This window comes from Paenibacillus sp. J22FR83, assembly GCF_059691955.1.
Genome location: NZ_JCAUAM010000014.1, coordinates 57,672 through 173,014 on the forward strand (window position 1 = coordinate 57,672; position 115,343 = coordinate 173,014).

General features: G+C 41.5%; 101 protein-coding genes and 1 pseudogene (2 of these 102 cut by a window edge). 4 read left to right on the forward strand and 98 right to left on the reverse strand.

The features are described 5' to 3' along the window. The 6 genes from AC58PV_RS24165 to AC58PV_RS24190 all read right to left on the reverse strand — a co-directional run. On the reverse strand, nt 1-623 hold the 5' portion of the coding sequence (locus AC58PV_RS24165; RefSeq protein WP_497435083.1) for a hypothetical protein. 121 nt of this gene lie to the left of the window's left edge; 623 of the gene's 744 nt are visible here — the first part of the coding sequence; its start codon is at nt 621-623; the stop codon falls past the left edge of the window. 253 nt (nt 624-876) lie between these two features. Then, entirely contained in the window at nt 877-1,101 is a 225-nt protein-coding gene (locus tag AC58PV_RS24170; RefSeq protein WP_497435085.1) for a DUF4314 domain-containing protein, read from the reverse strand. Beyond that, a complete protein-coding gene (locus tag AC58PV_RS24175) occupies nt 1,101-1,388 on the reverse strand; it encodes a hypothetical protein (RefSeq protein ID WP_497435087.1) in 288 nt (95 codons plus the stop codon). The genes AC58PV_RS24170 and AC58PV_RS24175 overlap by 1 nt, the downstream gene beginning before the upstream one ends. Before the next feature lie 13 nt (nt 1,389-1,401). Continuing rightward, nucleotides 1,402-1,527 (reverse strand): hypothetical protein, encoded by a 126-nt coding sequence (locus AC58PV_RS24180; protein WP_497435089.1) that lies wholly within the window; start codon nt 1,525-1,527, stop codon nt 1,402-1,404. 313 nt (nt 1,528-1,840) lie between these two features. Beyond that, nucleotides 1,841-2,782: a BsuBI/PstI family type II restriction endonuclease gene (locus AC58PV_RS24185; RefSeq protein WP_497435091.1), complete on the reverse strand. Its 942-nt coding sequence runs from the start codon at nt 2,780-2,782 to the stop codon at nt 1,841-1,843. After that, nucleotides 2,779-4,266 (reverse strand): SAM-dependent methyltransferase, encoded by a 1,488-nt coding sequence (locus AC58PV_RS24190; RefSeq protein ID WP_497435092.1) that lies wholly within the window; start codon nt 4,264-4,266, stop codon nt 2,779-2,781. The genes AC58PV_RS24185 and AC58PV_RS24190 overlap by 4 nt, the downstream gene beginning before the upstream one ends. A gap of 175 nt (nt 4,267-4,441) precedes the next feature. Between AC58PV_RS24190 and AC58PV_RS24195 the strand changes: the two genes are divergently transcribed. Next, nucleotides 4,442-4,741 (forward strand): MazG nucleotide pyrophosphohydrolase domain-containing protein, encoded by a 300-nt coding sequence (locus tag AC58PV_RS24195; RefSeq protein WP_497435093.1) that lies wholly within the window; start codon nt 4,442-4,444, stop codon nt 4,739-4,741. A gap of 262 nt (nt 4,742-5,003) precedes the next feature. Here AC58PV_RS24195 and AC58PV_RS24200 read toward each other — a convergent pair whose 3' ends face one another. The 18 genes from AC58PV_RS24200 to AC58PV_RS24285 all read right to left on the reverse strand — a co-directional run bounded on the left by AC58PV_RS24200 (nt 5,004) and on the right by AC58PV_RS24285 (nt 25,245). Next, a complete protein-coding gene (locus tag AC58PV_RS24200; RefSeq protein WP_497435095.1) occupies nt 5,004-5,345 on the reverse strand; it encodes a YolD-like family protein in 342 nt (113 codons plus the stop codon). A 111-nt stretch (nt 5,346-5,456) separates the two neighbouring features. Next, entirely contained in the window at nt 5,457-6,326 is an 870-nt protein-coding gene (locus AC58PV_RS24205) for a hypothetical protein (protein WP_497435096.1), read from the reverse strand. Nucleotides 6,327-6,441: 115 nt separating this feature from the next. Continuing rightward, nucleotides 6,442-7,377: an HNH endonuclease gene (locus tag AC58PV_RS24210; RefSeq protein WP_497435097.1), complete on the reverse strand. Its 936-nt coding sequence runs from the start codon at nt 7,375-7,377 to the stop codon at nt 6,442-6,444. Next, nucleotides 7,374-8,690, reverse strand: a complete 1,317-nt coding sequence (locus AC58PV_RS24215; RefSeq protein ID WP_497435098.1) for a PDDEXK family nuclease — start codon at nt 8,688-8,690, stop codon at nt 7,374-7,376. The genes AC58PV_RS24210 and AC58PV_RS24215 overlap by 4 nt, the downstream gene beginning before the upstream one ends. Nucleotides 8,691-8,713: 23 nt before the next feature. Next, nucleotides 8,714-9,139, reverse strand: coding sequence for a hypothetical protein (locus AC58PV_RS24220; protein WP_497435100.1), 426 nt, complete (start codon nt 9,137-9,139; stop codon nt 8,714-8,716). Nucleotides 9,140-9,257: 118 nt separating this feature from the next. Beyond that, nucleotides 9,258-9,443 (reverse strand): hypothetical protein, encoded by a 186-nt coding sequence (locus AC58PV_RS24225; RefSeq protein ID WP_497435101.1) that lies wholly within the window; start codon nt 9,441-9,443, stop codon nt 9,258-9,260. A gap of 233 nt (nt 9,444-9,676) precedes the next feature. Further along, nucleotides 9,677-13,522 carry a hypothetical protein gene (locus tag AC58PV_RS24230; protein WP_497435102.1) on the reverse strand — a complete coding sequence of 1,282 codons (3,846 nt, stop codon included), beginning with the start codon at nt 13,520-13,522 and terminating at the stop codon, nt 9,677-9,679. A 463-nt stretch (nt 13,523-13,985) separates the two neighbouring features. Continuing rightward, nucleotides 13,986-14,831, reverse strand: a complete 846-nt coding sequence (locus tag AC58PV_RS24235; protein WP_497435103.1) for a hypothetical protein — start codon at nt 14,829-14,831, stop codon at nt 13,986-13,988. A gap of 162 nt (nt 14,832-14,993) precedes the next feature. After that, nucleotides 14,994-15,158, reverse strand: a complete 165-nt coding sequence (locus AC58PV_RS24240; protein WP_497435104.1) for a hypothetical protein — start codon at nt 15,156-15,158, stop codon at nt 14,994-14,996. A gap of 75 nt (nt 15,159-15,233) precedes the next feature. Next, the gene (locus tag AC58PV_RS24245; protein ID WP_497435106.1) at nt 15,234-15,389 is read right to left on the reverse strand and encodes a hypothetical protein; all 156 of its coding nucleotides are present in this window, start codon (nt 15,387-15,389) and stop codon (nt 15,234-15,236) included. A 173-nt stretch (nt 15,390-15,562) separates the two neighbouring features. After that, nucleotides 15,563-15,976, reverse strand: coding sequence for a hypothetical protein (locus tag AC58PV_RS24250; protein WP_497435107.1), 414 nt, complete (start codon nt 15,974-15,976; stop codon nt 15,563-15,565). A gap of 124 nt (nt 15,977-16,100) precedes the next feature. After that, a complete protein-coding gene (locus AC58PV_RS24255) occupies nt 16,101-16,760 on the reverse strand; it encodes a hypothetical protein (protein ID WP_497435108.1) in 660 nt (219 codons plus the stop codon). 10 nt (nt 16,761-16,770) lie between these two features. Then, the gene (locus tag AC58PV_RS24260) at nt 16,771-17,658 is read right to left on the reverse strand and encodes a hypothetical protein (RefSeq protein WP_497435109.1); all 888 of its coding nucleotides are present in this window, start codon (nt 17,656-17,658) and stop codon (nt 16,771-16,773) included. Nucleotides 17,659-18,117: 459 nt separating this feature from the next. Then, complete coding sequence (locus AC58PV_RS24265; protein WP_497435110.1) at nt 18,118-18,714, reverse strand: hypothetical protein; 597 nt, start codon at nt 18,712-18,714, stop codon at nt 18,118-18,120. A 1,020-nt stretch (nt 18,715-19,734) separates the two neighbouring features. Continuing rightward, the gene (locus AC58PV_RS24270; protein WP_497435112.1) at nt 19,735-20,457 is read right to left on the reverse strand and encodes a nucleotidyltransferase family protein; all 723 of its coding nucleotides are present in this window, start codon (nt 20,455-20,457) and stop codon (nt 19,735-19,737) included. A gap of 643 nt (nt 20,458-21,100) precedes the next feature. After that, complete coding sequence (locus AC58PV_RS24275; protein ID WP_497435113.1) at nt 21,101-22,855, reverse strand: stalk domain-containing protein; 1,755 nt, start codon at nt 22,853-22,855, stop codon at nt 21,101-21,103. 93 nt (nt 22,856-22,948) lie between these two features. Then, nucleotides 22,949-23,875, reverse strand: a complete 927-nt coding sequence (locus AC58PV_RS24280) for a hypothetical protein (protein ID WP_497435114.1) — start codon at nt 23,873-23,875, stop codon at nt 22,949-22,951. An 83-nt stretch (nt 23,876-23,958) separates the two neighbouring features. Next, nucleotides 23,959-25,245 carry a stalk domain-containing protein gene (locus AC58PV_RS24285; RefSeq protein WP_497435115.1) on the reverse strand — a complete coding sequence of 429 codons (1,287 nt, stop codon included), beginning with the start codon at nt 25,243-25,245 and terminating at the stop codon, nt 23,959-23,961. Nucleotides 25,246-25,460: 215 nt separating this feature from the next. On the opposite strand from AC58PV_RS24285, the gene AC58PV_RS24290 reads away from it, so the two are divergent. Next, nucleotides 25,461-26,156 (forward strand): helix-turn-helix domain-containing protein, encoded by a 696-nt coding sequence (locus AC58PV_RS24290; protein ID WP_497435117.1) that lies wholly within the window; start codon nt 25,461-25,463, stop codon nt 26,154-26,156. A 29-nt stretch (nt 26,157-26,185) separates the two neighbouring features. Here AC58PV_RS24290 and AC58PV_RS24295 read toward each other — a convergent pair whose 3' ends face one another. The 15 genes from AC58PV_RS24295 to AC58PV_RS24365 form a co-directional block, all read right to left on the reverse strand. Further along, nucleotides 26,186-27,808, reverse strand: coding sequence for a TIGR02391 family protein (locus AC58PV_RS24295; RefSeq protein WP_497435118.1), 1,623 nt, complete (start codon nt 27,806-27,808; stop codon nt 26,186-26,188). A 207-nt stretch (nt 27,809-28,015) separates the two neighbouring features. After that, entirely contained in the window at nt 28,016-28,843 is an 828-nt protein-coding gene (locus AC58PV_RS24300; protein ID WP_497435119.1) for a metallophosphoesterase family protein, read from the reverse strand. A 201-nt stretch (nt 28,844-29,044) separates the two neighbouring features. Continuing rightward, nucleotides 29,045-30,043, reverse strand: coding sequence for a hypothetical protein (locus AC58PV_RS24305; RefSeq protein ID WP_497435120.1), 999 nt, complete (start codon nt 30,041-30,043; stop codon nt 29,045-29,047). 312 nt (nt 30,044-30,355) lie between these two features. After that, nucleotides 30,356-31,156: a DUF4839 domain-containing protein gene (locus AC58PV_RS24310; RefSeq protein ID WP_497435121.1), complete on the reverse strand. Its 801-nt coding sequence runs from the start codon at nt 31,154-31,156 to the stop codon at nt 30,356-30,358. 699 nt (nt 31,157-31,855) lie between these two features. Beyond that, nucleotides 31,856-32,266, reverse strand: coding sequence for a hypothetical protein (locus AC58PV_RS24315; RefSeq protein WP_497435123.1), 411 nt, complete (start codon nt 32,264-32,266; stop codon nt 31,856-31,858). Nucleotides 32,267-32,581: 315 nt separating this feature from the next. After that, entirely contained in the window at nt 32,582-33,058 is a 477-nt protein-coding gene (locus AC58PV_RS24320) for a hypothetical protein (RefSeq protein ID WP_497435124.1), read from the reverse strand. Between the two features lie 450 nt (nt 33,059-33,508). Then, nucleotides 33,509-33,811, reverse strand: coding sequence for a hypothetical protein (locus AC58PV_RS24325; RefSeq protein ID WP_497435126.1), 303 nt, complete (start codon nt 33,809-33,811; stop codon nt 33,509-33,511). A 440-nt stretch (nt 33,812-34,251) separates the two neighbouring features. Beyond that, nucleotides 34,252-34,515, reverse strand: coding sequence for a hypothetical protein (locus AC58PV_RS24330; RefSeq protein ID WP_497435128.1), 264 nt, complete (start codon nt 34,513-34,515; stop codon nt 34,252-34,254). A gap of 730 nt (nt 34,516-35,245) precedes the next feature. Further along, the gene (locus AC58PV_RS24335; RefSeq protein ID WP_497435129.1) at nt 35,246-35,413 is read right to left on the reverse strand and encodes a hypothetical protein; all 168 of its coding nucleotides are present in this window, start codon (nt 35,411-35,413) and stop codon (nt 35,246-35,248) included. A gap of 531 nt (nt 35,414-35,944) precedes the next feature. Then, nucleotides 35,945-36,454, reverse strand: coding sequence for a hypothetical protein (locus AC58PV_RS24340; protein ID WP_497435130.1), 510 nt, complete (start codon nt 36,452-36,454; stop codon nt 35,945-35,947). A 578-nt stretch (nt 36,455-37,032) separates the two neighbouring features. Further along, on the reverse strand, nt 37,033-37,878 hold the full coding sequence (locus tag AC58PV_RS24345; protein ID WP_497435131.1) for an ATP-dependent DNA ligase: 846 nt from the start codon (nt 37,876-37,878) through the stop codon (nt 37,033-37,035). Nucleotides 37,879-38,207: 329 nt separating this feature from the next. Next, nucleotides 38,208-38,675, reverse strand: coding sequence for a hypothetical protein (locus tag AC58PV_RS24350; protein ID WP_497435133.1), 468 nt, complete (start codon nt 38,673-38,675; stop codon nt 38,208-38,210). Continuing rightward, nucleotides 38,647-39,213, reverse strand: a complete 567-nt coding sequence (locus tag AC58PV_RS24355) for a hypothetical protein (RefSeq protein WP_497435134.1) — start codon at nt 39,211-39,213, stop codon at nt 38,647-38,649. Before AC58PV_RS24355 ends, AC58PV_RS24350 begins: the two co-directional genes overlap by 29 nt. After that, nucleotides 39,213-39,926, reverse strand: a complete 714-nt coding sequence (locus AC58PV_RS24360) for a hypothetical protein (RefSeq protein WP_497435135.1) — start codon at nt 39,924-39,926, stop codon at nt 39,213-39,215. Before AC58PV_RS24360 ends, AC58PV_RS24355 begins: the two co-directional genes overlap by 1 nt. A 12-nt stretch (nt 39,927-39,938) precedes the next feature. Continuing rightward, nucleotides 39,939-42,074: a hypothetical protein gene (locus tag AC58PV_RS24365; protein ID WP_497435136.1), complete on the reverse strand. Its 2,136-nt coding sequence runs from the start codon at nt 42,072-42,074 to the stop codon at nt 39,939-39,941. A gap of 533 nt (nt 42,075-42,607) precedes the next feature. On the opposite strand from AC58PV_RS24365, the gene AC58PV_RS24370 reads away from it, so the two are divergent. Beyond that, nucleotides 42,608-42,790: an aspartyl-phosphate phosphatase Spo0E family protein gene (locus AC58PV_RS24370; RefSeq protein WP_497435138.1), complete on the forward strand. Its 183-nt coding sequence runs from the start codon at nt 42,608-42,610 to the stop codon at nt 42,788-42,790. Nucleotides 42,791-42,816: 26 nt separating this feature from the next. Here AC58PV_RS24370 and AC58PV_RS24375 read toward each other — a convergent pair whose 3' ends face one another. The 57 genes and pseudogenes from AC58PV_RS24375 to AC58PV_RS24655 form a co-directional block, all read right to left on the reverse strand. Continuing rightward, on the reverse strand, nt 42,817-43,188 hold the full coding sequence (locus AC58PV_RS24375) for a hypothetical protein (protein ID WP_497435139.1): 372 nt from the start codon (nt 43,186-43,188) through the stop codon (nt 42,817-42,819). After that, a complete protein-coding gene (locus AC58PV_RS24380; protein WP_497435140.1) occupies nt 43,182-43,787 on the reverse strand; it encodes a recombinase family protein in 606 nt (201 codons plus the stop codon). The genes AC58PV_RS24375 and AC58PV_RS24380 overlap by 7 nt, the downstream gene beginning before the upstream one ends. Nucleotides 43,788-44,094: 307 nt before the next feature. Continuing rightward, nucleotides 44,095-44,247 carry a hypothetical protein gene (locus AC58PV_RS24385; protein ID WP_497435142.1) on the reverse strand — a complete coding sequence of 51 codons (153 nt, stop codon included), beginning with the start codon at nt 44,245-44,247 and terminating at the stop codon, nt 44,095-44,097. Between the two features lie 13 nt (nt 44,248-44,260). Continuing rightward, entirely contained in the window at nt 44,261-44,833 is a 573-nt protein-coding gene (locus AC58PV_RS24390) for a hypothetical protein (RefSeq protein WP_497435143.1), read from the reverse strand. Nucleotides 44,834-45,291: 458 nt separating this feature from the next. Then, nucleotides 45,292-45,873, reverse strand: coding sequence for a hypothetical protein (locus tag AC58PV_RS24395; RefSeq protein WP_497435144.1), 582 nt, complete (start codon nt 45,871-45,873; stop codon nt 45,292-45,294). A gap of 734 nt (nt 45,874-46,607) precedes the next feature. Continuing rightward, a complete protein-coding gene (locus tag AC58PV_RS24400; protein ID WP_497435145.1) occupies nt 46,608-47,267 on the reverse strand; it encodes an RloB family protein in 660 nt (219 codons plus the stop codon). Further along, on the reverse strand, nt 47,245-48,603 hold the full coding sequence (locus AC58PV_RS24405; protein ID WP_497435147.1) for an AAA family ATPase: 1,359 nt from the start codon (nt 48,601-48,603) through the stop codon (nt 47,245-47,247). The genes AC58PV_RS24400 and AC58PV_RS24405 overlap by 23 nt, the downstream gene beginning before the upstream one ends. 136 nt (nt 48,604-48,739) lie before the next feature. Continuing rightward, a complete protein-coding gene (locus AC58PV_RS24410; protein ID WP_497435148.1) occupies nt 48,740-49,573 on the reverse strand; it encodes a class B sortase in 834 nt (277 codons plus the stop codon). 74 nt (nt 49,574-49,647) lie between these two features. Beyond that, complete coding sequence (locus tag AC58PV_RS24415; protein WP_497435149.1) at nt 49,648-49,881, reverse strand: hypothetical protein; 234 nt, start codon at nt 49,879-49,881, stop codon at nt 49,648-49,650. 135 nt (nt 49,882-50,016) lie between these two features. Next, on the reverse strand, nt 50,017-50,436 hold the full coding sequence (locus AC58PV_RS24420) for a hypothetical protein (protein ID WP_497435150.1): 420 nt from the start codon (nt 50,434-50,436) through the stop codon (nt 50,017-50,019). Nucleotides 50,437-50,712: 276 nt separating this feature from the next. Beyond that, nucleotides 50,713-51,678: a hypothetical protein gene (locus AC58PV_RS24425; protein ID WP_497435152.1), complete on the reverse strand. Its 966-nt coding sequence runs from the start codon at nt 51,676-51,678 to the stop codon at nt 50,713-50,715. Nucleotides 51,679-51,917: 239 nt separating this feature from the next. Beyond that, nucleotides 51,918-55,556: a carboxypeptidase regulatory-like domain-containing protein gene (locus tag AC58PV_RS24430; protein ID WP_497435153.1), complete on the reverse strand. Its 3,639-nt coding sequence runs from the start codon at nt 55,554-55,556 to the stop codon at nt 51,918-51,920. A gap of 241 nt (nt 55,557-55,797) precedes the next feature. Next, the gene (locus AC58PV_RS24435) at nt 55,798-56,070 is read right to left on the reverse strand and encodes a hypothetical protein (protein ID WP_497435154.1); all 273 of its coding nucleotides are present in this window, start codon (nt 56,068-56,070) and stop codon (nt 55,798-55,800) included. Further along, entirely contained in the window at nt 56,058-56,720 is a 663-nt protein-coding gene (locus AC58PV_RS24440) for a gamma-glutamylcyclotransferase family protein (protein ID WP_497435155.1), read from the reverse strand. Before AC58PV_RS24440 ends, AC58PV_RS24435 begins: the two co-directional genes overlap by 13 nt. A 33-nt stretch (nt 56,721-56,753) precedes the next feature. Further along, entirely contained in the window at nt 56,754-57,707 is a 954-nt protein-coding gene (locus AC58PV_RS24445) for an amidoligase family protein (RefSeq protein ID WP_497435156.1), read from the reverse strand. 71 nt (nt 57,708-57,778) lie between these two features. Further along, nucleotides 57,779-58,204 (reverse strand): hypothetical protein, encoded by a 426-nt coding sequence (locus tag AC58PV_RS24450; RefSeq protein ID WP_497435158.1) that lies wholly within the window; start codon nt 58,202-58,204, stop codon nt 57,779-57,781. Nucleotides 58,205-58,531: 327 nt separating this feature from the next. After that, nucleotides 58,532-59,269: pseudogene (locus AC58PV_RS24455) on the reverse strand (DNA/RNA non-specific endonuclease); the annotation flags it as partial. 941 nt (nt 59,270-60,210) lie between these two features. Next, the gene (locus AC58PV_RS24460; RefSeq protein ID WP_497435159.1) at nt 60,211-60,882 is read right to left on the reverse strand and encodes a GNAT family N-acetyltransferase; all 672 of its coding nucleotides are present in this window, start codon (nt 60,880-60,882) and stop codon (nt 60,211-60,213) included. A 180-nt stretch (nt 60,883-61,062) separates the two neighbouring features. Next, a complete protein-coding gene (locus AC58PV_RS24465) occupies nt 61,063-62,217 on the reverse strand; it encodes a hypothetical protein (protein ID WP_497435160.1) in 1,155 nt (384 codons plus the stop codon). Between the two features lie 345 nt (nt 62,218-62,562). After that, entirely contained in the window at nt 62,563-63,108 is a 546-nt protein-coding gene (locus AC58PV_RS24470; protein ID WP_497435161.1) for a hypothetical protein, read from the reverse strand. Between the two features lie 146 nt (nt 63,109-63,254). Then, entirely contained in the window at nt 63,255-64,517 is a 1,263-nt protein-coding gene (locus AC58PV_RS24475; protein ID WP_497435162.1) for a serine/threonine protein kinase, read from the reverse strand. 314 nt (nt 64,518-64,831) lie between these two features. Next, the gene (locus tag AC58PV_RS24480) at nt 64,832-65,677 is read right to left on the reverse strand and encodes a GIY-YIG nuclease family protein (RefSeq protein ID WP_497435164.1); all 846 of its coding nucleotides are present in this window, start codon (nt 65,675-65,677) and stop codon (nt 64,832-64,834) included. Nucleotides 65,678-65,834: 157 nt separating this feature from the next. Then, a complete protein-coding gene (locus AC58PV_RS24485; protein WP_497435165.1) occupies nt 65,835-66,560 on the reverse strand; it encodes a hypothetical protein in 726 nt (241 codons plus the stop codon). 92 nt (nt 66,561-66,652) lie between these two features. Further along, complete coding sequence (locus tag AC58PV_RS24490) at nt 66,653-66,928, reverse strand: hypothetical protein (RefSeq protein ID WP_497435166.1); 276 nt, start codon at nt 66,926-66,928, stop codon at nt 66,653-66,655. Between the two features lie 262 nt (nt 66,929-67,190). Further along, the gene (locus tag AC58PV_RS24495) at nt 67,191-68,273 is read right to left on the reverse strand and encodes a restriction endonuclease (protein WP_497435168.1); all 1,083 of its coding nucleotides are present in this window, start codon (nt 68,271-68,273) and stop codon (nt 67,191-67,193) included. A 201-nt stretch (nt 68,274-68,474) separates the two neighbouring features. After that, complete coding sequence (locus AC58PV_RS24500) at nt 68,475-69,329, reverse strand: hypothetical protein (protein WP_497435169.1); 855 nt, start codon at nt 69,327-69,329, stop codon at nt 68,475-68,477. Between the two features lie 116 nt (nt 69,330-69,445). Then, entirely contained in the window at nt 69,446-70,282 is an 837-nt protein-coding gene (locus AC58PV_RS24505; protein WP_497435170.1) for a hypothetical protein, read from the reverse strand. A gap of 242 nt (nt 70,283-70,524) precedes the next feature. After that, nucleotides 70,525-72,600, reverse strand: coding sequence for a hypothetical protein (locus AC58PV_RS24510; protein ID WP_497435171.1), 2,076 nt, complete (start codon nt 72,598-72,600; stop codon nt 70,525-70,527). 123 nt (nt 72,601-72,723) lie between these two features. After that, nucleotides 72,724-77,787 (reverse strand): hypothetical protein, encoded by a 5,064-nt coding sequence (locus tag AC58PV_RS24515; protein ID WP_497435172.1) that lies wholly within the window; start codon nt 77,785-77,787, stop codon nt 72,724-72,726. 2 nt (nt 77,788-77,789) lie between these two features. Continuing rightward, the gene (locus AC58PV_RS24520) at nt 77,790-77,927 is read right to left on the reverse strand and encodes a hypothetical protein (protein WP_497435174.1); all 138 of its coding nucleotides are present in this window, start codon (nt 77,925-77,927) and stop codon (nt 77,790-77,792) included. Nucleotides 77,928-78,520: 593 nt separating this feature from the next. Further along, entirely contained in the window at nt 78,521-79,432 is a 912-nt protein-coding gene (locus tag AC58PV_RS24525) for a GLUG motif-containing protein (protein WP_497435175.1), read from the reverse strand. A gap of 446 nt (nt 79,433-79,878) precedes the next feature. Continuing rightward, nucleotides 79,879-80,589, reverse strand: coding sequence for a hypothetical protein (locus AC58PV_RS24530; protein WP_497435176.1), 711 nt, complete (start codon nt 80,587-80,589; stop codon nt 79,879-79,881). 19 nt (nt 80,590-80,608) lie between these two features. Further along, nucleotides 80,609-81,082, reverse strand: a complete 474-nt coding sequence (locus AC58PV_RS24535) for a hypothetical protein (protein WP_497435178.1) — start codon at nt 81,080-81,082, stop codon at nt 80,609-80,611. A 16-nt stretch (nt 81,083-81,098) separates the two neighbouring features. Then, entirely contained in the window at nt 81,099-81,857 is a 759-nt protein-coding gene (locus AC58PV_RS24540) for a hypothetical protein (RefSeq protein WP_497435179.1), read from the reverse strand. Then, the gene (locus AC58PV_RS24545; protein ID WP_497435181.1) at nt 81,850-82,326 is read right to left on the reverse strand and encodes a hypothetical protein; all 477 of its coding nucleotides are present in this window, start codon (nt 82,324-82,326) and stop codon (nt 81,850-81,852) included. The genes AC58PV_RS24540 and AC58PV_RS24545 overlap by 8 nt, the downstream gene beginning before the upstream one ends. A 1,441-nt stretch (nt 82,327-83,767) precedes the next feature. Further along, the gene (locus AC58PV_RS24550) at nt 83,768-84,493 is read right to left on the reverse strand and encodes an HNH endonuclease family protein (RefSeq protein ID WP_497435182.1); all 726 of its coding nucleotides are present in this window, start codon (nt 84,491-84,493) and stop codon (nt 83,768-83,770) included. A 71-nt stretch (nt 84,494-84,564) separates the two neighbouring features. Further along, the gene (locus AC58PV_RS24555) at nt 84,565-85,218 is read right to left on the reverse strand and encodes a hypothetical protein (RefSeq protein ID WP_497435183.1); all 654 of its coding nucleotides are present in this window, start codon (nt 85,216-85,218) and stop codon (nt 84,565-84,567) included. A 22-nt stretch (nt 85,219-85,240) separates the two neighbouring features. Continuing rightward, the gene (locus AC58PV_RS24560; protein WP_497435184.1) at nt 85,241-85,756 is read right to left on the reverse strand and encodes a hypothetical protein; all 516 of its coding nucleotides are present in this window, start codon (nt 85,754-85,756) and stop codon (nt 85,241-85,243) included. 945 nt (nt 85,757-86,701) lie between these two features. Further along, nucleotides 86,702-87,310, reverse strand: coding sequence for a DUF8548 family protein (locus tag AC58PV_RS24565; RefSeq protein WP_497435186.1), 609 nt, complete (start codon nt 87,308-87,310; stop codon nt 86,702-86,704). 45 nt (nt 87,311-87,355) lie between these two features. Further along, nucleotides 87,356-88,579: a type I restriction enzyme HsdR N-terminal domain-containing protein gene (locus AC58PV_RS24570; RefSeq protein ID WP_497435187.1), complete on the reverse strand. Its 1,224-nt coding sequence runs from the start codon at nt 88,577-88,579 to the stop codon at nt 87,356-87,358. Nucleotides 88,580-88,593: 14 nt separating this feature from the next. Further along, nucleotides 88,594-88,920 carry a hypothetical protein gene (locus AC58PV_RS24575; RefSeq protein ID WP_497435188.1) on the reverse strand — a complete coding sequence of 109 codons (327 nt, stop codon included), beginning with the start codon at nt 88,918-88,920 and terminating at the stop codon, nt 88,594-88,596. Between the two features lie 576 nt (nt 88,921-89,496). Next, entirely contained in the window at nt 89,497-90,225 is a 729-nt protein-coding gene (locus tag AC58PV_RS24580) for a hypothetical protein (protein WP_497435189.1), read from the reverse strand. Between the two features lie 257 nt (nt 90,226-90,482). Continuing rightward, nucleotides 90,483-90,956 carry a hypothetical protein gene (locus AC58PV_RS24585; protein ID WP_497435191.1) on the reverse strand — a complete coding sequence of 158 codons (474 nt, stop codon included), beginning with the start codon at nt 90,954-90,956 and terminating at the stop codon, nt 90,483-90,485. Nucleotides 90,957-91,052: 96 nt separating this feature from the next. Beyond that, nucleotides 91,053-91,448: a hypothetical protein gene (locus tag AC58PV_RS24590; RefSeq protein WP_497435192.1), complete on the reverse strand. Its 396-nt coding sequence runs from the start codon at nt 91,446-91,448 to the stop codon at nt 91,053-91,055. 48 nt (nt 91,449-91,496) lie between these two features. Then, a complete protein-coding gene (locus AC58PV_RS24595) occupies nt 91,497-92,435 on the reverse strand; it encodes a DNA adenine methylase (RefSeq protein ID WP_497435193.1) in 939 nt (312 codons plus the stop codon). Beyond that, nucleotides 92,422-93,411 carry a hypothetical protein gene (locus AC58PV_RS24600; RefSeq protein ID WP_497435194.1) on the reverse strand — a complete coding sequence of 330 codons (990 nt, stop codon included), beginning with the start codon at nt 93,409-93,411 and terminating at the stop codon, nt 92,422-92,424. The genes AC58PV_RS24595 and AC58PV_RS24600 overlap by 14 nt, the downstream gene beginning before the upstream one ends. A 721-nt stretch (nt 93,412-94,132) precedes the next feature. Next, entirely contained in the window at nt 94,133-94,447 is a 315-nt protein-coding gene (locus AC58PV_RS24605) for a hypothetical protein (protein WP_497435196.1), read from the reverse strand. A 126-nt stretch (nt 94,448-94,573) separates the two neighbouring features. Next, entirely contained in the window at nt 94,574-97,969 is a 3,396-nt protein-coding gene (locus AC58PV_RS24610; protein WP_497435197.1) for a hypothetical protein, read from the reverse strand. Beyond that, a complete protein-coding gene (locus AC58PV_RS24615) occupies nt 97,959-99,506 on the reverse strand; it encodes a hypothetical protein (RefSeq protein WP_497435198.1) in 1,548 nt (515 codons plus the stop codon). The genes AC58PV_RS24610 and AC58PV_RS24615 overlap by 11 nt, the downstream gene beginning before the upstream one ends. A 172-nt stretch (nt 99,507-99,678) precedes the next feature. Further along, nucleotides 99,679-101,286, reverse strand: coding sequence for a stalk domain-containing protein (locus AC58PV_RS24620; protein ID WP_497435199.1), 1,608 nt, complete (start codon nt 101,284-101,286; stop codon nt 99,679-99,681). Between the two features lie 150 nt (nt 101,287-101,436). Continuing rightward, nucleotides 101,437-101,886: a hypothetical protein gene (locus AC58PV_RS24625; RefSeq protein WP_497435201.1), complete on the reverse strand. Its 450-nt coding sequence runs from the start codon at nt 101,884-101,886 to the stop codon at nt 101,437-101,439. A gap of 213 nt (nt 101,887-102,099) precedes the next feature. Continuing rightward, complete coding sequence (locus AC58PV_RS24630) at nt 102,100-102,651, reverse strand: hydrolase (RefSeq protein WP_497435202.1); 552 nt, start codon at nt 102,649-102,651, stop codon at nt 102,100-102,102. Nucleotides 102,652-102,818: 167 nt separating this feature from the next. Continuing rightward, nucleotides 102,819-103,322, reverse strand: a complete 504-nt coding sequence (locus AC58PV_RS24635; protein WP_497435203.1) for a hypothetical protein — start codon at nt 103,320-103,322, stop codon at nt 102,819-102,821. Nucleotides 103,323-103,844: 522 nt separating this feature from the next. Continuing rightward, nucleotides 103,845-105,335, reverse strand: coding sequence for a 23S rRNA (uracil(1939)-C(5))-methyltransferase RlmD (gene rlmD, locus AC58PV_RS24640; protein ID WP_497435205.1), 1,491 nt, complete (start codon nt 105,333-105,335; stop codon nt 103,845-103,847). Nucleotides 105,336-105,393: 58 nt separating this feature from the next. Then, a complete protein-coding gene (locus tag AC58PV_RS24645; protein WP_497435282.1) occupies nt 105,394-106,320 on the reverse strand; it encodes a diacylglycerol kinase in 927 nt (308 codons plus the stop codon). A gap of 52 nt (nt 106,321-106,372) precedes the next feature. Then, nucleotides 106,373-107,155 carry a sirohydrochlorin chelatase gene (locus AC58PV_RS24650; RefSeq protein ID WP_497435206.1) on the reverse strand — a complete coding sequence of 261 codons (783 nt, stop codon included), beginning with the start codon at nt 107,153-107,155 and terminating at the stop codon, nt 106,373-106,375. 443 nt (nt 107,156-107,598) lie between these two features. After that, nucleotides 107,599-107,889: a YerC/YecD family TrpR-related protein gene (locus AC58PV_RS24655; RefSeq protein ID WP_056612830.1), complete on the reverse strand. Its 291-nt coding sequence runs from the start codon at nt 107,887-107,889 to the stop codon at nt 107,599-107,601. Nucleotides 107,890-108,127: 238 nt separating this feature from the next. Here AC58PV_RS24655 and AC58PV_RS24660 point away from each other — a divergent pair, with 238 nt between their 5' ends. Next, on the forward strand, nt 108,128-108,757 hold the full coding sequence (locus tag AC58PV_RS24660) for an aminotransferase (protein ID WP_497435207.1): 630 nt from the start codon (nt 108,128-108,130) through the stop codon (nt 108,755-108,757). A gap of 80 nt (nt 108,758-108,837) precedes the next feature. On the opposite strand, the gene AC58PV_RS24665 is transcribed toward AC58PV_RS24660, so the two are convergent. Together AC58PV_RS24665 and AC58PV_RS24670 are read right to left on the reverse strand one after the other, a co-directional pair. Beyond that, nucleotides 108,838-114,324, reverse strand: coding sequence for an S-layer homology domain-containing protein (locus AC58PV_RS24665; protein ID WP_497435209.1), 5,487 nt, complete (start codon nt 114,322-114,324; stop codon nt 108,838-108,840). Between the two features lie 46 nt (nt 114,325-114,370). Continuing rightward, nucleotides 114,371-115,343, reverse strand: the 3' portion of a protein-coding gene (locus tag AC58PV_RS24670) for a HupE/UreJ family protein (protein ID WP_497435210.1). The gene runs 194 nt beyond the window's last position; 973 of the gene's 1,167 nt are visible here — the last part of the coding sequence; the start codon falls outside the window, past its right edge — the gene reads right to left on this strand; its stop codon occupies nt 114,371-114,373.

Genomic DNA, 115,343 nt, shown 5'->3' on the forward strand with positions numbered 1-115,343 from the left:
ATTTTACCAAAATCAAAGCCGTTACCATCCTCGTCCTTACCATGAATGAAGGTGATCGTTGGGATCGGGAGCTTAACCTTACCTGGGCTGTTTTCAACCTCAAGTAATTCGTAACTCAAATCCTCATCTATTTCCAAGAACTCATATGACTTTTTGCCTTCTCGCTCATCAAATTTAACAGCAGTCTTTACAGACAGACATACCGCTTTATAACCTCCATAACTCACAAACCCCGCATACTCATCACGAATCACTAAAAACATGAACTCATAATAAGAAAGGCAAAACTCTTCCCCTGCTTTTACCTGCCTCGACCCGATATCTGTTTTAAGGTTTATACCCGTATCCTTGTCTATGGTGACATCAATAACTGGAACATCGTCAATATCGATATCTGATTCCAAGAGAACAGCCACTGGCTTCATGTCAGTGCCGCCTTCATTCCTTGTCGTTTGGAAAGAGCTTAATCCATAAAGCTCTTTGAAGTGTAGCGTGTTCCATTTGCTACCGAGATACTCACGTTTCGCAGGACTCATATCTTTCTTAATTATTTGCTTGCCTAATTTTTCGACCCTTTTCTTCGTATCGGATGGGGGATACTGCTTCTGATTTACTCTACTCACGTTGCCACCTCGCTGAATTATTCAAAAACCTCATCTACCCCATTATATCGGTAATTAATAACCTCAATTTTACAAAAAAAAAAGCACCTATCCTGTTCGGCAGACCGATAAGCAGTCATGCTACACAGAATAGGTGCTATTTTTGATTGTTCCTTTAGATTTTATAAAAATATCCTTCCAATTATAAAGCTGTCTTTGTCGTTATAAAAGTATTGACCTCGTTCTAATAGTTTCAATGCTTTTATAAAACTTCTCAACTGCGGATATGCTTGATAACGTCTACACCATAGACCACACCAAGGGTGGAGCCCCTGTCCCAGTTTACAAATATCGTTCCCGCATCGTCCACCAATTTCACTGTGCCTTGGTCACCTGCCTTAAGAGTAGTATAGGGATCGGACATCAACACCAACTCGACCCTCTCCCCTTTCGGGTTCGATTCCCGCACTTGTTTGACCTGCTCCATATTCGGAAACATTATCGTTGCCCCCCATTAGTTGACATCGCCGCTTCCTGTAGATTGTAGAACGTTCCAAGGTAATCAGAGTTGCCGTCGAAGCTGCGGAAGAAAGATACTTTGTCTACGTGGTTGTTGATACTTATTACCGAGAAACCTAACTCGGAGTTAAGGTAAACCTCAGTAAATGATGCAGGAAAGTCGTTATCCTTCAACTGCTGTTCCAGACCCGACTGCATGCAGTCCGAACAGGTCAAGGAATGCTGAACATACTGCTGAATGGAATGCTCACAATGCTCGCGGCTCATAATTAGACCCTCCTCAATACGGCGATAACTCGTATACGACTGTTGCTTCTTCAAGACTAGTCAGGTCGAACTCGCCGTTAATGGCTCTGGCTAAATCCAAGCCGTTGAGCGCCCAATATCGCATATCCCAGGCATGCATTATTACTCCACCGGCTTTCGGAAGCCTGAATATGTGGGGCTAATAGCTTAAGGCGGCAATCGGCACAGAGCACCATTTTTTCTGTTCCTTTAAGAAAATTAGTTACGTCATTACTACTATTACAGTTTTGACAGACCATAGATTACCCCCCATTGAATTAACGGTTGGTTGTTGACTTTAGCTCAAGTATCGAATTATTTCAAGTGGTCTTTTTACTGGTGCTTTTACACAACATAAAAAGCACCTTTTCTATAGGCAGACCGAGAAGAAAGTCATGCTTCATAGAATAGGTGCTTTTTATAAAATGGATCAATTAATGTGGTCCCAAAAACCGATCACCATTGAAATGTATGAGATGAGAAGGAGCATCTGCTACCCAAACCTCAGTTTCCCATGCAATAACACTTAGATATTTACCCATAACAGAGCGACTTGGGAAAGCAGTAACATACACGATACCCGCAGTAGAATCTCTGAAAAGCCGTGCTAATTCATCATGCCGTTTTCCGTCCACTGGTCCGTGGCTTGTTACTGACTCAATCAATAGCAACCAATTCTTCTTAGGATAATAAATAACTACATCTGGCATTTTTCCATGTGAGTCAACGGAAACACCAAGTTGACTTAATAATTCCTCATCGAAGTATTTTCCACCAGTATCGCCAGCAAATATTAAAATACCTCCTGGGACAAACCTTTCAGCAAAATCCTCGATAATTGCCTTTATTAACTCACTGTGTTCACCTTGGCTAAGCATGATCTGTTTGCCTGGGGCAACTTGAACTGGGATTCTATTTTGATCCCTTTCTTTGGCATACCGCTCTACAAGAGATTGTCTTGTTGAAAGATATGCTTCTAACGCTGATTTCCAACGTGGAGTATCATATAATTTTATGAGCTCCAAAGCCTCTGGCTCGATCTGATAAACAGCCTTAGGACTATTTACAGCTCGTGTTGGGTTATCAGGGTTGTATAATGAAATCCCAGCTTCAATGAACTGGTGCATCGTTTGACGTCTAAATGTTTCTCGAGTGTTTGGGGCATACTCTTTCCCATAATTTATGCGACTAAACTCCATCATCGGTGTTATACCGATAAGCGGATTTCCCGCTTTTGACCATGTCTTATCAGCAGTTAAGTTTAATATTGCAAGAAGGCAAAGTGCGGATCGTTCATTTATTTGAGCTCTTGGTAAATCGAGAGCTTTAAGTATTTCCAAAGCTCCCTCAAGATTGGGGTGAGTTCCTTCGGTCACAAAATCTCCTCCAACTTTCGGTCTAGTTCTTCTTGACCTATTGTATCAGAGTTGGACATAACCCATCTACCAAAATATTCAAGAACCTCTCTGCTAGGATATTTCATAGTCCGAAGATCTGTTGCGTTGACCTGCGTGTGTCCGTTAAATACTCGAAAGTACTTATCAACTTCAGTTGAGTTTAAATATGCATATAAACCAAATGCTAACTCTGCGGATATTCCCTGTTTTTTGAAGTGAAGCACGTTAAGTCCGTTTTCGAACCCCACCTCAGAATAATCAACACTGGAGGGCGTTAGTACTCCCGCGACAATACGGCGTTTTTCCTCTTTTGACGAGAATCTCTTTACAACAGTGTAGTATCCATTCGGATAGAGCCATTTTTTCATAGTGTCATCTACAAAAACTGCGTTGGGTTTCTTCATAACTTTTGGATATTCGACTGTTGTCCCTACAAAGTGATTGGGATAGAACAAAGGAACTGTTCCTTCTTCTGGCATTTCACGCAAATGACCCTTAACTCGAAAATCTACAACAGGTCCAGTTGAAACCTCCACGCCAATCTCACTTAATGAATAGTGAACTGATGGATACCTTTCAATAAAGCTTGGTTCATTTGACGTTGGGATATGAATGAACATCTCTGAATCCAAAGGTTGCACAATTTTCTCGAACGGATATGAGTTTGTTGAATAATCGATAAAGCTATCGTCTTTTGAAGTTGAAATTGTTACGTTAGATTGCTTTCCTCCACGTTCAAGCAAAAGAATCACGTTCTCTTGAAGTACTTCATCATCTTTAAAAGCCTTGTCCCTCGAATCAAACAAATGCATATGCTTTATTGCTGTTTTTTCAAGGAGTAGTTGACGAAATGGGCGAAAATAAGGTCCGTTACAGAAGCTTCTAGGAATGATTGCCACGATCTGACCATTTTCCTCCGTAAGCTGAATGGCAAGTCCGACAAAAGCAGAATAAAGATTAACCGTCTCTATACCAACGCCACGTAGGATCTTACGATGACGAGATGAACTCATAATTTTTTTATAAGGCGGATTCAGAATAGCATGGGTGAAGCGAATTTTTGTCCCTGCAAGTAAGCTATCTTCATTCATTAAAGTGGTCGTAGCCCATTCTATAAAGTCCTCAGATATTACTTCACTTTTCAAAGATAGCTTGTCATCAAATAGACCTAATGTGTTTTGGAGCCGCTCTCTTAATACCTCATCAATCTCAACAACAGTAACCTCAGCATGATCGCTTATCTGTTCCGAAGTAAGACGTTCTAAGACAGCACTCGTTAATGCTCCGATACCTGCTCCTGGGTCAAGAATGTTTGCATTTGACAGTTTGGTCCTATCGAAAAGAGAAGCCATAAATTTTGCGACACTCGATGGAGTCAAAAATTGACCGAGTTCGGATTTACGTTTTAATAAAGGATTTACTGCTAATCGCTCTTTATCTAGAGTTTCAAGTAATTGAGACATAAAACACCTCTGACTGCTTATTTTAAACACTAAGTTCTAGTATAACACGCTATGCAAACGTATGATCCGATTTCCATTAAAAACTAATGACACCTTGGAAAAACGATAACTTGGTTCTATAATTGATAGGGAGCACCCTAACACGAATACATAATAAAGGGATGGATAGGCATTAATGAAAATAACTGAAATGCAAAAACACGTTAACGAGCTTAGTATCTCCAGAGGATTTGATAAGTCCACAATAGAACAAAGAAGTCTCTTTCTTGTTACTGAAGTAGGTGAAATGGTTCGAGAATTGTTGCATATTTCTTATCATCCAGATCACAAAGACATTGAGGAAATAAAAGAACGCCTTGGGCTTGAAATGTACGATATTGTTTGGAATATCTGCGAACTTGCCAACAAGTTAGAGATTGACCTAGAAAGGTCTTTCACGAGTAAGATGGAAATAAACAAAACAAGAACTTGGTAGTGCTGATCGCTCCTTGATGATGTAATTTTGTAAAAATCTTAAAAGCGCCGTGCTCTAGACGCGGCGCATGGCAAGGACATAACCTTATAGATTCAAGTACACGTCAAGACCAGTAATCTGCATTATGATCCAGCTGTTCGGGTACTTGTAGTAAGCTTTCAGGTTTGTGGTTAGCTCAAGCATACTAACGACTCCCTCCTTCGCAATACGGTTCTAAAAAGCAAGAATGCCTTCCAAGGGCGAACCCCCAGAAGGCAAAAACTTAGTCAATATAATGGTTATCATGGCATGTTGCTTTCAAAACCTCGCTAAACTTGATCCACTCACACTCTCCAACTCGGAACTGGCGTAGCTGTTGATCTACCCTCGTTACGATACCGCGGATCTCCCTATTCTCGAACGGATCAAATACTTCAAATGTCGCTTCTGCTTCTTGGCGGTAGGATTGAGCGACAGCAGCTGCAATGGTTTGAATCTCATCTGTGGCTAAGGTCGGCTTCTCGCGGCGGTTTTGCTCTTTATAATTTTGGATGATGCTATTTCGATGCTCGGGCAAGATGAAGCGTGTTTCCCACATTCCGTTACCTGCAAGCTTATGTCCCATTATTTATACCCCCAATACAAGAACTAACGTTCGATTATTAATTAAATTATATTGGATATGATCTGGAACCGCAAGATGATTAATGCTACCAAAATCATGTTATGGCTGTTTCTATTGCAAAGGCGAGATATCTCTTTTAAATAGAATTTTCTTGAGATCCTTCTTAGCATCTTCTTTCTTATCCTTAACCCCTAGAAAATCAACTAAGGAATTCAATGAACTATATCGACCGTTCAACACCCATATACCCTTTGCTATTTTGTAACTAATGTCGTTCTCTAAATCCCGCACCGTTTCCATCAAATCATACATATTAATATCATCGATAATCTTATTTTCCATTAAAAACTTTACAATTGCATAAATTCTTTCGTCATCGATATTTTTTGATCTTTCTGTAGCTACATTTAACGAAGAACCACTACTGTCCCCATGAACCAATATATTATAAATAAAGCTTTGAATATCTTCCTTAAAAACGGCAATGCTCTCTAAACAGTGTGAGATGGTCTCCAATTCTTGTTGTACTTCATCTTCTGAGAGTTCGAGATCATCCTTCAGCCATTTGATAAATTCTTCTGCTGAAGACAAGTCAATCTCATCTTCATTTTCTCTTAGGTAATCCTGAGCACCTTGCACAATTTTATCAACAAGTTGTTTACTAAGTTTCGTCTTGATGCTGTCCTCGTGATTTTTCTTCATTTTAATCAAGTCTTTAACAGGGTATTGAGAAGCCTTTTTGTCTATTTTTTTGTGGTGTTTTGAGCACATAAACATAAGATTAGCTACACCATGACGTTCTTTATCGCTTTGATTTGAATTATATCTAGGTCCACCTGGACTATCTGCTTCGATATGTGCTAATTCACCGATATAAATTTGGTCTTCTTCATCGTAAATAGGTTCATCACAATTTGGGAATGCACACTGATTGCCACTTTTCAAAGCAACATCCCTGGTGACTGGTTTATTTGGTGTCATACTCCGAACTCCTTAAACTGATATGATTTCATGTTTACCAAAAATATAATATCCCCTAATTTATTATAAAAATAACTGATACAATGAACTATTTCGGGTAGAGATCGCCTAGAACTTAATTAAGCTTATCCTTGTGACGAGTTCGATGCCAGTTCAGGTACGGCAGATTCTTCTCGTTGACCGTGATGATATCAGTGTCCCTAATGTTCAATGACATTATCGTTAAGAGATCGAGCAAAGGCGAAATGATGATCTCGCCTGAATCCTGGAATGAGATATACCCCTTATCGAATAAGGAATCGTGATTTGGACAAAGCAGGAAACCGTTATTGGGATCAACCCGTTCCTCTGGCTTCTCTATGCACTTACTCCAAGGTTTGATGTGGCTACCAGTCAGAAAGCGCTCATCCGAAACGCTGCACATACGGCACTTCTTGCTTAGATCCAGTAGGTCTCGCTTGAATTTACCCTGACCGATTCTAGCTTTAATCATTTGATCCTTTTCGGTTGATGATAATGGCAGGGAGTTTACCCCGTTAGCCATTTCCTCCATCTCTTTTACCGTATCTTCGGGCAACTTGTTGTTGCTGTAATTGTTGTAAGGGAAGGTGTCCAGCTGCTTTACTGGAATCAACTCATAGATGAAATCCTTCTTCTTGTTTAAATAAGTTACATCTTGCGTTGTTGTAGCGAAAGCTCTCGGAATAAACGTAAAGTAGCAAAAATCAGTATTGAACCCCTCATGATCGAAGTATGTTCGAACTACTAAAGTATGACTTACTTTAGATGGAAGCTCTAGGACAGCAGGGACGTTTGGAACCGAGGTTCTTGGGTTGTCCTTACCTTCACGATGCCAACGGACGGTAATCTTAATTGATTCACCGTTATCACCGTGTACGAAATGGGATTGCTTTTGGGTTTGCTTATTATTATCTTTAGTCGTTTCAGCACCATTATCCTTCAACCATTTCTCCGCTCGTTCCTTACCTATCTTATGTAACCACGGATTTACAACAGGATCATCTTTTGTGGGAATTACTGCAAACTTCATCGACTATTCTCCATCTCAGCATTATTGTTTGTCAGCGCGGCTAAGTGTTTTTCTAAATATTCCTCTAAATTGGAAAGCTCCAAGTAAGGGACTACGATCAAGGGTATACCCCTGGATGTACAATAGTCAGTCTTAATCGAATCATTCCTACGCCGTTCCTCATGTCCCGATGTTCCACCAAATGCTTTGACCATTTCGTAATGCTGCCTACCGTGATACTCGATAAGACAAAGCAGAGTGTCTCCATTAAATACTGCAAAATCGAAAGGTAAGGGTTTTTTGTAACGGCAATCATCGAATCTATACTGACGAATGAAGCTAAGCTGCTGTTGGGTTAGGAAATTAGTTATTCGCTTCTCACCCTTAGATTCTCTGCAATAAGGACATCTATTACCATTCCTGAACTCATCTAACGAAGTCTTGAACTTAAAATCGCAAGTCACATGACGCATCATTATTTTGGTCTTTGAAGTGACATACTCGCCAAGCACCTCATACTCAGAACCCTCTTGCTCGAAGATATATTTTTTGAAATCCTCTGTTGTCCATTGGATATTGCCAGCACACCTCGGGCATCCATACCCCGCTATGAGATTATCGGGAGAAGCACTGTATTCATGATCGCAAACAGTATGTCTTAGCTCGATCTTGGTTCGATTGTTCTTGTACTCTCCGAGGATGATATACTCGTCACCATATTTATCCTTGATTGACTGTTTGAACTCTTCGGTGGTTTTTCTTATATTACCGTAACAATAAGGACATCTGTTACCTTTAATAAAGTCATTAGGTAAAACGGTATACTCTTTACCGCATGACTTGTGCAAAACGGGTATTTTGGACTTAGCTCCCGTATACACCCCAAGGAAAGTGTACTCATCACCAACTAGATCGTATACTTGCAGCTTGAACTGTTTATCGGACTTCTTTTGTGCTCCAAAACATTGAGGACAGCGAGTCCCATCTAGGAAGTGGGCAGGAGTGACCATATAGTTATGTCCACACTTATTATGCTGCATCTCTATTTTAGTCCCATTAGCGACATAATTGCCGATAACTCGATACTCATCAGCAACGAGATTCCTAACTTCGCTCTCAAATTGATCCTGAGTCCTTCTCCTGCTTTCAATAAAACATTTTCTGCATCTCGTTCCATTGATGAACATGTACGGTCTCATCGAAATTTCGGAGTTACATTTGTTATGTCTGAAGGTGATCTTGGTGTTGGCGTTTATATATGTTCCAAGAACTGTGTACTCTTCCCCTGCTAAAACATAAACCTTTAGCTTATAAAGTTCTGTGGTCATTTTCATCGGATATCACCAGATCCTATACCTCATGACGTTATATAATTGGCTTGTTCCGGCACAACCGTGAACTTATTCGGACCACCAAGAACCCGAATGTAATTACCCCATATATGGAACTTCCAATGTTCGCCTTCGTTTGGGTTTACTACCTGAAGGTCGAGAGTAATCATCTTACGTAGCTCCTTAAAGTCTACGTAATAGATGTTGCTACCTTCTAGTCGAACAGCTAAAACCGCGATGTCCGCCTCATCCAGAAGTTCTACTTGTTTTATTGTGAGGTCAAACCAACCCTTACCGTTCGGGTGAAGCTTGGAGGATGGTGTGCAGACAACGATCCGCTTTCCATTGATCATACCTTGAAACATAATTTGTTTCCTGTTAATTGTTGAAAGGGAACAGCCGTACTTTTGAGTTAGTTTGTTAACAACGATTTTCTTGTCAGGAACAGACATTTCAAAACCCCCATATGCCGTATTTTTCCATATCATAGCATATGGTTTTGTAACCTGCAGAGGATTTTGAAGGGCTAACAGCTTGCTGTTAGCCGAGTCGTGGCTAAACACGATTGCATTACTTGTTTCTGCCTCCTGGCTCAAAATCATTTCGGCACCATCTGACAAAGTTGGTTGAATGGGTTAGATACGTCTTAGCGGTTTTTGGCTTTAGGTTACCTACTGCCAATTGCTCCGTTACTTCTTGCTCATACTGCTCATACAATAACTCCAATTGTTTAATAAGATCCTGCGATGCTTTCATTCGGTTTAGCCCCCTTGGGATAAGTAATAAGCCTATTATACTGAATTGGAAGCATTTGCATAAGTAATTGGAACTATGTGATTCGACATATGTGATTGAAGTATGTGATCAAACTATGTGTTAAAGTATGTGATTTAAAATACCATTCATGCTGTGTGATTGATGGTAAGTTATCCATAAAGAAAGAAAAAGCTGCCGTTTTTCACTGGCAGCTGTAGAACCCTGATGGGGCATTATTTTTTTGATACCGCTCCTTCCTTGCCCTTCGAACCATCCTTGTTTTTCAAATCCTTGTATACCGCGTAGCCTGCTATTCCTGCTGCAACCACTGCCCAAGGTCCCATAAATGCTGCCGCGAGAGCTACCCCCTTGATAGCCAATGACCATCCTACCGTATTGGACGCAAATCTAACTGGCTTTGAGTCCCATACACGTTCCATAGGTGGCGACGAGACTTTATCTACTCTCATATTGAAAGCTTTTCGAAGCTTTTCAGTTAAAGTAAATCCTCCGCGACCATTATTGTCATACTCTTTTGAAGTGGCTTCATCAGTAATCTTAACTCCGGCTATATACAACTCACTTAGATTCGGAAAGCGTTCAAATATGCGAGGGTTCGGCTTTCTTGGAAAGAGAAGGTGCCAAGGCTTACTCGGACTAAAGCCAATCTCCTGACGGACACGACCTTCTGCAAGCCTGGAATTATCGATCCTAAGACAAGTTAAGTTTTTGAACTTCTTCAAATCTCCGAAATGGAACAGGTCAACAACATTCCCTTTGCTCACTTTTAACTGAATAGCCCTTGGCATTGTCTTTAGAACTTCTGGTGAAAACCTCGGTCGGAAAGCAATATCGTTAATAACAAGTCCCGTCCCAGTAATCTCAACACTCTCTACCAGTCTGAAATCACCGACCATTAATTTTATCTTCTGCATTAAGTGTTCCGACATCAGACGAAGTGCGTTCAGTGTTGAGATAGCATTTCCGTTCGCATTAAAAACGCTGAATGGATTGGGTTTAGGCTCAAGCTGTTCCTCATACACATCCGAGTATGCCATGCGTTGGTTTGGAGAAACGTGAGCATCAGCATGTTTAGGCACACTCTTGGGTTGTTGTTGCTCTACATAACCTTGGAATTGACCTTCATCTAACTTATCCGAACGAACAGCTGCGGAAGCAGAACCTGTGAAATCACCGAACCAACTTTTTCCCCCTGCAGGGGGAATAGAAGCATCCTGTACTGTACTCGAACTAGACAGTGCTCTATCCGTTTGCATAGTTACTGGATTTGCAACGCTACCCTGGCTAGAAAACCAATCGAAGTCACCGTTACCGTCACTGGAGACAGAAGCGCCATCATCATGTCCATCTACACCAAGATACATTTGCTCCAATTTACTTATAGAAAAGATACTTTCAAAACTACAATCGTATAGATACTCTTCAATGCAGGAATAGGTCTTATTTAATCCCATTTGTTGAAAGACCCGAGTAATCAGGTTGTAGGCACTAGACATTTTCTCTGCCATCGCTGCATCATTCGAGTTACCCATGATGAGCTTCATTAAGCCGAGGAACCCCACTGACTCGCGAATTGAACCGTCTCGATTCAAGAGATTGTCTGTTACAACCGACTGCCGAACCGTATCGTCATTGATATTGGTTAACAAACTTCCGGTAAATGAGGACTTATCGACTCTCCCGGCACTATACTCGTTATGGTTGAAGTCGTTTTTATTAAGGACGAGATACGTCTTGATCATATCGATTGAGCCGTTGTCGTTGGTTGGCGTCTTGGAACCCCTATATCGGATAAAGTAGCCTCGTTCATCCTTAAACTCAGAACCGGAAAATCTGAAGCTTGGCAGACCATAGGATGGACTGTTACCACTGTCGCGTCCGATCAGCTTAACATTCATGTTGGCAACTAGGTTACCGAATACACTTTCCCTCCAACCCCCAACTTCCCCGAGTTTCCACTCGACTGGATCGGCTTTCTGCCCCAAAACGATTAACCCTACCCGACCTGCACCGCCAGTGGTGTTCATGATCGCACCCATACCATCCTTTAGATCTCTCATGAATACATCAATGAACTTCTGGGCGTAGAGGTATTCGGGAGTTTCTGCCTTGTCCTTTCCTTTAGGCTTAAACTTGGACTCTGCTCCTATCATTTTTCCGAGAACTATTGCGTAACGGCTGTTGGCTTTTTGTGCCTCGTCCAAAATGAAGAAAGCTTTATCCTTTGCAGGTAGGTGTCCCGAAGCTCTCAACCCCGCCAACAAACAAGCAAGCTGCATCGATTTCAAATAAGGAAGCATTGCCCAATCCTTTACATCTAAACCCAAACCTTCAGGAGCGTTCAGCCCATAGGGATATTTTCTTACTGGAGTTACAATGCTGCTATCATCAGCCCTTTGACCAGCTAGGGAGTCGATTGCGAAAATCGGAGCTTGTAACCCTTTGGAGGTTAACTCCTTTTCGGCTTCCCATAATGTAGCTGCCATATCGGGTTTGTAGTCTAGATAAAACACAGGGCAATTATCTGCATACAGGCTTGCCAATACATTGAGAGTCACAACACCCTTACCTGAACGGCTTCCTGCAATGATCCCGATGATGACATTACCAGCATCATCAAAGTTTTCGGTGATATCCTTACCATTCGTTCCTCTACCAAGAACAACACTCTTAGCTGAGGGAACTACCCCTGCAGAGAGCATTTTTTCGATAGCCTTATACGAGAAAAGGATCTCATTGGTGTAAGCCTTTTCGTCAAAAACATACAGAACGCTGCGAACCTTTACGCTATCCTCTTCCTCGTTAATTAACTTACCCGTAGAAGTGGCGAACATCTGAGTCGAGTTGGCTAACAAAAAGCCTCCGAACCCCTTCGGTAGTCCTTCAACCTTCATTCGCATCTGGAGAGCCTTTACCCGATCTAAGCTGTCAATGACAATACAGTTAGTGAATAGCTCTTTTAGAGCCATCTGCACACGAATGGTATCGTCACTTTCTACCTTGCTGAGCACACTACGGACTTTACTCTCAAGATCATTTTTTAAGTAGTTCCTAAACTCACTCCATTTAGGCTCCGTGCTACCATCTGCCTTGATACCGTAAATGTTTCGCACATGATACATTGGGCTGTAGACTTCATTAAGCTTCCCATCCGAGGACAAGAATGAAGAATTGATTACTTCCGATGAAGTGGTCGTTGGCAGGTAGCCGTTAGTGAATCTTGTTAAACCTGAATAAATCGCTTTGGCGTAGGATTGCCCAATTTTAATAATCCTCTGTTCCCCGCTTGGTGTAATAGTGAGAACCCCTTCCGAGGTTAAAACCCCTAAGGGACGATTAATGAAGCCAGGCGCATACAACTTATCGTAGGTATTGAGAATGTCCTGTACGATAGCTGATACTTCCATCTCGTCTACATTGCTGATTTCAGGATCTTCCTCAATAGACTCAACCTGCTTCGGCTGACCTTCAATAAGGAGCTCAAGGAGTTTGAGATTCTCCGCGATCACAGCTGTAGGATGAACATCAAATGTATCTGCGTCAATGGCTACCTCCCCAATGAACTGAGATTGTTGCATCTGAGATAAGTAAAATGCAGGATCAATATCACTCGATTGGCACAGCACTTTAAACGCTTCAGGAGTTAACCCTTTCTTGACTGCCTCAGACTCGATTCCTTTCCAAATAACAGCTGAAAGAGCTACCCCGAACAGATCGACAAGGATTGTATTATACTTCGGAATCATGTCAGGCTTTAAGAAAGGAGCAACTTCTGGGATACACTTCTTGATTAATGAAAGGTATGTTTTGTCAGTAGAAGTTGCTGCAATGGCTACATCCTCCATTCTTAGGCTCTTCAAAGCTGTCAATTCCCGAAGCCGAATTTCAAATAAAGACATACGCATGCTTTGAGGGTCAATACCCATCATATGCATGTACTTCAAGGCAACATCGGCAAAGAAATTTAAGGAGTCTTTCGGAGAGCTGCTGTCGATCGGAGTAGAGTCTTCCTCGCTAATATCCATTGGATAATCATCAACCCATTCTGCATTACTCATAATTTTCACCATCCGTTTAATTCGGTTAAGTGAATAAAGGATCACTCACTACTCCTGTAAAATTGATCAGCTTTACTTTGCTGAAATCGGTTAGTTTTTATTGGTTACAAAATCGAATGTGATATAACATCAGGAAAACAAAAAGAAGGTGTCGATTTCTCGACACCCTCACATTTCGTTATATATAATTAAAGAATCATGACCCCTCCAAGCACTGAAGGTACCTTCAATATCTAGGTGACGAGTATGAGATAGCGTCTGATTTTGTTGGACTTCACCTTGTACTTAATTTATTTTATCGCCGCACAACTCTTGGATTAGAAAAATATCGAGCGGCTATTCTAACTGCAGTGAACTACAGTGATATCAGCTTCTGTGGTTGGTTGGGTGGGTGGGCGGGTGAACACTTAAGGAAAAATAAAAATAGCTGCCAATTTTCACGACAGCTACATAACTCGACTCATTATTGAACCGGGGTTTCAGCATTTTCTTTTACTGAATTACTACCGTAGCGGAATGCAGAGTTGCCATCGAGCTTTTCAAGCAAAACCTTCCGAGTATTTTTATAATCTGTGCCCACCATTCCGATTCGAACGAGGAAAAGCCTGAAAGAGAATTTATCGTTGTCGGTGTCCTTCGACTTAGGTGAAGTGTACTTTAGCGTCTTGGCACAATCATTGAGCGTGGAGACAAAGTTTGTGTAAGCTTGGATCTTTTCGAGATTAGCTGCACCTTCTAGAAACTTAAAGACGATAGTGCTGTTGTCGAAGTCGAATGTGATGCCTGGGCAGAATTGTTCATTAAGTCCGTCAATCGCTAACTTGAAGCTTTCTAAGGTATCCACTTGGACTCCATTGATGTGTGAACTGAAAGCCTTGTCGATAATTATCCCTTCACCGCTGAGCGACTTTCTTATGAGGTCTTGTTTACTGTAGACCATATTTGCGAGATTCTTCAGGGTGGAGCCAGTGTGACCTTCCATTGTGACAACTACCTCGACATCGGAGATAGGACTTGTTGGTTGATCGGCTACCAATGACTGCTCAACGGACGGTTCAACAAGCGGTTCAACTGGAGGATCGACTTGCGGATCAGCTGACGCTTCCGCCGTTACTCCTTCGTTCAGTCCATAAACAAGGAAATTTAGGGTCACTTCGTTACCATCTGAAGACGTGATTGTCCCTGCTTTATCAATATTATAAATCCCTTGTGCTGTTTCAAGCTGATAAGCGAAGCTCGGCGCGCCCATATACCGCGCCGTTACACTAAAATGAGTTTCTAAAGCTTTTCTAATATCTTTTCTATCCATCGTTCCAAGCCTCCAATTATCGATTTAATGAGATTGTGTGTTTGTTATTAATCACTTGGAACGACAGAAAAATCAAGATAAATTTAGGAGAATATAGCAAACCATCAATGCAAAACAAAAAGCTGCCTTTTTTCGCGGCAGCTCTGGAACTACTTAATACTATTATTTCTCCTTACGAACACCCTTAAATGTTCCACCGGATGTCTTTTGATCCATGATACGCCCTGTCTCTACATCACGCTTTGCCCAATTCCCATTTGGAGTTTGGAATTGGGAGCGATCACTAACTGCTCCCTTACGATATCCGTTTCCTGTGTTTTTAGCCATTGTAATAACCTCCATAATGTTGTTTTTATAGTTACGGCTCCCCTGCCACAGAGCCGCCAAATCTAAACTTTGCTTCTAACCTGCTTTGTCAGCCTTCTCTTTTTTCTTTTTATCGAGATAGGCTTCGTGCTGTTCGTCAGTTACTTCAAAGCATATTGCTTTCAAACCCAACTGTGCTGCAGTGACTATGGTGCCGTCTTTACGACGGATAGATTTACGACATATCAACATATTATCAGTCCTTTCAAATTGTTTTGCTTGAAGGGAACCAATCCTAGTGGTAGAATAAAAACCAGCTAAAGTATTTACGACAGGCACTAGGATTTGGCTTAGTGCTACACGCCCGTGGGTTCCCGACAAGGGAATTTGCGGGCTACTTTTTTGTCTAACATCTTCCCGACCTCCTATCCAAATAATTTACGCCACGTTGACTTGATAAAGTTAATGTTGTGACTTTTCACATCGACAGTGCGTTTCTCCTCTAACCCACCCTGTTTCAGCAAGCCTGGCTCTGTAACCGCGACAGTGAATGTATCTCCAATCTTTACATTGCTGTACTTTTTCAAATCGATTTCCTGACTTTGCGGCACATATGTATTTCCTTGGGTAATAATAATCGTCTTGTCCTCATTCCACTGGATAGTTGCTTTATCCCCATCCATAGAAACCACTTTTGCTTTGTACTCTACGGTCACCTTATCACCAAGTAATGAATTATAAGCCGATCTTCCCAAAGGAAGGATTATCATTACTACAATTAGCAAAAACGCCACTAACGGAATAGCAAATCTGTAGATCAACCTTGGTGCCAATCCCATACCTTTCACCTCCTCCCACGACTTCAAATTAAGAATTGAAATCGATTTTATAATAAAGACTGAAATCTTTGATTTCAATCCTGTAATTGAAGTCCCCTGTTATTAAAAGGAGATCGCTCTCCCCTCAAAATAAACTGCTATATACGAACTGTCTTCCGCCTTCTTCAAGCTGCTCTTCTTGGCGTTTCAACAACCTTTGCTCATGAAGCTTGTTGAGCTGCGTGCTTACAAGATTAAGCTTTTTTCCGAGCGAGTCAGAAGCAAATCTCGCGGTTATTTGCTTGTGCTTATAGGTAAGCTCAAGAAGTTCTTTTGAAGCATCACCAAGGTCACCAATAAGTTCAAACGATACCCCACTCTGAGCAACAACTACAACATCTTCGTCGCGAAGAGTTTTTCTAAGGTTGTATAGATGATCTTCTTCTTCACTCAAGTTTATAAGATACAGGTACTTGTCCTGTGTCTTAAGTTCTTGACGAAGCCACTTTAACGGTTTGACGATAACCTCATCGATTCCAGAACCATTCATACCTTCCACTTGCTCCATATCATAAACGAATACTGTGCCGTATGGAGCATCGATGATCTGATGCATTACCAACTGGTTCAGCGGAATCATTATTCGTCTACCGATTAAGCTTACCTTCTCTTCACCACCAGTTAGTAAGTTAATCTTAAACATAATGATCCACCATTTTCTATGTAGTTTGGAGGGAGAGGTTTCAATTTCGTAATTGAAATCAACCTCTTCCTTAAATTTAGTATATATTCTCGTGTCTGTCAAGTCTTCGCCTCTAGACATTTATTACAATGTAAAAATAAGTTCCGTAAAAATAATTCCCCACATCCAACAACTCTAGTCCGTCCTCGTGGATACGGTATGCACTATCATGTGTTCTAACATAGAACTCTGCATCTGAAGACCAGTCAAACGTTGTTTGCCTGACGTCGATTAAGCCTTTCCCACGATCCTCCTCTGGCTTACTGGTTGCTCGAGTGAAGATTGCCTTCTTGACGATATCATCGTTGTCCTTATGTGGTATATGCTTCTTTAAGGATTTAACAATACCCCTGCCTGTATCGCAAATGGCAATCTCAACTCTCGCGGGACGACTACTTGTTTTCTTATAGTATTGTACACACGAGTAACAGTCTGTTCCCGTATGTTCAACGGCGTTCTGACCCAGTTCCGTCACGATGCCAGCAATATCAGTTACCCTATTCTTAATAAGCCCTTTTGCTCTCATTATCTTCTTAACCGATCTATCGAGGTCGATAATGTCCTCATCAGATTTGGATACTCGCAGTTCATCAAGTTCCTCATCCTTCTGATTACGGTTGCGGTGATAATAAACTTCCATATTATGATCTTCTTCAAAGGAGTCTTTGACATCCGATGGGCATAGCTTCAAGAAATTCATTCGTTCCATATAGCCTAAGATATCAAGCTTACCTTTACTGGCATCATATTCAGGTGAATCCGTTTTTAAATAGTAGGTATTGTCCAAGTAATTTAGTGTCGACAGTAACACCGTTATTCCTACTGGTGATACCCATTTTAAGTTTGATAAATCAACAGGTAACCTATCGTAATTATCTATTTCATTCTTAATATTCGCACACTGATTTAACCACTCGTGAATATCAAGAATGGATCTTAAGGATGAAGTAGTTTGGAGCAATTCCCCGTTCCCCTAACCTCTAGTTTTGTACTATTCTTCCATATTACTCCATAGCATGAAGTAGGTCAAAGTGATTATTACTTTTGCACTATTTGAGCAAGAAAAAATCTACTGGCTACTTCTGATGTGTTTATATTCATGTCAAAATAAAAAGCTGCCGTTTTTCGCGGCAGCTGCTATACCCAACGCTAATGTTTTAGAAATTCACTTGCAAATTACCATTCACTCTCCCAATGCGACGAGCGTCACTACCAAAGCAACCGTTGTGGTTATAGATTTCTGATTCATTGTATACCAATGCTTCCGTTCCGTCATCGTATAAACGAAATACTTCAAAGTTGGTTGTAATAAAGAGTCCTAATGCCTCTTCTTTGCTTATTTTAAGCATACCATTCCAATTATAACTACACATGTGATAACACCCTTTCTATTCGAAATTTATGATGACTCGTGCCCCCTCTACTCCTGATAAGATTGGAGCCGTGCAATGACATACTCTTTGATCGATGGGAGTAACTCCTTGAAACGAGTGAGAACCTTATGAAATTGGTCGATATTTTCACGAATGTGAAGCTTTTCTTCAAAGTCTAACTCTTTACACTTGCTGAGACCTAGGTATTTATGTTTTTGGAACAGCTCTTCACAGAGGTAAAGGACTTCTACAAAGTAGAATTCTTTACACTCGCGGAGATCATTGTCATACAACTTCAATAATTCGCTGAAAAACTTGCTGAGTTTTTCGGCTTGCGAAGTATAAAGCTCATTTACGAACTCTGAGTTATCAATGTCAAGCCCCGCATACTCTTCGAACAATAATCCGTAAAGCCTGCTGAAATACTGTTTACTCGTTTTCGGTGTAATTTGATACTGTACGGTGGCATCAAGCTTCATGATATCTACAGCATCTTTTTCAATGATGGGTCGTAAGAAGGATTTGATTTCTTCGGAATCAATGATGTTGACTGGTCGGTTGAAGAGTTTCTTAAAGGCAAGAGCTAGATCGACTAGGGCATAGTAAGCTTTAATTTCTAATTTGTGTCCGTCAACTACATACACAGAAGGATCAAGGGTGGCAACCAAGTTGATAACTGAGTTGGAATGTTCAGCTCGAGCTAAAACTGGACCGAACAGCTTTAAGGTTACCCCTTTCTGAGCTGCTAACCATTGTAGATGGTGACGGTAGACAATGATGCTGTCGAGGACATTCTTGTTGGCAAGTTGACTTCTGACGGTTACATACTCCTTGATCTTTGGAAGGAGCTCCTTGAAACGAACATAATCCTGGGGTGTCCACCCTACCTCACTCGCTTATTGATCGCAAAGAGCCATGACTTCGTTAACGTCGAAGTCGTGTGTTGTTCGGAGATCGTTAGTTTGGAGTGGTAATAGGCTCTTGAAATGTGAATCGATTTGATTTGCTAGTAAAGCGTAATGGACTTCGTGAAATACAGTAGCAAAGTAACTGGATTCGCTTTTCTCGAACATTTTAACCATCAAGTTGAAAATCGGCTGACTCGACTTAGGAGTTATCTCATAAGACCTATCGTCCAAAAGCATAATGTCTACCGGATCGTTGGGGTCTGGTCGAAGGTAATCAGATGTGCTTCTGGAATCTCGAATAGTTATTCTCCGATGGAGAATTGGTTCTAGTATTTGCTTCATAAGATCGATAGCGGTTGCTTTGTCATACTCGCTAGATGGGTTTAAAACACAAATAAAGTTGATATCCGAGTCGGGACGTTCGGTTCGATCAAGGACAGATCCGTAAAGCTTGAGCCGCACTACCCCGAGGGGAGAGACAATGGACATGATGTAACCACGTTTCTTGATGATAACGTCGTCGAGTACGTTCATTTGGACACCTCATCTACAAATAAAATTTACTTCATATTGATGTAAATTTTATTAGCGGAAAAATGCTGAAATCGGTTGGCTGCTGTAGCGGTGGACGTGTTGCAGAATGACCTCGAATTTCAATGGTTAGAGATGCGGAAAGCAGTTAGATATCGCTGCAGGGTAATTTAACTCTGGAAAATTAAAATACCTTCCAAGGCTAACCCCAGAAGGTGGTGTTTGTTAGTCCATTTCTAGGAACGGGTCGAAGCTTCTAGGCTCCCCTACCCATACTCTTGCGAATTCAGTTAAAACCTCATCCTCAGGTAGGCAGCGGTCATATACATACTCTCTTACTTTGGGGAACAGTTCCTTGAATCGAGCGATTTCGTCAGTTGACGCTTGGTAAAACTTGTCTTGTAACTTAGAGCAAAGGTATAAGACCTCAACAAAGTAGAACCCCTCATAAGTCCGAATATCGTTATCGTCCAATCGGAGCAGCTTACCGAACCACCAACTGATCCTTCGGGCTAGATACGTATACAGACCACGATAATGTTCGGGATTTATAATCGGCTCTACCCTTTCAATATCATGGTGCTTTAGGTAGTGCTGCAGTACGATGAAGTAAAGTTGGCTCGTCTTTGGAGTGAATTCGTACTGTTTGTCGGCTTTAAGATCCATTACGTCAACTGGATCGGTAGGTTGGATGGCTTCTGGGATGCGGCTCGAGTCAATCAGAGTGACCTTCCGGTTGAATAGGGCTTCTAAAGCCTCATGCACTTCGAAAAATTTGTCATGATAGAACGTACTTTGGTCAAATGTCGCGAGGAAGTCGATGCTTGAGGTTGGAGTTTCGGTTCTGTTCAAGCAGGAGCCGAAAAGCTTCAGGACTACCCCGTGATGAGTGCAAATGCGCTGAAAATCGGTACGTTTGGCGACTACATCGTTGAGAGTGTTAGTCATGGTAATGGTACTCCTTTCTATCTGTAGGATAAGAGCAATTCATTGAACTTAAAGTCGGATAACGGTGCGGTGTCGAATATATTGCAGTCGATTAAGGCGAGATTATCGAGTTGCTTTGCATGGGTTAGCTGCTTCAAGCAAAGTTCTCGGATGACCGATAGGTCAATGAGCTACAGTTTTGCAGACTCAGGTGGCTGAGGTTAGATGTTGTGAGATCAGCGGATTCGGGATGTTGAGGGCTGACCTGACAGCTCGCTCGAAACCTTTATCTTTAATCTTGATCATTATAGGGAACCCCCTACCGTTAAGAATTTGTTGGTATTCTAACATTTAATAAAGAATAGTTGAACCCATAAACGAGCAAATGTCTTACAACTAATAAAAAAGTGGTTCATGGTTCACCAAATGGAGAATTATCCGCAACGAATATAGTAGCTGCCGATTTTCGCGGCAACTTGCTACTATTCAAATAAAAACAAAAATAAAATAGAGATGGAGCCATTAGACTCCATCTCTATTTTGCTAAGAACCTATTTTGAATGTCTTGTTTACAGTTCAGCTCCAGTATTTTCACTAGTGGTAATATAGAGTTTTATTCATTTTCTGGACAAACAAGATTGTAGTTGTGACCTCTTAACACTCATTAAAAACCTAACTTTACTGTTTTGTCCCCGTTAGCGGTTCTATACGTTAGTTCTCCATTTAGATAACTATGGAAGAATGCGTCAGATGCCTCTTCAAATAGAAATGTGTCTTTAAGAGTCTCAAGTTGTACAGCATGGACCCTGACCTTCCGCTTATCATAACTAACTGAGTAATCGGAAGCCTCCACATAAAACATATAACCTCCAGAAAACATTACATTTAGTTGGTCAACATTTTTAGTGATTAGTGTTGGAGCTTCACCATCTAATGTCATCCGGTAAATATCTTTGCTATTATTGTAGTAAATATGCTTTTCATTAACGTGCATTAGATATCCTTTATCCATGAGAATCTTATCTTCTCCAGTGTGCAGCGATACTCGATGAATATGGGTCTTACCTGGAAGCTTCTGCTCTGGGTCCCACCAAGTGGAATAGTAATAAACATTATTCCCCACAATTACAGGATCGCCATTCATATCTTTAGCAACAAGCGTTTTGTCCTTACCATCTGGTGTGATTCGATACAAATCCATTGTATGCTCGCCAGTACGTTGATCAACAGTGTAGAATATATGATTGTCTATAACGGTCTCGTTCAAAAAGCCATTCATTTGTTGCTGCGCGAGAGCCCCCTTGATTTCATTACCATCCTTATCAATAGTTACGAGTGATCTTGTAGAGTTGCTGTTTGCTGTCGGGACAATAATACTGTCCTTAGATTCGTAAACAGGAAAAGAAGATCCACTAGCCATCGGATCACCAAAAACCTTATCAAACCTGTTTCCTGACTTTGGGTACTTATCCTTTTGGAATTTATGTGTCCCATATATAAAGTTGTCAGAAACCAAGAAATAATCTAAACTTACGTCGCCATATGGTGCAGGATTCGCTGATTGTGTGTCGCGACTCAAGTCCCTATCACTCCAAGTGGAGTCGACATGATAATACTCGCCATCTAACTTTACAAGATTCCAATCATGATCTTCCCAACCTTTATTTCTTTCACTAGGGACAGCACCAATAACTACCCTATTTTCTATTCCAGCTTTATCAAGGAACAGCTTCATTGCCTCGGTATACCCATTACAAACTGCAACACCCTTTATAAGTGCGCCTTCAGCGGTATAGCTTACGGCAGGAATTGTATCTTTCATATAGTTATCAAAATCATAAGTCACATGATTGGTAAGATATTTGTTAAAGGCATAGACCTTCTGGAAATCGGTCATCGATGAGTCGATGATGTTGGCATAGATATCATTTATTTTTTTCTCCAATTTTGAATCAATCTTTGTGCTAGTAATACTGACCTTACGCAAATCTGAATCGAACGACACGTTCGCTCCTAAGGACTCAGCAACAAAACGTAACGGCACCATAGTACTACCATTGATTAGCTGCGCATTGGCAGCCAAGGTTACCGACTCACCGTTAATGGTAGCGATTGATTTATTGATTGTAAGCTCGATTAGTTTCGCGCCTTTGCGAGCAGACGCTTTTTGAAGTTTGCTGTCCCAATCGACCTCAGCACCAAGAACTTCGAATATGCCTCTTAACGGCACTAATGTGCTCCCGTCCTTGATTATCGCAGGTTGGGAGAATGTCTGTACCTTGCCATCAATCTCAACCGTAACTGGCGTTTCGGCAGATGCGGTGTTTCCAGCTCCGAATAGCAATAGCCCTGCTAAAACAGAGGTAGCAATTAGTGTTTCTGGGTGTTTCAAAATACTTACTTTCATTTTCTTACTCATTCTAAGTAATCTCCCCTATTAAACAAATTAGTTACCGTGTCCAAATCAATAAGATGATGCCACGTTAAAGGCATCATCTTGGTAAATAAAGGTCTATTCTTCTTTGTAGCTGATGGATGTATCAATACCGATCTGGTTGGTCGTTGCATTAAAGGTTACTCCGATGTCAAAGGCTTTAGCTACATCTCGCAATTTGAAATAATTGTTGCCATCTACGTTATAGGCTGTAAGCTGAACTTCTTTACCATCAATATAGACCTTCGATGTGGTCGGAACTGCACCTTTCGGAGCAGGAGCATTGGATGTCTCAAGTTCACCACCAACGGAAGTGTAAGCTTTGTTGGACGATAAACTAATTGCATTCTTCGCTTGTTCGAAACCAACTTCGAATTGCTTCTTGGAACCAGTAACTGCTTTTGCAAGGTCACGAAGTTTGAAGTAATTGTTGCCATCAATGTTATAGGCTTGGAAGGAAACTGCCTTGCTGTCGACCGAAACTCTGGAAGCCGTAGGAGTAGCGTTACCTTGTTTGGAAACTGACACAGTTTCAGGCTTAGATTCAGCTTCACCTGACGCGGTGGAAGAGTCACTAATAACTTGAATTGCCAGCTGTGCTACGTTCGCACCGGTGTAACCACTACCAAACATTACTCCCATTACATAATATCCTGGCTTTGTGAGCTCTACAGCATTATCAATTACATCAATCTTCTCGTGTTTCTCACCGAAATCGAATGAATCTCCAGATAATTTAGCTTTAGGATGAAAACTGAGTCTTGGACGTGGATCTAATCCGTTGATAGTTAGTTTTACAGGAGCAGATGTTACATAAATCGTATCCCCTGTACCGCTACCCTCGTCAACAATCTTAATTTCCTTGATTACATCAGAAATTGTGACCGAACCACCTTCTGTAGTTGTAACTATTTTCTCGGCTGCAAATGCCGAGAGTGCCGCGGAAATAGAGATAGTAAGAGCTAAAACCGAAACACTTGAAAACTTTAAAACCTTCTTCAACATTGTAAAATCCTCCATCGTATGTATTTGAGATTAGATTGGCTCAAATAGAACCCTTTACCCCAAGTTTATAAATATTTAGTCTTTTATTTAGCTGTGTCAATGATTGCTGTGTAAGTATTCGGGTCCCAATCTACTTTGGCTCCTAAGGTTTCGGAGATGAATCTAAGTGGCACGTAGGTTGAGCCTTCCTCCGAGATAAAAGGTGCTGATGATAGGGTAAGAATCTTCTGGTTAACAAGTGCTCGTGTGTCACCGATATGTAAAGATAGATTTGCCCCGTTACCCTTTATTGAAATCTCTTGTGTTGGGGCAAACCATGAGACTGTCGCACCCATTCCTTCCAAGACCCCTCGAATTGGGATGAAGGTGCTTCCGTCAATGATTCTCGCTTTGACAGGTAGGTCGATGTATTTACCATTGAGACGGACTCCTACGTTATCGGGGCTGAACTGGCTTGGATTAGCTTCAGATGTTATGGAGCTTTCAGAAGCCCCCGTAATTTCCTGTCCTCTTTGGCGTTTAACTTCATTTTCATATTCTATTTGAAACTGCTTTGGAGTAACTCCAAACGCACTAGTAAATGCTTTCTCTGCACCATCAAATGAACTTCTATTACTTTGCTCAACAAACTGAATTAATTTAGAGACTCCATATTTGTTAACTAGGAAAGAGACAGATGTAACTGTCCAAGCATCCTGCTTAAGATATCTCCATAACTCGGGAACTTCAGTAGTAGAATTTGAAATTTCTTTCCAATACTTATCAGTTAAACTAGAAGTCCAATTAGTTCTTTTATCATGCAACATCCAAGCAATGTTATGAGCCATTCCTTCATTAATATAGCTTGGGACGTAGTTGTTAGCAGTTTTAGGAAGCACCTTATCAACAATAAAATGCACAAACTCATGAGTGATAAGTATGTCATTTATTTGATCAATATTTTCTCTGTGATGCTCTAATAAAAGTAAATTTGCCTGTTTGTACTTTCCTAAAAATTGATTGTACTCTCCCCAAGATTGTGTGAACTCTGTCCAATTCTTAGCTGACTCTTCTGTCCGAGCTACGATTATTACAGGTCTTTCAGTATTACTACTGAGCGAAGGAAACACCTTTACTAAACTAGGCACCAGTGTATCTACAAAGTAATTATGATACTTTTTTAAATATTCCAAGGGTATGTCCTTGTCCCCAAGAAAAATTACATCTTCTTCAATAAGTTGGTTTGGTACTTTTTCGGTAATTGAAGGATCTGACATAAAAGCAGGAAGATTTTGATTATCATTACTCGCTGCCAGTGCAGGAGTCGCTTGCGATCCAATGATGATTAAGAACGTGATTACAATTGACATTTGAATTGAAAACCTCTTCATTGTTAATACCCTCTCCCCTAATATTCTTTTTACTAACAACAACGGTCAAAACCAAACTACCATGCGTAGATGGCATATTTATTTTAATCTACACTTCGTTTACAGTCAGTTGACTATAAGTCACATTTCAAATATTCATTTACAAAATTCGACAATTGAGATATCATTTTATTGGTATATTTTACCTTGTAAAATATTGTTTTCAAGGGGTTATTATGATAACAGACATACAAACCGAGTTTGGACAACGTGTAAGGGAGCTTCGGGCAAGATCGGGAATGTCGCAGGAACTTCTCGCATATCGAGCAGGGCTCGATCGGACATATTTGAGTGGTGTCGAACGAGGGGAACGAAATATCAGCATTGTTAACATAGAAAAGATAGCTGTGGCATTAAAAGTCACTGTAGCCTACATGTTCTCAACAGAGCGCTTTAAGAATACCCCTGCATATCAACCGAAGGACTTTATCGTGCCATTTAGTGAACGGTTTAAATACCACATTGATAGTGAGAAAAAGGTGCTCGCTTTTGAAGTGCATGGGTTGCTTACTCCACAGAATGTGGACTACATGTCAAAAACTCTAGTTGGAATATGCAATACCTTCGGCAAGGGCGAACTAAACATTCTTGTCGATCACCGAGAAATGTCAGACTCATCTGGTGAGATTGCGGTCTACTCACCTGAAGTAGCTGAACGTGCAGTTGCCTTTCAACAGGAATTACTTGTCTACAGTAAAAAGGTCGTCGCACTGTGCAATTCAGAATTTATGGTGCAACAACTCAATCATGTTGCTCAAGATAGCGGCATCATCGAAAAGGCAACGCATCTGTTTGAAAAGGATATGCTTGAAAGAGCCTACAGTCTTCTGGACATCAATGGAAATGATCTTATAAAAGCGATAAAAAAGTAAAACCGCCAGTTCCTACTGGCGGTTTTGTGCTATTTATTAAGCTCCTCGTTCATCTTATAGATCCTATCGTTCAGGTCTTCAAGACCTTTCCGCCCTGCGTGATTCAACTCATAACTCAGATTATTTAAGTCAGGTAGATTTAACACAAACTCTCTAGCGACTATTTTATTAAGGAATGCTACCAAAAACTCTAGGTCAGCGTAATTAACAATTGACTTGAAGAATTCATGTTTTCTCCAAATTTTCTTCTCCAATAACCTATGAAATACCTCAGGACTAGAAAGCAAATGTTCCTGGAATAGTCTAAGACTCCTTGTTATTGGTTTAAAGCCATCCCTAATTAACGACTCAGCAGCTCGAGACGGGCGAGAATAACTTGCCGCCTTGTAAATGGCACAGACTAACTCGACATGGTCTTCATAGGCGATGTGGTTGAAGATCGGCGCATTCCATTCCAACAACAGATTTATACCTGCATTTTGGTCATTGTAGTATCCGCTTTTAATTATTTCAAGGATCTTTCGGAAACAGAGCCTGTGCAATTCGCCGTCAACAAACTCTCTTGAAGGTGCAAGGAAAGCCTTAATTTTTGCGCTGTCTGCAGAGGATTCTTCACCTGTTAGCGCGAACGATAGCTGAGATATATTAACCATGAGTTTCTCCGCTTTAACATTCACTGCGAGATCTAATTGTCTAAAAAGCATCGATGCAAAGTATAACTGCTCTAACGCTTCCTGTTCTGATGGATGTATCGAATGGTTATGCACTAGGACATTGCGAACCCCCATCATAGCACCAGAAAACAACCACATCGCTCCTAGCTGCGGGTCCTTACCACCAGCTACCTTAAGAATAGTTTCTTTATTGGTAAAAGCATTTATCATTAGATCTGTTCCATTGATTTGTAGCCTACTTTTATGCTTAACATCATTATCCAATGCTACATACGTATCGAGGACAGCCGAACGATAATGCCCATCTTGGAAAAGCCTTTGGGCGATCTCCAATACTCTCGGATGCAACCCATCTAGCTTATTGGGTTTAGCAACAGGTGTCAATGGCTCAACTGTTTCCACTGGTGCTACTGGCGGTGTTACTACAGCTACATGTGCTGCATCTGAAGATAGTGTCTCTAACTGGGATACACCTTTCTCAGTTACTATGAGATGAGTAGGGATCTTTGCGTCACCAGTAACCAGACCTTCTTCGATCAAAGTTCGAATCATCATTAGGCAAAGCTGTTCATGATCTATCTCAGGATAGAAAACAGGGTAGTCTATGGTTTCTATCAAAACTTTATCGCCAAAGAATTTTGAAAGCCCTTTAAGATTACTCAGGGCTTTCCACTTAAGATCTGAAATGGATGGGAACAGTTTAATAATTTGTTGTATCGAATACCCCTCAGAATAACCATTTGGATCACTGATAAACAATGTGGGTATAGGGTCTTTATTGATTGTTCGGGATCTGGTAAATGCTGAAACCTTTATCAGCTGTGACTGAAATTTACGTTCGGCAGGTAAATCATCAAAGCAATCTTCGGTTATCTGAAACTCACCGCAACTCACACAAACCATCTGGTAAACCTCAGAACCATCTTGTTTTAGTTTTGCATAGTAACCGCATAGCGGGCATTTTACCTCTGATGTCATATCAATCACTCCAAAAATAAAATTCACAAGAAATATTACTTGTAAATATTCACCAGTAGCGACTTAATTCCTGCTACTTTAGCATAATTCGACAAGAAACCCGTTTTAGAAAAATAAAATACAGCTACCCCCTCTAGGATAGCTGTTTCTTTGGATAGCTAATTTAACCTCTCATCATATAAAGGACGCCTTGCTGCTACATCGAGATTATATTTCAATTGTTTTAATCTTGGTGCCAGTTTTCTCTATCGGATACCCCAGTGCGTTATTAATTAGTCGACAACCAGAACTGTGGTGATAGTCAGTGTGAGAATGGGTATGACCGTAGCACCATACCTTCCTGTTTGCTCTCTCCAGTAGTTGAGACCCATTAAAGTAGAAAAAGGTTGATACTGGATTGTTTTGATACTTGGTCGGCATGCTTGAAGCATCGGGTCCGACATGAGTGACGATTACTTGGGACTGGTCGAAAATACGTTCGAGTTTTCTAAGCTCTTCTTCAAAGAAGTATTTAAGCAAAGTTCTAGTGAACTTCGGGTAGATCAAGTCGGCGTCCCGCATGGATCGTTGCCAGATGTCGTAGAGGTATGACTCCGAGAAGCCTAGCGATACCCCATAGGTGAGATCGTGCCAGCACATTGAGCCACCGTAAGTTATACCATCAATACTGACTGTCGTGCCATCGAGTACTACGACACCTTCAATATTTTGAGCCACATGCTTCATTGATTTAAGTCGATTCATCGAATTACTCTCGTAATGCCAACTTTCTGATTGGTCTACAAGGTAAAGGTCATGATTACCAAAGACCATCAGAATGTTTTTATAGTATCGCTTGAAGCTTTCTAAGAGATGTTTATTTTGGGAGTTATGATGACCCAGATCTCCAGTAATGAGTAGGGTGTTCGATGGGTTATTGTTAGGAAGTAAGCTGTCTACTAAAAGATCGATGCCGTTGGTGTAGTCGAACTGAGGTTGCTTTAACCAAAAATCTAAATGAAGATCAGAAATGAGATCGAACGATGCTGCTGACATAGAAAAACCCCCGCCTAATTATTGGTAAGATTCTACCATTAAAGGCGAGGGTATTGAACCCCTTTGTAAGGATTTATCGCGGTTTTTGAAATTGTTTTGTTCCACCCGTTTGGGGCTAACATTTATTTACAAACGTTACCCCTGGTGACAGCTAGGTGGTACTGGGGCAAAACGCGGATTTACGCAAGGGGAATCGTCACTTTAATTGTCGCCCCACTCTAAGAGTTGCCACCCTTTCCAATGATACGACTTATTCTTCAGTTTTCCCTGCATGGAGTATTTGATCTTTCTTATACCTTCCGAGGCTTGAGTGACCGTACCGTCAAGCAATTCCTCGTGCTCACGCAGCCAGTGCTTAAGATTGCGGCAACGATACGTCTCGCCGTAAGGAGACAGGATAACCCACTCCTTGACGTGCATGTGGGTCTCAACCTTTTCGAGGGGCGAATGAACACCTACAACATAAGTAGCTACCTCTTTTATCACGGAAGAATCAATCTTTGAATTTTCTAACAAATAGGCTATGTTAAGCCTTGGATTGTAGATACCTAATTTTTTTATATTTTGGAACTCCGTATGAATTGAGCGAAGACCCATGATATAGTAGACTAACAATTGCAAAGTATGCTTACTTGTTGGAGAATTCTTAGACACCTTTAAATCCCACAAAGTATCTTCTGTCAGGTAATCCCCGTCGCCGGATGTAATCGTCGGTGTATAAGCTAATTCAAAACTGAACCCTTCCTTAATAATTGGTCCTGAATGTCCCCAGAAAGAAAGGCTCCTATTCACCATTGTACGAATGTTAGACACAGTATTTTCATCGGGATTAATGTCTTCTACTGGCATATACCTGATTGTGCCCACCCTAACGCACACGTCATAACCTACGAGTTTACAAGCATAAATTATGGATTGATCATCCAATCCCTTTATCTGATTTATGAATTCTTTTGCTTTATTTTCTTGTTTCATGTATTGAGAACCTCTCAGCGAAATCTTAAATGCCTCTTCCGCAGGGGTTCCAATCATGAAGCGAACCAGATAATCTACCGCTATCCCGACTAAACCAGCATATATATTCTCCTCTAAGCACAACTCGATCCCGTCATCGAAAACTGTTTTAGTAAAATCGTTTGGTCTTAAAAAGCCTCCATATGGCTGTTTAAATTTCTCGACTCTTTGTGTGACGGATGCCATTATATTGTCCCCCTAGATCATATAACATAAGCTTTACTCCGTGTACGATTATTACCGTTTCGTGAGATGACCCCATATAGACAGCAAAAAGACAACCCCTTTTAAAACGGAGGTTTTTTACGTTTTTATCCATGTGTTTGCGAGTGGTGTCAGCTATGCTAGTACTGCCCCATTTGAACCACAAAAAAAAATAAGAGCAATTTCCAAAGACCTATGTATTTCTCCAATTGCTTGCGATCAATATCGAGATAGAGTATCTCCGAATGAATTACTCTATCTCCACTTCCGTCTTGGGGTATGTGTTAAAGATATTTATCTCATTTTAATAGAAACTGGCTCGAGTAGAATAAGTCTAGGATCTTCATTGAATCCCACAATCTTAGCAGTGATACGAATATTATGACCTTTACCAAAAGAGGCAGGAACATTATCGCCTGTAAGATGTAAATCAGAGTAATTAACATTTTTAATTTGGAATTCAGGTCCCGAGAAAGTAGTTGTACTGTAGTTACCAGCAAAAATTAAATAATCAAATCTTGTTTTATAATCTTTGTAGGGACTCACATAAGCGGTATTCCCATCAAACTCAATAGTTCTTCCATTATACTTCTTAGCAAATTCTTTAAAAAGAGGACTAGTCTCATCTTTTGTGCTAAGTATTGTTGCCAATTCTTTGTTGTTTTCTACTGTTAGGATTTCTACTTTCGGTTGTTCTACTTTCGGTTTTTCTGCATTTGAATTATCCTTTGCCGCAGATTTTGCTGCACTCGCAGTATCTTCTTTTTTGAATGTATGATACTTAATAATGACTTCTGTATCTGCAGATATCCATTTATCTGAAGAATATTTGACATCGCCTCCAACAGATACTTCTTTAACCTCTCCATCTTTTGTTACCCAACCTGTAATTAAATCTTCAATTTTTTCTGTTTTGATGTTCTTGAATCCTTTTGAATTAAAGTCATCAACTACCTTATGATAATCTCTACCTTTTTGAGCACTTGAACCTGACGGTGTTTTTGCTTCACCTTCATGTTTGTTCGAATTGTCGCCACATCCCACTAATGTCATAACCATTATACAAGCCAAAAGAACACTAACCATTTTTTTCATTCTTGATGATCCTCTCCAATTTAATATATTTATCGCCCATTGTAGGGAGCTTCACTAAGTTTGGTTGCGAGTATTTAATATATTAGCGACGACCAATGATCCACTTTACGAAATATACCGCAAGTGCAATGAAAAAAGGTACTGGTCCGAAGAACGGAAACAATACCGCACAAACTACCATTACTAAAAGAAATTTCTTCATTTGAATATCCCCCTTATTTTATAATATTTCGTAATTCAACGACTACCAATAAGCTTTAGTCGCTCGACCTAAATTATGTAGATAGCACGATTATACGTTTGTGATCTGTCTTTAACTGCACCAATTCGACAATCATTGCCAGTATTTTTAGCCATAGTTCATTCCCCCTACTACTAAAGTCCTATTCAAGTCTACCATATATACCCAAAAGCATCTATATAATAACCCCTTCAGGATAGTAAGAAGTACTCTCTGCGATTATTGCTAAAGTAGATGTGAAAAATAGATTCTGTGGTTGGGTGGGCGGGTGAATTATCGTGTGGTATGAAGTTAACTTCTATTTTTTCTTAAAGGTGCGCTACAAGGTTCTAGACTGAACCCATTGGACGATCTCAACTACTCCCTGAATGAAGAAAAACTGCTGATGGTGTCAGCAGTTTGATAAACTTCATTATTGTTCTAACCTGATGAGCCGCATCATCTACGAAATACTTGGCTCATTCTAAATCATCATATATAGAGTCGGCTTCACACCACGCGTCAACAACAACATATTTACCCCTTAAGTCGATGATATCATCAATTCTTGTAACGATAGAGTCTGTCATAAGAGCCGCGATCAGCTGCATTATGACTGGAGAATATGCTCCGCGGAACTTCCTTGTTGGATGATTTCGGAAGTAGTTGCTCGACAGCTCACTTTGATCAATGCAAGCCTTTGCCTTAATATATAGAGCATCACTCACATGTTCATCTAAATAAGACAGTATCTGAGCCTTATCAGCGTCCGTAAGAGAGGTATCTTCCTCAAATCTTTTTCTGATCGCAAGGGTATCTAACCCTCTGGAATTGAGAATAAACGACGAAGCGGATTGTAATGAGTCCTTGAGTTGCTTATCAGTAAACATGAAAACCATCTCCTTTGGTTATTAATTAGGAATTATAGAGTGAGGTTCGTTCAAGATACGATGGAGCGTTTCGAGCTGCCGCTCGGAGAGATCAGCGATTTGCTTGCCCTCAACGTTCATTGCGAACCAGAGAGTGCCTTCGATTCCGCATGACCCACAAGTGCGGGGGGATACTACTTTGTACTCCCCGAGCCGTGGGGGATAATCCCAGCCTTCGGTGAATAATTGGTCGGAAGTTAAAATTTCCTCTTTACCGCAAACTTCGCAAATACATCTCAAGAGCAACAAATCTTATCCCCCTCCCTATTCTGAAACTCAGTCCTGGTACTCACTCTTAACTACGTCCTTGATCGCATCAAGAAAGGTTCTATCTTGCTTATTGTTTCGTAATACGCAACGTATGAGCAAAGTTAATAAATCTTCATCTGTAAGCTCAGCTATAGGAGACTCTACCTTTTCGGATGTGCCTCGTAACAAGGAACCATACCGAACAAACCCATTTAAAGCTCCATTAGCAAGGTAGCTGCTGAACTCACGCAACGCTCGATTGGGCGTATTTAATACAGCTGCGCTTTCTAATATGATGCGAATCTCGCTTACTCCAGCATTATTGACTACCTTGCAATCTTTGATTTCCTTAAAATTCTTGCTTCGTCTGCTCACTGAATTATAGTGCTCCACAGCATCAACCTCGATAGCCTTGAGGTATTCTTTATTTTCCTCTTCAAGTAGATCAGTTGCCTTCCTCAAAGGTTCGTCTGCAAGCCACAGCGCTAGATTGTATTTAAACATTAGTCATACCCCCCTCCATAAGATCACTCTTACTATCAAAAGTAATCAACTGAGGTAAGTGTAACACTTTTCTTTCGTTATTTCAACATATAGTCACTCTTAACTACAAAAGTAATTATTAATTACCCCTGCATAGCTACTTCTGCGACTAAATTAGCGACTACGATTAATCGTTCTGTAGCAAAGACCTACTTTACATAGAGGGAATCTGTTTCGTTCGTATAACTATCCTTAAATATGAAGAAAGGTGCTGATTTTGTCAGCACCTTTCTTCATGTTTACTATGGGAAAGAAATGATAGCTCAGTGATTGCCCACTTCGCTGGTAACTGAATACACCGAACCCCTACATACGACCAAAACTTTGGGCTCTACCCCTTAAAGGGTGGTAACTACTTTAACTGTCGTAAAGTCAGCGTAGACATTATCAACATAACTAGAAATGATGGTTTTATTTATTCATGAAAATTTCTTCAGCGGAAAATCTCTTGTATTGAAACAGCCTTCCGTTTATTGTAATTGATCCTAACTTGTAGGAATCCTCAGCACATAACTTACCAAACGCACTTCTCTTACCTCTTGTCCAATCGGTGTTTGATTTAACTAAAAACATCTCTTCGAAGAAAATTACTCTTGCCTCTCGATCAATAATTCGTGCACAGTTGCTAATCGTTCTGCTGCAACAATTAAAATCAAATTGAGGACTATTCCTCTTAACTGCTTGTTCAAGCTCTACCATCAAAATACTCACCATTCAAATCATCCTCCGAAATTTTTGTCATAAAAGTCATATTCCTCGGTTAAAACACCTATATATGCGCACAACTGCTTGAACGATGAACGACTGTGATTTACGGTGTTCCATCCGACACAGGTCTTCGATAATCTAATCGAAAAAACATTGAAAATAATTTTCAAAATTATCGCACAGGTATTAAAATTAAGAAATACTCTTTCAGTTTCTCCCTCTAATGCGTGAGGGTGTTGAAATGATGAACGTAGATTTTTCAGGTGTTCCATAAAGACATATTTATTCAATAAATTTTATTTCTGTCTAGAATGTCCATACAAACATTCATAACCATAATCTAACAAGATGCTTTAGTTGGTTGGAAAAACAGGTTCTGTGGTTGGGTGGGCGGGTAAATCATTTTTAGGCATGAAGAAAGGTGCTAATTGGTCAGCACCTTCAGGTCAATATTTCCTCCAATCGAATGCTTTAGCGTCCCAAATGTACGGACCCTCTTGCACAACTACTATTTCGTTTTCACCCCAAGGGTAAATTCTCCCGTCCGGATGCGCGTTTAATTCGAGTAATCGACGCTGACTAGCAAGGTCATGTCTGAGATGTTTAATCGATGCAGGTCTCCAGTTAAATTCTAATCTCTCTACCCCGACAAGAATGATTTCTCCGGTTTGTAATCCTTGTGGATGTAAGTAAATGTAGACTGTTTTCATTGTCTGTTCCTCCTAATGTGTTTTAGTTGCTGAATCAATGAACTCTTTCGGGATCGCTACCCCTAATCGGAGAGGTTACTAGTAGGCTTCTTCTTTACGTAGAACGAGGGCTACGATTGCACAACTGACTAGTAAAAAGACGATGATGAAGAAGTTAGACCAACCTCCTACCAGTGTGGCTAGGAGCCATACGGCTAGGAATAATACTGCTGTTAAAAGGACTTGTCTTATGTTAGTTACCAGTAGCTGCAGGAGAGCTATCGTTAGATGTAGGATTGTGTATAGGATCTTCATGTTTGGATCAACTCCCTTCGGTTTTATAGATACTTGGTAAAGCTCCATTTCTTGATCTTATCGGAGCTACGGTTAAACCGTGATGGTGTGTTGGCTACCCCTGATAGAAAACAGAGCTGTACTATGTTGCAAGAAATTGACTGATGCATCGTTACCACACCTTTCGCTCGAGTTGGGATTGAAGCTTTATACTACTGTGATTTAGGTTGGTCGTTGACTCCTGAAGTTGGTTGGAAATCGACCTTCAAGATTGGTTAATGCGGTTAATTATCTATCGACATGAAGAAAGGTGCTGATTTTGTCAGCACCTTTCTTAGTGAACTACCTTCATACCTACTGGATCAATCAGTTATCATAATACTCTCTGGCTCATTCAAGATACGATTAAGCGTTTGGAGCTGTTTTTCGTTTAAATCAGTTGCTTGTTTACCAGTGCTCAATGCCCACCATAAAGTGTGGTCAATTCCACAACTTCCGCATGTTCTCGGGGAAATGATCTAAACTGTCCCATTTTAGGTGGGTAGTCCCATCCTTGTTCAAAACCTTGTTCAGGAGTTAAAATTTCTTCTTTACCACAGACCTCGCAAATATGACGCAAGAGCATATTTATTCCCCCTCTCGATGATTGAAATGTGTTAAAGACCTTTAATGACTGCTACTCCTTGCAGTAGGTGCAGTTTGGATCCAAGTCGTTAATGTCTATTGCAAATCGTTCAAGTTCGGCGGGAGTTTGCCGGGCGTCTGTGACCGATACTTTGCTTCCGAGAATCTTCTCTAAGTCCCACTCTAGGAGCGAATTGAAATGCATATCGATCTCTTTTGTTGGGTTGAATACAGCGATGAACTTGATGACACTGCTCTTTCCGTAAAGGATCGAGTCTAATACCTTCAGGGACTGGACTCGATGCGCGGTGGCACATTTGGTGATGCGGGATCGGTTGGAGTGGATGGATAACAGAGTGGGCAAAAGAAGAAGCTCCTTTCAAAGTTGAATGTTGGTGTTTGTTGAACTGGTTCTTTGTTTTCGGATTTCTCCTTGTAATTATATTTGGTCTCATTCAATAACTGCTGAAATCGAACCCACTCTGGCGAGTAGGGAAAATTCCTTTAACAATAGAAAAACCTAAGTGAGAGTTCACTTAGGAGTAGTTTGAACTTTGACTTGCAAAAATTCGCCAAGCACAACAGGTGCGGTGTACTGATATGAAATACTCCATAAATCGAACTTTTTACGGTACTTCTGCAAATTATGATTAATAACTTTAGTGTCCTGAAAGATTGAAGGTGCAACGCGATACCTCCGACTTAGAATTTTGTTTGGGTCTTTTTTAGGATAATAACTAAGGAGATGATCCAAGTTGTTAAAAATATCTACAAAGTTGATCACTGTCTTTCGATCTCGACAACGTTCGAAGAACTGCCCGAACTTGTCCTGCAGAATCAAATTATTAAGATAAACGTACTCGTAAGAACCAAAATCCTCATATAACCTATTCTTTTCCTTCTTATCAGTCAGGTCTTTAATAGGTAAATGTTCTAAATAATGACCAATTACCGTTTGCACATGCTGATTGGTCGTTTTATCAATTGCCAAGATGATAAGAAAATTATCAGGTCGTAAAGCGTTCTCTTTAACTTCATGCATGGATGATGCACCCCGTTCCTGTTGGATTGAATTTATGAGTATACCATTTCGAACTTCTCGATTGGACAGGATGAGCATGCAAAGAACTGCATAGGAGATCCTGGCTCTACTATGAACCTGCAGCAAACCTCTCCGCACGCTCTGGTCAGACTTTTCAGTTGCTCAAGATAACCACTCATATTGAATCTCTCTAAAGACTCTTGATCCTGAATCGACTCGATCTGCGCTCTGAGCTCAGTCAGATTACGAGAAGTGTAAACAAGCTTTTTAAGACCCAAGATACGTAACTGTTCCACTTTTTCAAGAACTGCTAAATACTCTCGCTGCACATTACTTACTGCGAAATTGTCCAATTAACTCGCTCCTTTTACTAACCCATATAAACCACAATCAATTTAACTATTGATGTACTTCATATTCTCTTTCTCTTGCGAATACTCCTAAATCTGAAACAACTGTAGAAGCCGAAATTCATACTCTAAAGACACGAAAAATAAAACCCATCTTACGATCCGTTAAACGTAATAGGAGTCAGTAGAAAATAAAAAGTGCCGATTTCTCGGCACTCTTCGGTGTAGCTATATGACGAACTCAACAAAGCTCGGTGTTCTGAGCAAGTTCTGTTTCGTGTAGCATTGAAACTTTACTTTGCACTTAATATGAGGGTGGAGGTAAATCCAGTTCTTGTCTTCGCCGCGAATAAGCTGCTGCGCTATTTTGGCGAAAGCTTTTCGTTCGTTCGGAGGAACGAATTCAGTTACCCCAACATAGCGACCATCCTTTAGAAGCGACCAACCGAACTCGGATTTGCGGATCGCGCCGATCTGTACGACCTCGTAAAGGTAGTTCTTGACCTTTAACCATTGATGGCTGCGCGTATCTAGGTGGTAGAGCGAGTCTTTTGACTTCGACACTAAACCCTCTAATCCAAGCTGCTTAACGGCATCGAAAAGCTGAACCCCATCTTCGATGGAATCGCAGACCGTTATCACTTTTGAAGGTGTGACAACCTGTTGCAGAATATCGAGTCTGTCGGTAAGCTTATGCTTGGTTAGATCCTTACCGTTCAGGTAGAGGATATCAAATGCTGCGAATGATACCGGCTTTGAATCGATAAGACGGTCGATGGACTTTCGTGCTTGGAATCGCTCCATTAGTGTTTCAAAGCAAGGCTTCCCATCCACCACGGAAATTAATTCTCCATCTATAACAACCTCGTCTGCATCCAGCTCGGCGCGGCTTATTTCAGGATACTGCCTTGTGCAATCATTCTGATGCCTGGTAAATAGCCGAAATCCCTTGGACTTGCTATACGAGAGAATGCAACGATGACCGTCGAGCTTAAGCTGATGTATATAGCTGTCCCCTGTAGGGACAGTGTCCGACTTATGAAGCAACATTGGTTTTATTGGAGTGTGTATCATGTAGTAATCACCAATCTTAGCATATCATTCGTATTGAATTGGTGATATATAAAGATAATGGGAAAAGCGTTCAGATGCCAGTCAGACACTCCTGCTATTTAGATTTCCTGGCTTTATCGCTCTTTCTCGATATGACCCCCACTAGATGTAGTAAACCAGAAAATACCCCAAAAATAATAGCAGTCTTTACAAGACCAAATAACATAAACTCAACCCCTCATAATGATTTGCCTACACTTTTAGTGAAATAACTCTTATAAAAACTCATGAATGGGAAATCAAACAAAAGAAAAAGTGCCGATGGCTCGACACTTTGCAGAAACTTTGGTCTAATACCTAACCAAAAGACTCTCTATTTTGTATATAGTTTGATTTTTGATAAACACTAAAGCAGTGGAATTCGCTTCTCTACTAGCACTGGATACGGTGTAGTCGACCTTAAAGAGAAAATCGTTGGAACCCAACATCTCACCTGAGGTCTTGAGTATCCGTAAAGAGATATGTTTTTCCCCTCCTTGGTAGGAAGCCGTGGGGAAATACTCATTATAAATAGATTCACTCAGAATTTTTTGATACTTTTGCTTGGAAGTGGTGTACTCGTCATTGTTAGAGATACCAAACAACAAAATCGCGTCAGATGATATACTTTTCGCATAGTTATAACCATCTAAGCGTGTATCCGATGTTTTCATGATAGCTTCACTTTTCACCTTATAATTTAAATCAACAAGAAAAGAAATCAAGAATGCCACAACTATGAGGATTATGCTAAGCAGCCCTATACGCCTTAGATTCAACGTAAACGCCTCCTACCCAATATAATGAAAAAGCACCTACATACCCATTCGGTAGCTTCAAAAGAAACAGTTGCTCCACTTTTCCAGTTGCATCGTCTAGAAAGTAGTGAACCGATAACGAGTCATCTAGAAGCCCGTTGACATCCGTTATCTTTTGAACTGTAGAACCCCTATTAACTATCTTGCCATTGGAATCTTCAAAGGAATTGGACTCTTCCGACCGAGCATTATTACTTGAAATGAATGACCTGATTTTCTGACTCAATTCTTCGGTTTCTTTAAACACAATCGGCTGTAGCCCATCATATTCGGAAACAGCCTGGGAACTCTTTAACGAACTTAGATCTCCGGATTTCAAGCCAGCAACAATAGCCGTTTCTACAGGTTTTGCTGATTCTTTGCTCGTTGAGTAACTGGATAACGTCCTCTCTACCCTGGCATTGTTTTCTTTTACATTCTGACTTAAAGAATCTATACTCGAACATCCAGTCATAAGACAAAGAGCAATGAGACTTATCAAGATCCCTTGTTGTCGCATTATGATCTCACCTCGAAGTCCGCAATTTTACCTTTGACTAAAGTTAATCTTACAATTGCGTTACCGCCCTTTGCTGATTGGAATAAAACATCGATGTAATTTTTGTCGCCTTCAGAGAAGGCTTTATTTGTCTTGTAAGAATAGAAATTTTTAGCATCCTTTAACATCATGTCGTAAGTTTCTGGCACATCGGCTTTCTTTATAGGAATAAAGATACCTTTATAAGCGATTGTGTCACTTAGCCCATTAATAAACTTAAGATCGTTAACCTTAATGTAATCTACTCCACCCTCGGAGAATATTCTCGAGTCATTTGGAACGGTCGGCTGCGTAGAAGTAGTTGGTTGTATCTTCTTAATGGTGCTGTTATCTACTGAAGCACCGCTGCCGTACTCTGAAAAATCTTCTTTGCTCTTAGTATTGAATGTGGCATTGTAGTAATCCGACACGTTAAACTTCTCGTTATTGCTGTCCTTTAGAGTTTTCAAGTATTCCGTAAACTTGGTTTCAACTGAAGGTAACAGAAAATCCTTATCCTTACCCAAGGTATCCGCTATCGTATTTTGCCCTCTACGTAAATCCAAAGCAGTTTGAGCTACATCGATTGCAGGTTTGGTATTGTCCGCTAGACTAGGCTCCTCTTTCATTAGAATTGGTGTAACCACTGCTGCTATACATAAAAGGGCTGCGCCCAAGATCAAGAACTTCTTCATGTTAGCTCCTCCTTATTTCCAGATGATTACTGCATCCCTATGCATATTCTCGGTCAAAGTGCTTCTTGTGTACGATTGCATGGACTGAGATGGTTGATAGGACGTGTATAAAGAATATAATGACTGCCCATTAGAATCCTCTACCCCAGTTAAGGTCACATAATGATTCTCGCTGTTGGGTGTGAACATACCTTGATGCATCCGAACAACAGCTACTCCACCATTTTTAAGCGTTTGAGTTATCTCATCGAAGCTAGAAACAGCATCAGGCAGGAACTTAGCTTGCAATCCCATCTTCTTATAGATATCAGACATCTTCGAACCAACAATACCTGCAGATACGAGAGTATCTGAAGCTAACATAATTGAAGTCATTTCTGCAGGATTTATCAACCTACCAGCTAGAGCAGATGCTGCGTAAGCATGTGAATATACCATGCATCCTGAGTAATTCAAGGTGTCACTTACAGACCAATGCCATTTTGTATTACCATAAACCTCTCCAAATCGAATACCTTGACCGTAGAAAGGTACTCCGAATTTGAGATCGACATAATTAGCCTGTTTAGCAGGATTATCAGGAATGGTCAGGAAGGATGAAGTTCCCCAATCTGAGTGCAGACTATCTATTAGGCTTTTAACCCCAGAGCTGCTACTGTTATAAAATGAAGCAATATAGTCATCAGTTGACTTACCGTCAATAATTGCTTGGGACTTGCCTTGGTTAACTGCAAATTTTCCTGATCCACTGGAACCCAACAGCTTAGATTGTAATAAGGACTTCATCCGTTGTCCCTGTAAGTACGAATTTAGACCGTAGTGGAAGTTTAACGGGAAATCTCCACCTGTTGAAGATACTTTCTGAGCTAAAGCCCATGCTTTCTTCATACCTGCATTACCGCCAGTTTTCTGCCAAACAAAAGTCCAGAGTGGAACAGTCAACGGCTCACCATTAAAGGTAATAACCGTATTACTCTTACCATAGGTCAAACCTTCAGGAGTCTGCTGCAAATGAAGACTGTTCTTACCGCCCGACCCCATAACAGCAATACGGAATGCTGATTCTGAAAAATCATTCTTCGAAGGATCTAGATCAAGTTTCAAACCCCACTTTGAAAATGACCTGTTTTCATCTTTGTCCGCTGTTATTGCATACATAGCTGCCCAGAAATTTATATACCCTTCATATTGATCGTAGTAGGCTCCGTGATATTGAGCTTGAGCTAGAAAGTGCATGATTAAAGCGGCTACTTCCTTCTTTTCCTTAACGATACCCCACTCATCGAGAATGGTATTTACCTGATCCATTTGCTTACTAGCAACGCTCATCTTCTCATTTAAGGTATTTGCTGAGAGTAAGACAGCCCAGGGAGCATATTGAGCATCATAACTGTATGAAGTTGAAGGCGTGTATTGAGACTTCATATTTTGAACCACTGAATCGCTAAATGTCTTAGTAAATTTAAGATCCTTGCTTAACCCCATGAATCCATAACCCGAACTGTTTGGTGGGATGTCTGAAGGTACTTTTGTGATGTCCTCCATCTTGGAACCCTCGTAAAACTGCATACCAGTTTCTGTACTTAAAATACCCATTAACATAGTAGTGCTAAGTTCGTCACTGCCACCATCAACAGTGAGAAACTTCTTACCTCCATAGCCATCGATTGCCTTCTTAGACAAAGTTCCAAGTCTGTATACGTTCTTCTCATACGCCGTTAAATTACCGCCTCTTGAAGCTAACTCGGAATCAGTCCAGACTACAGCACTACTACTCGAGGTGACCGCTGCAGTCGCACTCTCATCTGGCTTGAGATTTGCTGCATTAAGTAAATTCGGTAGTGTAGTTATGAGTAAATAAATGATTAAAAAAATCACAACGGCAAACAGTAGAAATCCAATCCCATAGAAAAACATGAAAATAAGGAAATCCTTAATAAGAGACATTAATGTTGAAACAATTGAAGCGTATGTAATGGTTTTACTCATAAGGGATTCTTTTGGAGCATCCTCTGCATTCTTATCGCCCTTTCCTTTTATGAGAGCCATAAACTTACTTCTTCTTTGTTTGATCCCTCGAGCTCGGTCTATTACATTCTTTTTGATGAAGCGTCCTGCAGTAAAAAGACTTAGTAGGAAACTTAGCAAAACTCCCCACCTCCCTTCGAAGCCAAGAAATGAATTTCATTTACATTTCAGTGATTCATATCTCCAAAGAAGTTCTGAATCTGAATTTGCCTTCGATAAAGAGCAAAACAGAAAAAGAAAAAGTGCCGAGAAATTCGGCACTTTTTAGATGAGATGTATCAAAGTCTAAAGGGTTAGCATTCTAGGCTTTTAAGCAGATGAGGTATATGAAGTGAGTCGTGGTTATTTAGCGATTCAACTATGTGCATGGGTGTATGGGTTAGTTTTTAGCTTCTCGATCTGAAACAACATAATAAAACAGATGGTGATCGTCTGAGCTCTGCCCCCTATGCCCCACTATTTCTAGTTGGAGCTGTGACCGCCAGTATAAATATCCGTCTTAACAGAAAAAGGTGCTGATTTTCTCAGCACCTTCCAACTTCATAAATATTGTATTTTTAAAACATAAACAAGGAATTTTCCTAACAAATTACTGGGATAATTAGGGTAAAATAATCAAGGGTTTTAGAACCAGTTCAAGGGGATGCACCACGATGGATCTTGATGAAAGAATCGAACTCCTCAGAAACAAAATGACGAAGATGTTCGAAATGAAGGGAAGTTTCACCGATCCATCCGTGATCGAGATGAGCCAGCGGTTAGACGAGTATATAGTAGAAAAGCAAATAAATCAGATACATTCGTCCAACAGCAGTCCCAACAGAAAAAGGTGCTGATTTTCTCAGCACCTTGAACAAGCCAACTATATGACATCGAACCCCACAATAGGAAGAAATACATTATGATCGAGTGATGGCTGATGCGCATCGGTCAGATCATCCTGATCGCAATGCTTATGTATGAATGGTGGATCGAGGAAGATCCGCTTGCTCATTGACCACGCAGGTGGGGCTTCTCCCCTTCTTTGAAAAGATATCGCAACATACACCGCAAAGCACCCTAAACGCTCTTGCTCTTCCCGAGTTAACGACTCGAATTGCGCTTCTCCATAGATACAATCCTCAGTAACGTCCTCTGGAACACTTCCCTGATATTTAATGGAGTGAAGTAAAATCGAAACATCGGATATAAAGTTTGTGTTGTCAGGAGAATATACTCGGATCATTTCTAACATTTTACTGTCACCCCATCCTCGATCTGTTTCCGCTTTCGGAGCTCGCGTTTAATTGTTGCTTCACTAATACGAGTTAAGGCTGACACTTGTTTAATGGTATGGGTCTGGAGCAAACTGATCGCATGATCACGCTGCACTTTGGTGAACTTCGGAGGGCGACCCTCACGGAAACCTTCCTTCTGCTTTGCGATTTCTTTTCCCTCCCCAGTGCGCTCAACGATCATATCACGTTCGAACTCAGCAAATGCAAAGAAAATATTGCGGATCAATTTTGAAGTCGGTGTGTTATCTAAAATACCAACATTCAGGATATGAACCCTGACACCCCGATTGATTAAGTCGTTTACGATTTGTGCGCCTTCGATCATCGAACGAGCGAAACGATCCAGTTTCGTTACAACCAACGTGTCGCCTTCCTTCAATAGCTTACAGAGCTTTGAAAATTCAGGGCGATTCATTTTGGTTCCCGTAAACGTGTCCGAAAAGACAAGATCCCTGTCGACCCCTTCGACAGAAAGTAAGTTGATCTGGTTTTCCAAAGAATTACCATGCTTGGACTGACCGACCGTCGATACACGAACATATCCATACTTTGCCATATTTAAAGACACCATCCCCCGTTTTTACGGCTTGATTATGATCCTAAGTTTTGATACCGAGTGAAGCCGCATTCTACCGTCCGAAAATCGGGCAGAATTTGGTAGGTCATAACTTAAGAGTAATGATACCTTGATTCTGAGGATTATTGAACCCCTGAGCGAAAATAATTTCCAATATGTGTTCTTCTGTGTGGTTAGCGGCAGCAAGCCAGGACTCGGATACTTTGATGCGATCCTTCTATTATATAGAAGAAACACGTTTAAATAAGAAAACCTCACCAGTATGGTGAGGTGGGTGAATCACTTATTACTTTAATATCGACCAGATCGAACATAACCAGAGAATTAGAACAATCGCACCGAACGCCAAGAACATTGGCATCATCCAACCATTGAAAAAGACAGAGTACGTAGTTGCATGTGGATGAAACGAATACGTACTTGAATATAGGTGACTCATAGTTAACCCCTCCCTAGACAGTAACAGAATCGAAAAGACCTTCGTTAACGAATCCATCAGGAGCGATGATGGTTGACTCGGCGGTTGGCGATACCACGATGATACTGACTACGTTTTTCGATGCTGCATCAAAACACACATAAAATCCTGGCTTCCCGTACTTGGACGCTACATCGGTAACAATACGAAGAACCCCTGAGGTGAAAGGACTTTTTACTTCCACCGAAAAGAAGTTGAGATAACTGGCATACGGTTCAGGGTATAATCCTTTAGTCGACGATAGGTCGTCGAGGATCTTTTCATAGTCGCTTGCGAAGGACGGATCGCTTAACACCTTCTTTAATTCAATTTCGGAGATCCGCAAAACCTTGAACTGCTTTAAGGAAATTACATTGGGATGATATACATCACCTTTTACAACAGCAACATACGAGTCATTCGTAACCAGTCCGACACCAACCATTTTCGACTTGAAGATAATAGCCCAAGTTGAGTCTTGGTACTTAAGACTAATTACCTGACCTTTTTCATACGGTTCACCCTTCACTAATTTGACCCTACAGGCATCCATTTGCGCTACACTCATTCTAATCAGTCTCCTCTACACTAAGGTTTTAACTACTACCTATATAGAAAGGATGCACCGCCAGCTGCTGAAAGCGAATGACATGTCGAATGTGTTCTTCTAAAGGGTTAAGCTAGGACTAGGTTACTTTGATGCGTTCCTTCTATATAATAAAAGGAACACGTTTGAACAGCTACAGCTTAGCCGGTTAGCGAACCCCTTATACTAGAAGAAACACGATTGAGGGCTTAGGGTTGATCATCGAAAACCCTATATAATAGAAGAAACTCGTTCAGGGATCTGAGAAGCGATACCCCAAACGAGCTCTTTATTAGGACTTGTGTGCGATCAAAAGGATCTTAAATAACGCGGCAGATGTGGGTCTCAAGGGCAATCTAATATGCGCACAACAAACCTTTGAATCATTAGACCCATAGAAGCGACGAACTGAACTTTTCTGGTAACATATTAATAACCTCCTAAAGTTTTAGATCCTTTTCAATATCCTGCATAGTCTTAGCGGATTTTTTCTTATCCAACTTGATCGCTTTTTGTTGTTTTTGGTAATACACTTTAAACTCATCAAAAAGATTGTTTAAAATCTTAACTAAAAGTGAGCTGATTTTACCCCTGTGGGCGAGGTTAGCACCCGAAAAAGCTAGATACTCCCAATGCAACTCAGCGTCTAGAACATTTCTCTCCCTTCGACTAGGGTAGATATTGAACTTAACATCTTTAAGTGCCTCAACCATCTGCTCATGAGTGCGAGTTGAATCTTTAGCTATATGTAGCCTTTTATCCCTCTTACTTCCGCATAGATGTAGTATGAAATTGTACTTATCAAAAGTGATGTACAAATCATGTAGGTTGACATAGTAAAAATTCATACCGTTTTGACTAAAGGTTGAGGTGCCATTAAAAACCCTGCTACTCCCACATCTTAGCTCCAAAAGACTTTGGATACTGTCAAAAACAAAATTATCACTTTGTTCTTGCTTAGCCTCGAGTACTATCCGAGTAAAAATGGTAGGGTACTCAACTTTATTAAACAAACCAAACATACAGATCGACCTCCAGACAAGTTAGAGTTACATTTCCTTCTCAATGATAACGCATCTTTTTATCTACGGACTTAGCGTGTTCTTCACGTTCACACGTCTTGCATGATCTTCGTACTCAGCCATTACGACTTTTAGAATCTTCTACCTTTTCCACCAAAAAGCCCTTATGATCTAAACTTACAGAATTCCAAGAAAGATGCCTATCTAAATCATTGTACAACTTACCGTTAACACGTGACTTTTCAATAGAACTACCAAGTGCTTATACAATTTGATCATGAGTGAGATTCACCTCAGTGGCTAGTCGCAAGGAAACATGTTTGTGTCTGGCATGGCTATCCTTAGTTTCCAATGGAGTATAAAATCTTGTTTATCGAAATTTGCTTTTCCAATGTTGAGAGTGCTTCTCTATCTTGATTTATTTAATTTGATACCATCACTGTGGAATGAACAACATTCCACTATTTAGTAAATACTTTCGACATTTCATGCTATTTTCCTGCAATTATTGACCATGTCGATTTTAGAGTAAGTAACCACTTTTCCCAGATGAATTAATCGATTTGTCGGGCTTGATGGTGAGAATTTTACCGCTAAGCCAATAGGGACGCCAATAGGGACTAAAACAAATTACCGTCATGCATTCCTTAGGTTAAGGTTTTAGTAACTTCTGCAGATCCCCAAGACGAACGAAAGGCGACCTGCTTAGGTCGCCTTCTTGAATAAGTATGATTTTATAGAAGTCCGCAATCCTTCAATATCTTCTCTACCGATTCGTGGATAGTTAGTGAAGGGTTGTCACGATAATACTTGAACCCTTTGTACTCGAGAGGGCGTAAACCATTAGCTTCGTGACGCTGCATGATGTTCTTGGCTCTACTTATAGCTGTCTTTACATCACCGAGTGTTAGTTGTCGAAGCAATCGCTTAAAATTATCCTCATGCTTGTAAGTTTTAAGTTCGGTGAAATTCTCTCTGAAGGCGCTGTTAATGATGCGAAGATAACGGGATCGATGTTCGATATGGGCATTATAGTCGCCCTTATGCAAAGCCATCCAGAGCTCGAAGGTCAGGTTGCTATACCCCAACAGGTACTTTATTTGCTTACCTCTAATGTTGTTAGCCAGTTTTAACAGATCCAAGACCTCATGGAACCCCTCGATATGATCGTGACTTTCGTAGTCAAACCAATGAGTGATTTCGACCTTATCGATGATTGGAATACCTTTCGCAAATTTTAACGGGTTCTTCTCTACCTTACTTCTTATCGATACCTTAGATGTAGCCGCGGGATCAGCGTTGATCATATCTTGAAGCCAATCGAGATACCACTTTTCTGTTTCGCCCTCTACTGTGAAATAATATTGTTTATTACTCTTCCTGCTCGGTGGCATCTTTAACCTGTTCACCTCCGCTTCCCCATAGGTTTTCAAACACAGAGGTGAAATCGATGTCTTTGATTGCCCCGTACTGGTTGACGAAATAGTTCTTCATGTAGTCGCCGCCGTTCCTTACCCCTTCCTTACCGGAAGTGCCGAAGTCGGAAAGTGAATAATGGTTGCTGCAGAAGGTTTCTTCATCACGCTCTACAAATTTGATCTCGTCGCGTCTGAACAGGTTGGAGTTTAAGAATATTGGATTGTGGGTGTTGAAGATTAGCTGAGCGTTTTTCTTGTTCATATCATCGCTATGAAAGACATTCACAAGGGACATTAATGCTATTGGATGGATGGATGCGTCGAATTCATCTACTATCAAGGTGCCACCATTAAAAAGAGCATTCCGAACTATTGGAAACATGTTGACGAAACGGATCGTTCCAAAAGACTCGAAGTCTTCTGCTTGAATATGTCGGTTTCGGTCTCCTTCACCACCACCAACTAGTGAAACCAGTTTATGTTCCGAATCATCATCGCTCTTCACATACCCCAAGGCGTTTGAATTGACCCCAAAGATACGAGCTGCTTGATTAACAACATCACTAAGATGACGAGTAGCTAGTTTGGAGTTCAAAGATGGTCTCACTTGCAAGGAGTCCGCTCGGCAGTAAACCTTGAACTTATCATCGAACCAGTCACTTATAATGTAAACCAACGATGAACTGAACAAGTTTTTAAAGCCGTTCATCAGGAACAGCTCTTCCCTATTCAGGTTTTTCTGTGCAAGTTTAAGGGCAAGTCGAGCCTCGTCTCTTTCTAACCCCTCTATGAACTTCTTAATGAATTCGGATGGATTAGGAAACTCTACGCCATTAGTATCTCTGGAGAAAATTACTTTTTCATCTACATATAGAATTTCTGATAAGACGTTGCGCTTATACTCATCATCCAGAAATCGTCCAAGATCCAATGAAAGTTTATATTCGATCAAATACTCACTGTCAACGAACTTAATACCGAAGTCTACTGGAACTTTATTGATGTTGTCTTTATTAGGAATGTACTCTAAATGAGTTGACGCAGGATTTATCGGGGACTTGGGATCGACGTTCCGTATATGTCCTCTTAAAACGATTTGCTTTAGAACATCCATTGCTTGAATGATGTTGGTCTTACCTGATGCGTTTGGTCCGTAGATAACTGCAGAGCTTAAGCCCTTATGAACCTTAGTTCCGATCTTTTCTTTAAGGATACTGTAATCCAGACCCTTTTGTTTAGGAGCAGGAGTCATTGAAAAAACTAACTCATCTTTAAAGGATTTAAAGTTTTTTGTTCTAAATTCAAGGAGCATTGAAACACCTCCATTTTGCGATATTTTAGCAAAATCATACTTACAATATATGCTTTAGGATCACCAATAGTCAATAAATATATACGATTTTGCGGAAAAAATGCAAAATAAACTTATTTTAGGATAGATACCCCGACTAGTCATTAAGAGCTACCTCTTTTGCTACAACGACTAACCTTTTCGTTGTTCCTGCTAAACCGTAACAGGTCGAAAAGGTTAGAAACTTATCGAAGGTCGAAAGATCGTTTCTATTGAATAACTTTACCTCGTTCCGTTCAATTAAGCGGTCAATGAACTGCTGCCGATCCGCATCAGTGGCGAATACTTGCTTGGTGTAGAGCAGATCGGTCTCGTCGGTTACGTAGACGGAAGCGATCTGGAAAAGCATTTGTCGGGTCGGGGTCGTGAATTGGATTAACGAGGCTTCGGGCATCTCTTCTTCGGTCGTCTCGAGCAACCCCTTTAAGGAGCCAAACATTTGACCGTTGAGCATATTATGACCATACAGGACGGTGTTGAAGTCGAGGTGCTCCATGTTTGAACGAACGTCAGCGAAAACCCAACCAAGGACGTTGGGCTGCTTATCGAGGTCGTGATCAAGATAAAATACATTGTTGGTAGTTTGGACGATAGGCATGTCGATGTTTACCGAGCCGACCTTAAGCCAAGCGACGATGTCACTGTTACGCTTTTTCAGATCAGAGAAGTTTACCTTGAGGAACGGTGAAGGCGAAGTACGTGCTGCAGGAACAGAACCCCCATCGAGCGAATCGGACAGAGCTGCTGAAGCTACCGGTTCTGATATCAGGGATACAGCGGCTGATCGGACTTCGCTTAGGATCCCCTTGGTTACTTGAGTGCTATGATAACTCCCTCCTATCTCAAAAGCACAATAGAGAGCTGCGCCCAGGCATCCCCCTGTTAAGAGCAGAAATATCGATGAGGGCTTAAGGTTCCTTACCTTCCACATAAACATCACCTCCAATTACATGTAAAATTACAACATGAACCATTTGTTAAATAAGAAAATCAAACTAGATGTTATTAAGACTTAGAGGGACGAAATGATGGAACATCATTTCGAGGGTCTCCGCATGCGCAAACACCACGGCTATTCCAAGTCGGTAGGATATTGTCTGCCGGTGCAGAACCACCGATTATTTTTATCCAAGTGTAATTCACTGGTTTGATGGTGGCGTTATAGGCGGTCGCCACCTCATGACCATCATTGAACAGTAATGACCAAGCAATGAAGAATAGGAAGAAAGTGTTAATCATGAGCTAAAACCTCCGTTTTGAAATAGTCAGCGAACCTTTCATTAAATTGATGGACTTCTGAGTTAATCTCATCTACAGTTTTAGCATTGTTTACGATGTTTTTGACGTAAACAACAGCGGGAAATGGGATTAGGTTTAGAATCCTAAATTGTTTAAACGTCTTATTGCAAGTTGAACCTCACCGACCGTATTGGCTCTGGCGATGTTCTCTACAATAGCTTCGCCTACGACATTTAATAACTTTGCGTTCAAATCATCGAGTATCTGCTGTAATTCATCTTCTGATATACCAAGATTTGCTGCGGCTACGCCAAACTTTCCAGACACATACCCCAGATAGTATTTTAAGTACTCTGGGTATTCATATGCCGTATAAGACGCTACGAAATTATTGACTCGAGCTATGGCACTATTCTTCGCGGATACAAGTTTCTTCTCTTTTGAGAGATCAGGGCGATCATGATGAAAATTTGTTTTTGCCTCCAGATCCACAAGTGCATCACGTTGATGGACAACTAAAGCCTGAAGATTATCGAGGTCTTTCATAAGTTTCATATCGAACACCCTTTCAATCGGGATTAATGGTTTAGTGGGTAGAATCCCTCTTCTAATAATAAAATTGATGCCCCTACCTTTCTTGAATTCGCTCTTAGTTTCATGAAAGGTGCTGAAAAATCATGGATCAAAGTTGAAGCCAGGACTCGATACTCAAGAACCGTTCCGATAAGTCCAGAATTTATTATCGTTGTGATGGCAAAAGAAAAAGCGACCTGATTAAGTCGCTGCTGTAAGATTACCTTGCAAGGAAATTCATGTTGGGTAATACTCCCTTCATTGAAATATTGATTCTTGTATATCGTGATAAATCCGAATAATTCCGCTCTTTACGTCAGGATAAGCATTTACCACCCCACCCTTTACAATATCGTAGGCGTTCAGTAGTTCAGGTAATGTAAATGCATTCCCTGTAGGGTGGTTTCTCCATGCAATCCATATAACATTTGTTATAAAAATAATTATAAAAGTTACTAATGTCCATAAACATACCTTCAAAGTATTCTCAATAAGGTCACGAACCCCACGATGGAGTTTTCCGAATATATTGCTGATTGGATTTAAAATGAAGTTCTCAACCGTCCACCTCAGCCCGTTATCTTTTTTATCTGAGACAGTTGCCTTCTCTACAACTTTAACTGGAGTAGTTGCCTCTATATACTTTTGCTGCAGATCGTCTAGGTTTTCGAACAAGGGTAAATCATCTGTAACAACATCTTCGGAAACATCAACATCGATAAGGGAAGAACTTTTCGATTCTTCATGTATTTCTAGGTGTGAAGATATAGTTGGGAGATCCGTCATAAGTTCATTAAGTCGCTCATGATAATGCTTGGTACTGTCATGAAGATTGATCTCTTGATCTTCTGGAAGCCCTTCGGGAGTAGATTCAATATCAAAAATATTAAATTTGCTTGTAGTTTGAGAAACGGGCAATTGAGCATCATCCTCGGGAGCTGTATCCTCATGTGCTGCCGGCTCTACACTTGGTTCAGGTATTGGGCTAGCTTCGGTAATTACTGGTTCAGCTTCGACCTCTTCTGGTTGAGTAGTTGTGTTGGCTGACTCCTCTGGGTTTGGCGATGGCTGCTCGACTTTCCTTGGTGGTGCTTCAAAGGACAATTTATCAGACACAGTTTTGCCAATTCCGAGATTTACTTGTTCACCATCGGAACCAAAAACATCAAAAGAAAAATCATCTTCATCACTCACATCAGTTAATTGCTTTGCTGTAGCACTCATTATCGTCACACTCCCTCCATATAGTTATAGAGTTTCTCTTACACCATTTGCTAAATAATAATTACCTTAGAATGATTTTTCAGAATGTCACGAAAGGATGTAAAAATCACTCTTTAAATGAATCAAGGTAAGTCAAAACATCAGCCGCGGGATCCTAACTCCAAAATTTTTTCTACCACACCCTATCGAAAGACAAAAGAAAAGCACCTCGCGCTTGGCGAAGTGCTTCTTCTGATGATTTATACTTCTGGCTTGAAGATGATGTGGTCTTCACCTTCTGGGAGCACCATTGTGACTTCCGAGTCTCCATGCTCAATGATGATTTCCACATTCTCGAATTTGTCTGGATTTTTGAACTGGATCTTGTAAATCTCGGCGTTTTTAAGATCCGTCAGATCAATTACAGCGTATTTAACTTTTACCGTTCCTTCTGCGGTTTCTATCGTTTTCTTCTTAGGCTTAACACGAAGCCTTCTAATAAGCTTGTCTTTCTTCTTGTTTCCATCCGCTTGCTCTTCCTCTTCATTCACTGCATCGAAGATTAATACGTTTTTACGTCTAAACCACAAAACAATAATAATGATGAAAAACGGTACTGCTGCTAAAGGAAGATAATTTGTATCTTTCTCTGGCTGTGGCGTTTCAGGCTCTTCTGGCTTTGGAGAAGGAGTCGGTGTTGGCTTAATTTCTGGTTTTTCTTTCAACTTCTCGATTGGCTCGATCACGAAGTCGATCCGTTGTTTGTTAACCTTCTCGTCAAGCTCTAACCCCTGAACGGCTTCTTTAGGATCCTTTATGGAAGAAACCTTTTGAGCTGACTTCATATCGGTATGATCTTTGTAAACGACAACGTCGATGATGATGTCTTTTTCACCAGTTAATGGGTTTGTTCTAAGAAGAACTGTGTGCTTTCCAAGCTCAACGTTATCAAAGCTGTAATTTCCCTCTGAATCCGTGTAAGTTATCCGTGGGTTTGAGTGCAATTCGACCTGGACTCCTGCCATTGGCTTCCCAGTAGAATCTTTAACTACTCCGAACACTGTTCCGATAATAGGTGCAGGAGTCGGTTTAACAACAGGTTTTACAGGTTGGGTCGGCTTTACTTCTTTGATAACCACTGGCGGCGTAGGGATTGGTGTTGGTTCGTCTACCACAATAGGTTCAGGTGTGGGAGTTGGCACGATAATTGGTGGCTTTGGCGGCTTTGGCGTTGGCACTGGCTTAGGTGTCGGTGTTGGCGGCACAATTACTGGTGGTGCAGGAGTCGGTTTAACTACCACTGGTGGCTCAGGTGTTGGCGTAGGAGCATGTGACGGTTCAGGATCAGGCGTTGGTGTTGGTTCAGGCTTTACCTCAGGCATAGGAGTCGGCGTTGGTGTCGGTACTGGCGTTGGAATAGGTGGCTCGACTACTTGCTTCTTATAGAAGAAAGTGATCGATTTGAGCTTCTCCCCGACTGTCAGGATCGCCTTTTGGATCTTGTTACCAACTAACTGGAATACCCCTTCTGAGTTAGATACTTCGTCATCGGCTGTGTACGATTGTTCACCCATCGGGAGATCCTTCAATGTGACTGAATCTTTTACCGAGTTATTTGTATCTTGGTTGATGAAATCTACCGTTAGCTGACCTTTTACCTGAGCATATTTGAAAATTACGACTTTGTTGGTGTTGTTTTGATCAAGCGTTACCTCTACGGACGATGGTGTAGTTACCTCATAACCTGAGATGTCTTTTGCATTGATCGTGTACGTGCCGAAATTGAATGTTTTAAGTTCTGGTTGATCCAGATTATTATCAGATTCATCAGTATAACGAACAAATACTGTGCCCGTTGTTATTGACTTCTTATACAGGAAAGTTACGATTTGGGTTTGATTTTTCCCTACAGTTACTGATGAGGTAGGAGATGATAATAGGTCATACCCCTCAAAATCCTTAGAATTTAAGGTATAGTTTCCTACATCGTACTGCTGCATTTCAGGTGGAATAATATCCGCGCCACTGTTGCTAATATCTTGATACTTTACAATGATTGTGCCTTTAGACTTAGCAAAGTGCGCTACGGCTGTCTTGTCGACATCCATTGTGATCGGAAGTGTTGAGGTCGTGTAATCTGTTCCATTGACCATCCATTTTACGAAATCAGAGTCCGCGGCAGGAGTAGCAGTCAATGTTACTGGATCTAACTCATTAAAAGTTGACGTTGTGCCATCTGCAGGGGTTGTTGTTCCGTTACCCACTTTAGAAACGGTCAGCGTGTGCTTTGGAACAGCTACCTTGTTGTAGTAGAATGTGATTGTTTTTGCGTTAGCGTCCGCTGCCTTTACAGTTACAGGATACGTCCCAAGAAATACCCCATTCTGACTTACATCAATCGTAGTATTTCCAGAACCTAATGCAATCAAAGTACTTGGTGAACCTGCATTAAATTGCAAAAGGCTTGAATCTGCAGGAGTTAATGTAAAGTTACTAATGGAGTCCTTGACAGTAGATAAGGTGCTCGATGAAGTAACCCTTAGTTTATTGATATCAAAGAGTTGGCTAGAATTGCTCACAAACTTTATCGTCTGTGGAGTTGCATCTACAATCGTATACCCTGGGAACGTTTTTGGATTGTAGGTCTTATCTACCCCCACAGAAACGTTTGAGTAATAATCTGGAAGAGCTAAACTTGCTTCAGTTCCAACTTCCCGATACTCCACCGTCACCGACTTAGAAACAGTTGGCTGAGTAAGTTGGAACGAATTTTGAGGGGTTAAGGTTCCAAATACGTTTGTGGGGAGTGTAATCGGGAACTTCAGGTAGTTGTTGTTTAACAGGAAACTTGGACATTTCAGAGCAGGATTCAATCCAACTTTACTTGTAATTTTGTTGGAACTTACATCAACTACCTTAGAGTTTAAAAGATTACTCAAGAACGAGAAATCTCCACTTAACTCGTTATTGTTCAGATACAGATACGACACATGAGTCAAATGACTTGTTGGAGTAGCATCTGAGATTTTGTTATTGCTGAGGTCTATTGTACGGACGTATGTGAAGCTTCCCATCGGTCCGTAAGTTGGCTCGTTTGGCTCAAGGTTCTGCAGACCATTTGTACTTGTGATTTTATTGTTTTTTGCATCTAACTTCTTACCGATATGTTGGAGTGACAGAAAACCGCTTATCTGAGTAATTTGGTTGTCGCTTATAAGAATATTATCGACATTCGTAACTCCAAAATCGTCTACATTCACAAGCTGATTATGACTGAAATCGATATTAACGCTCGAGCCTTCCGCTGTATTGACTGTTCCATCGATCTGACAAAAACCAGTGAGACTAGTTAGTTGGTTATTTGAAAAATTCATGTTATACGGATAGCCCGTGTAGTCATCAAAAACTTGCATACCTTGGAGTGATTCGATACCCCTATTCGAAGCATTGAAAGGAACAATCAAAGAAGGGATTACTACAGTCTTAACTGGTGGAGCAACACTCTTCAACTGATCGCGTGTAATTGTATCGTCTACCGTTACTGCAAGACCACTATCCGTTACCCATTTAGCAAACACAGCCGCTAAATTGGAATCAGGGAATAAGGCACTAATTACCACAGCCTCACCTGCTTTGTACTGATCCATTGCTTCCTGTGGTGTAACAACTGGTGCCATCATCAACTTGGGTGCCACCGGTATAACTGGAATTACTGGTACTACAGGTTGACCGTATGTGCCTTCTGTTACCGTGGTTCCATAGGTATCGCCTGTTACTGTTGTTTCGCCAGTCGATGCGTTTACCTGCAGATTACTCCCAATGATCGGAGCTGCGAGGACTGCAACAGCGGTGGCGACTATCGTAGCCTTTCTAATATTATCACTTAATATCCTTTTCACTAAAACCACACTCCCTTGGATGAAACGCTCTATTTTTTATTTGTTTATTTGTAGTTATAAACAAAGTGCGTCTACATCTCTTGGATTGTTTTTTCAGCTGCAGGTAAAGGAAAAAACTATCACCATCAGGAGAGTGGGAAAAATAAAGAGCAGCTGTCGTGGTTTAGACAGCTGCTCTTTGGCTATACGTTATGTAATCAAATTAAAACAACAATATAAGGACTTTAAGGATTTTTACCCCTTAATATTCATTAGGGAGCATGAAAGTGAAGTACTGATTTTGACCATCGTCCCCGAAAATCGCCCACACCTTTACCCCCTCTTGGAACAAAAGCTTATCGACTACGGCAAGCTCATTTTCGTTGCCATCAGTGATCCGAGTTTTCCCACCGGCTCTTGGCTCGAATGAAATAAAGTGCTCCCCATCTTCGAACAGCCTTGCGACGATGGAAATCGCCAGCTGCCAATCGTGGGATCCAACTCGCTTCAAACCCTGGGTCATTACGAATTGCAATTCTCATCACCACCATCATGGCTAAAATTTGCTCCATTCATTTCTAACAACCGCTTAGTTATCAGGATGCCGCTGACTATCTCAGGATTTTCTCCTTCAAGTGGAGTGTTCAATAAATTCTCATGCATATACTTATAAGCCCATTCCTCGTGTAGAGCTTTAGCGGCGACCGCTGTGATATCGAGAATTGAGCTTTCGATACCGTGCTCCATGTAAGCGGCGAATAAAAGATTAAAGTCAGGTAAGGATAGCTGCTTACTAATCATTTTTCCATCTGGTATGTATACGAGTGCATTGACGAAGTCGCTTGGGATACCTGCAATTACCCCTTCTGTAGAGAGGGCATCGATTTTGACAGGTAGGTACTTCTTATTGTACTGTACAATATTGAACATCTCGATCTTGTCGAGCAAGACTTCATTCTCTTCTGGAATAGACCAAATTACAACTGGTACTTGGTAAGATGGCTCTTGATCTTCCTTTTCGATAATTGTCGGATGACCGTAAGGGCTTGAAGGTAGACCTCGGAATTCCAAATCGTAATGCTCAATAACCCCTTTGGCGACTGCATAAGCACCAAGGTTATGACGTTCCATCTCTTTGGTGTTCATCAGGACACCATAAGTTGCAACAAAAAATCGTTTACTCATATTTAATCAACCTTTCAGAATGGTTTGGAATTACTAAATGTGGCTTGATACTGATTCTGGCTTGAGGGATGGGCGGCGGCGACCAGAGTCGCCTTCTAAGTGTTTCAAGAGCAACAAGCGCATTTCACGGAACTCTTCGCCAATTGCACCTGCTTTCAGAAGAAATACCCTGAAATTAAAGCGGTTATTATCTGACATTGTTATTCTGGTGATAGCCTTCTTTTGTCTTAGGGCAGTTGCCGTAATCAACAAGCATAGCTGAATGTATGTTTGGATGTGCACGGCTTCGAGAGAGCTATTAAAAAGTCTGTACTCGACAGCCTTGAATCTACCCGACAATAGGTTATGGAGATTGAGCACTTTGTAACGTGAGTCATTCCTTCTAATAGCTCGGGCAGCTTCTGTAGCGTTGTAGCCTGAATACCACACCCTGGCGAAATTCTCGAAGGTCTCTGGCTTCACTTCGTTGAGCGTTTCGATAAAGTATTCACTGAGATCCTCGCAGTATTGCTGCTTGCGGGACTGCCTTACGCTCAGTGCGTTGGTTAACAGATACTGTTTTGAGTAAACCAAGTTACATAAAGTGCGTAAGGACTTTGGAGTGAACAACGATGCGTCAATGTGGACGTGGATTCCGCAGTTTGCGCCGGTTATCGCACCTTCAAGCTTGAGCGCGGCAACTACCCCCAATACTGTGGGGAGGTCAGAATACCTCAAAATAGGACTGATCAACTCGCATTTGAATTCTTCTGTTGCAGGGATGACGGTATTTCCTGATTTACGCTGTGCATCTACCGAATTGTCCTTGACGATTCGCCAAATTCGGGACTGTTGATCTGGAATGCTAAACTCCTCATTTTCAAATCCTCCGTATTTAACGTAAGTCGTTCCAAAGAAACTTACTAAGACTTGAGTAGCTTGCAGTCGAGTTATACCGCTAAATTCGACTTCTACCCCTATTGTTAAATCTCTAAACTCAACATTCATCGAATACCCTCCTCACCGACTCGTATTAAAAGAGAAAACCACCCTGAGTTGGCACACTCGGGGTGGTTGGGTTAGGTTAAACCCTTGGTATGTTCGGTTAGAACGGCTTGCAGGTTTTGAAAGAACTCAAGACTCCATACGTCCTTGGTTACGAAGCCATACCGACTGTCGGAGCCACTGCGGATTGAATCCGCGAACTCGAGAGCAGCTACCATTTTGCCTTCTGGGGTGGGGCGATTGATTAGGCTGAGTTCCATGTCGGTGACCTTCAACTTTGTTGGGAGGATCATCAGCTCACCTTGAAAGAAGCTGAGTTCCTTTACTCCTTCCATTGAGATCTTGCCATCTACCAAAGTCCAATTAAAGATAACAATGTCAAGATGACCATGACCTTGCCAAATAAGATATCCCGTTTCTTCTGGGAGAAAGACGATACCCTCCTCTTCCGATGATGAGTAAAAGATGACGTTTTGTGTCCAAAAGCCCCGTATATCCACTGATTTCACCACCCCTAGCTATTACCAAATTTATTAATCGTTGTATTCTACCGTAGTTGTTTTATTGTGACAAGCTTCTCGACCCAGTTAACTCCGAAGTATTTCAAAAATGTTCATACCCTTATTGTGAGAACTGAGTGGGTAAAGAAAAACCACCCTGCGAGAATGGGTGGTTGGGTGATTGCTATGAAAGAATTGGAACCCCATAAGATGGGCGATAGAGCAGCCTTACCATGTGTTCTTCTACGAAATAATTACAGCTTTACCCAAATTGATGACATTGATTACAATCATAAACGCCTGTTCTTTCGTTCATTTATGTTATTCTTACTCACCTACCATACCATCGTTATCAGCATCATCCATATATTGGTATAACCAATGATCCCTCGTTATGGGCATCTTGAAGCCCGCCGCTTTTGCTTCTTTAATCGTCACTTTTCCATTTCCATTTGTATCAACTTTTGCAAGGTCACCCTTTGTGTTTGTACTATTAGGTTTAGAAGTATCTCCTCCTGTCAAACCAAGTGATGCGTTTACCTTGTCAGGGTTCACGTTATCAAATTTATCGACAATCACGTTACCTTTTAACGTATAGGTGTACTGATAACTTGAAGGAATTTGCGTTTTAGTGTTCGTATAGGTGATAATCGCTTCGAAATTCGTTGCTCCGCCTGCTTTGCGTATCGTATCTTCCATATACGCTTGATTACCATGCCGATTGAGTGTGCTATCTTGCGGGGTAATATTATATGCATTCGATACCCCACCGAGAGAATCAGCAATGACATGTCCTTCATCTAGCACATCACTTTCGACACCTGGAACCTTCGCCTCATCAGAGCAATATCTACCGGACGATGATACAGACTCTTTACTGTCATCTTGTAGAATGATTTTTTCGGCAATGACTCGCACTAGTTGCCCATGTTCGTTTGTAAATGCCCAATAAACACGATCCCCGTAACCAATATCCACAACGACATTAGGTTCACGTTGCCCCGACAAATTACAAGCATTCACTTCAATACGTTTGTATCCTGAAAACAAATCATTGCTTGGTTTTGTACTTTCAACCAACTTTGCTGTTTTCAATACTTTTTTGCAATCACCTAAATAATCATATTGAGATTTATCATTGCTGTCGTATGTGCAAGAGATCATGACTACTTTCTCAACATCTATGTTATAGGCAAATGAATAACTCACAGCAGAAGTTACCCCATTCCCTTTTCTGTCAGGGATGGTATACGTGATTGTCCAACCTGGTAAACCCGCAATTGTTGTTTTCTCTGATTTTTGTAAATCCGAGTTGGCAATTTTCGCTACTTCCAAGGTACTCTTAACAATCGAAGGTATTTTACTATTAAAATCTTCTTGGGTCCCTGAAAAATCTTTAGTCTGAAATAATAAAGATGCATAATATTCTTTTTCCTCAGGATAATATTGCAGCAAATCATCCTTAGAATCTTTGTCTAACACATCGAAATAAGATGGAAAGGAAAAATCAATTCCACCCCAAGTAATCGTTTTATTGGTTTTTGTATCGAATCCACTTACATTTCTAGCACTAGAGACTCCGCTTGCTTCCTTGACTTCAGGAGAGGGTGCTTTATTTTCTGCTTTTGTGCTTATACTTGAAACTGACGGTGTTTTTGCTTCATCTTCATGTCCATTTGAATTTACAGTACAACCCACTAATGTAATACTAATAATAAACGCAATAAAAATACTGATTATTTTTTTCACTTCGTTCCTCCTCGACTTAAAACTGTCCTTTTCTCTAAACCTCATAAGAAAACTCCATAACCATAGAATCTACGTAAATCCACCAACTGCAATATTCCTAAGTCTTTTCTGCATTTAGCGTTTTTAAAAATAATTATTCAATTCTACTTGACTATCTACAATAATCGCTACTCTAAATAACTCAGGATTTTTATGTAGTTCTGCTCCGAAAGCACAATATACCTCCTTATTTACCCTCTGTATTGTAAATGAATTGACTACTTATCTGTTTCAATTGGATCGGCTTTTAATACTAACTCAAACTCTTCCCGAGAAGCCCCAAGCTCCTCATTCAACCAAAGGATCTTTCCAGACCCCTCATTTAGCGTTACCTCAAAGCCGAACTTCCGATAGAAGTGAGCCGACCGATCAATGTGACCCCAGTCTACACCGGAAATCCAACCATCGATGAACTTGATACCTAATTGCTGAGCGAGCTTTAGGATCTCGTTCATGACGATGGAGCCGTATCCGCGATTAACGTGAACACCTTCGATACGAATATCGCTTATTTCCATATAATGATCTTCAATATCTACGTGTAAGTAAATATTGGGGTCTCGGAGTATTACCCCCTTATCTGTAATAACACGAATACGCAAATTGATATTGATATCGTCTTGATCGTCATCGTAATACAAGCGATATACGATGACTCGTTCGTTATACTTGTTGGTTGACACAGTGAGGACACGATGACCTTCATCTTCGATCTGAAATGATTGATACCTCACCTCGTATTCGATGTCGCCTTTCCGCTTCAAAGGGATCGGCTTATAGTCACGCATTCGTTTCAGATCATCAAGAGAATCACTGCTGCTAAATAGACCTTTCAAAGCGTCCATAATCTTTAACTTCTCCTCGTCAACCCGCTGATCTTCATCTTTCAAAAGCAGGAACCCCCTTATAGCACGAAGCCACATCTATACTCCATAATTCAACAGATCACCTCCTAATACCTTCCATTAAATCGACAGAAATCAACATAAAAAGAGACAGCACATTGGTGCTATCTCCAAACTACTTCCGATAAAATCAAGCTCTATCTATAGGTTAGAAAAATTGCTGAACTAACCTTTCTCAGCAAGTCTCGACAATAGCAGGAGCTGCAGGTCGAGCTTGTCTGTTTTTAGGCTTACGAAAGGCGGCAATACCCCTGCGTCAACGAGACGCTTGATATGATACTCTAGTAATGATGGTTCATAATAAGGATTGTTTAGATATTCGAATACTTTCGAGAGATCATAGGATACCGCTTTTAACCTGTTTGGTCTCGCATGCAAAAGATACCAATGGGATAGATCTTCGGAATCAGTGTCATCATCTTCACTCCCAAATTTCATGCCTTGGAGTGCATCATACAGCTCATCGACTAACAACTCGAGGAACTTCAGGTACTTAGCTACCTCTTCTCTTTCTTGCTCGGGGAAATCTTGCGGAGCTGTAAACAGCTCGATCATCGTCTCGATCTCGAATTGATACCCCGATTTGTCACCTATCCGAGCATTATTTTCCTTTAAGAGTATTTGAAGCTGCTCGACATTGTCGGAACTGCGTTTGATCGTCCGCTGCCGCTGATTCTTGACGAAATTGCGCTTCTTTTCCTCAATTATGCTTACCACATTAGATAAGAGGGAGTATCGCTTTACCGTATACTCATGAATTTTGGCAAAACTCATTGATAGAGGTTTTGGTTGATCATTATCGGGATTGTTGCTGTAGTGGTAAACCGTATAGTCTCCATTACCCCCTACATCGCTAGACCAAGAAGCGAAGTACTTTTCTTCATTATCCGCATCGTCCTTAGCGTTGTTCTTGACCCCATCAGCACTATCGAGGTTTACTGAATGTGCTCCGAAACTAGCACGTATCTGTTGAAAGTAAGTGTCGTCAGGAATTGATTGCTTAAATACTGATTTATCCTTCTGAGGGTACTTCATTCCAAATGCACGATGAAGCTGCTTTACTGATTGAACTACAAGATCGTATGCCATAATCAGCTGTAAAACATTTAGCGAACGGAAATCATCGTTTTGGTGCTTCAAGTCAATGTGTGGCAACCCATTCACGCTGACTGTTAGCCAGTCCTTCGCTGAGAAAATCAGATTAATTAAGTTCTTACCGTTGTAGTTTTTGTATGTGTTAATCAAGAAATCGTCATGATCGTGTACTGCTTGCTTGAACTTGTCGAGCAAAGTGCTATCTAGGATATATGGATTCAACATGCTTCCCCATTTCATGTTCCGAGTGCCTAACAACCATTTTACCCCAAACGGTAGGAGAGAAAAACCACCCATCGTATAAATTAAAAAAGTCTATCGATAGGGTACTTTTATTTATAGTGGAAATGAGAAGATGGGACTGTTATGAGCAAATATTATTTACAGATCCAGCAATCAGACTTTTATCTAATAATCTTCATGCGAAATTAATTTCTTCAAAGGCTATTACATATACGGATGCGTTTAAACAGCAACTGTTTATCTCAGAGAAAATGGTGTATGAAACGCCCCCTTAGGCGAACCAGAATGATGTGTTATCCCAGAGTCTGCTAGCACAAACATTATTTATTACCGACCTCTAGTTCCTTGGTTTTTCAACATACCCCAATCATTCTCAGGCAAATCCACGTTTCCGCCACCGTGACCCCCATCAAGAAGATCTATTATTAAATATATTAAAGGTGATAGGAAGAGTCCAATTATACAAATGACGACTAATAAACCCGCCAATCCTAATATCCCACTTATTGCATAACCAACACCTAATTCCATCCTTTCAAGTAACTTATAAATGAATTTATTTTTGATAATGTTTCGAAATAGACTAATAAAAAACACTGTTATTACAGCAATTTCAAAAGCATGTAGTATCAATGGCAAGTATGTATCCACAGTTCGTTTACCGTCATACCACCATGCCCAATATCCAAAGTATGAGAGTAGACAAAAAGGATTAAAGATAATTAACACAAGAACCAAACGAGCATCTTCGAAATCCAAAACATCTATTTCGCTTAACGCCTTGCCAAATCCTGATAATATTAGTAGAAGTGCCACATTAATGAGTGGTATTGAATACATTGCATTATTAAGAAAATCTGGATCGAGATTCATTCTAAGTTTGTCCTTCTTTCATGTCAGATAAAAACAAAAATCCCCAGTTTCTTAGGAATTGTTCCGCTTGGATCAGCGGTTCTACAAATCCGATCCCGGGAAAAATTTACGTATAGGGTGGTCTTGTTTATAAATCTACTAATCGCCTACTCAGTAGATTCTTTACGAAGCGATTGGAACACCTTCGTATATAGTTCCTCCCTCATTTCCTCAATACTGGCAAACCTTTGGCTCTTATCAGGAGAAATTGCCTTTAATATGAATTCCTTTAACGCTTCATTTGTTTCGCGGTGATACCCACTCGTTCGACCAGTGAGGATAAAATAAATAACTTGTCCAAGTGCATAGGTCTCATGTTTCATTTCATAATTCTCGAAACCAACCGCAGTTAAGTCCGTGTAATCATTAATAGTCCCTTTAACTTCTGTTCCCTGTCTGGTTAATGTGCTATCAGGTCGCTTCACCAGACCAAAATCAGAGACTTTTAAGAAAGTAGCACCGTCACCGTAATGCTTTAATAAAATATTCGTGTAACTGATGTCTCGATGAAGTATTCCAGTAGAATGGATAGAATCAAAAGCCTGTAGTAGTTGTACGACTAACACTCTTCTCTTGTTAAAGACTAATGTGGAATTGCTTCGGTTTATGTATTTGTATAATGTTTCGTCAGCGTACTCCATTACATATTCGTTTTTAACACTATCATAGGAATACGCTTTGATAACAAACGGACTGTCTAAGGTTTGAAGATCGTTGAATTCATTTTTAAACCGATCCAACTCATCTGGTCGTAAATCACCCTCTGCCCTTTTAACAGCAAAGTATAAATTATAATGTGGATCTTTATACTTAAATACCTTTGCGTAGGACCCCTCACCAATAAGCTTCATTTTTGCAATGGCACTTGCTATTGTGCCTGGGATGGTCATAGTATCAGCTAGAGTGAAAATGGGCTTGTCCTCTATAATAATTATTGGTGGGAAATCCTCAGGGATAGGACTACCCCCACTTATCGACAGAAAAGACCTGCATTTTCCCATAATTTCTTCATAGTAGTCATTAATTTCAAAAGCGTAATCGCCTTTAAGAGTAGCTTGAATTACCCTTACCTGTTCAATTAAATCAATGAGCTCTTTACTCGGAGCTGCATTATAATGCCCACCTCCACTTGCGTAGCGCTTTTGATTCATGAATTCGAACAAATGATTAAACTGCGTATGAAATATTGCAAACAACTCTCTAAGCTGCTCATCAGCGATATCAGCGTAAAACCCACGGAATAGTGCTATTTTATCTGAAGAGTGTCTTGAAGCCACTTGAGTTAGTTTTATCTGTAAAAATTTTATCGGATCAGAAATATTGATCTCCCCCTGAAATGGTCTTTTCTGGAAATAGCATACTACTACCATTATACAAAATACCTACTAGTATTTTCACCCCCAAATAGAGCAGATAAGGGGACTCTTTGCGGATCAGTGGCTTAAATAAATTTAAAATTACCTGTTGAACAGCAAGACTCTACCCCTTATGCCCCTTCATAGCAAAAAGCCCATGTGCGACCTAAGGGATGAAAGGTGCACATGGGCTTCTATTCGAGTATTGGGACTGGATGGAACCCAACTCTCACTTACTATAACTTTGATCGGTCGTAAGGTCTTAAAGGTCGGACTTCTCGCTACCCCCTAAGGAGCTCTCCCACCAAAACTTAAAGCTACGATACAGGTTAATTCTCATTCATTCCATATGTAATGCTAAGCAATTTCTTCTTATAGAGGTTCTCGATTCCAATGACCTCATCCGAGGTTACCGTTTTAGGTAAGATCTGCAATATACTAAACTGAAAATATGCAAACCTGTCAGGTGCATCCCGTAATACCGCCATTATACCTTTGTTCCTACCATGCTTAGTCTCAACATAATCTTTCCATCTAGATAACAAACCACCTGACCCATATGCAGAGCCGACATATAATTTTCCATTAGTCTGATCTGTAATGAGATAAATAGCATTAACCGATGATAATGCTGCATGCCAACTCTCGTAGAGGGTAGCATCTTTTATAATTTCATTTAGTTCACCATAGCTCAAAACAACATTCTCAAATCCATAGAAAGCCAGTTTGGGGTTCTCTTGTATTGCTAACACTGCCTTTTCATTGGTTGCCTTTTGATCCCATTTGATCGTGCCCTTACCCCACTCGATGATTAAACGACCAACCAGATCGTTTAGGAGTTCGGATTTTACCAAGTCAAAATAAAAACAGTCCGAATTAAACATGCTTGGTGCAGGATACCCCTCTGGCATGAGCGTTGGATGATTGGTCTGCCCTGACCCAACTGTATAGCAACCCATGAATTTTGCACTCGTTCCTGGTGCACTGATGAATGATAATAAGTAGTCACAATCGTTGAAGAAACGCTCCGCTTGAAGTTTCTGATACTCATCCAGAAATCCATTTCGGTAACATAAGTTAAATTCCTTATCATTTAGGGAATGACGAATGAGTTTAACTCTTACAGGATTAAGACCATTCCTTCTCAGAATATCACTTAAATAAAGAGATGCCATTAGATCACTCCAAAATTGTTTTGTTTATTACCTTTTCGATTCAACAGAGTATTTTCCTTTAACAGCAGATTGACAATTAAAGATTAAAGAATGTGTAATGTCTCTTATGCCTGTTCTCCACTTATCCGAGCAGCTGCAGAGTGGACATACGCCTACTTCAAAAATAATACTGAACAATAATTTGTGGCATACCTAGAGCTTCAAGCTTTGTAACAACCGCATCCATGCATGTGAAAACCTCTGAGGGAGTAGCTTCCATCGTATTTATGCTTTGAATAATTGATAATAGTTCTTCGATACTTTCGGTATGTGCCGCATACCCCTGCATCTCAGCTCTTCGATCATATAATTCCGGAAATGTACTTATTGCCCAGACGATATACATAATACATTCCCACTCATGAGGATACACTTTCACGTAGTCTAGTTTTAAGCGTGCTTCAATCATACTCTCACTTCGAAATTCACCCTCTAATCCAGCCAGTCCCCAAGCTTCTGTAACCCTTCTACAATGCGGGTGACTAAAGCACTCAATTATTCTTGGAGCAAAACCTCTTTCAGCCTCATCAAAGGTTTTTGGAAACCCCTTTGATATATAATCAGCCTCACCTAATTCATGTACTAAATAAGAAGGTACTTTACCTGAATCTACTGTAAAGCCAATTTTGATGTATAAGGCGTCACACTCAAAAATTGTCAGAGCTCTCTCTATACCCGCAGGTAGAATCATAAATGGTTTGTTATGTGATATCATACGTTCTCGTATTGAATCATAAAAATCAACCGCTTCTGGAACACGCTCAAAGCATTCTTTAACCATAGCATCACTTACTTCTTGATCTTTTCCATGACTAGTATAAATTTGCTGAAAATCATTGGTCATAATTGTCTCACCCCGTCATAATTATCAAATCTTTTCGTTAACCTTATCATGTTGATTATACAAATTTCACCATATTAGCATACTAACACCTATTACCGCTGCTCCTCAAACATCTGGGGGAACTCCTTATGGATTGCATTGTAGCAGCGGTCGCATACCATGATGTTCTTATCGCCCATGCCAATAAACTTGGCTTCTACACAATACTCTGTATCGGGATGAACATCTGTTAGCGGCATGAAACTCTTCGAGCATACCCCACAGCAACCGTGAAGCTTCATGTAGTCCTCCACACAAAGCAAACCCATATCAAGCGATAAATGACTGAACAGCATTTCAGCTTCCTTCTGACAATATACACAACTCATTATCAACGCCTCCAAATTTGTTATTGAACGCAAAAAGACCGCATGAAAGACAACCCCGAAGGGTCGACGATCATGCGGTGCTTCCGCATTCCGATGTATTTACTTATTTCCAATATACCCCATATTTCTGATAGGGGCAAGAAAAATCTTGATTGTAGTTCGATTGGACATTACAAGGTCGGCTCGGGTTACCTAATGTCAGGAAAATTCCTTTACTTTGATACCGCACCACTTTCACACAGGACAAGGTACTGCCACGCTTCTAATCAACTTTCCCGAAACTTCTTACATAATCTCTATGTTCCTCAATCATCTCGCGAACGATTTTAAATTTACCTAGGAAATCACTCATCTTTATCACCTTGTTATTTGGGTATTGCAGTTCAAGCTCATTGACCTTCATTATTCCTTGCAAGATATTAGTGCATTGTAAAGCTAAATCAGGGTGGGTAACCGTATCACCATTTCTAAAACGAACGCCCTTGATAAATTCTCTTAACAATCTTTCCAACTCATTGTCAAACCCTAAAATAGAAGCTATTGTGATAAACCATCTGTGGTTATTCATTATTTGACTTGAAGTCCCTGAAAAAGCTGTTACCGTAGGTAACTCAATCTTTAATAAATTTTCATACGCCTTCCCATAGTTAGCATTGGCGAGTTCCATGACCGCTAAATAGTAATATGTTTGATTTCTTCTTTCTTTCATTACTTTCGTTTTTCCCGTTGCAAAGATCTGGTTATATGCGTTAATTCTAGCTATTGTTTCACTGATTAACCCATTTGTTCGAGCTTCCTCTCCCATCTCGAACACCTTATCCATAAGTAAATTAATAAGAGCATTGTGTGGGTGTTCCACTGAAGGATCATCATTTATACGCTTAGCTAGAAGTTGATACTTATCACTGTCAAACATCGGGGATTGAAGAAAGCCAACGGTCTCACTACTCTTTATTACCCCAGAGAAGCCGGTATTGTCCATTTCAGAAGCTCGTAACAATTCACTTAGCTTCGAACCATCAATTAACTCTAGATTCTTACCTCTACTGAACTCCTCAGCTTGCCGTGAAAATGAACTCGTAGTTACTAAAATTCCTTTTAAAGCATTCTCCGAAATGACAGTTCCATATAGATCCCTTAATTCAGGTTCACCAACCTTACCCTTCCATCGCTTACACTGAATCAGATAAAGACCTTTAAATAGTAAACCTTCATAATTAGCTACAATGTCGACCCCGCCATCACCACTTGCCTTAGTGATTTGTGCCCTAAAACCAAGCTTTACAAACAAATTATAGATTAATTTTTCAAATTCCAACCCGTCCATATTTTCGAAATCAGTCACGATAACACCTTCAAGTCAATTTATTTTCAGCATCTCTATTGAAAGACCATACTGTTAAAGGATTAATAGCCTGTAACCCCTTATATTAGCTGACAACTAATGGCTCAGCAAGTCCAATTAATGCCCCCTCAGGAGCATATGTACTTCTTTTAGGCAAAACAAAAACCCCTTCCGAAGAAGGGGCTTGATTTGTTAACTTCTCTATACCACTCCGCTGCCGAGTGACAATAACCATGAGATAAGCCCACCGAGCTCTCCTACTACCAAGTAGAGGACACAGACCGATAGGATGATGTAAGTCCAAGATCTACGTTTGAAGTAAAGTAGGTAGCCGTTCTTGTAACCGTTCGAGCTATCACCTAGACTAGTCTCAACTTCTTTAATTACCGACAGTGCATCTGCGGATACAAAAGGTATTTTAGCGCCCTTCTTCTCTCCTTTATTTTGTAAAAATTCCCGAGCAATAGGTAGACCAATAAAGCAGAGATCAACAACGGTGTAAAAACCTAACAATAAGAAAATGATAACTGCGCCTATACCGAGTAACAGCCTAATAAACGGAAGGAATGGGCTGATTATCTTCATAGCTCCGTATAGATCGGCTTTCGTGTTGTCCAAAGCTAGTGGGATCATCATGCGAGAAATGTCTGGACTCAGAGTATTGTAGGAATCCATAATATCTTCTTGGGTCTGTTTATCAACTGCTGAACTTTGTAGTGCATGTACAAAGTCACTCAAGGCTTTCTTTTTTGTTTTCTCTGTGGCGTATGAAAAAACTTGTTTGTTCATAGATAATTTGTTGGTGCCATTGTACTTAATCAGTGTATTATCTGTAATGTCAGTGGGATGAGGTTCCTTTAGAGTTACTTTAATTGTGGAACCATCATCACTTTTACCGTTTTGTTGAAGCTCTTCGAACATGTGCTTCATTGCTTCTTGATCTAGCTTCGAAACAATTGTAAAATCCCCTTCTGCTGTAGCTGCAAAGGCACTGGTTACCCCTAGACACATGAGCATCGCTATGGTTAATAAAAATACTCTTACTATCTTCTTCATATTTCCATCTCTCCCCGTTGAGGTTATTGGGTGGTTCAGGCTAAACACCACTACGGTTATAAATGGTTTGTGACAGATACTCTTGAAATTGATTTCTTAGAGTGGTTAAGGAATGCTCAACTGAATATGGAATGAATGACGTCACCCATCTGTATAAACCACTCGATAATTAGCCCAATTGTTCCTGTAATAAAGCAAAGTATAGTAATTGCTAAGATTATGTAGCGCAAAAGAATACGTTTGAAGTAGTGAGCCCAGACGTTATATTCACCAGTTGTATCTGCTAATCGTTCCTTCTCTGTTATAGCTGCTGCTCCGCTGATAAAAATATACCTACCACTATTTTTTGAGCGTTTCTCCAAAACGGTAACGGAAAATGCAATATAAACTAGGTCGGTTAGTAGGCGAAGAATGGCGAAGAATGAGATAAGGACTAGGAAAACTCCAAAAACTAGATTAGTTATTGGAGTGTATGGCTCGATCAAACGCTTAGCTCGGTAGGTTGTCTGGAAATCCAGCTCTTGATTGATTACGATTGGGTCTATTGCGGCGGCTATATCTGAACTGATACCAGACAAGCGTTCATGGATAAAGGTTTGTGTGGATTCATCAACTTTGGCTTTCTTCACGGCGTCAAAGAATAATGCTAGTGCTCGATCTCTTGATTTGGATGTGGCGACATTGTAGTTCGTGTTGCTGAAGGTTAAGATGCCAGTGACCTTGTCGTAGCGGAAGAGTCGAGCATCCGTGATCTCGAGGTTAACTTTGCTCTTGCGCTCAATGCTAAGCACTGATCCATCTGTGCCGAGCTTCGACCATGCGACTTCCATTTGAGGTTGGTCGAAGTCTGGGATCTGCATTCGGTGTTCATCTGTTTTGGGTTGGGCGGCGAATGTTGATATTGGGATTGTTGTGAATAGGAACATGAGTAGGACGAGTAAGCGTAGGTTCATGGAATCACCTCAGGAAGTGGTTTGACGTTCGAAACTTGTAAGTCACAATGTTGTGGTTTCAGCATTGTTGACATTCTAGTCTCATGTTAAATGTTTTATCTGCACCGCTCTCTCTTAAGTAGATTTTTGAGTGATAAACTTTTTCCTTGGTTCCTAAAGACAAAATAAAAATCCCTTCTGAACAAGAAGGGATCGGTTAAATATATTATTTGGAAAATCTAGGTGCAACATTTTGGAGATACTTAAGATAATCCTATCTTATGAAGGAACAAACTTAAAAGATCAAGCGGTAGGTTAAAGAGGAACAATAACCCTACAACTATAACGAAAATTACCCCAATTAAGATGCCTTTGAAGGTTACGTAATATGTATCTATACTATCTGTGATGTAACTCAATTCATCACTTGTTATTGGATGAAGTCTTTTGAAAGTTAACCAGTTCAGAAGGTTAAAGTCGTATGGACTAAGGATATCTAACCAGTAAGCGAGGATCAACAGTAGTGAATAAACAATTAAAATAATTCCTGCTGCAACCTCGATCACCTTTAGGATGCCCTGCCATTGAGAATCTTGTGAAGCTTCTAACTCTTTTTTGATATCCTGCAACTTGTTCCACTGTCCATAGTCCAAGGGCTTAGGATCGGACTTAATATCTCCACCAGTAATTAGCTTCGTTAATACATCAGCTTTTACACCAACCATTGCCTTAGCTTCATTACTCGCCAACCAATTAAGTAGGCTCGAATCATTAATGTAATAGTTGTTTCTAATGATACTGAACCCCTTAGCATCACCTTCTGCAGTGTTAAAAACCAGTTTTAGGTGAAATGTATCAGGGAATTGACCAATTGAAGTGTGCCCCGCCTTTGTTAGGTGATCTGCATCCTCCGTGAATGCGTATTTCCGCACATCTATTTCTTGTAAGCCTGACGTCTTCGTATCTACCCCAATCAAATCTCTATTTAACCCATCTAGAGTCAGCTTACTGTCGTAACTATTACTCATTTTTACCGTTCGACCAGTATAATACAAGGTTTCTGGATCTGAAGCTTGGGTGTTTACCATAACCTCTTTATACCACAATGGAATAACTGCCCCTACTGTTCGACCATCCGAGGTTACTGTTGACCCAAGAACCAAACTCTTGGGATCGATACCAAACGAAAGGTAATCATCCAACTTCTCACTTTTTCCTGTATCCTCGTCGATCTTATACACCATATTTTGTGAAATGACAATTCTTACACCATTAATAAGTTTGTAGCCTGTTTTATCTGGCAGTATAGGGTATTTTTTAGCATCGTTCTTACCAAACATGGAAGGAACAATTAAACGCATCCCGGCATCTACCAAATTCTTGGGTTCTGCAGTGATCCCTGAAATGGGAGCACTAACCGACTTTACCCCATTGGCTCTCGAAACCGTGTTGTTATCAATTGTGGTAAGTGTCTCCCTTAGTGGAGATTTTGGAATTATAAAATTAAGGAACGTGTCGGATATAGCAATCGCTATATTATCCTGAGATCCGCCGTAGGTTACCTTCACTGCATTCACCTTGCTTTTCCAATCGAACCCCGTTCCGAGAATCTCCGCTAAGTCCATCTTGCCAAATAGCGGATTATAAAAACCATCCAAAGAGTAGTTCATGGTTACCTGAGAGGACTTAATTTGATACGAGTTACCCGTTCCATCCTTCGCGTCTTGCAAGATATCGCTCAATGGAACCTGCTGCTCAGGATACATAGAATAAATATTGAAGCTGCTTGCAAGGCTGCCAATAATTATTCCCTCTTTGATCATGTATAGATACTGCGAGATGGCATTTCTAGATGCACTTATGATTTCTTGATTTACAGATACCCACATCGTCCTCCCATCAGGATCATTCGGAATGGGAACCTCCCTTTGACCGCGAGGTATGAATATCGTATAAGGAGTGGAACCCCTCCGAAAGGTAACAAGCATACTCTCTTTTCTTTGCTGAAGCTGTGAGAGATCGTAACTCCACAAGTCAATCCCTGCGTTTGTTTCAACACCACCTGCAATTGTCTTATCCATAAATCCATCGGAGCCAATATTCTTCATATCGGAAATGACATTTGACTGCCTATCCTTTAGGATCTGACCGAACAACTGACTGTCTTTTAAAAACCTCTTCATGACACCACTGGATTCAAAATAGTATGCATTTGATGGTAGGATCGAAGCGACATCATCGTCATACGTGGATGAAGCGTAGGTCTTCGAAGAAATGAAAAAACAACCGATTAAACAAATTACAAAAAGGGCAACTAACGGTTTAAACATTCTTAACATACCAAGCACTCCCCTAAATTCAAGTTATAACTCTTATGACTTATACTTTTGGTTGAGATAATTATCCGAAATACGAATAAAAACCCCTTCTAGATTTCGAAGGGGTTAGGGATTATTAAGATGTTATTTCTTATCTTCGTTATTTTTATTGGTTTCATCCGGTTGCTTACCAGATGTCATGTCATTGAGGTATTTCGTGAAATCAAAATCCTTTTCTAAAGGATTATTCTTAAATCCTTTACCGTTTTCAGCACCAGTTATAGGCTTATTCTTAAATCCTTTACTCCTATCAGCGCCAGTTGGTGATGAATCCCTAGCCTCCTTATCCTTGATTGAATTTGGCTTATCTTTACCAGACTCGCCAACCTTGGAGAAAGCATTTCTTAATCCACCCATAGCTTTCTGAGCAGTATTAGAATTAATGATTCTTTCCCCAACACTACCAACTCTTTGGGAGGTATGCTTTACAATGCCACCGATTGTAGTGGTAAATGCTCCAACAGCGGTATTTTTGGCGTTATCCCATACGAATGCTGCGTGACTTTTGAATGATCTGAATAAAGACATTGCGATTTTAAAGAGAACAAACACAAAAATCGCGTCGACGAATATCATCAAGCCCAACATGATTGCAGGATCACTTACCCCAAGACTAGCACTTCTACCTCCAACATAACCCGTAAGACCTTCGCCCATGAAAAGCGATACCCCATAAGCGAAGCACATACTTGCGAACATAAACATGAGTGACGGTTGCAATAAGTTTTTCCAGATTACTTTCCAAATTTCCTTCGGTTCTGATAGAACACAAGATATAGCTACGGCGATCCCCAAAATAAGCAGGAGCAACAGGATTATTACCTTCGCCATTGGAATAAATATTGTAGCCATAATATCTGCAACTAAAAGGAAAATCCCTGTCATGAAATTGGAATTATTGAGGACTCGAGTATACAAATCTTGATCACCCGTTAATTGTTCACCTGTCGCATTGAGCAAAGTTAACCGCATAAAGGCATCATAATTGAAGTTTTTCAACTCGAAACCTTGAGGGTACTGGGCAACGTCTCCTACGGCATACTGTTTGTTCGAGAACTCTCGGTTGAAGTTAAAAGTTGCAGTCATTGCTGCAGCAGTGATTAACACATCGTCGCCAACAACATCGTTATAATAATCTCGGTAATTGTTCAAGTATAGTAGATCATTATAGGTTGCCAACAAAGTTGCTTGAATACGAAGTTCAACATCGGACAAGTCGGAAACTTGATACCCCTTAGCCGACATATCGGCTTCGGAAAAGATCATTGGTCTACCAGCGGCATCGTAAGCTCCTGGATTTAAGGTGTCGGCAACAGTTACTTTTTTACGTTCAGCATAAGCAATTTTGTTTGTAACACCTAATTTATAGAGCTCGTTTACCCAAGGACTATATAATTTCCATACTTTTTTCAGATCTTCTTTCTTCGCTTTTTCACTATTGTACTTCTTATTCAACTGAGGATCGTCTGATGGATCTCCTCCACCACTGAAATCAAATCCACTTACTGTGCTACCGTACAGATCTACCCAACCAATAACGTAATCATTTCCTTGCTGTAAATATGGAATCTGGTAAGTGAACAACCCCTCTAGGTCAAGGAAGTCACGCATCTTGTTATCTACCTGTGAGTCATCACTTTTAACTCGGAAGATGTCACTCTCAAGCAAAGCATTTCTGAACCCACCGTTTATCGCTGAATATCGCTGCTTGAACACATTGTAGAAGTAGTAAAAAGGGCTCTCCGTTGACAGTGAATATGCATTATAAGAAGGATCTGATCCGGTTATAGTGATACCTGCATTTGATGAATAATCGCTACGGAAAATGCCTTTTGTAACGTCTGGATTATTCAAAGCCCAATATCTGTAATCTTCCTTACCCGCAGCTGCGTAAACTGCTGCAGACTTAATTAGATTATTTTTCTCAGGCGAGAACTTTACTTGTGATTCTGGGTTGGTTAGCGGTTTAAATCTAGAGTCTGAAGCCCCTAATAAATTACTTTGACCTTCTTTTACTTTAGCTGCAATAGCGTTTTTGTCGATTGTGCTATTGCTTAGAGAATCATAAGAACTCTTAGCATCGTTGGCAATTGCAATGTATGGTCTATAAATGTAGGGAGCCAATGGATCGTTATAAACATACTCCTCTTGGTTGAGGAACGAACTGAACATCCAACGGAATATAGTCAGGTTCTGTAGCAAACCTTGTGACGTGTTGCTCTTGTTAAACAACTTATCGAACATATCGTCCTTTTTAGGCGACATCCACTTAACCCGAACCCCTGTGTCGGTACTGTAAATATTCGCCGCACCCATGTTTTGAGCGACAATGACGTTATCATCACCCTGTAACCTTGCATTGCTTAAGTCCGAAAGGGATTGCATGTGTTGAGACATTGCCCAGAAATTGAATTTGTCGGAATATTGTTTATCTGTTACATAGTTGGATGTGTTTACGGCTCCATTAATAAGGAATGGAGGTGACAATAAGATCAATGTCAATGTCATAAAGCTAATGAGTCCACCTCTTACACTTATCATCTTCGAGATAACCCTGCAGATGATCAGCACTAAAACGATAAGCATAAGAATCTTATAAATATTTTTAAAGTATTCACTTACGATCCACTTAGTAAAAGGAAGTTCATTTAACGATGGCGTGTTAATATACCCCACTACTGAAGCGTAGGAAGTATTGCCGCCCGCACTCACGCTTAGAGCATTCCCTACCCAAGACCCTACGATTGATTTATGAAATGATAACACCAAACTGTTTAGCATTGACTTAAAAAGATTATCACGATATTTATTCGGTCCATCGGCAAGTATTCCACTAGCCTTCTTTGCTAAGTCATCCAACCTTTGTTCTTTGGTTTTTTCTTCTGAAGCAACAACTCCTTTAGAACCGAAAACTTCAGGTAGTTGTAAGCCGCTACTCTCAGTTATTATAGTCATGTTAGGAAGCAGTGGATTGGAGAAAGGCTTACTCGTCCACTTGTCACCGTCTTTATGAATATTAAGCATTTGAGTCATATAACCCCAATAGATGCCTGGATAGTTGTTTACACCATTCACTACTGCTGTTTTAACGGTATAATCTCCTAATGGTCCGGAATACTTATCTCCTGCATAAAGCTTATCGCTATCCAGTTTATCAACAAAGGTGTGGTTCATACCGAAAACCCTGTACGTCATTGTATTGTAAAACAGTGTTGACATTGCGTTCTGTCCGTTTTTACCGACTGTTTTACCTTTGTCGTCGTAACCTACAATCTCACCGCCATAACCTGGGTTAAATACTGTCCCATCAAACTTAAAATACGGCTTATACGAATTACCCTTATAAAAATCAAAGATACCCCAGAAGCTAGAGCTGCTTCTAAGTGCCAATGAGACGTAACCAAGAGTTCTATCAGAATCAGTCAAACCGAAGCTTGAAGGGGTTACTTCATTTCCTTTATACCACTTAGTCAGATGCTCCTCAGTTGCTAACGCTGCAGACGGAAGCAGATTATATACGAAATTGTTGTTATCAAATTTCAATAACTTCAAAGCTCCGTTAATTACTATCGGATCTCCTGTCCCAAATTCACCAGAGTCAAAAAAGTTTTTCAAAGCCTTGAATTCTTTAGAACTCGGATCAACCTTTTTACTTAATGTGTTGTCTTTAAGGTACTTAACTAAAAAATCAATAGCTCCCTGATCGCCTGATTTTTTCGCATCGTTGTATTGCAACATAAACCGATTAAAGGGAGAAGCAAAATAAGATCCAGAATAAAAGTTATACTCCCCGTTTACTTCCTTAGCGAAAAGCTTTTGTTTAAGCATGAGACTATCATCTTTCTTCCAATCGCCTTCTCCATCTCCACCACTCGCACCGCCGTTAGTGAGATTAAAGTAATACATACTGTCTGCGAGTTCATTTAATGAAAATACGCTACCTCCGAAGAAGTAAGATGCTAATGTATCCTTTTGATCAGTAGTTAAACTTTTTTCCTCTTGAAAATACTTCTTTCCACCATCGAACTTGGTGGCATCGATAGTAAGTAAAATAGATGATTTTGTTTCAGAAAACGTAGACCCCGAGCTCTTCTGAACAAACTCCGTAACGTCTTTATAAGGATTAGATTCGACCCTATCGCTGTTCCCAATTATGGTGTCTGAGTTTCCAATTGCGCCCTTGATCTTAGAACCGCTTGAGAAAGATGTGTCAGCCGATGGTGACTGGATTCCGTAAATTCCGAGCATGTTGTTACGGTTCATGGAAACGGAAGTGGAAGAACCGTTAGTGAAGAACTGCTTAATGTTGTAGTAAGGAGTCATGAAGCTTTTATTTTCAAGAAAATCCTCAGTGATCTTTACTACTCCACCCATAACAAATACGTTTGCTACAGGGAATTTACTCCCATTCGGGCTACCTGAAAATACTACAGGGTTTAATGCTGCAGGAAGCACCAAGACATAGTCTTCAATGGCTACGTTATTGTAAGCTCCCCATATATTACCGAAACCGTCCATATACAGAGATGAAAGAGCTCTGACCCCTTTCTCACTATCCAATGCCCACTCAGGTGAGAATGAGAATAGCACCTGCATCGCGGCGTGAGTCGCTTTATCCTCGAGATTCAATGCAATCTTGTCAGGAGTGTCCTTAGCGTAAATTTTGAGATCCGCATCAACCCCTGCCCACTTGTTGTAAAGATCTTTACCTGACATTGGGATCGAACTATCCGTAGGCTTCGATGCATACAAGCCAAAGGATGACTTCGAGGTCTTCAAAACATCTGTGATGGCTGAGTATAGCTTATTGTTTACATTGATAACCTGTTGAAACTTGTCAGGCGAACCGAAAAATCTTGTACTGACCTTCTTAGGGAGAGTGTCTTCGGAGTCTGGAGTTGGATCGATCAAATCCTTAAGCTTTGTTTTACCTGGAACGTAGAAGTTCGACAGAAATACACCGTAGACCATTAATTCATCTTTTGATACTCGATCCGCATTTATACTGGTCCGATCTTCACGGAAGAAGGTGATCATTGAGTTCGTAGTGCTTGGAGTATCAGCGGCATGTACGGATGGTAGCAGTGATGACGCAACAATTGTAAGTGCCATCACCACAGGTATACAGCCTTTGAAAAATCCCTTCATGGCTACTTACCACCCTTCTCAATCAATTGATTTTGCTTTGCCTGCTGCTCATTTGCCCAGACACCCCATCGATCAAACATTCCAACTAAATTCTCTAGGACAGGAATTAAAATTAGCACCACTTTATTAAAGTTCATCATTACCATCTCCCTTGGATCGATCTCTTTTTATCTAAGCCGCTATCTACCTGTTGTAACTTTTCTGCTCAGCAATCTCTGGAATGATAAAAATCAATCCTTTGGTGTAATCCCCACAAGGCACTGATTATCGAAATGTCGCTGTAAATGAAAAAGACCCACGTTGCACAATGGCATCGTGGGTTAAATGAAGGGAGGGAAGCGAGATCACTCGCTTCTACACTTATAAAGTTTTTGCAAAACAATCTCTTGGTGTTATCACATGTCATTATAGTGATCGATTCAGGTCGGTACTAACCAATAAAATATTAACGATCAGCACTCACAAGAGATGAAATACTCAAGCCATAGTTGTTTAACTCCTATTTTCGCTTAACAATCAACTAAGATTTGTTCAGTCCCCATGCAGTCTCCACAACTGCATGGGGTATGTAAAGGAGGTAGGTCTTAAACGGTGGAAAGCGTTTAAGTCCTTACTACATATAATAGAGGTCTTCAATATACTCCTGGAATAATTTGAAGTCCTACAACGTGCACAAATAAAAAAAAAGAGAGCCAACCCCCTCTCAAAGGGTGACTCTCAAAGAACTAACGTTTTAGTAAACCATCGTGTAACCAACTTCTCCTGGCGAATCAACTACTGAACTGTAGCATGCGTTTACACCAATTAAGCTGCCAACTTGCATCCGTCCTGAGACTTTACCATCTGCCTTGGAGTTAATGACTTTGGCTTCTTTATATGGCGATCCCCCATTTTGACCGACAAGTCCACCAGTGTGAAGATATCCGCCTTTCACTGTTACCTTGGCATAGGAATTGGCGATCTTCCCATGATTATTACCGGCAAGTCCACCAGTATTCAAACTTGCATTACCGCTATTAACGTTTCCTGTTACAGAGCAATTATCGACCTCACCGAAATTATCTCCGACTAGAACAGCAGTAAAGTTGTTACCAGAAATAGTAGCCTTGTCTAGATTCAGATTCTTAATTATCGAGTCAGTCCCTGTCTTACCGAATAAGCCTACGTAATTACTAGTGGGAATGACTAGCCTCAAATTCTTGAGCGTATGCCCATCACCATCAAATGTCCCGTTGAATGGATTATCAACGGTGCCAATGGGATCGATATTAAGACCAGTCGCATCGATATCCGCACTGAGAATAGCGTTGATTGAAACGTCTCCTCCATTAACTCGGTCAGCGAAGGCTTTCAGATCTTCTGCTGTTGAAATGACAATAGAACTAGCCACAGCAAATGGAGCTACTGCAAATACTGTAATCGTTGGAGCTGTTTCGATATCACCACCAAGAGGGGCATTAATCGAAAAGGTTTCTCCATAGAGTTGGTCAGAGAACCATTCTTGCTCTGCTGATGTTGAAATGGCATTACTATCAGACGGTTCAACTGGAGCTGCTGCAATTGCCGATCTCGGCAGAGCCAAGGCAATCATCATTGGAAGAGATAACACCTTCAAACCTTTTTTAAGCTTCTTTACCCCAATCATCTAAATCATCCTCTCGAACATATTGGGCGGTCTAACTAGCACCGCCTTAATGAGTAGTGATTTTGATTAGCGAATTACTCTTGAATACTGTTGAACTGCAAAATAAAGAGTGCAGTCTACCCCAAGAGGGGATCCTGCACTCTGAAATAGACTAAGATCGGATCTAACTGCAAGCGGATCATTACCAATTTCGCTAAGTCAGCTCAAATCAACAGGATTCGACTATACTGTTACTGGACTAACTCTCTATACATACCTTCAAAAACTCGTGTTTACCACTTCGAACCTACAGTCAATTATCGGGATCGAAATAATAACTCGGAAATTTTACTTAACTGAGCTGCCCCTGCTGCCCCTCCTCTCTTCCTGCACCGAAATTTTAGGACTCGATCCTATCCTCATCGGTTTATGTAGGAAGTCCAACTAAATCAACAAAATAACGGAGTTTACTGCCTGTAGTAACTCATATCGCCAATCAAAGGGACTGAAGCAATAAAGGAATGATGCGGTATATCCTTTAAACTGTCTCCATTAATAAAAGAAGTGACGAGGGCTTGAGGATCGAAAATAGCAAAATCTACACTGGCTTCCTTAAAATGCTTAGGTACAAAGATGTCTCCGATTGCAATCTGCCAGCTACCGTCTGGTTGGACAATGGAAACCATCAAACTTAAGCAAGGATTTAGCGATTCCAAGTGGTACTGAGCAACCTTGCCTAGCCATTTTTTCAAATGATCTCCAGTCAAACCATACGGTGCTTTAATGGAGAAAAAACCTACTCCACCGAGAAGATCCGGTTCAAGATAATACTTGAACTCATGAACCGTAGCGAGAGGTGACTTCAATGCTTCAAAACCCAAACATATAATGGAGCCACTGTTTGCTAGTGCAGTTTCAGACGAAGTGCTGCTAGAGGATTCACCTTGGGTCGTCAGTACGTTTTCAATAAAAGTCGCAAAGTCTTCATCGTGATAAATACGAAGTCGGCTGTTAACATTATAGACCAATTGAGAAAAGCCCTCGTCTCTATAAGGAGCAAGGGCAATTTCTAACAACTTATCTTTAGTTGTGCGTGTTGGCATACCAATGTAGCGACCAGTTTCAGGGTTAGGACTTTTGTATTGGCGGGATGATGCTAGGCGATGAATTCTTGGCATTTGAGAATTCCTCCAATCTTCATGATCTGCTTGAATTCCGGTTGCCCCAAGTCACCCCCTCCAAGGGATTAAATGGAAGATCAACAGGTTTTACGACTGGCTTAGAAATGTTACGGAATTCTGCTAATGCTAACCGAACAGCTTTTACATCACTTGCATCCTTAATACGGAAGATCTGATCACCTAATAATAGTTTTAGACCCGTTGATGCGTAACTTACATTTGATGAAACATTACTATATGAAACACCAAAGTATTCAGCTACCTTATTACTATTTAAAGCACCTTCAGTCAAGTAATAATAGAGCCTCTCTTCTACTTCAAAAGTTGCTTGACGATAAGCAAGGATATGATTCTTGGTAAATTGGATAATCTCTTCAAGTGCTTTTATTTTTTCGTTAATTAGCTTCAATCTTGTTTTATCCTTACAGACCACTCCATTAATCTTCAAGTGATCTACCGACTCTTTGAGAACCTGGAACATGTTTGCCATTAGGATCGCCTCCACTTCAATTGTTATAAGGATTCTGCTCTTTGAGCCAATTAAACATTGAGGTAATTTGATCTTTTGGTTTTACAAACTCTTCATCATCGGACTTACTAAAATCTCCACTAAAGTAAAGCTTAAGTGCTTCTCGGTCGGATTTTGATCCATTGAGTGAGCTTAGTAAGGAGAGAATATGAGCCAATTTGTCTTGATTGCATTTATCCTTTAATACCCGTTCGGCAAGATGAGCAAATATAGCGATTGTTGATATTTCATACTCACAATTCTCCAAAGTTAATCGAGGGTTATATTGGGGCTTCGGTAAATAAGGTTCTACCCCCGAGAGGAAGAATTGGTAAACAGGAACGCCAGTCTTCGTTACCATACGAAATTCATCTATTCCAGACTCGATAGTTGATATGTCAGTGGCTTGCATAATTTTATTAAGTGCCTTACCGAACATAGATCTGGCTTTATCAGAAGCATCCTTAACACACTGTTCAATATTATTGATACTAGTTTCCTTCCCCGTAAGATTAGTCATTTCAGCTGCTGCAGATCTTGCACTGGAGTTACACTTCCTTAACCATATCTCCAGACGAAGCTTGGCATCTTTTCGAGTGATCCATTTTAAGTCCTTTACATAGCGGTATATTTCATCAAGAGCCTCCAAGCGTTTATGCTCCAATTCGAGATCATTGCTGTAATTGTTACCACCAATACGAGTGTTAACGACCTCTCTGTGGTTATTAACCTCTTTCCATATATTTGGTTTACCCATTTCGAGACACCTCTCTAATCGGATTGACATAACGATTCAGTCTGACATCATTTAAACCTGTTAAAAACCATAGCACTACTTCCTCTACATCTTGCTCTGAATTACTCTGAAGTAAAGTTGAAATCTTATCGCTGTTGAATATGGTGACTTTCAATAAAGTGCGGAGTTCATTCCTTGCGGCTCTTAATGCATTTTGGCTCTTGAATCCATATATTTGGTACTTTCTGGAGCATTTTTCCCCACTAAGACATAGTGCTAAAAGAACTTCATTTCTTTCTGATCCATTTTTAATTGATTCCAGTTTCAACTTAATTTCTTCGATGATTGCAGTCTTAAGCACAAGTAAGGATCGCTCTTCATCGGTAAGATATGTTGAATCTAACTTGGCTTTGAATTCTGTATACCCCTTAACTAAGGAACGGAACTCATCTGAAACTGGCGACAAAACCGTATCTGTGACTTTTTCCATGTTGAACATCCACCCTCTTTATCAATGTGACATTGCCTTTACTGCTTACTTTTTGATTGAAATCGGCTAAAAACAACAAAATTAGCATTTACTTTTGAAGCCTGACCCCCACTGAGGGTTTTGGGAGCACTTAGCAACCATTCAAGCCTATAGCGTCCAATTATTTTTGAAAAACCGCCCCAAACCCAGACGTGACAAGGGATTTTTGTGAGAACACACCCCTGAGAGTTATAAACCTAAGTAGGACGTCAAAGTCTATAAAATTGATTGGTTACCAACTGTATAAATCGGTGTTATTTGCGTGAGTGAGGGAAAAAATATCTTGATCGGAGAAGTTAGGGCGTAGAAAAACTATAATTTCAATGATTTTTATGGCTAATTAGTGGATTGTTCAAACAAGTAGGCTTAAACCAACATAATTAAGGTGGACTCAGTTACGAACAACTTCGAGTTGCAATAATAGTATCTTCCGTTGGAAAATATCCATAGTTCACTTAAACAAGTCAGGCAAGAAGAACCGAAACCGAAGAAAATCAACATAATCGGGGAATTTAGAAATGAGGGAGCTGTAAAAGGGACATCGTCAGTCAGTGGGTTACAAAACTAATGTCTTAAAATTATCTCTGTCTTTCTTAATATAATGACCTAGCAAATAGCTAGAGGTCTTATTTTATAAAAGTAAACTTCGATCTTTAATGAAATAAACATCGCTTTGTTATAACTTATTAAAGAAAACTTAGTTTTAATAAAACTAAGCTTCGTATTTCTATAATTGTAAAAGTAAACTTCGCTTTGTTATAAAAATGAACTTCATATTTTTATAAATATAAAAATAATCTTCGGTTTTTAATAAAAACAAGCTTCGCATTTTTATAATTATAAAAATTTAGTTCGGTTTTTAATAAAACTAAGCTTCGTATTTTAATAATTTATAAAAGTGAACTTCGCTTTGTTATAAAAATAACAACCCTGACTTAAGACTCAAAAAAAAAAAACCAGTTAATCTGTGTAAATAAGGAAGACATCCACCGCGGCTATCTTAAGATCAGAAATTTACAGCCGACTGCCGTATCCTCTACCCCACTAAAGGATCCAACATAGCAGCTTACCTCTTATCATCCTCTACTCGAGCTGAAAAGGAACGGAACAGCCAGGGCGAACCGATCCGCCAGAATTACCGAGTGGATCCAAGTCATAGGTTACTTTAGGGGAAAACAAAAAGCTCCTGAACGACAGACTCAGCTGTAGGTCAAGAGCTTTTAAGGGAAAACCCTAGCTTGAAACTTGTGAAAAAGTGGGAACTTAACCCCTTGAAAATAATTATAGGGAGGTTGCCACATACTCGGCACCTCCCTAGCTATTTGTTTGACACTATACAAAATCCCCTTTAACTAAATATCTATTAACCATAAGTCCAATTTACTAGAGTCCTCTTATGCCTTTAACTTGCCGGACATTCACTTTCTAACCAATACCCCTTGATGTCTCCAAGCAAGTCTCGTACAAACTCATCTAAAACTCTATACATTACAGATTGGTGCTGATTGTTTTCCTTTCTAACAATAATCTCCAAATTCTCAGGTCGGTTATCATAATGGTTCAGATTACGGTGATTTACAACATACTTACTACCTCTCCCGACTGATTGAATAGCCATATTAAAGTCCATATACAGTGCTGCGATTAATTGATGATCTTTCAGATAAATGAGGTTACCCTCCCACACGATACCAAGATAATGCTTTTCTCCTAATCTTGGCTTACTTTTCATTAACCTCTTCCTTTTCACGATAAAGGTTTTACCGTCATACACGATTTTCGGCTGACCAGTTTTCTTATTCCTTAGTATTAGTTGTCGACCAAACCCCTGAGTGGAGATCTCATGTGTTTCATTATTAAAGTAATAGACCTTACCTGTTTTCCGGTGAACTAAAATAGTGTACTCTGCGAAGTAAGTGTAATCAATACCTTCAATTAACTGCTTTTTACGGTTTTTCATTAAACCTAAAGCCTTCTGTTTGTCTGACCATTCTGCTTTGATCTCAATATCATTAGCAGCTTCATCGAGCACCGGTTCCCATTTACGCCATTTCTCGGAGACAAGTTCATCCGTCACATTGACTTCAAGCACGATACCCTCAGATACTGATAGAAACTTTTTAATCATGTTCAACAACTCCTTCTAGTTTAATGGAGAAACTCCTATTTAATCACCATAATAAATCACTTAGCATTATCTTAAACTGCGGCGACGAGTTCTTTTTCTGATACCCCTCTGGAGAGGACTGCTTTTTTAAGCTCTTTATGTTTTAAAATAAGTTCAATAAGTGCTCCCAGGCTATCGTACTCCTCCAAGAAGCTAACGTGATCTGGCTTATTCCAAGGAATCAGGATAACGCTACTCAGATTGCTGTACTCTTTAGACCATATTGCTATCTTGTTGATGCTTCTTACATCTCCTTTTAATGCTTTTCTTAATGTGTCGGTTAGACTGGATGCATAGTTCTCAGAAATGAGATCCTCTACCAGTTCAAATATCTCTTTCGTTAGCTCGAAATCTAGATCTAGACCTTCAAAGTCTTGATCTTCACTCACTGATGGTTCAATAACACCTTTATGCCCTCTCTCATACTCATCTCGACTTATAAGTGGTACTTCCCGTTTAGCTTTTGCCATACTATCATTAAGTTCACAGGCATAACCGTAAGCTCCAGTATTAAACCCACGATTCACATATTTCAAATTACCGTTCCACGCATTCTCAATAGCCATACTTAAACCACTTTGCTCTAAAGGAGTCCATTCACCTTCTGGCTTATTTGGAATGGCATTAGCGACTTGGTTTTTCTCCAACAAGTCTCGGAATGATTTATTGACTGAAAATGTGATCATTGAGTTTCTCCTCCTTTAATGTTTAAGCTTTGAACAGTTTGACCAATTCGTAGAATCTTGCTTTGTTTTTCAATCCAAGTTTTACAAAAGCTTCATCAGCTTTCAGTTTTTTGTCTTCAAAATCGATGTAGACTTCGTAAAAGTTAACTGGGTATTCCAAAGCTTTGCGTCCTACTTTACGAGCCACGATAGCTTCCTTCTGAGAAATGAAGTTTTTAGTGTAAGTAAAAACTCTATAAGCTTCATCAGGAAGCAATACTCCACCATCTTCTTCATCGAGAAGTTCTATATTTGCACTTTTGTTTCTAAGTGTGGATATCAGCTTATCCAGTTCGTCTATTGAGTTTGCTACCTGACTGAACCCCTTGATTACGATAATGTCCTCAGCTTTTAATTGCTCAAGCATTACATCGAGTTTGTTACCGTTTGGATTACCGTACTCATCAACAAGATCTACGAAAAGTTTATCAACTTTGGCTTCTTTTCTAAATGCTTCAATTTCCTTAAATGTTCTTGCACGGACATAACCAAGTTTCATGAAGTCCAAGACCCCTCTCTTAGTAAATAGCTGCAGATATCATTAAGAAAGTTACGAAAGATACCCCAGAAGCAACTCCTGACACCTTTCTAACCAACATCGAATTTCCATTATCCGTAGTCATCGCTAAAGTTCTAAGGAAAGATACTACGAATAAAAAACCAGTAAGGCAAAGAGTTGAATTTGTGAAATCTACCATATTAAGCACCGACCTTTTTAAGATTTTTGAAATCCTTTACTTGTATTTATAATACCATGAATAGTACGTAAATACAAGTAAATTAACGTATTTTATATATAATTTACGAACTTTTTTTACAAAAATACTTAACACCGTTAAGCCACCAAAGACCCCTTAATCGAGACAAGGGAAGCGAGGACGAGCAAATAGACCTGAGAAGGCTGAAACGATCCGTAAGTGGCATTGTGAGAGCCGTAGCGACGATAGGGATAGTTAGCAATTGGCAGGAGCTTACGAGGGCTACCCTAACGGAGGGGATCGGAGGAAAAATGGGAGTTACTGAAATGGCTTTGGGACAAATACTCGGCTACCGGTTGTTAACTCTGGAAAAATAAGCTGTCTGCACGGGTACACGGATTAGGTTGATAAAAAAAAAATCAAAACTCTGGGCGAATTACAACTGGTGATGCCTAACCTCTACCCCCTATGCCCCCTCTTAAGATTATTACGTAGGTGTTAACCAACACTTTTCAGTTATTACCTAAGTAGTAACAAGGGGCTTAAAATGGCTTAAAATATCTTAAAACGGGTTAAAAGGGATTAAAATAACTTAAAAAGCCTTTAATTATTTGTTGAGACAAGGTAAATGGACAGAACGCCGCGCATATGCTGTTGAGTGAAACCACAGCTTATCCCAGGGCGGCGATTTCGCCCCTTTTACATAAAAAGAAAGCAGCTGCTTACCACGGCGGCTGCTCTCTTTGCTATTTACGCCTTTCGGACATGTATTTCCAGATGCTATGATCAAAATGAGATTTAGGAACTCCTAACAGGTCAGCGGTGGCATTGATCGTATCCTGGACATCCATATAACTAATAAAATGAATACCAGCTTCCTTAAGAAAGTTCATTAAGTGACGATCAACAGCATTGGTTTCAAACCCTGCAAGTATTTTGAAGTAGTCCGCTGTTTTATCTTTAATACCACTGATTTTCATCAATTTCACTCTATTACCGTCATTGGATAGCCAGTTCCTCAAATCCACCACTGTCTCAACTTTTTCATACCGGAAGAAGGAAGTGACCTCAAGTACTCTTATCGCCTTGTCACCCTCAAAGTTTAACAGTCTTGTAGCCGGCTCTCGGCTGAGTAATTTTAAAAAGCCCGATGTAGTTGAAGCTTCAGGGTAATTATCTCGAATACGCTCAGCTCGGGGTTTTACCACTGTCTCATACTTTATTCCCGATTGGAGAACTGCATCGACGATTAAAGCACCCATATGCTCATATGAATCGATTTCGGTCTGAATTTCAAACCCCTCAAGAGTCTTAATGAACTCAAGAAGCTTGCTTGCCCTTATACTATTACTCATACTTTCGACCTCCATCCGATTACCACTGATTACAGCGAGCGCATATCACATTAGCTTCTTAACTACCCGACGCTTCGACTTCGACTTGTTCTTCTTAGGTGCGATTTTAGTGCGGAGTTTCTCACGTAATGTCGCATAGAAGAACAAGCGGAAAATGAACTCTTTGGCATCGTCCCAAGAAATACTGCGATTAGTTGGCAAATACCCGAGATCAATCTTTTCGTCAGAAATTAAGAAGTCACCATGCTGAGCCATAAAGTCAAGGACTTCTTGCTTCTTTCTTGCTCCCTTGTTGACCGTCATTTTCCCATCATGTAAAATGCGACAGGTCTCGTTGCCAGTAGTTTTAACAAGTGAACGGTCTAAATTTAGTTGAAGTGCGTTATGTGCACCGTTTATATGGTGGTCGATCGACACAAAGAGCGCCGTGCGTCCTTTTCTGTTTCCAAACATAGGGTGATCTTTAGTTGCACCCGTTCCAAACACCGCTAATCGATAAATTTGCTCATTGCCATCAAGATCTTCGACTACAAAACCTCGATAATATCCAGTGAAATTACCCCCTGCTGCATTACCGTACGTCAAATAGCTATACGAAATATCCTCTTTGATCGTTATTCCATATTTACTCAAGGGTAATTTGGATGATATTTCCTCGACCATCAGCATATTTTGGAGTTCTGCCATGAAAGGATGGAGTTCGGGTGAAGTATCTTCACCAATGTATCCCTCGTTTATAAGGAATGAATGATATTTCTTGTAATTGACTTCCAAATAATTGAGTCTTCTCATCCTCAACGAGTTATTTGCATATATCACATTCTTACCAATAAAATTTTCATACGAGTATAGATCGTCCGCGAGTAATTTGACTTCACCATTCAGATTGACCTCATAAATTGCTGTATGACTTCCGTTGGTTACCCCGATATAAGGACACTGTAGGATTTCTTGGTATGAGAGTGCTTGACTAAGGGTCTGATCCGTAATTTCTACATGAGGTGCCTTTACTTCAAATACAATTAAAGGCTTATCGTGATCATGTCGATTCTCTCTAAACCAAACAACCACGTCTGCTCTCAATAATGTACTGGAGTCAACATGATTTAACGGATATTCCGTTGTTATAGCTTCAATAGGAACATCCATTTTTTCAATAAGAATTTGAACAAGCTCTTGTCTTACATGCTCTTCTGGTGTGGCTTGAACCAGAATGCTGCGAGTTGGATCGAATAATGCGGCTTTAACTCGTCGTTTTTTCCGACTCATTTATTTACCTCTCTCTAAGACATCACATAGAAAGCAAAAGGAAAATGCTCAATGATACCAACATCAATTAATTCATGATATCCATTTTTAATATCTTCGTCATTAAGATTAATAGTTGAATCTATTTGATTAGACTGATCGACCATTATGACATGATTTGTTTCCACACTGACATATACAACAAGGAAAATCGTTGGTTTCTTGTTTTCAATCTTCTCATCTAGAGAACAGTAAACCTTATAAGGAAATTCGTATATTAACTTCTCAAGCTGCCGAATTTCATCGATATTGAGTCTTTTCAATTCTCCGGTTTTCCATGTCATTAATTGATCAAAAGCCAAATTAGTGCCTCCTCAGTAAGGTTGATCAAGTATAATTTCGACAAAAGTTGATAAAAACCCTACGTTCAAATTGGCTAATTTCTCCAAAAAATAGCAACTACTTATCACACGGCTGCTCTCTTTGCGACAAAACTGTTCATTCTGCCTGGGTGGGCGGGTGTGTCTGCATAGAAGAAACCCTTCTCGTCAAAACTGTCTTTGTTATTAAGCAGGTAATAACTCATCGGTTTCGTTTATTACGTAGGTAATAAGTTTATTGCTTAGTCGCGGGACAAAGTCTATTGGACAGGATCGGGGCATATGTTGTGCGTGTAACCACAACTTATAGGCACAGTTTGACTGCAAACACAAAGAGAGCAGCCGTGAACGGCTGCTCTCTTTGTGTGCTTATAAAGGGACTTGTCCAAGTGCTACCCCTGCTTAATACTTACTGACAAGTTATCGACAAAACGGTTGGAAAGCCTCGCCGTAATAGGGTTGATGTGTTCTTCTACGATACCCCGAAGCAATATCAGGTATGCGGATCGGGGATTTTAGACATTAGTCGTTACTGTGTATTTAAAAGTAGGCTCAGACTTACGTTTGCCTATTCGAAGTACTCTCAATAAACTTGTCTTTATAAATTTTACCAATCAAATCGAGAAGCGTGTTCTCTTCCAAGTAGAGGATCACTTCTTCGGTTAGTGCTGTTCCATCAGGCTCAACTCTGATATCTGCTAGACAGTTGTTATACTTTTTGACAAACTCTCGAGCTGCTTTCTGCTCGGAAACGAATTTTTTCGTTACAATCGGATTTTTGACTTCTTTTTTTGTCTGAACCACTACCGCATCGACTAGAGGATCGATAACTTTGATCAAGGATTCCCCCATTTGTTTGAGGTGAGCCTCCACGATACGGAGCACCTTGAAGTTAAATTCTCGCTCTCTCTTAGCAATTACTTTATCTTCCACCGATGCGTTACGGTCAGACAGTTGAAAACTCTGTTCAGATCCATCTTCTGAGTAGATGGATTTGTCTATCCTCACATGAGGTATTTTATTCTTCCCGATTTGTACTCTGGACTTACCTATAACTTCTTCAATGGTTTCTCGCTCACCGTAGTTAATAAGACTCTTGACATCCTCTTTCATCTTATTTTCTAAGAGGTCGCTGACCAACTTGCTTATGGCATCTCTTTTATAATCAGCATAATCAGAAGTTTTAAGACCCTTCGCGTTTAGGTCATTAAGCTCCTTTAACAGGCGAGCAATTTTCGCATAGTCTTCCTCATGGAATCTTCTCTCGTTAACGCTGAATGTAATCACTTTCTCACACCCCTCACACCAATAATATCGGTTAGAGTGTGACGTAGCTACAGGGGAATAAACATTCGATGAATAAGACCACCCTTCGGTCGGGTGTTAATTACCGAAATAGCGTTTTAAGCGCAATATAATGACAAAAATCCCTAGGCGGGGTTAGGGCAAGACGAACGGATCGATTTTGAGCCGCATGTCCGGCGATTTGAGCAAGGGGTTGGAGCGTCCAGAACCGATGAACGCTCCAACGGGAGTGAGGGGGCTTAGAGGGCGAATTCGAAGACGATTTCCCCATCCTCTAAATCATCAAACGAATCATCATCGATTTTGAAATTGTAAATTAAAGTTGGACTATAAGTAGCACTCAAACTGATATTTGACTTAATATATCCTACAACCTTTTCAACCAGTTGTATGATTGGAAACCAATTGAGAAAGTCCTTAATATTCTTAAGGCATTGTGTATTGAAATATGAACGGAAGTCAGTCATAAAATCTTCAATATCATTTATAAACTCATCTCCCGATTTTACTTTCCCTGCTAAGATAGAGTTGTAAATAGCCTTATACTTATTCTTTTCAGTTATACCCTTTCTATTGAGCGTACTGAATAAACTTCTCATGTGTATCTTAACAACTGGACATGATGTTTTATATTCTTCAGGATTAAAATCTAATACATACACTTGCCCATCAACTTCATAACCATTTTCAATAGTGGTAGATTTCTTAATCATGTTCAGTTTCCTCCTGCGGCTTAACGCCGGTTATTTTGTGGTTGGGGGCTTCGATACCCCGACAAGGATGCGCTGTGCGCATTATATGTCAATAAATTACTTGCATCTCAAGTGAAACCGTTGGTTGTTTACGTCTAAATGCGTCCTGGCTTCCAATCCAATACCCCATCCTCTATATTTAGATTCCATCTTGTCGATCAGTTGCAAAACAGCAAACCACCTTGGGAATGACTCCTCGTTCATCGCATGAGCAGCTATGTACGCTTCGACCTGTTTTCTAAAAGATCGAATACGTTTACCATTACGTGTTTCCGCGCTGATGTACATCTCTGCGACAAAAACGTCAACTTGAAGCTGTAAATACAGAACAATAGCTTGGGTTTTACCAACCTCGGTCAATTTGACAGCTATTCGCTTTGGATTGAAATCTAGTAAATAAATCTCATCATTTATCACATACGCATTCTTAAATTCGGGACAAGCCTTCAACATACAAAACACCTCCAAGAATTTTAGGTATGGCTACCCCTCCGAGGGGCTTTACAGGTAATACTGATAGTCGTGCGGGATTGGGGGAAGCACGTACTCTGGGAGCGGAAAATTCGTATAGATAAATTCAGGACGCTTTCGACCTGTTCCTGAGCTACTCACATGAACGAAGCCGACGAAGTAGCAGTAGAGGAGTCCTCTTCTTACATAATCGTTGTAGATCTCGTTAAAGTAATTCGAGATGATAACCTTCGCTCTGCAGGATTTTGAGACGACTCGGTCTAACATAATGATGTGGTCAGTTGTATAAAACTTGTCTTCGTAGTCTTCTGTCTCCTTCGTAATTTTTCCGACATCTGTTAAATATGGCGGGTCCAAGTAAATCAATGCATCCTCGCGGTGCTTAAGTTTTATAAAAGGCTCGTTATAGCCCTTATTGAGAAATTCCACATCTCTGTATATCTTTGTGAGTGGAGTCAACTTCCTCCGCAGGTTACCAATGTTGATCCCTTCATCAACTTTTAACTGACAAAATCTTGTCCGGTTGGCTGCGCGGCTGTACTTGCTTACCACGTAAGTAAGGATCGCTGCGTCTAATGCGTCTGTACTGGGGGCGCGTCTCCATTTTACAAAGTCTTCAAAATCTTTTTCAGTTATAGACCCTGGGTTACTGTAAGCCCCGATACCCCTGATCAGATAATTAAACTGGGTAGAATCTTGAATCGCTCTGTAGAAACTGACTAGACCTCGGTCTTTTTCGTTACCAATTCGATCGATACGGTAGTTCTTGTAGTGTGTGTGGAATCTGTTACCTCCGAGGAAGAGATCTCCGAAGATGTTCATGTCGTACTCATATATGCAATGGTCAAAGATCCGAATAAGCGTCTTCAACAGGGCGCTCTTCCCACCGAGGGTAGGAATGGGGTCTTCAACCCCATTCAGTAGATTTCGGATGCAATCATAATACATTGTGAATTTAGGCTGCGACATGATTGGAAACCTCCTCTAGCATTTTTTGGCTAAAGTGGAAGATGTAGAACTTAACACCAAGCCTCTGTTTTCTCAAATCATTACTTTTCTTCTGCATTTTTGTCGTTTTCTTCTTAGGCTTCTTAGCATCTTGTTTACTTTCAACCGTTAAACCATTTTCTTTTAACTCTCTGACCTTTACCGTAATCGGCTTCCCATAGAGAGAAACATTTACTATTGCATCGTCATCAACCTCAACCAAATCCATTTCTGGCGTAGCATTTTCTTCTTCCTCGATAAGCTCGAATTCCTCATCTTCACTGTCGTACTCGACAATTTCGGCATCCAATACCCCGATGTGAGCAAGACCACCTAAGATCTCGCGGCGATACTTCTGCGATTGAATACGCCCCCTCGGATTGAGTACTGCCTGTAGAGCCGTTCCAGTGAAACCGACTACTTTAGTTCCCTCAGGCACATCCTGTTCTTCGTCAAGAATTACCCCTAGGTGACACTTATTATCAAAATCCTTTTTGGATTGACGAGCAAACCTAGACTCCTTTAATAAAAGCTCCCTTACAACTGACCTTGCATGACCCAACGATACTTGGTCATCCCATTCAAAGGACTTTACGTTACTCTCGGAAACTTCAGTTTGCGGGATCGGAAGATCACCATTAGCGTACTTGTCGTAAAGATCGTCAAGGTGTAGAAGCAAAGCTTCATAGATATGTCCATCGGCAGAACCAATTAAGTTCAGCTTCTTTAGAACTTGATTCCCATTAGTCTTGAAAAAGCTAAAGAGGAATGTTATTTGCCCACCAGTCAAATTACTTTTCACTTCAACATACAAAACCTTCTGCCCAAGCTCTTTAGACCAGTCCAAGAACAATTTCACATCAAAGCGCTTCAAGGCTTTCTCAAGATTTTCGCTCATAGCCTTACTCAGTTTCTTTTTCACTTCAATGTTCTTCTCTGCATCTTTTTTGGTTGTCATGATTGTTTGCCCTCCTAGGCTGATTTGGATGGTTGCTTACATAAGGAATGTCTCGTACTTCATGAATTACTTTCTCAACTCCACCCGAGCGATGTTCAACATTGTATTTGGTTGAATCGTCAGTATGGGAATTGGCATTTCTCAGTTTTCAAAGAACGCTTGCTTACATTGGTAGGTCTGCTACCTCTTGAGCAATTGAGCTTCAACTCCCCCAAAAATCAGGATAGATCCCCAAGATCTCGACTTTTTGAAGCTATCCGATTTTCAATGAACAATTTGATTTGTTTGGTTGCCTACACTTAAATGTCTGCTACCTCTTGAAGTGTTTTGTTTCAACTCCCCCTTTGGAGGTTCATGTCCTGATATGGATGTTCATGTCATGATTCATGAGGGATGATTCTGAATGTTGGGATGGATTACTAACTGGTCGGGTGGTTGGGTGAGTCGGAATGAAGTGAGAGGAATAAAGAAACTCAACTCTGGGCGAGTTGAGTTGTGGTGGATTGGTTTGTTGCTGTTGAATTTTAGTTTCTTTTTGAGCAGTTCTCTGCTTACTACTATCTTTTAGATTAGTGAGAATGTGTTGAAATCGATTTTGGTTTAGTAATTGTTTTCAAGCTGCTTGGAGAACCAGAAAAAGTCAGAATTCCCTTCCGCCGCTATATAAAAGAATCAAGACACAAAAAGAAGCTGCAATTTTTCATGCCAGTTCCATAACTCATTAATAGAAGTGTTCTTTTGACAGCTCCGTGTACTTACGAAAGATAGCGGTGACCTCCAAATGTGGGGTCAAACTCGAAACTTCGATTCGACCAAAGACTTCCTTTAGTTCATAGATGACTACCTCTATAGGCAAATTCCTCGAATTAAAGAAGTCTTCGACCTCGGTAAACATCTGCTCAATAAGTTTAAGCACAGGCTCCGGGAATTGCCAAGGCTGCACATCATAGAAGCCCTCATTTGGATCGATGTTTGGAACGATTGGGACGCTCCACGGAAACTTATTGTATATCGTTAATTCGGACAGTTTAGGCATTTAAGCGACCTCCCCAAGAATAGTGGTTGTAGCTTAACTCTGAATTCAAATTTTGGAAAGCTTATCAGGAAACAAAAAGAAAGGGCTCCCGTTTTAAGGGAAACCTTCTCTTTTGGGGTTACACTATCACTGAACCGAGCCAAATGTGTCCATTACCGATACATTACTCACTATGAATTGCGGAGATTGCTGCACCCCGATTTGACCAGTGGAGCTATCGGCAGTCATTTGAGCGTTACCCGCTTTCAATTGGATCTTTGTAAAGCCAGGTACGCCGACACTGAAGAATTTCGTTTTATCCGCCGGTACTGCAAGGTCAGGAGTCAACTGCATCGGAATCACATCACTATAGGCGAAGAGTGGGAGTGCGAAGTTAGTTACATACTCCCTCACGATTAGCAAAGTTGAATCCTCCGAATACCAACCTTTACCCACAGCGATATCATTCGATCCACGAACTGCGGCTGCTAGGGAAGCAAACTTCGCTTCTGTGAGCTTATCGCCGCTACCCGACTCGAAGGTGTTGAATACATTATCGCCAGTAGAAATGTGCATACGCTCAAGAGCATCCTTAAGTTCTTGGGAAAGGTTGTTCAGATCCCGAGATCCATCTAACCCCACCAATTTACCGCCACGTACTTCGAGAATGTGACTCTTAACAGTATTCGACTTTTCCTCAACTGTTAACTTGGATGTCACACCGCCAAAGTCCTTGCCGTTGATTACGAACTTGCCGTTAGCGTCGAATGTTACTTCCCATTTACCTGTAGCTTGGTTCTTAGTTGCATACTCAGCCAAGTAGGAATCGTTAATTGTATCTGTATTATACGAAGATGAAGTATTCCAACTGTTCTTATAAGCCGAGCTGCCGAGATCCAAAGCGAATGTCTTAATTTCAAGATCGCCCTTAACATCGAAATTGTTAGTTGTGGCAGATCCCTTATAAATTACATCCTTGTTGGAGTTAAGACGGGTTGACAATGCCTTAGCTGCCGAATCAGTAGCGGTACTCATACCAGATACCGTTGGAGTAACTTCTAAATCAACAAACTTTGCCTGATTGTAGCTTACTGGCTGAATCGCTCTTGCCTTTTCACCTGCGGAGAAAGCGATGGATGTGTTACCCGAAGCATCATCATACCCCATGGCAACCTCAGGATAGACAGAGAATGAATCCTCACTTTGCTTCGTTTGCCAGTAAAGTCCGTTTGTGGATTCAGAAGTCGGATCAAACTTATTCGTCGCAGGGCTATCTTTTGAAATATAGTGCTTGAAGTTTACAGATAGAAAATAATCCGCTGTACGAGTGTTTTGGGAAGCTGTTCCCGACCAAGTATACGGATAAGACCAACATCCCGTTTTGCCACACGACTCACTCCATCTAGTTTCACTGTAATTATAGGTCGATGATGGGCTTTTTACCCCATATGCGTACTCGGAACTTTTCTTCACAACAGACTTTTCATCGACTACACCTTTACTTGCCGAGCCAATCTTGCCACCGAATAGGTTGAAATTATTTACCCAGTCAGCAAGCTTCGTATTATATACCGATCCGTTATCCTTAATTGCAAGTAAATCGCCAGCCTCATTAAAGGAAGCAGATGTGCTGTAAGGAGAGATATTCTTGGTCGGTGAATCATTGAACAATTTGGCGCGGCTAACCCCCCAAGGTGTCGATGTTGGATCTACTAAACCAAATGTTAAATTACCAGATGGTGAAAGCCTTGGATTTTGGAATGTTTCTGACGGAAGGCTCAATGCGAATTGAGACTTATTTGTTTCATTTGGTGAAATGTTTGACCAATACTTCGTGAGCATCCATTGTGGGACATCGAGCTTAACGTCAATTGGTTCACCTGGGATATCCTCCTTGGCTTTCACGAACAACGTCATCTTAGCGTTCGAGGAACCACCAGAACTCGCGTATTTGTTCTCAACAGAAGAAGTCCCGTCTCCACCAAGGTACTTATTCAAATCTACCGCACTCGGAACATCATATCCAAGCTCAATCGACCATGCACTGAAACCAGTATTAGGTACGGAAATGAACCCTTCTTTTCCCTGTTCTTCAATAACAAGTTTATCTTTATTAAGATTTTCGTTATCCTTTTTGTCGGTCAATACGAACTTTGCTGCATCCTCTGGCATGATCTCATAAGACTTACCTAAATGACTTACCAACATCCCATCTGTAATAACTTGTTGCTCGTACTGAGTTAGGTCAGACAAATGCTTGTTGTTCTTCTCGGACCAACCTTTTACTGGCTCAGTAAAATTCTCTCCAGTCGGATTACCGTTCTTATCAACTACCGTTACATGGACTTCTGCCTCGATTGCAGGGTTGTTCGCATATTTACCCGCAGACCATTTTTGGAACCCCCATGCTCCGAATGGGTTGACGGAAACGTCACCAGATAACGCAACCTCTTCGGAAACTGGCTTCAACGTTTTACTATAAAGATCACGCATGTAAGTGCGGAAACTAAAAGGCAGGTTACCATTTTCAGCATACGGCGAATTCCCCCCCATAGCAGAGGTGGATGCACCACCGTTAGTTACTGCCTCAGCCTCGCGATTTTCACTCAAGTTTTGAACTGTTGCGTTCGTAGGCTTCGCTGCTTTTTGAATATCAAGATACCAGTTAGCTGCATCATGAGCAGGCATGAACCCAAAATCTCGGCTTGTGTAGGCTCTGGCATCCTTTACGGAAATACCAACTACTGTCTGAAACAGTAAAGTCAGCTTATTTGCTTTAAACGAAGATTTTAGCTGACTTTCAAAGCCTGTGTACTCATCACCAGTCAAAATGCCCCGTTCCCTGATTAACTCAAGATACCCATCTAAAATCATACCTTCATTAATTTCACTATCGATATCTGGCGTGCCATCTTTTACGATGTAACGCTCAAGTATCGACTTCAAAGTGGAACCTACGGGATTACCTTCAGTCCCAGCTAGGCTACGATTAGGATTTTCGGGATCAATATTAAGAAGTGCTCTACCAACGACCTGTTCAAAATAGTTGGCGCTTTTCTCAGCATTATCTGCGTATTCAAGAGTCTTGTTCATTAACTCATTGTGACTTGAACCTGCCTCGCTGTCCGAATACAATGGGTTGTTTCCGTAAAGGTTTAGCACCCCATCTTTAGAGGTATAACCTAATAAACCGCTGCCTTCCCTACGGAACAAGGTGTCTGACACCTTGTTCGGGGCAATATACAACATTGTCTTTTCAAGGTCATGACTAAACTTGAAAGGATCTTCAAGATCAGCTACAGTAGCAACTTCACTTAGTAGCCCATCGGGATTAGCAATAAACCCTACCTGCAATGCTGCTACGCTATCTGAGGTTTGAAAATCACCTGCTGCGGTTCCCGATGTTGCGCCACCAGTCGATCCGTTTACCCCGCCTACACCTGCAGATGCTGCGTTAGTCACTGTTGGAGCTACAAACGATAAAGAAGAAGCTATAAGTGTTGTAGCCAATAGAACCTTTAAAGCTTTGTTCTTAGATCCCATTTTTCTTCCTCCCCTTATTAAATAGTACTAGACTTCCCATAGCACAACTTAGGGTTGCACAAAAGCCTAACCATAACCAAGTGATTGGATCGCCTGTATGCGGAATTGTAACTGATCCACCAAACACGATACCGGCTCCAAGGACTACTTTGGTTTGTTCAGAGTTAGGATCAATGAAGATCGTCTCGATCTTGCCAGTATCGTTGTCTTTCACCAAGAAGGATTCTCCTGGAGTTACCCCGAAGGAAATGGCGTTCTTACCTTCATATTTTTTATCAGCGATACTTTCCACATTGATAACTGAGAAGTTGAACGGCTTACTATCCTTGCTGATCTCAAGTGTATACTTCGGCTTCAATTGAACATTGATTATTCCCGAACCATCTTTAATGGTTAGAGAATCCGACTTTAAGGAAGCATCCGCATACTTACCTTCAACAGCCACTTTGTAAGTCCCATTCGAAATACCAGAGATCTTGCTGTTGTCTGAAGTAACGGTAAATGAGCTCGATACCCCTTCCAAAGTCGTTATGGTGACATCTAATTCCTCCCAAGATGTACTGAGATCCGTGTTACCAACTGGCGATAAGTTCACCTTTAACTCAGTTGTGTTGGTGGCAACTGCATTCTCGAAGACCACAGGAATTGTGATTGCTACTTTTTGCTGTCCCGTTACAAAGGTTTGTGGGAGCTCAACCTCAGCTTTATTGGAGCCCTTTACTACCTTGCCTGGAGATGAAATGAGAAACTTCCAAGTCAGCTTGTTACTGTCGATCCAAATTATACCTTCATCGTCTGAAGTTAGTTTAAATGCTCCCTTGTTATCTAGGAGTTTAATATCTACTGAAGTTTTCTTAAGTGGTGCACCGGACTCTGTTTGGAGCAACAGACCAACTTTTTTGCTGTTGGTCTCTAACGACCCCTTTAAAGGATGAAGGCTTGTCGCAGTTAAATCTTTGATTGCCTTCTCGCTACCTTCCTCACCCTCGAAATAAGTAAAACTGTCGATTCCGAATGAGTAGCTCGTATTAACCTTAAGGTCATTGAAACTGTACTGCCCTTTTTCATTCGGTTTCTCATTTCGGAATTTGATGTGCTCTACAACGCCATCTGCTTTTCGAAGAATAAATGCAAGTTGGTCGCCAAGTTTGTAACCATTGGGATGGTTGAAGACCAAATGATAAGCACCTTTTGTCTTATCGTAGTTTTTGCTGTTCCCGACTGCTGAGCTGATTATCTTGTTATCCGATACCGACCAAAGCTCCAACGTGAATTCGGGGATAAAAGCCTGAGCCTGATACAAAACAGCCAAATGAACGCCATTTGTTACTGTTTTGTTTGTGTTGTCGGTAACTGGCATCAGTGGAGCTGTTTCAGTAGAGACAGCTTTCGGTGTTTGTGTAGAAGTAACTGCAGCTTCAATCGGAACTGGCTTAATACTTGGCTGAGGTTGACTTTCGGCTGCTAAGATTGGTGAAGCTGAAATAACTGTAGCTAAAGTCAAAGTTGTAAAAGTCAAATGGAATAACTTCTTCATTTTCTGTCTCCTCCTTCTGTTTTGCTTAATACGAACATTTGGTTGAATATAAGAACTAACCTTAAATACTGTGTTTTATTTCCCTTAACAGGTGCTCAAATTGATGTGAAGTCTTAAAAAAATAAAAAGCGATGTCCCAAAAGACACCGCTCCGAATTACCCCACATCTGGGCTATAAAGTTGATCTACCAAACGTAGGGTCAGATACTATTGCTGATCCGTCTTTCAAAGCCTTTTGCACATCAACCTTTTCAAAAGCACCTGCTGCTGTCGTAAACCACGAATCGCCTATCTTAATTAGTATCTGTGCATGGTTTGCTCCACCAATAATTGAAGTGTTATAACCCTCCGCATCAAAAACAGCTGAATAAACCTGAGCTTCGGCATCACAGTCGCTTCTGTTATGTAGCAAATTATCTGCTGCCGAGGAGGGAGAACCGTCTCCAGGATCATTCTTATCCTTTGACAGATCGTTAGCGATGATCATTATTTTATATACTTTTATAATCTCGTCTTTACTGATACCTGCCTGTACTAACTCACCAATACTGTTCTCAGCAGACTTTAAACCTCTGTTTTGCAGTGATCGATCCCGAGTATCTCCTGACCATCTTGCCCCAGCTAAATACTTATTGTAGAACTCCGAATACTGTTCCCCACCAAAGACAACAGCATCAAACCCTTTAATAGCTCTGTTGACGATCTCAATTACCTTACTATACTCAGCCTGATCCTTACTTCCGTATGTGTGCTTACCGTATTGAACCTTAATTTTACCCACGATTTGACCAGTTTCACTTTGTGGGCTTAGTGCATCCTTCACCGTTTCAATACTAGCAGTTTGGGTTACAGGCTCCCATTCCACATTACCACCAAATGCCTCACCAATGAATCGAAGTGGAACCATCGTGTTACCATTTATAAGTTGTGCCGGGACTGCCAGTTTCATGTCCTGACCATTGACGGTTGCTGTTGGTTTACCAACTTGAAGGATAATCGTTGTCGAGCCTTTTGTTGAAGTTACAGTCTGTGTTGCATCTTCCCAACTCACTATTGCCCCTAGGGATTCAAATATACCCCTTAAAGGGACAAGGATTGAGCCATCCACATTAACAGGTGGCTGCTCGTAAGTCTGCTTTACACCGTTGATCTCTACAGAAGGTGATTGTGCTGACAGAATGGTTACCTCTGCGCTTTTCTTACTAACTGGCAATTGAACAACATAACTGGAGCCATCCAACATACCAAGTTTCTGTTTTATACTGGCAAGCTTAGCCCTGGCTGCTTTATCACCTTGGAACGTGGATATCCCATCAAAGGCTTTTGATACATCAGAGATTACGGACTTCAGTTCATCTTTACGCTCAAAATCACCAGAGGACAATCTTTCATCCACAGCATTTAGCACATTTAACGTGTTAGTGATAGTCTCTAGGCTGAACCCCTTTTCCTCTAAAACCTTTACAGCTAATTTTAAATTGAGAATCAGTGTTGCATCCTCCCCATAATCAGCCTGAACTTGTTGCACCGTGGCAACTACTTGGTTGCTCGGGTTAGATGCAGCTGCAGAAGATGTATGACCCCCACCGAGAATACCTCCTACCAACATTGAACTGATTAACAGACCACGGATTACAAAAGAGAAGTTTCTCTTAACAGATTTACTCCTTGTATAAACCGTAGTCATATGAACTTGTGTCTCTCCATCGTTGTTTTGACCCTTTTGCTCACTTTTACGAATTTCCGAAACGGCTTGAATCTCCTTAAAGTTATCTGACATATCTTCTTCCTCCTTGCTCGATAATTTAGCTATTTATTAAGAGCCGACAGTAAAACATCCACCGGCTTTCTTGTAAGTCATAAAATTAAAGGCATCTCGATATTCCAAGATGCCCCTTTTAATATGATTCAGTCATTACCACCTAATATTTTAATCCCGTCCTTTCGGTTCTTCCTTTACACCCTTCTCTTGGTTATTCATTGCCTCTAGCTTTTGTTTAAGCTTTTCTACACAAGGATCACACATTGTTATCCACCACCGACCGACACTCCGAAATACCCCTACCCCACTACAGTCGTAACAAACTACTTTAGACAACTTTTCGTACTTGTGAGTTAATTCATCTACTTCGTCCAACGCATTGCTAATATTAACATCCAAAACACCAAACATTTCCTTGATCTGTCTAATCTCAAGATTCACCTCAAGACCTCTGATCATATACAGCTCCTCAATTTCAGTAAAGAGTTTTACTAGCAAGTCATACCAACCGTCACCGCTAAGTTGGAAACCGTATTCAGTGTAAGAGGAATCGTAATTATACGGCTTTGCTGCCCAAGGAAATCTAGCTAAAAGACTATTTACAAGTTCTTCTCTCATTGACGATCACGCCTCCTTATTAACTGTAATTTGTATGCATTTTAACCTTCTAAAATTGAATTCTGTCTCGGCTGCAGGTCGGAAAATAAAAGAGGATGTCGATTTTTTTCGACATCCTCGTCCGAAGCCTTAACATGCTTACCCTTGTGCTGACTACTATTAATGCTGCCTGTTAAACCCTAGCAAGGATCTCGAGACGATCAGATGCCCGATTTAAATGGAACCGCTTTCAAGTTGACGGAAAGATTCGTTGTTGGCAATTAACTGTGCCAAGGTTACTGGATAAAAGTGATTAATATCTACGCCAGCATTTAACATGCGCGGTTGGTTACGGTAAAACTTAAAAGCTGCACCCGTTCGATTGTTATGAATATGCCCGAAGATATGTAAACTGTCGCGATAATAAGCTGCCCATTCAGCAAGTGGGTAATGGAACAGAATAATGCGACGACCTTCATCCACAATTTCATCATATTGATTCACTGTTTCAAAGTAATCCGTCAGTTTGACCTGAAGTCTCCATTTTTCATGGTTACCAAGAATCAGGTGCTTCTTACCTTTTAATTGGTCCAGATAGTGATGTGGTGAGTTCTTTGATCTGAAGATCAGGTCACCGAGGATGTAGACTTCATCATCCGGTGATACAACACTATTCCAATTTGTGATAAGTGCTGCGTCCATCTCATCGGTTGAAGAAAACGGACGGTTACACATGCTGATAACTGATTCATGTCCGAAGTGCGTGTCTGCAATGTAAAATTTCATAATGGTTAACCCCTTAATAGACAAATAATTATGCTATAAAAGTAAATAAATGTAAATTGATGATTCATTCTAGCATTAATGTCTTTAGCACACAAGCTTCTCGCCCTGGATAATCGGGAAAACTTTCAGACAGCTGTTAAAACTACCGCTTATGAACTAAGTTCGTTTCACTGTTTAACCGCGTCAATGACTTCTAGGCAAACACCCTTTAACACTGCACGGTATTCGTTAATGTCTCGAGCCAGCATACCGAACTTTTGGTTTTGGTAACCCAAAATAGGGGTGGATAGCTCCAAGGTCTCCACTTTCAGGGTGCCACCGCTTAACAAGCCCGTACTCATACGAATATGAAAGGAGTCCTGAAAAGTAGACTTGGAGCGAGTTACCACCCTCTCACCTTTGGGAAGGTTGATATCCCATTGATAGGTGTACTGGTCAATACCAGTGATGCTTAAACGATCATCGGACAGTGACCAAGTAAACGTAATCACGATTTCAGCGGATAGCTTAACCCATTCTATGAAGCCCTTCCCATTCGAATGGAGTGCTAGATACATCCCCTCAAAGTCCGGCTGTGGTTTACGATTCTCAAGTAAACAGGAATCTGACCAAAGACCTATCAAGTCTATAGAATCCTGAAGTAAATCGTTGTTATTGTTTTGGATTCCCATTTACCTATCACCCTTCCGGATCAAAATTCTTAGAATTTTTGCATTTCCCCATTGCTAGAACCACCTGCATCGTGCAAGACCAGAGTCTACGAAACGGAATGTACTCAATTTTAAAAATGTAAAATAATGTAAATGTATACAGTTTGATTTTAACATTTATTTCTTAGAGCTACAAGAAGCTCCCTATACGGAGTCAGGAAAAGAATCAGACAGCTGTCTTTTTTAAAAACCCGGATAAGGACTATAAGAATTTAAAGGAACAACGATCTTTTTTATGGGTATTAGCGATCTAATCATCATTCATCCTTACCGCAAATAAGGGTGATCTCCACATGGAGATCACCCTTATTTGCTAGTATGAAGTATTCAGGCTTACAGCGATAACATTACCCTCGTCCATGATTAAAGTAAATCAAATTTCGTCTACAAGATCGGAGATAAAAGTTTCTGGGTTAGCTGTGGTACGCATCTCCAACTTCAATATAGGTAATCAATGTTTCCAATCGGTCTAGGTGTTCCCAATTATTTGTCAACAAGGTATGTTGACACTACACATTCAACATGCACCGTCCACGGAAACATATCCACCGGCGTCACCTCCGCGACGCCGTACCCACCATCGACCAGCACGCGCAGGTCGCGTGCGAGTGTCGATGCGGAGCACGACACGTACACCACGCGCCGCGGCCGCAGCTCGAGGATGGTCGCCAGCAGCGCCGGGTCGCAGCCCTTGCGCGGCGGGTCGACCACGATCACGTCAGGCCGGACGCCCTGACGTGTCCACTGCGGCAGGACAACCTCGGCGGGTCCTGCCTCGAAGTGCACGTTCGTCATGCCGTTTAACTCGGCATTCTTGCGTGCATCCGAGATCGCCTCTTCGACGATCTCGACGCCGTACACCTGTCCCGCGCGCTGCGCCAGGAACAGGGAAATCGTGCCGATGCCGCAGTAGGCATCGACGACCGTTTCGCCGCCTGTCAGAGCGGCGTACTCCAGTGCCTTCCCGTACAAGACTTCCGTCTGGAGGGGGTTCACTTGAAAGAAGGATCGTGCGGAAATGGCAAATTTCACATCGCCGATATAGTCATAGATGACCTCGCTGCCCCACAGGGTGCGCGTCTCATCCCCAAAAATAACATTGGTCTGCCTCACATTAATGTTATGGCAAATGCTCTTCACCGCAGGCAGAGCCTCGCGAATGCCAGCAATCCATTCATCCACACGCGGAATTTCCGTCCCATTGGTCACCAAAACGACCATGACTTCGCCCGTGCGGAAGCCGACTTTGACGACGACGTGGCGTAGCAGCCCAGTCCCCGTCTCTTCACTATAAGCGCGAATGCCTAAGCGCGAGCCGATCTCTTTTACACGTGCAACGACTTCATCGTTCGCCTCATGTTGAATGAGACAAGCCTCCATATCAATGATACGATGGCTGCCCTGCGCATAGAATCCGCCGATGAGGCCGCCCTGCTCTTCCCCAAATGGAACCTGAGCCTTGTTCCGATATCTCCACGGATCGTTCATTCCTAGCGTGGGATGAACAACGATTCCTTCACTGTTTTCCCCCGCAACCTGCAACTTCCCAATCCGCACCAAATTATCCACGACCTGCTGCCGCTTCACCCGAAGCTGCGCCTCATAACTCAAATGCTGCAGCTGACAGCCGCCGCACTCATCATAAATCACACAGTCGGGAGCAATGCGATCCGCACTCTTCTCAAGCAGTTCCACCAAAGAAGCATATCCATACTGCTTTTTCAGATGTCCTACTCTGACAAGTGCACGCTCACCCGGCAGCGCCCCCGCGACAAAAAGGGTAAAGCCATTCACACGGCCTACCCCTTCACCATCATGGCTGATCCCAATGATCTCAGCCTCGTATTGCTGCCCGACCTGCACAGGCAAGCCTGCCATCCAAGCGGGAACTTCTTTTTTCCCTTTATTCCCTGCGGAACCTGCCCTACCTCTATGTTTACCTGGCGCGGAGCCAGATGTACCTTTTGTTTTCATAATAACCTCACTTCATCTTTTAACCTTCCAAGTGGAGAAACGGGTTGTCATTCCAACCCTACTCCTCATCATGCCCATTTCCATGCCCCTTCAAATGAAACGGCGTGGTCAAAGCCTCAAGAAATTTCTTTTTATAAATCGACTGGCCCGACTCATCCACGATCACCTGCAGATGGCTCTGTAAATTCGTCATCACACATGGCAACGTCCCGCCGAACTCACCGTCGAGGTTTAACTGAACGTAGTCCGGAGAGTTAATTTCAATATGATTCGTCTGAAAATAGATCAGGTTCGGATCATTCAAATGCTCGCCGCGCAGCGCGAGTGTGACGATGCGGATGAATTCTGCGAGGTTGCACTTTTTCAAAATAATAACATCGAACATACCATCATTAATGTTGGCTTCCGGAGCCAACTTCTCGAACCCGCCAACGGAGTTGGTGTTGCCTACGAGGAACAGCATGACTTCTTCATGCATCTCGCGGTCGCCGGCTTTGATATAGAGCTCGATGGGCTTCAGCCTAGGCAGCTTCTCGAGTCCCTTCATATAATAGGCCAACTGGCCGATCATGGTTTTGAGCTTGCTCGGGACTTCATACGTCAGCTCGGTCATCGAGCCGCCCCCAGCGATGTTGATGAAGTAGCGGTTGTTGATTTTGCCTACATCAATCGAGGTTGTATACTGCTGAATAATCAGGTCGCAGGCATACTCCAAGTTCTTGGGGATACCGAGCGCACGCGCAAAATCGTTCGTCGTCCCCAGCGGCAAAATGCCCAGCGGCGGTCTGCCTTCTCTCTCGGCCATACCGTTGACGACTTCGCAGATTGTGCCATCGCCGCCGGCCGCGATGATGAGATCGAACCCGCGTCGCACAGCTTCGGTCGCTGCGAGTGTCGCATCTCCTTCACCGATGGTCGCGTGAGCGGATGTTTCGAACCCGCCGCGCTCTAAGCGCTGGAGGATTTCGGGCAATCTTTTCTTCATTTCTTCCCGGCCTGAAGTCGGATTATAGATCAATCGTGCTCGTTTGACCACTTTATTTCATCCCCTGTTCATCGTATGGGAATACGGAGGCAATCTGCCCCTCCATCCATTTGGCAATTTGCGGACTCGGCAACAAAGCCCGTCCATGATACTTATAGGTTAACCCTTCCAATCTGGAAGGAATCACTTTCTGTGTAAAATACCCTTCACTTAGAAAAAGCGGAGCAATAATCACCGTATACGCTGGCTTCTCACGGGCCCACCAGGCCATCTTCTCTGCTAGCTGATCCGGCAAAAGCATCGCAATATCCGCCTCGGCGAAGCCGCCTAACACCTTCACCCGCTCCGCGAGTTGCGTAAGTCCTTGGCGCCACTTCTGGTGGAAGCCCTCTTCCTTACTCCCATGCCCCACCAATAGTAGAATCTCTTCCTGGGGCGACACGGATAGCTCTTGGATTTTGCCATAAAGAATGTCTGCAATATCGGGATGATCATCAATCGGCGACGTGAAGTGAATGCGCGCGTGGATATCTAAGAACTCCATGTCGGTTTCGAGCACTGGCTCGGCAATAACCCCTAACGCGTAACTAATCTCGTCAATATGTGTACTCCCAGAGGACACGAACAGCGGAACGACGATGATATCGGTCACGCCTTGCGCCTCTAAACTGTAGATGCCATCTTGTATCAATTTGCCTTCAACAAGTTCCAAATAGGACGCATAAATGGGCATCGCATCCGGCATCCGAACCGCATTCACGGCATCCTCCACCAGCTGCACCCAACCCTCATCACGGGATCCGTGGCTAATGACTAGCACTCCATATTTACTCATTCCAACTTCCCCCACCCGTACGAACTAAGCCTATCTTCCTATGCTAACGAAAGTGGTCATCTATGTCAATTTGAGGTCTGCTAAATCATGAAAAAACTGTACTATTTCGCACTTTCGATTATAGTCGCTCCACAATAGATATGCTCACGTTTGGACTACTTATCGTAGCTCTGCTGTCGTTCAGAAATAAGAAATAGACCGCCCTGGTCAAAGGTAGCGGTCTATTTCTGATCGTTTCAACCATTCTAAGGCCTACCGCCCTTAAAAGCGGCTGTTGCGGGGAGAGTCGTGTTAGCTGCACGGCTCTCTTTGCATTGTGCGCATTTCTTGAAATCAGTATACCACAGTATGCTCACTGCATTCCATAGGAATAAGCTTACTCCTCTTGACAGAGAAAAACCCCGCATTACACGAGGTAATACAGGATTTAAGCCCATCATCATTTAACGATTCAAACGATCCAACGTCAACACATAACCATCGTTCCCGTAATTCAGGCACCTTTTGACCCGCGAAATGGTTGCCGTGGAAGCTCCTGTTTCCGCTTCGATCTGGTTATACGTGCATCCTTTGCGCAGCATGCGAGCCACCTCAAGGCGCTGCGAAAGCGACTGAATTTCGTTCACGGTACACAAGTCGTCAAAAAAGACGTAACACTCTTCAATATCCTTCAATGTTAGTACAGCTTCGAAAAGCTGGTCTATGGCTTTATCATTTAATTTTTTTAATTGCATCTGCTGTCAACTCCCGGTCAAAAAGCATGTTGGCTTCATGGTTCTCTAAGCTCCTGTGTATCATTCGACACGTCCTGGGTAATTCCTTCCTTTAGGATTGCAGAACGTTAAAATTTCTATGCGTTAATTGGCTAAATAGCAACAAATCCCCAAGACCCGTGACATTCGTCCATACCAAAGGTAGGCAAGTGACATATCCTGTAGGAGACAAATCTGATAAAAAGGATCGTGAATCCTAGTGACCAACCCAAGACAACAAATTATTGGTAATGGCGGAATTCGTCCTGAAGTAGAAACAAGGAGCTTAACCCTTCCAGGTGAAGGCTTCGGTCAGTACCCCGGCTTAGGCGGTGGCAATCCCTTCGGTGGTGGTGGCGGCTTTGAAGGTGGCGGTGGCTTCTTCGGCGGCCCTCCTGCAGGCGGCAATACCGGTGGCGGCTTCTTTGGCGGCGGCGGTGGCGGTAATGCAGGCGGTGGTTTATTTGGCGGTGGCGGAGGAAATGCCGGTGGTGGTGGCGGCGGTGGCAACTTCCTAAGCAATCTCCTTGGCGGCGGCGGTGGTGCTGGCGGTTCTTCGAACCCGCTTAGCGGCTTGAATATTAAGCAAATCTCCGGCTTCGTTGAGCGGATGGGCGGTATTGACGGCATCATCGGCACGATGGGCAAAGTTCAGAAGTTCATGTCGACATTTCAGCAAATGGCACCGATGGTGAAGACACTCCTTGGCTCCGTCGGCAAAGGAAAGGTCGCCTCTGGAGATGTAGAGGAAGTCTTCCGTCCGAAACGCAAACGCCGTAAGAAATCCGGCTCAGGCAAAAGGCGCAAAGGCCGCTCCACCTCTGGCACGGCTAGACGCAAACGCAGATAGCCTCATCTCATTTGATCCAACCCAGCACATTCGTAAAAGGCTCCCCGTCTTCATAGACGGAGGAGCCTCTTCACATGTTGCTATTTTTTCAATGATCTTAGAATAATTGCTGAAGCTTCCGCACGCGATGATATCCCTTGTGGTTTCAAGGTGCCATCTTGGTAACCATTCAATAGCCCTTTCGAAGTCAAGACAGCCACTGCCGACTGTGCCCACTCCGAAATAGATGAGCTATCGGTGAATGCCATGCCCTCTGCGCCTTTATCATTCATATGTGCGGCACGTACAATTATGACAGCCATTTGCTCTCGGGTAATCGTATCATCCGGACCAAAAGTCGTATCGGTGTAGCCTGAGATGATGCCACTAGCTGCCGCTGTGGCAATGGCATTCTTCGCCCAATGGTTGGTCGTATCGCCGAACGCCGCTTTACCGCTCTGATCGGCTAGCTTTAAGAATTTGACAACGATAGAGACGAATTCGGCTCTTGTAATACGGCCTTCCGGTTTAAAAGTACCATCTGGATAGCCATTGATCGCTCCCTGACCAATCAATTCGCGGATGTTAGCCTCTGCCCAGTGTCCTTTAATATCCGTGAGATTAGCTCCATCTGATCCAGGGTTTTCAACTGGCTTACTATCCTCTTTGGGACTAGCAATAACGGCAAATTTCGTAAAGTGCGTAACGGATCCCGTCACAGTGCCTTTCACCTTATCCACCACAATGTTCTCTAGTTGCACCCACTTGCGCGTTATTTCATTAAACCAATACAGACTAACTGATGATTGATTTAGATCGACTTTGGATATATCAAAAGGCAAGGTAACTTGAATCGCTTTGCTGAAATCTCCATCTGCATCTTTCTTGATCTCATACACATCGCTGACTAGCTTGGATGCTGTGTCGATCGGTAAGGTGGATGCGTCTGGTAGTTTATTCACAGTCACTTTGATTGTGCTCGTAACAGCGCCATTCGGAATCACTAGCTGCACGCCACCCAAGGTCGCTGTTCCGCCATTCGTCGGAATGGTCGTTTCTGTGCTATTCGCCGGAGCGCCTGTGCCTCCACCTCCACTGCCGCCACTTCCGCTATCGCCAGAATCGATGTCTCCCGGTTTGGTCGTGAATTTCCAGATATCTGACTGTGCTCTGCCGCCGTACACATCTTCGGCAACCGCATACCATTGATAACTCGTATTCTGCGCAAGGCCGCGCCACACGACAGATGCTTCCTGTCCGCTTTTCACACTAGGAACTCTTCCGATCTTCTTATCTGTATACACGTTGACCCCGATGTAGTCGGTAGCCACTCGTTTGGTTACGGGTTGCAGATTCAAGTCAATGGAGAACTCATCTTTACCCGGATGTTCGGTCGGATCATAGAAATTGTAGTCGTCTAAATACGGTGAATAAGTTTTCATGTTGATTTTGCCATGTGCCATATCGAACTGCATGAGTCGAATATAACCCAGTCCACCCTCTGGAGCGCCTTGGTAGTCTGCCAGCATTTGATAGACATTACGATCCGGTATTGAATCCCCGTTATCATCAATCGCGTCGACTTTCAACTGCGCATCATGATAGTGACCGGAAAGCGCAGCAATCACGTTCTTATTCGGTTTGATGACGCGTTCGAACACTTTCTCCGCCATCGGCGCGCGGTTATTGGAAACGAGCATGAATTCGTGGAAATTCAGAATTGCCTTCCGGTTCGGGAATTGTTTCAGAACTTCATTAATCCAATCAATTTCCTTATCTCCATAACCCCAACCCATGTAAATCACGATAAAATCGTTACCATTCGAGGAAACGAGATCATAATGTCCCCGATTGTTATCGTAGGATTCGCCATATGTTGGCTGATCCTTGAAACGATCTTCCCCAAACCATTTCGTATAGTAGCTATAATCATTGTCTTGATGACCTACGTCATGGTTACCCGCTAATACCCCATAAGGAATCTTCGCATCTTCCAAGACTTTCATGTCTTTATCCGCTTCAATCCATTGGTACTCTTGATCCGCATTATCTACGATATCCCCCGTGTGGATGACATATTTGATCTTATTATCTTCTTTGTGATCCGCGATCCACTTCACGATTTGCTGGTAGATATGCGGGTAGCTCTTGGAATAATACTGGGTATCGGACATCCATACAAAGGAGAAATCATAGTCGGACGACTCTACCGGGAGATTATTCTGAACCACGGCAATCTGATCCTGCACCATCACCTGAATCTTGCCCTTGTTCGCATACTCTCCAGCTGTTACCACAGCCTTCAACTCGAAATCCTCTGTACCCGCAATTACCGTCTTCAGCGGACTCCAGGACTGCGCGCTTGGACTCCAAGCATACAAGGAAACCTTGCGGCCTTCGAGCGATTTTCCTTTCCAGTTAATTTCCACTTTATCGGAACTTACAATAGCTGGATCTAGAGAAACCTCGAAACGTTGATACGGGAACTGCTCATCGGAATCATCAATCAGGTAATTCCCATCCAGTTTGCTTACTTTCTCATAATCCTCTGGGGCAAAAGGCTTCTCGCCATCCGGCTTCTCCTGCTTCGGAGGCTCGGTATCGGAGGCGTTGCGGTATCCTGTGAACTGCCCAGGAGTGCTCGCATCATATTTGAAACCACCATAGAAAGATACGTTCAAATCATCATTCATCGGATCGGCTACTTGCACCGCTAATGTCGTATCGCTGCTCATGCCCGCCGCACCTTGCGTTGGCGCTACTAACACAGGCAGATTTGGAATTTCATTCGGTACCTCGAAATTGATCTTCTGTTCGGAGACGTTGCCGACCTTATCCGTCGCTTTCAGGCTAAGTACATGCTTACCGCCTTGCAGCTGTGCGGATGACGTTGCTAGCGGCAATGTGATCGGCTGCTCGTCAAGCGTTGCCTCAACCTTGTCCACACCAGCAAGCGGATCGATTACGACCGCATCTAGCGTGAAGGGACCGCGGTACATTTTACCCTCTTCAATGGAAGGTTGAATGGTTGGAGCAGAGTTATCCACAATGATATGCGAGGTAACGGAAACCCCACCTGTATTGCTTACCGTAATCTGATGGTCGCCATCATTCATCGTTGGTGTATTCCACACATAAGCCTTAGAAGCCAACAGCCCTGCTGGAATAACGAAATCGAAGTCGACAACTGGCGGTTTACCCGAAGAATCCCCCATTTTAATTACTTTGGCTGGATTATTATACTTGGGATCATAAATGACCGTACCATCGTCGAATACGAGACGTACATTCTTCACATCGAAATTATCTTTATTCTCTGCTGGTCGATCATCAAAAGGCGATGCTTTCGAACCTGCTCTAATCGAGAACAGATTGCTGCCTTCCTTCAGGCGGTCCGCTTGAATCGGCGTTGACAACGTTGTGTAGCTATTCACTGTATCTTGGAACGTATAGAGAATATCTTGCCCTTGGGTAACGGCATTTTTGAAATAATAATTCACGCCTGTCACTTCAAAAGCAAAGTAGGCATTATGCTCAACCGCATGGAAGGTAGAAGTTGTCAGCTCGTTCCCATCAATCGCAAGCTTCAGGTCATCTGCGCTCAGTCCTTCGCCTGTCCCTTTAATCACCTTGGAGCCAGCAACAATGTCACCATCCTTGAAATTGAGGCGCAGCGCCGAATGATCTGAACCACCCGTTATGGCAATCCGCTTGGTGGCGGATGTCGTCTCATTTTGACCATCGGAAGAAACGAAGTAGTAATCTACATACGCATTACCAATGAGTTCTGGTGAGAAGATGGTGTAATGGTATAACGTATCTGCGAAGCTCTCTTTCAAATACTTTCTGCTGAACGTCGATTGCTTTTCTGTTTTATAGTAGAGTGCTACTGTCTTGACTGATGTGTCGTCTTTGACATCGCTGATCATTTCAAGATCGTTCGCTTGCGCAACGCTAGTCACTTTGGTCACATCGGTTATGACCGGCTTGCCCGTATCTGGTTTCACAATGATCGTCTTATCGGGCGATTGAACCGAATCCACGACTCCCGGTGTTGCAGCTACAACCCCAGCACTGTATTTCACCATCGTTGTGCCGCCGTCTTGTGGATACTTATAGAAGATCCCTTTATTCGGCTTAGCATCGCCAGTTACATAATAAGCGGACGATACTTCGATACCTGTATTCGTAGTAACCAAAATGCCTCGATTAGACCCATTAGCCATACCATCATTATGAATACGCACCATATTCGTGCCTTCAATCACGTGGGAATTGTAATTTGCATTGAAGTCCGCCTCAGTCGCATTCTCGTTCCCCGCGTTGATTACCCAGAAGACCAACGTTCCCTTGGACGGGATGACCATGTCTTCCTTGTCAGCAGGCCAAATGACATCTGCGTCCGGTCCGGTATCGGTATAACGGTAGATCAATTGATAGTCTTTGAAATTAATCGCTTGATCTGAATTATTGTACACCTCAATAAACTCATAACCATCTGATGAGCCTACATTCGTAGAATCAGGGACAACCTCTGTTACTAGAAGTGAAGGTACCTTCGTATAGTCAAAATCATCGAGTGCCACATCCACATGGTACACGTTCGATCTCACCGTATTAAAACCATCATCCGCCTGAACATAATACGTCAGTTGGCTCTCCGTTAACTTGCTTTTCGGAATAGCAGCTTGATACTGGTTACTGCTTGTGACCGTCATAGGGACCGAATCATAGGTCGTCTGTGCCCCCATTTGATAATAAACCGCTGCGGAAACTGTTTCGTTCTGCTCTGCATTCGTAATCTGCGCTTGCAAAATAAGATCGTTCTTCTGATCTGCTCCTGTAACTGGTGTATGGCTGACGACCGGCGGCTCCGAGAAGTTCAGCGGTACAGGCGGTACCTGAGTGGGATCCACAACACCTGGTGTTGCAGCAAATTCCCCTACAGAACTCATGACCATATTCTTTGTACCGTCGGATGGATAGCGATAGACAATACCTTTATCCGGTTTGGAAACCCCGTTTACGGCGCTTGTTTGATAGCTTGCGATCGCGATATCACTGCCGGATTTCTCTTTAATGAGAAGGGCTCTTGGACTCGTATTGGCCATGCCCCCGCCGCCATCCACACGATAGAGATTCACATATTCTTCTAGATTTGTATGGAAGTTCGCATTGAAATCGGTCACAGATAAACTGCCATTAGCCGCATTCGTTACCCATAAGGTAATGGTGGATTGCGCAGGGATTTTCATCGTGGTATAGGGCGTTGTTGCATCATGCATCCCTGGCCAAACCGTATCCGTGCCCCCATTGCGATAAACTAAGTTATAGTCTTGGAAATCAATCTCTTTATTCGTATTGTTATAGACCTCAATAAACTCATAAGCATCGGTAGAGACCCCAGCCACATTGGCGGTATCCGGCGCAAGCTCCGTTATCAATAGTTTCGGTACCTTCGAATAGTCTACAGCCGTCACTTGTACATCCGTATCAACTGCACTAGCCATAGGCGCCAACATACTGAACATCATGCCAGCTACGGTGACTCCAGAAATCAATTGTTTCAAACTCTTTTTAACCAACATCGTAACGCCCTCTCTTTATAAAATGGTGCAAACTTTCTACTGCTATCTATTGGGTAAGAATGCGTTCAATGAACCAGTACAGCCCGAATACGCCAACGATGCCCGAGGCATACATTTTCCAATTGATCTTCAGTGGTACGCGGCGTATCCATATGAGTAGAGGAATCAGAATCCCTACCACAACAAGTTGTCCTATTTCCACGCCTAAATTGAAAGAGAACAAGGGCAGCGCCATATGACCAGACAGTGTTCCTCGCAGCACCTCTGCGAACCCGAAGCCGTGTACCAGGCCAAACAACACCGTGACGGCGACGCGTGCACTCTCTTTCTTCTTCCAAATGTTTTCTACGGCTACATTTAGAATGCTAAGCGCAATCAAGGGCTCGACGATTGTCGGTGAGAGATACGCGATCTCCAAGGATGACAATACAAGGGTTATGCAATGTCCCACTGTGAACGCCGTAATCAGCTTCACGATTTTCCACACCCGCTGCTCGGCTGCAAGCAGTAGTCCGAATACAAACAACATGTGATCAAGCCCTGACCAGATATGCTCCATCCCCATGAGAATATAAGTGCGAAGCGTGCTGTGCCATGAACCAGTAGCCATGGACGAGGTATCGTTGACGGGGTTTGCCGCCGTTGCTGTAAGTGCTGCTTGGGCCGGGTTCCCGGCTGCCACTCCTGGTCCTTGAATCTGTACAATATAATTCTGGCTGCCCAGCACCTGCTCGATGGTCTGCCCGCCGACCTGAATGGTCGCATAATTGCTGTGATTCGGATCAACTCCGCTGTACCAGAAGAAATTGTACTGCATGAGATACCGTTTCACGGGGGAATCAAATGTATAGCGGATATCGATGCCGATCATGTCCATACTGGCCCGCTTCTCATGCTTGGCCCCAACAATGACACCTGTTCCCACCTTGCCATCGCCGGTCACGATGATCCCATCATCGACCAGCTTGCCGATCGTCCCCAAGGAGCTGGCCAGTTGCTGATCACTGATTTTGTCACCC

Bases quoted from the DNA above. Each gene is read 5' to 3' on its own strand.
- AC58PV_RS24525 (WP_497435175.1), bottom strand. From the start codon at position 79,432: ATGATTGGGGTAAAGAAGCTTAAAAAAGGTTTGAAGGTGTTATCTCTT.
- AC58PV_RS24645 (WP_497435282.1), bottom strand. From the start codon at position 106,320: ATGAAGAAAAGATTGCCCGAAATCCTCCAGCGCTTAGAGCGCGGCGGG.
- AC58PV_RS24610 (WP_497435197.1), bottom strand. From the start codon at position 97,969: ATGGGATCTAAGAACAAAGCTTTAAAGGTTCTATTGGCTACAACACTT.
- AC58PV_RS24415 (WP_497435149.1), bottom strand. From the start codon at position 49,881: ATGATTAACACTTTCTTCCTATTCTTCATTGCTTGGTCATTACTGTTC.
- AC58PV_RS24235 (WP_497435103.1), bottom strand. From the start codon at position 14,831: ATGGATAGAAAAGATATTAGAAAAGCTTTAGAAACTCATTTTAGTGTA.
- AC58PV_RS24475 (WP_497435162.1), bottom strand. From the start codon at position 64,517: ATGGTAGTAGTATGCTATTTCCAGAAAAGACCATTTCAGGGGGAGATC.
- rlmD (WP_497435205.1), bottom strand. From the start codon at position 105,335: ATGAAAACAAAAGGTACATCTGGCTCCGCGCCAGGTAAACATAGAGGT.
- AC58PV_RS24625 (WP_497435201.1), bottom strand. From the start codon at position 101,886: ATGAGAGAAGAACTTGTAAATAGTCTTTTAGCTAGATTTCCTTGGGCA.
- AC58PV_RS24445 (WP_497435156.1), bottom strand. From the start codon at position 57,707: ATGAATGTTGAGTTTAGAGATTTAACAATAGGGGTAGAAGTCGAATTT.
- AC58PV_RS24420 (WP_497435150.1), bottom strand. From the start codon at position 50,436: ATGAAACTTATGAAAGACCTCGATAATCTTCAGGCTTTAGTTGTCCAT.
- AC58PV_RS24615 (WP_497435198.1), bottom strand. From the start codon at position 99,506: ATGAAGAAGTTATTCCATTTGACTTTTACAACTTTGACTTTAGCTACA.
- AC58PV_RS24540 (WP_497435179.1), bottom strand. From the start codon at position 81,857: ATGGGTAAACCAAATATATGGAAAGAGGTTAATAACCACAGAGAGGTC.
- AC58PV_RS24380 (WP_497435140.1), bottom strand. From the start codon at position 43,787: ATGGCAAAGTATGGATATGTTCGTGTATCGACGGTCGGTCAGTCCAAG.
- AC58PV_RS24630 (WP_497435202.1), bottom strand. From the start codon at position 102,651: ATGAAATTTTACATTGCAGACACGCACTTCGGACATGAATCAGTTATC.
- AC58PV_RS24490 (WP_497435166.1), bottom strand. From the start codon at position 66,928: ATGAGTTGTGTATATTGTCAGAAGGAAGCTGAAATGCTGTTCAGTCAT.
- AC58PV_RS24340 (WP_497435130.1), bottom strand. From the start codon at position 36,454: ATGCATGAAGTTAAAGAGAACGCTTTACGACCTGATAATTTTCTTATC.
- AC58PV_RS24300 (WP_497435119.1), bottom strand. From the start codon at position 28,843: ATGTCAGCAGCATCGTTCGATCTCATTTCTGATCTTCATTTAGATTTT.
- AC58PV_RS24570 (WP_497435187.1), bottom strand. From the start codon at position 88,579: ATGAGTCGGAAAAAACGACGAGTTAAAGCCGCATTATTCGATCCAACT.
- AC58PV_RS24250 (WP_497435107.1), bottom strand. From the start codon at position 15,976: ATGGGATTGGCACCAAGGTTGATCTACAGATTTGCTATTCCGTTAGTG.
- AC58PV_RS24230 (WP_497435102.1), bottom strand. From the start codon at position 13,522: ATGAGTAATGCAGAATGGGTTGATGATTATCCAATGGATATTAGCGAG.
- AC58PV_RS24175 (WP_497435087.1), bottom strand. From the start codon at position 1,388: ATGAGCCGCGAGCATTGTGAGCATTCCATTCAGCAGTATGTTCAGCAT.
- AC58PV_RS24355 (WP_497435134.1), bottom strand. From the start codon at position 39,213: ATGCGACAACAAGGGATCTTGATAAGTCTCATTGCTCTTTGTCTTATG.
- AC58PV_RS24535 (WP_497435178.1), bottom strand. From the start codon at position 81,082: ATGGCAAACATGTTCCAGGTTCTCAAAGAGTCGGTAGATCACTTGAAG.
- AC58PV_RS24375 (WP_497435139.1), bottom strand. From the start codon at position 43,188: ATGTTAGAAATGATCCGAGTATATTCTCCTGACAACACAAACTTTATA.
- AC58PV_RS24370 (WP_497435138.1), top strand. From the start codon at position 42,608: ATGGATCTTGATGAAAGAATCGAACTCCTCAGAAACAAAATGACGAAG.
- AC58PV_RS24560 (WP_497435184.1), bottom strand. From the start codon at position 85,756: ATGAAACTTGGTTATGTCCGTGCAAGAACATTTAAGGAAATTGAAGCA.
- AC58PV_RS24360 (WP_497435135.1), bottom strand. From the start codon at position 39,926: ATGAAGAAGTTCTTGATCTTGGGCGCAGCCCTTTTATGTATAGCAGCA.
- AC58PV_RS24245 (WP_497435106.1), bottom strand. From the start codon at position 15,389: ATGTTGATATGTCGTAAATCTATCCGTCGTAAAGACGGCACCATAGTC.
- AC58PV_RS24335 (WP_497435129.1), bottom strand. From the start codon at position 35,413: ATGCTCTTGCGTCATATTTGCGAGGTCTGTGGTAAAGAAGAAATTTTA.
- AC58PV_RS24665 (WP_497435209.1), bottom strand. From the start codon at position 114,324: ATGTTGGTTAAAAAGAGTTTGAAACAATTGATTTCTGGAGTCACCGTA.
- AC58PV_RS24500 (WP_497435169.1), bottom strand. From the start codon at position 69,329: ATGAAGAAGATAGTAAGAGTATTTTTATTAACCATAGCGATGCTCATG.
- AC58PV_RS24620 (WP_497435199.1), bottom strand. From the start codon at position 101,286: ATGTCAGATAACTTTAAGGAGATTCAAGCCGTTTCGGAAATTCGTAAA.
- AC58PV_RS24220 (WP_497435100.1), bottom strand. From the start codon at position 9,139: ATGTCTGTTCCTGACAAGAAAATCGTTGTTAACAAACTAACTCAAAAG.
- AC58PV_RS24485 (WP_497435165.1), bottom strand. From the start codon at position 66,560: ATGACCAATGATTTTCAGCAAATTTATACTAGTCATGGAAAAGATCAA.
- AC58PV_RS24480 (WP_497435164.1), bottom strand. From the start codon at position 65,677: ATGGCATCTCTTTATTTAAGTGATATTCTGAGAAGGAATGGTCTTAAT.
- AC58PV_RS24215 (WP_497435098.1), bottom strand. From the start codon at position 8,690: ATGAAAATGACCACAGAACTTTATAAGCTAAAGGTTTATGTTTTAGCA.
- AC58PV_RS24515 (WP_497435172.1), bottom strand. From the start codon at position 77,787: ATGAAGGGATTTTTCAAAGGCTGTATACCTGTGGTGATGGCACTTACA.
- AC58PV_RS24315 (WP_497435123.1), bottom strand. From the start codon at position 32,266: ATGTTTACTGATAAGCAACTCAAGGACTCATTACAATCCGCTTCGTCG.
- AC58PV_RS24295 (WP_497435118.1), bottom strand. From the start codon at position 27,808: ATGACATCAGAGGTAAAATGCCCGCTATGCGGTTACTATGCAAAACTA.
- AC58PV_RS24325 (WP_497435126.1), bottom strand. From the start codon at position 33,811: ATGGTGAGTATTTTGATGGTAGAGCTTGAACAAGCAGTTAAGAGGAAT.
- AC58PV_RS24240 (WP_497435104.1), bottom strand. From the start codon at position 15,158: ATGGCTAAAAACACAGGAAACGGATATCGTAAGGGAGCAGTTAGTGAT.
- AC58PV_RS24190 (WP_497435092.1), bottom strand. From the start codon at position 4,266: ATGTCTCAATTACTTGAAACTCTAGATAAAGAGCGATTAGCAGTAAAT.
- AC58PV_RS24595 (WP_497435193.1), bottom strand. From the start codon at position 92,435: ATGTCGCAGCCTAAATTCACAATGTATTATGATTGCATCCGAAATCTA.
- AC58PV_RS24205 (WP_497435096.1), bottom strand. From the start codon at position 6,326: ATGACACCAAATAAACCAGTCACCAGGGATGTTGCTTTGAAAAGTGGC.
- AC58PV_RS24180 (WP_497435089.1), bottom strand. From the start codon at position 1,527: ATGCATGCCTGGGATATGCGATATTGGGCGCTCAACGGCTTGGATTTA.
- AC58PV_RS24275 (WP_497435113.1), bottom strand. From the start codon at position 22,855: ATGAGTAAGAAAATGAAAGTAAGTATTTTGAAACACCCAGAAACACTA.
- AC58PV_RS24555 (WP_497435183.1), bottom strand. From the start codon at position 85,218: ATGATCACATTTTCAGTCAATAAATCATTCCGAGACTTGTTGGAGAAA.
- AC58PV_RS24585 (WP_497435191.1), bottom strand. From the start codon at position 90,956: ATGATTAAGAAATCTACCACTATTGAAAATGGTTATGAAGTTGATGGG.
- AC58PV_RS24200 (WP_497435095.1), bottom strand. From the start codon at position 5,345: ATGGGACATAAGCTTGCAGGTAACGGAATGTGGGAAACACGCTTCATC.
- AC58PV_RS24170 (WP_497435085.1), bottom strand. From the start codon at position 1,101: ATGTTTCCGAATATGGAGCAGGTCAAACAAGTGCGGGAATCGAACCCG.
- AC58PV_RS24225 (WP_497435101.1), bottom strand. From the start codon at position 9,443: ATGAAAGCATCGCAGGATCTTATTAAACAATTGGAGTTATTGTATGAG.
- AC58PV_RS24530 (WP_497435176.1), bottom strand. From the start codon at position 80,589: ATGCCAAGAATTCATCGCCTAGCATCATCCCGCCAATACAAAAGTCCT.
- AC58PV_RS24310 (WP_497435121.1), bottom strand. From the start codon at position 31,156: ATGAAAAAAATGGTTAGTGTTCTTTTGGCTTGTATAATGGTTATGACA.
- AC58PV_RS24410 (WP_497435148.1), bottom strand. From the start codon at position 49,573: ATGTGGAAGGTAAGGAACCTTAAGCCCTCATCGATATTTCTGCTCTTA.
- AC58PV_RS24545 (WP_497435181.1), bottom strand. From the start codon at position 82,326: ATGGAAAAAGTCACAGATACGGTTTTGTCGCCAGTTTCAGATGAGTTC.
- AC58PV_RS24290 (WP_497435117.1), top strand. From the start codon at position 25,461: ATGATAACAGACATACAAACCGAGTTTGGACAACGTGTAAGGGAGCTT.
- AC58PV_RS24385 (WP_497435142.1), bottom strand. From the start codon at position 44,247: ATGAGTCACCTATATTCAAGTACGTATTCGTTTCATCCACATGCAACT.
- AC58PV_RS24590 (WP_497435192.1), bottom strand. From the start codon at position 91,448: ATGTTGAAGGCTTGTCCCGAATTTAAGAATGCGTATGTGATAAATGAT.
- AC58PV_RS24270 (WP_497435112.1), bottom strand. From the start codon at position 20,457: ATGACTAACACTCTCAACGATGTAGTCGCCAAACGTACCGATTTTCAG.
- AC58PV_RS24280 (WP_497435114.1), bottom strand. From the start codon at position 23,875: ATGTTGAAGAAGGTTTTAAAGTTTTCAAGTGTTTCGGTTTTAGCTCTT.
- AC58PV_RS24440 (WP_497435155.1), bottom strand. From the start codon at position 56,720: ATGAGTAAACGATTTTTTGTTGCAACTTATGGTGTCCTGATGAACACC.
- AC58PV_RS24285 (WP_497435115.1), bottom strand. From the start codon at position 25,245: ATGAAGAGGTTTTCAATTCAAATGTCAATTGTAATCACGTTCTTAATC.
- AC58PV_RS24565 (WP_497435186.1), bottom strand. From the start codon at position 87,310: ATGAGTAATAGTATAAGGGCAAGCAAGCTTCTTGAGTTCATTAAGACT.
- AC58PV_RS24330 (WP_497435128.1), bottom strand. From the start codon at position 34,515: ATGAAAACAGTCTACATTTACTTACATCCACAAGGATTACAAACCGGA.
- AC58PV_RS24320 (WP_497435124.1), bottom strand. From the start codon at position 33,058: ATGTTTAAATACAATCTAGCGCTGTGGCTTGCAGACGAACCTTTGAGG.
- AC58PV_RS24650 (WP_497435206.1), bottom strand. From the start codon at position 107,155: ATGAGTAAATATGGAGTGCTAGTCATTAGCCACGGATCCCGTGATGAG.
- AC58PV_RS24505 (WP_497435170.1), bottom strand. From the start codon at position 70,282: ATGAACCTACGCTTACTCGTCCTACTCATGTTCCTATTCACAACAATC.
- AC58PV_RS24305 (WP_497435120.1), bottom strand. From the start codon at position 30,043: ATGGCATCCGTCACACAAAGAGTCGAGAAATTTAAACAGCCATATGGA.
- AC58PV_RS24520 (WP_497435174.1), bottom strand. From the start codon at position 77,927: ATGATGAACTTTAATAAAGTGGTGCTAATTTTAATTCCTGTCCTAGAG.
- AC58PV_RS24345 (WP_497435131.1), bottom strand. From the start codon at position 37,878: ATGATACACACTCCAATAAAACCAATGTTGCTTCATAAGTCGGACACT.
- AC58PV_RS24405 (WP_497435147.1), bottom strand. From the start codon at position 48,603: ATGCTCCTTGAATTTAGAACAAAAAACTTTAAATCCTTTAAAGATGAG.
- AC58PV_RS24400 (WP_497435145.1), bottom strand. From the start codon at position 47,267: ATGCCACCGAGCAGGAAGAGTAATAAACAATATTATTTCACAGTAGAG.
- AC58PV_RS24510 (WP_497435171.1), bottom strand. From the start codon at position 72,600: ATGTTAAGAATGTTTAAACCGTTAGTTGCCCTTTTTGTAATTTGTTTA.
- AC58PV_RS24550 (WP_497435182.1), bottom strand. From the start codon at position 84,493: ATGATTAAAAAGTTTCTATCAGTATCTGAGGGTATCGTGCTTGAAGTC.
- AC58PV_RS24605 (WP_497435196.1), bottom strand. From the start codon at position 94,447: ATGCCTAAACTGTCCGAATTAACGATATACAATAAGTTTCCGTGGAGC.
- AC58PV_RS24600 (WP_497435194.1), bottom strand. From the start codon at position 93,411: ATGACAACCAAAAAAGATGCAGAGAAGAACATTGAAGTGAAAAAGAAA.
- AC58PV_RS24465 (WP_497435160.1), bottom strand. From the start codon at position 62,217: ATGTTGAATCCATATATCCTAGATAGCACTTTGCTCGACAAGTTCAAG.
- AC58PV_RS24195 (WP_497435093.1), top strand. From the start codon at position 4,442: ATGAAAATAACTGAAATGCAAAAACACGTTAACGAGCTTAGTATCTCC.
- AC58PV_RS24425 (WP_497435152.1), bottom strand. From the start codon at position 51,678: ATGAGTGCTACAGCAAAGCAATTAACTGATGTGAGTGATGAAGATGAT.
- AC58PV_RS24210 (WP_497435097.1), bottom strand. From the start codon at position 7,377: ATGAAGTTTGCAGTAATTCCCACAAAAGATGATCCTGTTGTAAATCCG.
- AC58PV_RS24655 (WP_056612830.1), bottom strand. From the start codon at position 107,889: ATGCAATTAAAAAAATTAAATGATAAAGCCATAGACCAGCTTTTCGAA.
- AC58PV_RS24395 (WP_497435144.1), bottom strand. From the start codon at position 45,873: ATGTTTGGTTTGTTTAATAAAGTTGAGTACCCTACCATTTTTACTCGG.
- AC58PV_RS24470 (WP_497435161.1), bottom strand. From the start codon at position 63,108: ATGAATCTCGATCCAGATTTTCTTAATAATGCAATGTATTCAATACCA.
- AC58PV_RS24635 (WP_497435203.1), bottom strand. From the start codon at position 103,322: ATGGGAATCCAAAACAATAACAACGATTTACTTCAGGATTCTATAGAC.
- AC58PV_RS24390 (WP_497435143.1), bottom strand. From the start codon at position 44,833: ATGAGTGTAGCGCAAATGGATGCCTGTAGGGTCAAATTAGTGAAGGGT.